Below are 115,343 nucleotides of genomic sequence, written 5' to 3' on the forward strand. Positions count from 1 at the left end.
CGCTGGATTCACGCCCCGCCTGACGCAACACGTCGGGCGGGGCTTTTTCTTTTTTGTGCCGCCCGCCGCTTCCACGAATCGCGCAGGCGCTCCCGCGAATCCCGTGGTGCACTGCCATACCGGACTTGTGCAGGGACGGCATCGGCTTACACATCTCGTTACTGACTTATCTAATCATTTTTCTATGTTGTTTGTGTTTCTTTGTCCGCATGCCGGTCGCGCTGGAAACCGCGCCGTTATGCGGACCTGCAATATTTGCACCTTGAATATTCCAACCTGGCACATTGATAAAAAGTCCATAAAAATAGCCAAAAAGTATGTTCCCCGAGCTTGTAGTAATTGTAGTTTAAGAATGTAGGCAGGCGATGTCGCAGGCCTCGGGGTAAAAAAGGAGTCCACTATGGAAAACAAAGAGAATGAGATCAGGAAGCTGGGTCCCATTGTCGAGACTGTTTGGGGCGTGCTCCTGCTTGTGCTGAGCTGCGCGCTGATCGTCTTCGCCGCCTAGTCCTTGATCACGAAAAAAGAAAGTCCGTCTGTGTTGGAGACGGACTTCTTTTATTTTGGAAGAAAAATATGTCTTACTGTTTTTGAGCTAGGACATCAGAAAGCTTTGCAATACTCTCTTTTGCGCGTATTATGGCCGCAATGCTTTTTTCGTTGTCCCGTAAAACCTTGACCGCGTTCTTGTTGTTTGTCAGAGCGCTACAGATTTCACAGACTCCGCAAAAGCTTTTGTTGAATTTGATATTGCTATGCTCTTCGACAAATTGACAGAGCTTTAGAGGGCCCAACTCATGGATTGCATTGAGTAGAACGTCTTTGCTTGCTCTGTTCAGGATTGTCTTGATTTTCTCCTTATTTGTATCTCCGAGATCCAAGATTGCGTTGTTGTCCGACGGAATGCCGCAACAAGCCCATACGTGTCCCAGCGGTGAAACAACCGGGTCGCTGACCGCCCATGGGCAGCAGCAGGCCAAATTCTCCTGATTTTCGATTGTGTCGAATTTCTCGCTATCGAGCGATGCGGCACGACCGCTTTTTTGTAGCGTGTTTTCGTAAATCTGATATAGGGTTTCTTTTCCTGGCTCCTTTATCTCGTTGTCTTCAGGTCCGTTTGAGACCGCAACTTCGATTTTTTCGCCTAAAAATTCCTGGATGTATGCTGGGACGATTTTGTCGTTATTCCCATGGCTATTAGCCAGAATGACGGATTCAAAACCAGCGCCTTTGCAGGCTTGCCAAGCATTGCGGATGTTTTCCAGTGGGACAAATGGCTCGTGGTAGTCATCAACGCTGAAATTGATTTCGGTGAGCCCGACACTGCGGAATTTCTCAATATAGCGTTGTGCTCGTTCTAAGCTGGTTGCCCAGAAGGCGTTCGTGACAAGCCTAGTCTTTAGGAAGTTTAGCGTACAATAGCGGATGGTGCGGACTAGATCTTCACCGAGCAAAGTCGATTCGCCACCCGTAAATACGATCATCTTGACATCGTATTCTTTTACAACTTGATCAATGCATTTCTGCATTTGTTCAAATTGAAGCTTGTTTTTTTTATTTGGGGTACAATTCATCAAACAGTGGGAGCACCTTGCGGTACACCCATCTGTTGTCACGAAGCTAAATACCCCGCTTTTTAACGGAGTAATCTTCATTTATTTTTTTGCTTTCTTTGTTGCTTTGGGTTCGGCTCTTTTGGCGGCCTTTATCAGGTTCTTAAGCTGCTTTTCTGCATTGGCGGCAGCCTTCTTTTCGGCCTTGGTGGCGTTCTTGGGGAGCGCCTTGCGGATGCGCTGGACCTCTTCAAGCTGAAGTTCCAAATTGCCTCTTACATTGATTTCCGGAATGATCTTCGGCTTAATGCGAGATATGGATTCCGGCTTGACAAGGATATCTACCTTTGGCTTGATTTCCGGCTTGACGAGAATATCTACCTTCGGCTTGATCAAGACCTTTGGTTTGATGCGTGAAATCGATTCCGGCTTAACGAGAGGCTTGACTGGATCTGGGCCGGGCGGAATCGGTTTAACCGTCGGTCTTGGAATAATAGGCGGTTTCGGATTGATAGGCGGCCTTGGAATAATGGGCGGTCTTTGGATAATGGGGGTAACAGGGACGACTGTTGTAATTGGCTTGATGGGAATTTTGGGCCTTACTTTTATGTCTGCTTTTACTGCCGGAATGACGGGTTTCAAAACTTCTGCGGGTTCAAAGTTACCCGGTATAAGTTTGCCAATTTCAACAAGAACGTTTTGCTGAAGAATTTCGTTATTGACCAATGATTCGGCGAGTGCTGCAGAAAGGCCTGCGCGCTTTGTTGCGGGAATGCCTTCCAACAGGTCGCCGATAGAAATATCTTTCTTCTTATCGTCTTTGGCGACGATATCGTCAAGATCGAGTGCTTTGAGCACGTCTTTCGGGCTAGCGACAATTTCTTTTTTCAGACTTGTCGTGATATCTTTAATGATATCCTTTGTTTGAACTTTCTTTTTAGTTGTAGCCATTTTTTTCTCCTTAGGGATTGTATATAATCAGGTATATATAACAGTGGAGAAAAAAGCAAATCATGAAATATTTTTTACAAACTTTGTTTTTAAGAATAAAAAAACGGAATTCGTTCTGAATTCCGTTAAGTTGTTTGTTTTAATTTGGCTTAGACTCTACCGAAACGGCGCGTCTTGCGGAACGGCTTATCACCAAAGCTGCGCTCGTCGCGGTCTTTGCGGAAAGGCTTGTCTTCGAACTTGCCGGGCTTGCGGTCAGCGAATTGGCGCTCGCGGCGTGCCTTGCGGTTTTCGAAAGGCTTGTCCCCAAAGCGTTCACCGCCTTCGCGATTTTTGCGGAATCCGCCACGACGTTCATCGTCGTGGAATCCTCCCTTGCGGTCGCGATGGAAACTGCGGCGTTCTTCGCGGCTAGCGTGCGGTCTTGTTCCCGGTGCGGGGCCCTCGGGCGGTTCGTCGGTCATCACGCGGAAGCGGGCGTCGTTACCGCGGATTGTCATTTCGGACAAGATGTCGAGAACGTCTTGCGGAAGCGTGTTCGGGAGTTCAACGGTACTGAATTTGTCAAAGAGCTTGATACGGCCGATGTTGCTGCTGTTGATGTTTGCTTCGCCAGCGATTGCTCCCACGATGTCGCGCGGGGTAACGTGGTCAATGCGGCCGACGCCAAGATAGTAGCGCAAGAAGCCTTCTTCGACGCCGTTCAAGCCTTCCTTGCGTTCCTTACGCATGCGCTTCTGTTCTTCGCTATTGAGGCCGAAATCTTCGCCGTTGCCGAGGAAGTCTCTGCCGCTGCGGACCTTTTCGCGACGATCCTTCGGAGCTTCGAGCGGCGGGAGGTTCGGGAAGAGCGGCTGCTTTTTCTGGTACATCTTGATGACTGCTGCTGCGATGTCTTCGGCGGTCATTTCGTTGACGGAGCCATCTTCAAGGGCAACGCCATCCTTCATGTTGCAGCCTTCTGCGGCGAGTGCGCGGACGAGTTCCTTGAACTGGTCGAGTTCACCGTAGCTTACAACGCTCTTGACTTTAGCCTTGAATGCTTCGACGCGCTTCTTGCTGATTTGTTCGGAGGTCGGCATTTCCATCACGTCAATCGGCTGGCGCGTAGCTTTTTCGATGGTCTTGAGCATGCGCTTTTCACGTGGCGTGATGAACAAGATGGCGTTACCGCTGCGGCCTGCACGGCCTGTACGGCCAATGCGGTGCACGTAGGATTCGGTGTCGTACGGAATGTCATAGTTCACAACGAGCGAAATTCGGTCCACGTCAATACCGCGGGCGGCGACGTCTGTTGCGACGACGATGTCGAGCTTGCCCATCTTGAGGCGGTTGATGGTGCGTTCGCGCATGGACTGGGCGAGGTCGCCGTTGAGCGGAGCCACGTTGAATCCGCGGCTTTCGAGCTTTTCGGCCACTTCGGTGGTGTTCTGCTTGGTGCGCACGAAAATGAGTACGCCGTCAAATTCTTCGCCTTCGAGCACGCGGGCGAGCGCTTCGATCTTGTGTTCGTTTTTCACGAGCAAGTAGCGCTGGCAAATATTTTCGACCGTGGTCGTCTTGCCTTCGATGCGGGCTTCTTCGTATTCGCCCAAGTGTTGGTCGATAATCTTCTTGACGCTGTCCGGCATGGTGGCGCTAAATAGGGCGCGCTGGGCGTCGGCGGGGATTTCCTTGAGGATGGTTTCCACGTCTTCCATAAAGCCCATGTCGAGCATTTCGTCAGCTTCGTCGAGGACGATTGCCTTGACCGCTCCGAGCGAAATAGAACCGCGCTTGATATGGTCTATCAAACGGCCCGGTGTGGCAACGACGATGCTTGCCTTGCGCTTGAGGGCGCGCAACTGGATAGCGATATCCTGACCGCCATAGACTGGGACAACCGTCACGTTTTGCATCTTGACGGCGTATTGCTGGATGGCATCTGAAACCTGGATCGCAAGTTCGCGTGTCGGCGTGAGCACGAGCATGGACGTTTCGCGTCCGTTGAAGTTGATGCGCGAAAGGAGCGGAAGCGAGAATGCTGCCGTCTTGCCGGTACCTGTCTGTGCTGTTCCGAGAAGGTTTGCGCCCTGCAAAAGTGCCGGGATGGCCTTAGCCTGAATGGGCGAGGGCGTTTCGTAGCCGGCGAGCTTGACCGCTTCAAGAACTTCCGGAGAGAGACCGAGATCGTCAAACGTCACCAATGATTCGTCGCCGACATCTTCTTCGTCTGCGGAGTCTTCATTTAAGTTTGCCGAGCTTGTCGAAGCTACAGAAACTTCATCAGCGGTTGTGTCATGCCTGGCTTCTGTCACCCCGGATTTATTCCGGGGGGGCATCTCCTTTTCAATATCACTTGTCACATCGTCATCGTCGATAAATTCGATTTTTTCGCCTTTCTTAATCTTGGAATTTGCGCCAGATTCCAGAACCTCGCCGTTGTCGTCAACGACAATGCCATCCGGATTTGCTGCAAAGAATGCGGCTTCGTCTGCCTGGTCTTCGTCTGCTCCGCCTGCGATGGCGTTCAAGAACGCATCCGCTTCGAGCTGCAATTTAGAGTTGTCGTTATTTTCCGGAACGTCGATTTCCGGGCCGCAAGAAATATCTTCTGCCATAAGTCACCTTCGGGATCCGTAAACTTCATCTGCAGCACATGCCGCGTCATCACTTTGCTCGAATCGAGCATTCAATAAGCCCCGAAGTGCACTCGCACTTATAAACCTGAAGTCTGTTGGGTCCCCTTAATTTTGCGCCAAATGTAGAAAATAAAGGTTTGAAATCAAAGGTTTTTAGAACCGCTGGTGATGAAGTAATAAAAAAGAATGTTGCCGCCGCGCCGGAATTTTTCATAGACAGTTTAAATGAATTATACTATATTATGCAAACCTCGGAGAGATGCCAGAGTGGTCGAATGGGCCGGTCTCGAAATCCGGAGTCTGTCACAGGACCGAGGGTTCGAATCCCTCTCTCTCCTTTGAAACAAAAAGCGAAGCCGCAAGGCTTCGCTTTTTGTTTCAAGTGAAATAATGGTGGATGAGAACCCTCGCAGAGGGTTTGATTGACCGCGCGAGAGCGAAGCGAACACAGCGCGGTCAAGGATTACGGCCTCCGGCCGTAACCCGGAGGGCGGCGAAGGAACAGAATGTGACTGAGCCGTCCCATCCCTCTCTCTCCTTGAGAGAGGGCAAAGTGAAAAAAAATGAGCTCTCCAACCCCTTAAGAAACGTCAAATTTTCCATAAATTGGTAATTTTTAGCACTTCTGTGGTCAAAAAATGAATTTTTGTAATAAAAATGTATTCTTTTCTAAAAAATATGCTATATTTATTTACGTGAACGTATCAGAGGGGAGCTTTGATTTGTTTGCGCAATTCCAAGCGCCCTTCTAAGAATTTAACGAAATAAACTGAGACAATAGGAACCGTAAGGAACGGTTTTGGTGTATTAGGAGTTTATTCAGAAGTCTCTCATTCCAACTCGTAAAATACTGTCGCCCTCCTATCGAGGGCGACTTCCCGTTTATAGAGCTCGCGGCATTTCACGGTTACAAAAAAGGCCAACCTTACGGTTGACTTTTTTATACCGCTTTGGGCGGTTACAAAAAAAGACCGACTTTTCAGTCGATCTTTTTTATACCCTATGTCGCGGTTTGCTCGTGGGTAACGAAAAAGGCTTGCTAAGAAGCAAGCCTTTTTCTTATACCCCCAAGCGGTTTCGAACCGCTGTTGCGGGAATGAAAATCCCGAGTCCTGGGCCACTAGACGATAGGGGCGTTTTGTGTGAGGACAAATATAGGATTTTATTGAATAATGTCAAGGGTGGGTTGATAATTTTTTTTGAGGGTGCGGGATCTTTTTATACCCTTTGTCGCGGTTTGCTCGAGGGTAACGAAAAAGGCTTGCTAAGAAGCAAGCCTTTTCCTTATACCCCCAAGCGGTTTCGAACCGCTGTTGCGGGAATGAAAATCCCGAGTCCTGGGCCACTAGACGATAGGGGCGTTTTGTGTGAGGACAAATATAGGATTTTATTGAATAATGTCAAGGGTGGGTTGATAATTTTTTTTGAGGGTGCGGGATCTTTTTATACCCTTTGTCGCGGTTTGCTCGAGGGTAACGAAAAAGGCTTGCTAAGAAGCAAGCCTTTTCCTTATACCCCCAAGCGGTTTCGAACCGCTGTTGCGGGAATGAAAATCCCGAGTCCTGGGCCACTAGACGATAGGGGCGTTTTGTGTGCGCCAAATATAGATGTTTATAGAAAATTGTCAAGGGTTTTTGTTTGATTTTTTTATTTTTTCTCTCGTGATTCTGAAAAAAAGGCTAAAAAAGATACTTTGGCGAGGTGTTTTGCGCTTTTTGCCGGTGGCTTTGCTCGCGAGTGCCGCCGACGCGGCGTTGCTTTGGGGCATTCGGTCGTTTATGGATATTCTCCAGGGCAAGCCGATTTTCTCGCTTACGCAATGGCTAGTATTGATGGTTGTCCTTACGGCGCTTCGCTTTGCTTTTTTCGTTTGGAAGTTGAGCATTTCTGAAAAATGGCTTTTTGGCGCGGGCTCCCTTGTTTCTGCATGGTTCCTGCATACGCTCCGCTCGCTTTCTCCGCGAGTGTTCCATACGCCGGAGGGCGAATCAAAAGTTGAGTCCGCATATGAATCGACTGTTGTTTTGCAATCGAACGGCGGCGTGTTTTTCCAGGGTGTTCAGGCTGTGCTCCAGCTTTTGGTCTTTTTACCGGTGCTGTTTTACATCTCATGGCCACTAACGCTGTTCTTGTTTGTTGTTGTGGTTCCGCTCGTGGGCTGGATGCAACGCCGTTTGCATAAAATGGGGCCTGCCGAAGAAAACCTATTGACGGAACGTTCTGGTTTTCGCGGCTCGCTTTACCTTGCTCGTAAGCTATTTCGCCGTTGGAGTTCCCGCTTTGAACGCAAGGAAGTCTCAAATGACTTGATTACGCAAGTGCGCAATCTTAGGGACGATGGTCTTGATGTCTCGCTCCGCAAGGGTGTGCTTTCGCTGATTACGGAAACGGTGTCGGTTCTGGCGATGGTCTTTGTGCTTGCATTCTGCGCTCTCCTGATTTCGAAAGGTTGGATGGACGGAACGGGTCTTGTGCTTTACTGCTCGGCGGTTCTCCTTTGTTACAAACCTGTGAAAGAGTGTGCCCGCGTGATGCCGCAGGCAAGGTCTGCGATGAGTGCGCTTCGCGTTTTGGAAAAGTTCGAGATGTTGCCTTCGAAAAAATCGGATTCTAGTTCTGCAGAAAAAACGTGTTCTCCAGATTCGGACTGCTTGCAAATTATGCATGGAGATTTTGCTTATGAAGGTGCGTTCGAAACGCTCTTTAGCAATTTTTCGCTTTGCTGGAATACTCAAAAGCCGGTACTTGTCCGTGGCCGAAATGGTGTCGGCAAATCGACGCTGTTGCGCTTGATTGCTGGGCTTGAAGAATGGGACTATGGAAAAATTTCAAGTTCGATTCCTCTGAAGAATAACGTATTTTTTGTTGCTCAAGATTTGGAATTGCCGCCAATTCACTTATTTAAAAAACTTCTTGCGCAAACGAATTCTACTGCGGTTGTCGGATTTGCCCATGCCGCGCGAGTGGACAAAATAATTGCCAAGGAGGGAATGTCGGGCGGAGAACGTGCGCGTGTCGCCTTGGCTTGGGCTCTTGCCTCAGATAGTTCCATGATTTTGCTCGATGAACCGTTTGCGTCTGTGGCGCTTGCGGACCGTGAATTGCTTTTGACGGCGTTCCTCGATACGTCGGATTTGCTTCACAAGTGGGTGGTTCTCGTAAGTCATGATGTCCTGTCTCATGAATTAGAACAACGTTTCAATGTCGTGGAGATGGGCAATGCCTAAGGCGGATTGTAAATTTTCTGCTTTTTTGTATCGCTATCGCGGATACATCTTGGGCATTATTGCTGTAGCTCTTGTTTGTGCGCCTCCGGGCGATGGAACCATAGGCCCCCTAATTGCAATCCCAATTTACGTTGTAAGTGCATTTTTACGAGTGCAGTCGCGGCGCTTTATTGGCGAACATACTCGTGGGCATGTCCATGCTGCCGATGAACTTGTGACTTGCGGTCCTTACGTTCACGTTCGTCATCCGCTTTACATATCAAATACGGGCTTAGCTCTTGGTGTCGCGTTTTTCCATTTAGGCGTGTCGCTTTGGGTGCTCGCGTTTATGGTTGTTGTAGTGGCTTTTGAAGTGGCGCTTTCGCGAATTGAAGACCGCTTCTTGGAACAGAAATTTGGCGATGTGTGGCGCGCGTGGGCTCGCAAAACTCCTGCTTTTGCTCCGCATCTGGGCTTGTGGGGTGGTTCTTCTTGTGATTCTGAACACGTTCCCGCGCAAAGAGCCTTTTGGCAGGCTTTTTTTGCCGATTCTTCGACATGGCTGTGGCTTTTCTTTTGTAATTTATTATTGATATTAAGGAAAGTGGCGGTTTTCTATGTTTAAGGTATTTGACATTGCGCGTGAGGCTCTCGGATCTGTAGCCAAAGCTGCAGCCAAGGTGCCTGTTATAGAAAATAAGTACCATGTGAACGCCCGTTTGCGAGGTCCGTGGCCTAAGGGACCTTTCCTTTGGATGCATGGCGCAAGTCTTGGCGAGTGCAAGATGCTTTTGAATTTGGCGAAGTGCCTTAAAGAAGACTTGCCGGATTGTCCGCGTCTTTTGCTTACGACGCAGAAAGTCGAAGTTGTTTCGTTTATTAAGGAGTCGGGGGTCGATGTGGTCGCTCACATTGCGCCTGTAGATGCTCCTGCAACGATGAAGTCGTTTATCTCGTCTGTGAAACCGCTAGGCCTGATTCTTGCCGAAAATGAACTTTGGCCGGGTTATCTTTCTTCGATGTTGCGTATTTCGACGAGGCCGCCAGTCGCTCTTGTTTCGGGACGTTTCCATCATGCGGTTCCTGGAATGGACTATGCCGCCATTGGCTTTGTGAGTATGCAGACAGGCTCGGACTTGTCTCGCTTTTTCAGTGTCTCGGCCCGTGCGAATAATTCGCGGATGATGATTGGCGGAGACTGGAAACTTTTGCCGTGGGTACGGTTGAACAAGGACGTTTCTGCTCCTGAAAATCCGACGGTTGATACGGTGTTTGTTTCGATGCACATCCAGGAAATGCCGAGTCTTGGTCGCATGATTTTGTCTTCGATCAAGCGTGGTGAATCTGTGGTGCTGATGCCGCGGCGCTTGTCTGAAGTGGCCGAATTCCGCAAGGCGCTCCAAAATCGGGAACTTGCTGTTGTCGATTGGCCGCAAGTGCAAAATGGCGCTGTGTCGATTGTGAGCGAGTTTGGCAAGACTAAAGAGGTGCTTGCTGTTTCTAAAACGGCGGTTGTTGGAGGATCGTTTGCACGTGGCCTTGGAGTCCACGATTTTTGGGAACCGCTCCAGAGCGGAGTTTCCACGTGTGTTGGCCCGTACGCCGAGGGGCAAAAAGAGGCGGTTGCAACGCTTGTACGTGAAGGCGTTATCGCCCAGCTGCAATCGGCGGATGAATATTCTAGGCGCAACAAGCCGGATATCCGCTTGGTTCGAACGTTCCTTGCTCATGAGAGTGCGAAGATTAGCGATTCTTATCAGCAGCTGCTCGTTTTCTTAAAGAATTTGTTAAAGTAACTGAAGTGTAATTTAATTAGGTGAATTATGAAAAAGATTGTTTTGGCGACGCCTCGTGGTTTTTGTGCCGGCGTGGATCGCGCTATTCATGTGGTTGAAAAGGCGATAGAAAAGTTCGGCACGCCGATATATGTCCGCCATGAAATTGTTCATAACAAGTTTGTTGTAGAAACGCTTAAAAGCAAGGGCGTTGTCTTTGTCGATGAACTCGACCAGGTACCGGAAGGTTCCGTGGTGATTTTCTCGGCGCATGGGGTTGCTGAACATATTTATGAAGAGGCTAAGGCCCGTAATTTGCAGGTGCTCGATGCGAGTTGCCCGCTGGTGCTCAAGGTGCATTTCAGTGCCAAGCGCCATTTCAATGCGGGGCGCCATATTATCTTGATTGGGCACGCTGGCCATGCCGAAGTGGAAGGTACGCTAGGACAGCTCCCGGAAGGCGCAATTACGCTTATTCGCAATGAAAAGGATGCTGAGACGGTCGAAGTGCCTACGGATAAGGAACTGGCCTATATCACGCAGACGACGCTTTCTGTGGCCGAAACCCGCAAGATTATCGAAGCCCTTAAGCGCCGTTTCCCGAATATCATCGGACCGGATGCGGGCGACCTCTGCTACGCGACGGGCAACCGTCAGGCGGCGGTGCTCGAACTGTGCTCCGTGGTGGACATGCTTTTGGTTGTCGGGGCCAAGAATTCTTCGAATTCGTCTCGTTTGATGGAGCTTGGACTGGAACAGGGCCTCCCGAGCCACCTGATTGCTGATGTCAATGATCTTGACTTGGCGTGGTTCGATGGCATAAATACGGTCGGAATTTCGAGCGGCGCGAGCGCACCGGAAGTGCTGGTTCAGGGTGTGGTCGACTGGCTGAAAGAAAAATTTGGGCCGGTTGAGGTCGAAAATCTTGTAAAATTAGTGGAAAATACGAAGTTTAACTTGCCAAAAGCATTGCAAGATTAACTTTAGCCTTGACAGTTCCAGAATTTTTAGCTAAAATTGCTGCCTGTAAAAACAACGGAGTTTAATATGAGCCGCATTTGTGAAGTTACCGGCAAGGCCGGTCTCGTGGGCAACATGGTTTCCCACTCTAACCGTAAGAAGTTGATGAAGCAGCTTCCGAACCTCCAGAAGAAGCGCTTCTACATTCCTGAAGAAGATCGCTGGGTCACGCTCCGCGTTAGCGCTGCTGGTCTCCGCACGATCAACAAGCTTGGTATCCAGGCTGTTGCTCAGGAACTCGGAATCTAATTTCTTAGATTAAAAGTTTAACGAAAGCCGCTATGCTTTGCATGGCGGTCTTTTGTGTATTTATTGATTGTATGCATTGTCATTCTGAGGGGGTAGCCCCGAAGAATCCAGTTAAGGTTGGCTTTGCTGATTCGTAATTGTGCAAAAAAAAATGCCCCGGCGTTTAGACCGGGGCTGACGAATTCTCTTTGTCAAGCCCTACTTGATAGGGCTTCTCCTTCTAGTTTTCTAAAAAAGGAGATTCCCTCCCCATACGCGGATCATGCTCACATAAGTGCTAAAGCACTAAGTGATCAAAGAGCTCGGTGGCGGGAATGACGAACGCATGTCGTTCGATGATGATGTTACTTCCTACTTTCTAATGAATTGCGGGATGCCTTTGTACTTGGCCATGGCCTGCATGATGCTGCCCATTTCCCATTCCTTCTCCTTGAGACGGCGACGGAGGAGGGCGACGAACACTTCCATGAGCATTTCGCAGTCGTACACGGAGCGGTGCATTTTTTCTTCGTCGATGGTCATCGAGATTTCACCGCGCTTCATGAACATGTTTGCCATGAAACCGAGCTTGTGGTTTGCGAGTTCCGGCATGATGGTCTTGGAAATGGCAAGGCTATCGACGACGGGATTGCCTGGCGTGAACTGCGGGTTCTGCTCGTAGGCGGTACGCAAGAAGCTGGCGTCGAAGTTTGCGTTGTGGGCGAGCAAGATGGAGCCCGGGCCGCAGAATGCGGTGAACTGCTTGAGAGCTTCGCCGACCGGCGGTGCGTTTTCGACCATTTTGTCGGTAATGTGGTTCACGTTCGTTGCTTCAGCGGGGATGAGCATGTTGGGCTTTACGAGCGTGTCAAATTCCGAGATGAGCTTCGGCACAACGCGTCCGTTTTTCACCTCGACAGTGAACTTTACGGCGCCGATTTCGATGATTTCGTCTTTACGGTTTACAAGACCAGTCGTTTCTAAGTCGAATGCGACAAATTTTGGAGGTAATGCAATCACGGCTGTGTTTCCTTATTTTGAATATTTTCGGGCAAAAGATACTTAATTTCGATGTCAATTGCTGTCAAAGGGAGAGGAATTATGAAATTATCCCACCCGTTTAAGCGAAAATGCTTGCCATACTTGATGCAAAAGAGCCATAGTGGGCGTCCACTTGCCTTTGATAGCCACAGGGAACCCGGTTTTACCTGGAGGGCGGGGCCGTGCGGGCCATCGAGCGCCATGCCGACAAAGCGGTCGTTCTTGAGCGATTTGAGTAGGTGGCGGACGTTTGTTGCTCCGTGTGTGTCGGAACCGCGGGTGACTTCGTAATGGAGCTGCCTGGCTGCTTGGGCGAAAAATTCACCGTCGTTTGATTCCGAGACGAGAATGTGGACGTTCTTGTCCTTGAAGGCGGCGGTGCTTGCAAGCAGGTCCTTGTGCCAGAGTCCGAGGATCCCCGGTCGGAAGTCGTCGGGCACGCGCAGGCGGATGCGGAGGCTCCTCATCCAGAGGGCGCCGAGCGTGGCGAGCAATTTTGTCTTCATTTGGGTGAAATTCACGGCTAAAAATTAAAAAAATTCACTTTTTTTGATTGGACCCCTTGTAAGGACGTCATAAAATACTTATATTGCGTCTGCAATTATGGCGACGTACCCAAGTTGGTAAGGGGCGAGTCTGCAAAACTCTTATTCGGCGGTTCGAGTCCGCCCGTTGCCTCTCAAAAGACCTTTCGTGAAAACGGAAGGTCTTTTTGTTTTCTCGAGGATTGCGGGAGGCGGGAACTGCGCACTCCATAAAAATGCCCGCGCATTGAATATGCACGGGTCATGAAAAATAACTGGATCCTTTCTCCCTTTGGTCGTCAGGATGACGGGGACGCGGGCTGAAAAGTTATTCTGCCGGAGGCGGTGGCGGAAGCGGATTCTTGCGGGGGCGGCCACGGGGGCGCTTGACCGGCATTTCTGCTGCGGCTTCCGGGTGCAAAGCCTTGTTCTTTGCCATGAGCGCTTCGCGGATCTTTTTCGCGCGTTCTTCGATGCGCTGGCGGGCGAGGTCGGCTGCGGACACAATGACGGTTTTCGGCTTGTCGCCAAGCTTTGCGCCGAACGAGCCCTTGAGGACGCGGCCTGAAGGCGGCTTGGGCGGTTCCGAGAGAACGCTCGTGAGCACGCGCTTCGGAGCTTCGACTGGGGCTGCTTTAGCGATGATTTTCTTGACTTCGGCGTCATCGGCCTTTGGAGCGGCGTTCGTGGCGATTTTCTTCAGGATGCTCTTGATTTCGGCATCGCTTTCGGCTTCACGCTGCTTTGCGTTTTCGGGTTTGTTGTACTTGGCCACGAGCGAATTGAACTTGGCGTTTTCGCTCTGTTCTTTGAGCTTCTGGCGTTCACGCTTGGACGGGCGCTTTGCGCCATTGTGCTTTTTGCCGATAAATTTTTTCTCTTTGCTTTCCGAGTTGCGGATGATTTCTTCGTCGGAAAGACCACGCAGTTCAGGCGGGACTTCAGTGATTTGAAGAGCCTCTTTTCTAGTGGAATCAGTCATGATTTCTGAGTCTTTAAGCGGTTTTGGCTTTGTCAAGGTTTTTTTTGCACTTTTTTTGCAAAAAATCTAGGGAAAAAATTAAAAAAATTTGAAAAAAATGTTTGTCAAGGTCTAGAAAAAAAATTCTTTATGGACTATTTTTGGTGTACATGCTTCGGTTTACACAAGAAATATCTCTCGCTCTGCGCTCTATCGCTAATGAAGAAGAAGCGCATGAAATGTCTAAGAAGGCTAGGGAGCAATTTGAATTCCTCGGAATCAGATTGGTTCCCCGTCGTGAAGTCACGTATCCAATCTTCGACAAGTACCCGCCAAAGGACGGGGATGAACTCGTGTCGAGGGTTGAGGACATGTGGGCTCAGCCGTATAGGGAATTCCAGTACGCGGCTTGTGACTACCTGTTCCGCCATCGTGCTCTTCTCGGTGGCCAGCACCTTAATTTTTTGAAAAAGCTCATCAAGACCAGAGCTTGGCGCGATACGGTCGATACCCTCGCTTCTTGCGTTCTGGGCGATTTGGCGCTCCGCTTGCCGGCGTTGCGTACGAAGATTGCCTCCTGGATCCGCGACCCGAACATCTGGGTACGCCGCAGTGCAATCATCTTCCAGGTGCAGTACAAGGACCGCACCGACTGGCCGCTCTTGCGTCAGTTCTGCCTCACTTGCGCCAAGGATGACGACTATTACATCCGCAATGGCATTGGTCGTGCACTTTCTGAATACGCACGCATCAACCCGACGGAAGTGCGTCGCTTTGTCCAAGACAACGCGTTTGCCGAACAGACCGCCCAGGAAATCCTGCGCCTTATCTAATCAGGGCGTTGGCGGGCTGCGAAATACGTAATGAAAATTGCGCAAAGCCTCGGCTTTTAAAGACTCTCGAAAGAGGGTCTTTTTTTTGTATTGTCATGCCCGCCTCTTTGTCATCCCGGACTCCGTTCCGGGAGGGCATCTCCCTTATTTACTTTTCTTTTCAGCCTTTCCCTTTTCCTTTAGCGGAAAGCTGAATTTGCCTTGAAGGACGCAACCTTTTGCCCCCGGGTCGCATTCCTGTTTGCGTTTTTCGCAGAATGTTTCGTTGAGGTATTTACATTCCCAGCTCATAAGAATCTCCTTCTTTAAGTGAGTTTGTCATGCCCCACGTTGATGGGGCATCTCCTTTAATTTAAACAAAAAATGGGCAAATAAGCCTATAATTTTGAGTGGGAATGGTCTAATTAAAATTCGCCTTAGTCAAAGTTTAGACTTCGGCGGTAAGGGGTGAAACCGGCGTTTTTGATGAAATTTTCGGCTTGCTCGATAGTCGTAAGCCCATGATTCTTAAGCACATTCTCTTCGATGACGATGCTGTTGATGTCGTCGGCGCCGGCGTGCAATCCGAGTTCCCCGAGCGAAAGTCCCATGCCAAGGAGCGAAACTTCGATGTGCGGGACGTTGTCGAGGTACAGGCGGCTGAGCGCGAGCAGCTTGAGGTATTCTTCGCCGCGTACATGGCGGATGGGGAATTTGTCGGTCTGCGGCTGGAATGTCCACACGACAAAACTCTTGAATCCGCCTGCGATGTCCTGCGTTTTGCGCACGTATTCCAAATGCTCGATGACTTCTTCGGCGGTTTCGGCACTGCCAATGACGATGTTTGCGCTGCCAGGGAGTCCCTTCTTGTGGCATGCTGCAAGCGTGTCGCACCACTGCTGTGCTGGGAGTTTCTTGGGACTCAAGATTTTACGCATGCGGTCAGAGAGAATCTCGGCGCCTGCGCCTGGAACGGAACTGAGGCCTGCATCCTTGAAAATGTCAAGCAGTTCGTCGAGCGTTATCCCGTTGAATTCCGCGATGCGGACAAGTTCAACCGGCGAGAATCCGCGCACCTTGACGCCCAATTCTTGTGTGAGCATTTTCAAAACGTCGGTGTAATAGCTGAGCGGAATTTCCTTGTTGACGCCACCCTGCAGAAAAATCTGGTCGGCGCCTTTGGCTTTGGCCTCGAGCGTCTTTTGACGGATTTCGTCTAAACTCAAAATGTACGCTTCGGGGTGCTTTGCGGGGCGGCAAAAACTGCAAAAACTGCAAGTCACTTCGCAAACGTTCGTGTAGTTTATGATGCGGAATGCGGTATAGCCCACGCCGTTACCTGGGAGCTTGGCCTTGCGTATAGTATCGGCGGCCTCGACGACTTCGGTCCACGGGACGTTTTTCAGAATTTCGAGCCCTTCTGCCGGTGAGAGGCGTTCTTGAGTGATTGCTTTATTTAACAAGGAATTCATCGTTGATGAAAAATAGCAAAGAAAAGCTTGCCTGCTTGTTTTTTTGCTTTTTTGTTCTCGTTTTTGCGAATTTCAACCTGTTTTTTGCAAAAATGTGCTACAAAAAAGTCTGAAATCTATATTTAGTAGCATGTTTTGAGCTTTTTTGCCTTCTTGGGGCCAGCGCGCTTTATTTATGGATTAATTGTCCATAGAACAACTATAGTTGCTTGTGATATGGTTCACATTTGGGGATATATTATGAATGGGTTTAGTTAGGTAGAATTCTGGTGTGTTCATGCTTGGTTTTGTGGAGCCACGCTGTTGTGTGGCGTATCTCCTTGCATGTATCAAATCAGTTTGGAGGACTTGTCCCTTCGGGATAAAGAGTTAGGAATGATACTAAAGGAGAACAGGTATGAATCATCTCAGTTTGAAGTGTGCTGCAATGGCGCTTGCTTTTGCGACATCTGCACAGGCCTTTACCGTTACGGGTAAGGTTAGCGACGAAAGCGGCAAGGCTATCGAAAAAGCCTCCGTAGAACTTCTTAAAAATGCTCTCAAGACAACGACTGATTCCAAGGGCGAATTTAAGATTTTCAAAGATGAAACGATTGGCCTGCATGCGGCTCGTCCGATGCTTGGCTACGTGAGTGTGATGAACGGCGTTTTGTCTTATTCCCAGAGCACAAATGAACCGGTGCGCATCCAGGTCTTTGACGCTGTGGGTTCCCGCGTCTTGAACGAGACCGTTTATGGCACGGGTACGCTTGACATGCAGTCTGTCGTGAAATCTCAGGGCTCTTATTTTGCACGCGTGAGTGTCGGTAGCGCTAAGAGCAATTTCCGCTTTACTTCCAATGGCAATTACGGGATTTCGTTTGGCGAAGCTGTGGCTCGCGGTCTCAAGAAAGAAGAATCTGGCGATGAACTTCGCGTGATTGCAACGGATTATGACACGTTGACGGTTGCGCTCAGCAACTTGGACACAAACGTCACTCTCAAGCTCAAGAAAACTGTCAAGGAACCGGAATACGCTTACGGTTGGGGACTCAAGAACGCTCCTGTGCCGACACGTGGTTGCGGCAAGGATACAAAGCTTGACTACAAGTATCGCGGTGATAAGCCGTATATCGAATTCAAGTGGAGCAAGGGTTCACGCACCGTGCGTCTCGACATCCCGAAGAACTACGACAAGAATAAACCGTACAAACTCATTTTCGGCATGCAGTGCATGGGCGGCTGGGCCGGTGGCGTGCAGGATGAAGGCTACTATGGCCTGAAACCGCTCGATACGGAAAATACCGCTATCTTCGTCGCTCCGGAAGGCAATGGAAACCAGGCCCCGTGGGGTCAGGATGACTACACGCTCTTCGATGAACTTCTTGCATACCTCGAAGGCAACTTCTGCATTGACTCTTCTCGCGTGTTCTCTACAGGCTTTAGCTATGGTTCCATGTTCTCTAACGGTCTTTCCTGGAACCATCAGGATGTGCTCCGCGCTGTTGCCGTGTACGAAACTGCTGAACGCAACATTTGGCTCCCGCAGCGCAAGCAGATGGGCATTGGCTGGATGGGCGTGCTCGGCTTGCAGGACAATCTCTGCACTCCGGCAATGGGTCGCTCTGCTCGCGATATCATCTTGGAACTCAACTCCGAAGGTGGCAAGGCCAAGAACGAGCGTGCTCAGGAATATGGTGGTAACGGCCCACATGTGTGCTATGACTACACGACTGTCGAAGAACGATTCCCGGTTCGCTGGTGTACGCAGAACGGTGGCCACATCTGGGACCACAAGGATCCAGGTTCGAACCAGTCTTGGGTGCCGAAGACGACTTGGGACTTCTTCAATAAGTTCTAATCTCTAAGAATCTTTCCTCCTCACTAAGCTCCCGGTTTCGGCCGGGAGTTTTTGCGTAGGAGAAAATTTGCCGTCCCGTTAGGCTTTTTCTATCTTTGGACACATGGAATTCAAGCGCTTTGAAGCTCTGATCGAGATGTTTCCGCAGGTGCAGATTTTCAGCACCGAGGGCGAAGATCTTGACCGAGTCATTACTCATTTTTTGAATCAACGTGAAAATGTCTCCACGATGTCGGAGGCGATGCAACGTAAAATCCAGCAGGCGTTGGCCCCGTTCTTCCAGCAGCGTTTTATCAGCTTGCATGATGCGGAAGCTCCGTTGGTGCGCAACCTGCTTTTGGACAAAAAGTTCTTTTTGCAGACGGATCGCTACATTGACGATATGGCGTGGCCGCTGACCGATCCGGAAAAGCTTGGCGAAGCTTTGAACATTGCTGACCTTGCCGAAGGAATTCTTGACCGCAAACTGCTGAGCCTCTCAAACGGCGAACTGCGCCGAGTGCTCTTGGCCCGCATGTGGATGGAAAAGCCGGAATGGGTTTATTTCAACGACTTGTTTGGTGGGCTCGATCCGGAATACCGTGCGCATTTGGCTGGCTGCGTGGCTGACCTTGCCAAACGTCCGGGCTTGAAAGTTGTGGTGCGCCTCGCTCGCGAAGATGAACTGCTCCCGGAAATTCCGGCGTTTGTTTATGCGGACAAGACGTTCACGCAGTATGCGGGTGAACTCCCGAAAGCCGCAGCTACCCCGAAGTTCAAAAAAGCTGAACTCAAGGATTACGAGATCGTCGACCTTCGTGGTGCGAAGGATAATAACAGTGTCATCCTGAGCGATGCACCGCAAGGTGCGCAGTCGAAGGATCCAGTGAATTCTAGTGCCGAGATTCTCTTCGATCTTAAGCACGTGAATGTTCGCTTTGGCGATACGCATGTGCTCAAGAATTTGAACTGGACGGTTCGCAAGGGGGAACATTGGGCCGTGATGGGCGAGAACGGTGCTGGCAAGAGCACGCTCCTCGGCATGCTTACCGCTGACCATCCGCAGATTTACAACAACGACATTACGCTCCTCGGTGAGCGCCCGGGGCATGGTCTCAATATCTGGGACCACAAGGCAAAACTCGGATTCTTCTCGCCGGAAATGGCTCTCCAGTACCGCGAAGATTTGAGCCTTCTGGATGTGCTTTGTACGGGCTTTACGCCGAACCTCTGCCGCGCCGAGAACATCACGTGGGAAGAAAAGGCAAAGGCTCGCGAATGGCTCACCTACTTGGGCTTTGAAGATACGTCGATTTCTATCCGTAAGATTTCGCCGATTGACAAGCGCCTGGTGCTGATGGCCCGTGCCGCCATTCGCCCGCCGAAAGTCCTTTTGCTTGACGAACCGACGCAAGGCCTCAAGGGCGAGTATCGCGAAAAGTTGTTCCACCTGTTGCAACTGCTTTCGACGGAAACGACAATCATTATGGTCAGCCATTACGAAGAAGAATGGCCGCCTTGCATGACGCATCTCCTCCGCATGCCGAAGTTTTCGCTGAATTAAACGAATGCAAAAAGGTCTTGAAATGAATTTCTTATTCGTTGCTCTTGGCGGTGCTCTCGGTAGCGTGTTGCGCTACTTCATGTCGCTTGTGATTCCGAAGGTCGCCGGGTTCCCGTGGCCGACCTTTGTCGCAAACATCTTGGGCTGCCTTTGCATCGGGATTTTTTCGGGACTTTTCCTCAAGTGCGACTCCCTCTCGCCAAACCTCAAGCTTTTTTTGGTGACAGGCTTTTGCGGTGGCTTTACCACGTTCAGCACTTTTGCCAACGAAAACTTGGCGCTTTTGCAAAGCGGAAAAATCGGGATGTTCATAGCTTACGCACTTGCAAGCTTTGTACTTGGCGTTGCCGCCTGCGCCTTCGGAATTTATAAATTATAAGAACTAATAAACCTAATACCTAGCCTATGCAATTGAATGAGCAAAATATTTTAAGTGCCTTGCGTGCGGTCCAGGACCCGGACTTGCACAAGAATATTGTAGAACTAAACTTTGTTCAGAACCTGAAAATTGAAGGCACGAAGGTTTCCTTTGATTTGCGCCTCACGACTCCGGCATGCCCGATTCGCGATCGCTTCAAGGACCAGTGCATCGCCATCGTGAAAAGCCTGGGTGCCACCGAAGTCGAAGTGACGCTTACTTCTTCGCAGGGGCGCGTGGGCGATGACAATTCCGCTGCCAAGGCTCCGCAGAATTCGCACATTGGCGAAGTGGCGCATGTGGTTGCTGTGGCTAGTGGCAAGGGTGGTGTCGGTAAATCGACTGTGACGGCGAACCTCGCTATGGCGCTCAGCCTTTCTGGCGCTCGCGTGGGTATTCTCGATGCCGACATTTATGGACCGAGTATGGGTCTCATGTTCGGGATAGACAAGGCTCCTGAAGTTTTTGAAGACAATACGATTGCTCCTGTCGAAGCAAAGGGTGGCATCAGCATTGTCTCGATGTGCATGTTCGCAGATTCCGACAAGGCGACCATTTGGCGCGGACCGATGGTTTCGCAGATGATTCAGCACTTCATCCACCATGTGCGCTGGGGCAAGCTCGATTACCTCCTCGTAGACTTTCCTCCTGGAACGGGCGACATCCAGCTCACGCTTACGCAGAACTGCCCGATGGCAGGTGCGGTCGTTGTGACGACTCCGCAGCAGGTGGCTCTCGCCGACTGCCAGAAGGGTATTGCCATGTTCGATAACGTGGGCGTCCCGGTGATTGGCATTGTTGAGAACATGAGCTACTTCATTTGTGATGAGTGCGGCAAGCACCACAACATTTTCCCTGCCGGTGGCGGTCAGAAGATTGCCGAAAAGTGGGGCGTACCGCTTATCGGTAAAGTCCCGATGGAACCAGCCGTTGCCGACTGCGGTGACAGTGGTACTCCGGCCGTGCTCCGCTACCCGAACTCCGAATCGGCGAAGGTCTTTATGGACGCTGCCGAAAAAATGGTCCGCACGCTTTCTGTGTTTGAATCCGAAGGCGATGGAGTCCTTAAAAACTTCAATTACGATTTTGAACAACTGCCGGTGGAGGAAGTATGATCCAGCCAAAGAAAGTATTCAGGACAAAAGAGGGTAAACTCGGCTTTGAATGGAACGACGGCAGCCGCACCGCCTGTGATGCCCGTACACTCCGCTTAGCTTGTCCGTGCGCACTTTGTGTGGATGAACATACCGGTGAAAAACTCCTCGATGATTCGACTGTTCCCTTGGATGTAAAACTCGAACATGTTCAGTCCATTGGGCGTTATGCCGTGGGTCTTTCTTTTAGCGATGGTCATCGTTCGGGAATTTACCCATATGATAAACTTAAGGAATTGACGAAATCCGCATAATAAACCATATTTGAAAGAGTCGAAGACGGTTTGTCCAAGACAAAAGGTGTTGTTTTTATGAGTGATTTTAACGAAGCTCTTTATTTTCGTGACTTGAATAGGTATCCTACGCTGACTCCGCAGGAGGAATCGGCGCTGTTGAAAATTATCAAGAACGGTGAAACCGAAGAAATTCGAAAGTCTGCCTTGCAGCGCCTTATCCGTGGCAACTTGCGATTTGTGGTGAGTGTCGCCCGCAAGTACCAGGGTCGCGGCCTTTCCCTTTTGGACCTTATCAATGAAGGTAACCTCGGTCTTTTCAAGGCGGCTAAGCGCTTTGACATGGACAAGGACGTGAAGTTCATCAGCTACGCTGTGTGGTGGATCCGTCAGTCCATCCAGAAGGCTTTGTTCGAACAGGTGGGCGCAGTCCGCATTCCGCCTAACAAGCTTGCCTTGGTGAACCGCTTCAAGCGTGCTTTGATGCAGAATGGCGGTGACTACGACAAGACCATCTCGATGGAAGAATTTGCTCCTTACGAACGCGATATCGTCGAAGTCATGGAAAAGATTGTCGATATCTCGCTCGATGCTCCGATTGGCGATGATGCCGGTGTCTCTAGTGCCGATTCTGTGAGTACGCTTATGGACGTGCTCGGCAGCGATGGCAACCAGGACGAGGACATGGAACGCGAAGAGCGCAAGAAGCTCATCCAGGAAACGCTTTCTTCACTCCCGCAGCGCGAAGAAGAAATCCTCCGCATGTTCTACGGCCTCGATACGGTCGAAGACACGACGCTCAAGGATATCGGCGAAGACTTGAAGCTCAGCCGTGAACGCGTCCGCCAGATCAAGAACAAGACGCTCCGTCGCTTGCAGAAGAGCAAGGAACACAAAGAAAAACTGGCCGACTTCCTGGAAATCTAATTGGAACTCTAATGTCGAATCCTTCATCTGCGCCTCGTACTGCCGCGTACCTCTTTCTGATTTTTTTCTTTGGGGCGTTGCTTGCGTATGGCGGATTCAAGCTTTATAACAAATACGGACCGTCCAAGACGGTCGTAGGGGAAATCCCGTTCGGGCTCGAAGCGGGAACGTCTGTGTTGAATGGCGATGCCCCGAATTTCAAGGCTGATGTCGAAAGGCTGCCGGTGCAGGCCCAGGCCGAATTCCGCCGTGCGGGTGAACTTTCACGTAGCGGGGCGACTAAGGCCGCTTACGAAATTTACGATGCGCTCGTGCTCCTTTACCCGAATGTAGATGCGGCGGTTTGGGGCGAAGTCAATACTTTATTCCACATGGATTCTGTGTCGGAGTCGATGCGTGACCGTGCTGAACTCTTGATCGGGCGCCTCATGGCGCGTTACCCGAATACGGGCATCAGCTTTTACCTGGACAGCCGTAAGTCGCTCCTTGCAGGGAACTTGACTGTAGCCGTTGAACTTGCAAAGATGGCAAGCTCGCGTGCTCCATCCATTTATGAAATCAGACTTTGGTATGCGGAGCTTCTGCTCAAGAATTCGAACATGAAGGAGGCTGCAAATGAATGCCGTGCCGCCATCAGCCTTTCTTCGGGCGACTCGCAGCGTGCATTTGAACTCTTGGCGAAAGTCTACCATGACGATGGTATTTTGGACAGTGCGGTACTCGTGGTCGATTACGCCTTGACGCAGTTCCCGCTTTCTTCGGAATTGATGCTTTTGCGCGGTTACCTGGCTGAATACAATGGCAAGTTCGACGTTGCCGAAAAGACGTACCAGCGCATTCTTGCGTTCCGCCCGGATTTCGAAAAGGCTCGCCGAGCAATGGCGACGATTGGCGAAAAGACTGCTCCTGGCAAGAACGGCCATTATGCGGGTTCGTCTCGTGATCGTGCCCAGGTGGCATGCGACATCCTTGCACCGCTGGTCGAACGTTATCCTGAAAACTTGCCGCTTCGTGAAGCCATGGGCATTGCTTATACCAAGGCCCACATGTTTGATATGGCCCGCCGCGAGTTCAACTACATCCTCAAGAACGATCCGGATTATCCGGACATCAAGTCCCGCTTGAACGAACTGGAACAGGTCCGCAAGGCGGCGATTGAGGAATACAACAACGGTCTTACAGCTAACTTGAACCGCGCCGTGGATAGCCTCCGCGAATCCATGATGCCCGAACGGAAACACGACTTCTCGACGAAATTGGGACATTATCTTGTTCGCTATGGTGCTTCTTCGCAGGAATTCTTTAAGAAGTATTCTGCATCGAATTTTAAACAAGTGAAGCGCTTTGTCTGGCAGGAAACTTTCTACGAAAATCCGTACCATCACACTTATACGGTCGTCTTTGATTCGTTGAACCGATTCAAGGAAGTCCATGTTGTCGTTTTTGATTCCGCTTCGAATTCGAACCATCTTGGTGTGGCGCCTGAAATCTTTACGCGCCTCCTCAAGCAGAATTCAAGAATTTCTGGCATCAGCAACAACACTGGTGAAACCGATTGTGGCGATGGCGTTGTCATGGATGCCGCTGTCTGGGAAACCCGCGATAACTTCGAAATCCTGGCCCGCATCGTCGGAAAGCCCGCCGAAGTGCGCATGGTTCGCCTGGATCGCAATACTTTGCCCCCGTCAGGCATGAAACTTTGCGATTATCTGCCACTTCTTATGGAATTTTAGCTCGCAATTATCTATTTTGTAGCTATATGTTCCGTGGTCGTTTTTTAGCTTTAGTTTTGTTCACTGCATTATTGGAAGGCTGCACCTGCTGCGCCTACTTGAACCACATGTTCAATGCAGAACGTCTCTATGACGAAGCGACCGAACTCCGTGAGGCCCGCTTGGATAGTGTTCCTGACGAAACACAGTCTTATGCAAGCGGTGAAGAAGCCCAGAAATACGAAAAAATCATTGAAAAGGGTTCCCGAGTTTTGGAACGCTTCCCCAAGAACAAAAAGCGTACCGCGGAAGCCGTTTTCCTCATTGCGGAGTCTTATAGGCACAAGGCCGACTGGCCGAAGGCCATTACCAAGTACGACGAATACGAACGCTATTTTGCCGATAACGATTCCATGCGTGCTGTAGAATATCAGCGTGCTTACTGCCTCTACCGCAACCAGGAATTCAATATCAGCCGATTTGCGCTGGAACCTGTCGTTGCCGACAAGAACCATCCCTATTATTTCCAGGGACTCAACTTGCTTTCGCTCTTGGATGAAAAGTCCGAAGCTCCGGAACAGGCTATCGCCGCTCTTGAAGCAGTGCTTGCCGATACAAGCGGAACCCCGTACATGAAGGGCAAGGCTCATTTCCGTTTGGCAGGGCTTTACTACAAGATGGAAAACTGGGACAAGGCCCATCAGCATTATAATGCCAAGGAAATCGAGAACCTGAACGATCGCGAACGCCAGACGGCGGGCGAGCAGTCGGCGGAATGCCTTGTGAACAAGAAGGAATATCTCAAGGCTGCAGATGAATTTAAGGAACTTTATAAAGTCGAAGCTTACGAAAAACAACGTGCGAATTACCTCGTGCGTATCGGTGAAATGACTCTCTTGGCGGGGCGCAATGCCGATGCTTTTGTGATTTTCAATAAGGTCAATACTGAGTATCCGAAAACGGTGCATTCTGCCCGGGCTTATTTCAACATGGGCGATTACGAGCAGACCAAGGTTCTGGATTACGAGCTTGCAATGCTGTATTACGATAGCTGCTATATTGCAAGGTCTATCAGCGAGTATGGCAAGAAGGCCCGTGAACGCCGCAACGCTTTAAGGCGCCTGGTCTCGATGCGCGATAAAAATGATGAACTTCGCGAGAGTAAGGATTCCATTCCCGACATGAAGTCTTTCTTCAATAACGAGTTCATGATTGCGGAACTCTTCTTGCTCAAGCTTTCTGAAGCCGATAGCGCTGTTGCAAGACTGACGAATGTGATTGAAAATTCTCCTGATACCGCTAACGTAATGCGGGCCGCTTATGCAAGGGCATTCATCTATGATGAATTCTTGCATGATCCGGATACAGCCGAAGAATATTACAAGGAAATCATCGAGAAGTATCCGAATACGGATTATGCTAAGCAGGCTCAAGCGAACTTGGGCTTGCGTGTGACCATGAAAACGCGTGAAGACGAGGCACGTGAACGTTACATGGCTGCCGAAAGCTTGTGGACTGCGGCTTCTGAAATGCCTGTGAGCAAAATGGATTTGGTGGACTCTGCCTATGCTCATGCCTTTGCCGCGTTTGATAGCGTCTATAAGGAATTTCCGCAGACGCAATCTGGAATTCAGGCGCTTTATATGAAGGCCATTTATTACCAGATGCTCCCGAATATGGATAGCGCTGTTGTCATTTATCGAGAACTCAGTAGTAAGTATGGACAGACCCAGTGGGGCAAGCGCGCTGTTTATGTGCTGAATACGCGACTCACGACGACTGATGATGATATCGCCAGACTTCGCAAGCGCACGGCGCAGAACATTGAAAGCCTCAATAAGAAATCTGCAAAATACTACGAAGAACTGAATGCCAAGCCCGAAGAAAAGAAGGCTGAGGTTATTAGCAAGGAAGACGAAATCCTCGAAAATACGTACAACAGCATGTACGACTTTGAATAGGTTTATGCATTCTCGACTTTTTGTTGCTGTTCTTCTTTGCGTCTTGGTGGCAATTTCTGGATGTTCCGGTTCCACACACCGCAAGGGTTACACTCGCGTGACGAAATCGTCACGTGTCCAGAAAAAAGCTGAAATTGGCTATACCTTTACGGGAGATGCAAGTTATTACGGTAAGGGGTTTGATGGCAAAAAGACCGCGAGTGGCGAGATTTTTGACCGCGACGACTTTACTTGTGCCCATAGGACGCTCCCGTTTGGCACAAAGCTCAAGGTGACGCGCATAAAGACGGGTGCTTCTGTTGTTGTGCGTGTGAATGACCGCGGGCCGTATGCCAAGAAGCGTGTGCTCGATTTGAGCGAAGCGGCTGGTAAAAAGCTTGGGCTTGATAAAGCCGGCCATGCACAGGTCAAGGCCGTTGTTGTAGAATAGTTGTTGTGAGTGAAAATGCCGCGACTTGTCATGCCTGCCTCTGAGCAGGCATCGCCTTTTTTTTACGACTTTGCGCAAAATGTCATCTTATGACATGTTGTGATTCTATATTAGTGCTCGTAATAACACTAAACACCAAAAGGTGAATATATGAATCGCAAAGTAGTTAAAGTGAATAAGCATGTAGTCGAAATTCCGGAACAGTCTCCGTGGGATTCCGGCTTTTCCATTTTCAAACGCCGCATTGGCGAACTGATGCAATTAAGTGGCAACGATGATAGCGTCATCGATGATGACGACTTGATTCCGTATTACCGCATGGGTGAAAGTGAAACGTTCGTGCTTTCCGCCCTCGGCTGCTCCGGGTATTAAAAACGCGGCAAACGCCGCGCAAATATTAGCGTCATTCCCGCTGGAGCCTGTCATGCCGGACTTCGTTCCGGCATCGCCTTACACAGTTCTACTTCGCTTTATAGCTGACAAAGCGGACATTGTTGCAAAAATCTTTGTGGATTCCCGTGAATTCCAACCACGGATATTTTTCGGCTTCGGCCTTGAGCATTTCACCTTGTTCAGAACCGATTTCAAGCAAAATAGATGATCCCGGCTTGAGTTTGCCTTCGGTCTGCTGCAAAAGCTTGCGGACAAGGTCAAGACCGTCTGCACCGCCGAACAAGGCTAGTGCGGGGTCGTACTTTGCAACTTCGGGCTGGAGCTTGTCTTTTTCGCTGTCCGGAATGTAGGGGAGGTTTGCGATAAGGCAGTCGATTTTGGGTAAGGTCGCTGAGTCTGCCGAAGCGCCGACGACTTTTGCGATAACGTCAGCGGTGACGGCGTTCAGCAAGTCGCCCTGTGCGAAGGTCAATGTGCTTGCTGCATTTGCGGAACTTGCCGAAGCGGTGGAATCGGTCGAAGATGCGGCGCTTTCCGCGTCGGGATTACCTGCGAGGTCGTTCGCTTCAGCATTTGTACGAGCGAGGGCGAGAGCGTCTTCGGAAACGTCTGTTGCCAAAACCTTCGCGCCTGCAATTTCTTTCGCACAAGCGATCGAAATGGCGCCCGTGCCAGTGCCGATTTCTACGATGAACGGCTTTTCAACGCCCTTGAGACAGTCGGCTGCCATGTCCACGAGCGATTCCGTTTCCGGGCGCGGAATAAGTGCACGGCGGTCGCACTTGATAATGAAACCGCGGAAGCTTGTGTCGCCGATGATGTGCTGCAGCGGCTCACGCGTTGCACGGCGTGCAACCATCGTGCGAAGCACGTCCAGCTCCGCTGGCGTGAGCGGCTTCTCGAAGTTCAGGTACAAGTCCATACGGTTCTTCATCTTGAGACCGTAGCTGATGATGTACTCGGCATCGAGACGTGCATCAGGAATGCCCTTCTTTTCAAAGAAGACCTTGGTACGGTTCAAAATTTCAAGAACTGTCATCTGCGGCTGTGGCATTGGACTTACCTCATGGATGGGATCTTGTCATTCCCGCCACCGAGCGGGAATCTCCCTTACTTAAGCGTTGAACTTTCCGAGCTTTTCCTGGGCGTTTGCCATCTGGAGACCGTTGATGATTTCATCGAGATCGCCTGTGACAACCTTGTCCAAGTTGTAAACGGTGAGGCCAATGCGGTGGTCCGTCACGCGGTTCTGCGGATAGTTGTAAGTACGGATCTTGGCAGAACGGTCGCCAGTACCCACGAGGGCCTTGCGGTTTGCCGCTTCTTCCTTTTCCTTCTTCGCGATGACGGCGTCAAGAATCTTGGAACGCAACATTTCCATAGCGTGGAGTCTGTTCTGCAACTGGCTACGTTCGGTCTGGCAGCTCACCACCACACCCGTCGGGATATGAGTCAAACGCACTGCGGAGTCCGTCTTGTTGATGTACTGACCGCCAGCGCCCGAAGAACGGTAGGTATCCATGTGGATGTCCGCTTCGCGGATTTCCACGTCGACTTCTTCTGCTTCAGGGAGGATTGCGACTGTAGCTGCAGACGTATGCACGCGGCCCTGCGTTTCCGTTTCCGGCACGCGTTGCACGCGGTGAACGCCACTTTCGAACTTGAGCGTCCCATAGACGCTGTCGCCTTCGATGAACACGCGGATTTCCTTGTAGCCACCCACCGTGCCTTCGCTCAAGTCCTGGATAGTCATCTTCCAGCCCATCTTGTCGCAATAGCCGCGATACATGCGGAACAGGTCGCCTGCGAAAAGTGCTGATTCGTCACCACCCGTACCGCCGCGAATTTCGAGCGTTGCGTTACGGTAGTCCCACGGATCCTTCGGCACCATCAAAATCTGGAGTTCGTCCGTCACTTCGGGGAGCTTCTTTTCGATCTCCGAAATTTCGGCCTTGGCCATCGCGACCATTTCCGGGTCGGAATCGCCGAGTGCGGCCTTGTATTCATCAAGGTCGTCCATCATCTGCAGGTATTCCTTGGCCTTCAAAACAGCCTTTTCGATACCCTTGTACTGCTTGTGAATCTTGTTGTAACGAGCCTGGTCACCGAGAACATCCGGATTGCCGAGTTCCGATTCCAGTTCTTCGTACTTTTCAATGAGTTTTTTAGCTTTATCTTTCATCGTGCCCAAAGATAGAAAATTGGAAACGCTGCGGCAAAAGTGTGCGAGGCGAGAGTAGTGAGAAAGCTCAAAAATTTATTTTCGCTTTTTTTGTGCGGTGTCGCCAACGGTTTGCGGGGCAATCAACCTTTGGTGTTAACCATTGATTGCAAAATGAAAGGCGTGCAGCGCGGCCCCTTGTTTTTGAAAAATAAACATCTTATATTATAGAAACCTCCTTAGTAGTGTGTTGCCGAGTTTCTCCTGTCTAGTGATACTCCATAGTTATTATATCGTTGCTTATATGAAAAAATAAAGGACATAGCTATGGCTAGACCGATTCGTGAAACTCCGATTCTCTTTGGCGAAGATGCTCGCCGCTTTTTAGAGGCGATGCAGAACGTGAGACCGGAACCTCCTGAAGTTCGAGCCCGCATTTTACGAGATTACGAATTCATGAAAAAGGCTTACGAGCTGGGTATGGCTGAAAAGCGTGCCCGCGAAGAAGCCAATGGAGGTGTTGACCCGTGGTTCGACAATACTTAGAAAAGACAAATGTGAGATTTATTCGATTAAATCCCCAAAGTACGATAAAAAAATTTACTTGTGGGGATCCTGATTTGGATGATTTTATTCGAAATCGTGCGTCAGAATTCCAAAAGCATTTTAAGGACAAAATGGAATTCAATCGATTCCGTAAAAAGCAGGGTTTTCCGAATGAAAAGTTGGCTGTGGTGAGGAATCCTCAAATCCGGTTGATTCTTGAATCTGTTTATGGTGGCTATTTTAGTAGGACTTCTTTTGGTTTTGGTGATGTCAAGTTCTAAAGATGTGCTTGAGTGGAACCGAGGTCCTTTTTATTGAACGCGATTCCAGATCCCAGTTGGATTGGGAGTTCCAAAAGATTGGTGAAGTATAAAATAACCGGTTACAAGTTCTTTTTGATGTACTCGTCGTAGTCAATATTGCGACAATTCCAAGTTTCTTTTACCAAGAACGTTAGCTCGATTTTGGGTTTTTCGGAAAGCTCTCCGCAGTATTCGAACAGGAATCCGACGTGCATGTCAAACGGGCGTGCTTCGTAGGCACAGTTGTCGTGGATTTCTGTGATGGCGATGGTGTCCTTTGAAATCTTGGTAAGCACGTGTACAGCGGGCGATGTGTCGATAACGTTTAGTACATAGAGCGGGCACCCGTCCTGAGTTCTTGAAACAGCTCCGTTGTTTTCATAGAGCTTGTTGCCCATGTTCATGGCTGTTCTTAAAAACAGTACGCCTAATCCACTGGCGTTTTCAGCGGTAAGCTTGTGCAGCCCGAGTTCTCTCAGCTTTGCGATGCTTGGACTTTCAAAACATGTTTCTTGTGATGCGTCGCAACTTTTAAAAGTCACGTTGTAGCCGAGAACGTTATCGTCGTAAGTGACTTCAGTGATACCGTAATATTTGAGGTAGCTATCTAGCGTATATGCGGGGACTGTGTCGGGATTGCCGACGACGTCAGGATCATTACCTTTGTTGCCTTCTCCTGCTGTGTTGCTTGAAGAGCTTGGATCAATGTATATTGGTGTGAAACCCTCATCATAGCGTGATGAAGATGAAACGTCTACCGAAGGCGCTGGACTTGTGTTACTGTTTGACGAATCGGGAATTACGCCGTTCGCGGTTTCGCCTTCTGAAGAACTGCTCGATTTCTCTCCATTGGCGATTTGGTTTTGTTCTTCGGCTGTTCCTGCAATTTTATCTGAACAGGCAAACGAACAGAAAGCGGCTAATGCCATTGTACTTGCGGTCAAGAATTTGTTGAACAACTTAGTCATTACCTTTCTCCTTCGCCTTTTTTGTGAGAGGGAATAACTGTAAATTTAGTCTATAAACTTGATCGATGTTTTTGTCGCCTGCGGCAATGCTCACGATTTTACGGCGACATTCGTCGAGTTCTTTGACGATTTGTTCGTAAGAGTCCTTGGATATGCCCATGGTGACGCCGGAAAAGTTGCGTTCGGTGCGGGCTAGGTCTAGTGAATTTGCTGCAATTTTGGCCATTTCGCGGTGCATGTCGCGGATGGCGAGCTTGGTTGCTTCGGGGGAACCCTTGATGGATGTCTCGGTCTGGGAGTATGTGTTTTCTCCCTCTTTTTTGAGGAACCCGGCTTTGACCAAAAAATCGAGGGACTGCTTGATGTCGGCGGCGGAAACGTCCGTGTAGCACATCTTGGCAAGTTCGCCTGGAGTGGCTCCCGGCATGAGTGGGGCGAGTTCTCGTAAAACCGGATTTCGCCAGCTTTCATAAAATTCAAAAAGATCGCCTTCGACGACTCTGACTTTGTGGACTCTAGCGATTTCGAGCATCTCTTCGTAGGCGGCCTTCTTTTTCACTTCGTCTGTTTCTTGGCCGAAGTTGACCATCGCCCTGAAGTAGTCCATCTCGAATCCGACAAGTCCCATGGCTTGCCCGGTGCGTTCGACACCGATACGGCTCAAATTGCTTTTCCCGTCACAGACGACCTTCATGTACGAAGATGAGGTAAAGCCTGCGGCCTTGGAAAATTCTCGCCACGAGAAAACATGGCGGAGCTTGCGCTCTTCGTAAAAGTCGCGCATGTACTGTCGGAAGTCGGAGTATTCGATAATCGCTTTCATCACTCCTAAATATAAATTGAAATTTACCGAAAAGCAATATTTCTATGAAACGGATTATTGTAAAATTAATCAAAAATAGAGGTTTTTAACTGAATTTTATGTTTTAGCGTTGTATATGCAACGTTTGCCGCGCACGGAGATGTGCGATGGGGCCTACTATTTTTTTTGAGAATAAACAGGGAATTATATCCTAATGTATTAGAAAAAGAGTATTTTGGTAGGTATGAGCGTTTTTGGATTTTATGTCGAAGTCAATGCTGGGTGCATTTTGATACTGATGCTCCTTTTGTACAGTATCAAGAGACTCCCGACGCCTCAGATTAAGTATGAGCTTTTCCAGAAACTGGTGCTTTGGCATATTGTCTATTTCTTAAGTGATTCTGCTTGGGCTCTTGTGAACGATGCGGCTTTACCGAAAAATACGTTTACCGTTTTGGCTGTGAATTATTTCAATGCCATTATTATGCCGATCGTTGCGTACAACTGTTTTATGTTTGCTGAAATCAGTACACGCCCGGAAATGACTCGTAAGCAGATTGAAACGTTTCAATTTAAATTACGCATCCCGATTGTTGTGCAAACAGTGACGTTGCTTATATCATTTGCTATCGCCCCCGGCTTTTGGCTTGATGATCAGTTGGAACCTGTTGACTTTTATTATTTCATTTTGTCCTTCTTGCCGTTGATTTATTGGGTGGCGGGGACTGTCCGCGGTTTGCTCCGCACGCGGACGATGCTAAATAGGGCTAATCTTGGAACGTACCTGATTGTGGCTAGCTATACGCCAGGCGTACTGGTGGCGGGCGGGGCGCAGATTTTCTTTGCCTTGACGACACCGATTTTTTGCTTCTGGTGTACCGCAATTATTTTGTTTGCCTATTTGCATATGCAAAATCAGTTGATTGCAACGGATGCATTGACGATGCTCAATAACCGCAACCGCTTGCACGATTATTTGCACCAGCCGCGTGAGAAAAAAGACTCGTTTGTGATTATGGTGGACGTGGACCACTTTAAGCAGATTAATGATACATATGGCCATGCCGAAGGGGATCGCGCTCTTGTCATTGTTTCGCAGTCGCTCAAGAAGGCTTGTGAACGGTTGGGCTATTCGATGTTCCTCTGCCGTTATGGTGGCGATGAGTTCTTGATGATTGCACAGACGGATGCGCCGGACGATGTGATTAAAGAAGTCCGCGAATGCTTGCGAGAAGAAGTCTCGATGCAGGGCGAGTCACGCTCTTATAAGATCGAGGTGAGCATGGGCTTTGCCCGCTGGGATGGAAATCCTGAAAGCTTCAGGGAACGCATGATTATCGCCGACAAGAGAATGTACGAAGACAAACGCTTGGCGTAGCTTTACCCCTCAAGCTTGTTTTTCTGATAATGCTTTGATGTGTAGGCGAGGAACATGACGTCGGCGATGGCGAGTGCGACGCCGCAGACGAAGAACACTTGCTGGTGCATCCCGAAGTGGTTTGCCATGGCGCCGCCCACGAGAATACCTGTTCCAATGCCGATATCCCATCCCGAGAGGTAGGTGCTGTTTGCCGTGCCACGCTGGTCGTGGCGGGCGAGGTTCACGCACATGGTTTGGTAGCCGGGGAAGATAAGCCCGAGGCTTGTTCCGATGAGGAATGCGGACAAGAAAAACGTAATGGGGCCGTGGCTAAAGGCGAGGATGAAGTAGGCGACGACGATTAGCGTCATGCCGGTACCCACAAGATGAATCAGGTAACCGCGGTCAATTAGGCGGCCTGTCATGATGCGGTTCAAGATGAGGCCCGAAGCGATAAGTGCGTAAAACCAGCCCGTGCCGCCGATACCAAGTTCATTAGCGTAAATGGCGATGTAGTTCGTGACCGGGCCGTACGCAAATCCGACGAAGATGAAGTTTGCAAATTGCGGAACGGCGCGCGTGAGGAAAAATCGGTCAAGCGAAAGCGGGGCGCAGACTTTCTTTTCGCGGGGTTTCACCTTGAGCGTCTGCACAAGCACAAGTCCAATCACGCAAAGGATTGTAGAAATGGCAAAAACGATCCCGTCGCCGAATGCTTCGTAAAGAAACATTCCGGTCATGGGACCGGTGGCGAAGGCTAAGTTCACGCTAATCCCGAAATACCCGATGCCTTCGCCTCGGCGACTTGCGGGCAGTGCATCAATAGCCACCGTATTACTTGCGGTACTCGAAATGCCAAAGAACAGCCCGTGTGCAAAACGCACGACCGCTAGAATCGGCAACAGCCCGACTGTCTTGTAGCCTAAAAAGCAGAGTGTAAATGCGAAAAATGTCCAAAAGTATAGCGGCTTTCGGCTGAACGTATCGACGAGGAACCCCGCAAAAGGCCTGCAGGCAAGCGCTCCAATCGTGTAGAGCGAAATGATGAACCCTGCGGTTGCGTTGTCTGTCTGGAATTTGTCGATGATGTACAACGGCAAAATCGGCAATAGCTGGTAAAAGCTAAAGAACAGCAAAAAGTTCGCCGCAGCGACGGTAATGAACGTGCGGCTCCAAAGTGTATTATCGGACGTGTTGGATTTCGTTTCCATGTAAGCAAAAAATAGTATATTGAGGGTATGGAGAAAATACATAAAATAGCATTATTGCTTTTTTTGTGCGTTTGGGGAGCAGTATCTTGTTCGGAAGAACATCCGTTTTCCAGTGCGTTTATGGAAAAGCCAGTTTCGACTTTGGATTTGGGTGAAATTGGTGCCGAGGGAATGGTCTATGTAAAAGCCTCAGGGGAAAAGACTTTCTTGGGGACGCGTGATGTTTTGGCAAAATCCTTGGAACGCCCTCAAATGAACGTTGATTTTACCTATGACTTTTATATCGGACGTCATGAGGTTATCTGCAAAGATTTTAATGAGACTATGGGGTTTGTGACGGGGGTGACTGTCCCTTGTCTTATGGATTCGTTGCCGGCTTCGAATGTGACTTTCTTTGATGCGGTGCTGTATGCGAATGCTTTGAGTAAAAAATACGGGCTTGATTCGGCTTATTCTTTTTCCAAGGTGGAATTGGATGCCGAAAAGCACTGTGTGAAGATGAAAAATTTTAAGTTCGTTCCCAAAGCAAGTGGCTATAGGTTACCTACAGAAGCGGAATGGACTTTGGTCGCTTCTGGAAACTGGAACCCAGGAAATGGCTGGAATGCCGTGAATTCCGGGGCTGTCGTTCATAAGGTTTGTTCTTCGAATGAATCGCAGAATCGCATCTGCGACATGGCGGGGAATATGCTTGAACTTGTGAATGACCGATATGCGTCTTTCAAGGATACTACGGTCGCCAATTTTGTGGGCTCGATTGATGGCGATGCCCTTGGATCTTGCGTGGTAAAAGGGGGGAGCTATTATTCATCCCCGACAACGATGAATTTGTACAATCGTGGCGATACTTACCCCATTTTAAGTTCGACGAAAGGTGATTACATTGGCTTTAGGCTTGCTCGTGGTTCTATTCCCGATGCCATGTGGTTTTCGGATAATGGGAGTACGGTTTCGGCGCCGATAACGCCGCTGATAGAATCTGCGGAATTGAAATCGATGACGGGTTCCTATAATGCGAAACTCGTGTTCCGAAATGATGCGCAAGGCAATCTTGTTTATATGAATTTCGGAAAGACAACGACCGTTGTTCAGTTTGAAGATGGTGTTGAAGTATTCCATCCTGATATTTCGCCCAATGGAAAGTATGTTGCTTTTTGCACATCGATGGAGGGCTCTTCGCAAACGTCTTTCATATACGTGCGTGATTTGACGGATGCTAGTAGCAAGGCTGTGAGAATGTCTTCGATGAAGGGTGCTATACCGAGGTGGCGTGTGAACCCTAATGGGGATACTGTGATTGTGTTTGTGTCTTCGGCGGGAGGCAATCGTGGCGACCAGTTCTTGTTAGAAGGTACGTGGCAGGTGAAATTCTCAAATGGGGAGTTCGGTACGCCAGAAAAGATTTTTGATGGCGCTTACCACGGTGGTGTCTTGAATGATAATCGCCTTGCGATTTCGTCGTCTCCTCTGTTGCGGGCCCGCTTGTCTGATGGAACTTGGAAAACAGATATGATTTGGTACAACGGTGAGCAGGCTTGCAATGCATCTTTGGCGAAAGATGGTAGCAACCGTACGTTGTTCCTTGATTTTGGCGGATCGGAAGGTCGTGAATTTGTAGGGGTTGATTATGGAGTTCATGAAAGGCTCCTTATTGCAGATAGTACGGGACGGTTGGTCCAGTCCGTACCTTCGCCTGCGGGTTATTCCTTTGACCATAGCGAATGGGCTGTTGGCATTTTAAAAGACTCTGCCAGTAACCTTGTCGTTGCGACTCTTAGCGATATCAATGGCGTTCATCGTGAAGTCGTGCTAGTGGATCTGAATGATGGTCGCATAGTCCCGCTTGTCGAGGGTGAAGAATTGTGGCACCCGTGTCTTTGGGTGTGGCAAGATAGTCCAAACCGCCCGAAACCTGTTGTGGATATGGATAGCGCTGGCGTTTATTATGATAGCGAAGTCCAGAACCCGTATTCATTTGCTGCTGTGGAAATGGGGATAAAGCTGAAATCCTTCTGGAAAGAACGTGATGATTTGCAGGCTGTCATTTTGGGAAGTTCAATGCTTTTGGATGCTGTTGATGATAAAGCAATGATATATACCAAAACTTTGAATATGGGCGTGAGCATGATGGATATCAATCTGTTTGATTACTTAATTCGAAATTATGTTATTCCGTATGCTCCTAATGTCAAGTATCTTGTAGTGGAGTTGTCGCCTGGACTTATGTTTAGAAGCTATCAGGAAGTGACTGCTTTTGTTCTTGAAAGTTCCCCGGGGATACTGTACGATAGGCTTCATTTGTCCGAAGCTACTAAAAATGAAATAGCGGAGTTTAGTCAACAGCAACAATTCCCGAAAATCCTGCTAGGGCAGCAATATTTAGACGGAACGTTCCTGATGCCTTCTGGGTCGTGGGAAGCCCCGATTGTGAATGTGGATCTTACCCCGTTGACTTTTGATGCGCTTGTTTTGCAGTATAACCTGAAAATTTGGGAATTGCTAAAGGCTCTGGCGGATTCGAAAGGAATCCAGCTGATTGCCGCGATCCCTCCGCGTAACCCGGGGTACAAGGATACAGAGGCTTTTGATCCGTATGGCCCGAGTTGGGAGGTGGCTCATCAAATTATTGACGCGGTCAAGAATATGGGGATTATGGTTTTCGATGAATACAAAGATGGCCATCACGACTATACCGACGCGATGGCCTATAATCCCAATCACTTGAGCTATCTTGGGGCGGCTCAGTTCACTGCAAGGCTAGAGGCCTTCTTGAGCGCGTTGCCTTAGATTATTTACGTTCGAGTGCTACAAGCGTTTCGAGGTGCGGGGTGCCGGGGAACAAATCCATCGGCAACACTTCCTTGACGCGGTAGCCGTAACGTTCCCATTCGGCGAGGGCGCCTGGGATTTCGTCGGTGCCACAGAAAATGTGGAGTACACGCACAGGCTTGCGCATGGCGAGAGCGCGGATGACGCCCGGTTCAGTACCCTTGCGCGGCGGGTCCAACAAAATGCGTTCCGGTTCGCCAGGGATCGGCCGCGGAAGTCTCATTTGCACAAACGTCTCGTCAATTTTCCCTGCGATGAACTTGTAGTTTTTCTTCAAGAATCTTGCAGAAGCCTTGGCGCAATCGATGGACGGGCCTTCCCATTCCACACCGAGAACGGACTTGGCGGCTTCACCGAGAGCAAAGCTGAAGAGACCGTAACCGCAGTAAAGATCCAAGAAATGGTCGCCCTTTTCGAGACCGAGCAAGCGGCTTGCGGACTTGATGAGGTTGTGAATTTGGCTTTCGTTAATCTGGCTGAAGCCCGTCACCGGGTACTTGAGCCTGAAATGGCCGAGGTCGAGCGAAAGTTCGCGCGGGCCGTAAAGCTGCTTGAAGTTGAGCGTGTCTGTCGGGCGCTTTGCTTCGAGATAGTAGTTGGAGCCTGTCGGGTCCACGTAGGCATGTGCTGCGGTCACGTGGTACGGGCTCTGCTGCAAGACTTCGGAAATCTGCTTGAGCTTGCGCACGATACTTGCATCGAGCTTTTTCACGTTGAAAATCACGATGCGGTACTTGTATGTGCCGCGGATGATGAGCCAGTTGAGCGCGTAAGCGAGCGGCTTGTAGGCTGGCGTGATGAGCTTGTCGAACAGCAGACGGTAAATGGCGTTGTGTTCTTCGGGCTCCAAGATGCTGTCGTATTCATTAAAGCGGAGGTCGCCCGGCTTCATTTCGACCTGGCGCTTGGACGTCGTGCGGTAATTGCGCGGCATGGGGCTAGCCACAATCGGCTGCGGACCGCGTGCAAGGCGGTTGACTTCCCAAAATTCGCGGATGGCTTCGTTCTTGACCTTGAGCTCGTCCTTGTAATCGAGCGGAGCAAGGGTTTCGCCGTAAGCGGAATCCGATTCCTTCGTATAATTCGGGAGGTTATGGGCTATTGCTTGTTCAAAAAACATGAAATCCTCTTTTTCTACCCTCAAATTTAAAAAGTTCCCGGAAAGTTTAAAGCCTATTTTTATGCTATGAGGGAGTAATTAGTGGTTAGTAAACAGTAGGTATGAGGCGTGAGGTCGGGGCTACGCCCCTTTGAGGCATGAGCAATGAGGTAAACGAGTCATCCTGAGCGGAGTGCAACGTAGCCGAAGGATCCAGTGACAGTTGTGCTCTTGGGGGAGGCCCCCTTAAGGGCGAAATTGAATTGCTTTAGAGCGTGTTTTACCTTGTTCCTCCTTTAATTATTTTGTATTATTTGTACAAATAAAAAAGGAGTGAGTTGTGAATTTTAGGCGTGTTGTAGGAATTTTTTCTGTTGTTTCGACAATTATGTCGTTTTATGCATGTGGCGACGACAAATCTTCTTCTGCAAATTCTTTACCTGATGAAGTAGCTGATAAAGCTGAACTCGAAACTTACGAATGCAACATGTCTGTCATTGGCGGAAAAGTATTCGTGAAAAGCTTGGGTAAAAATTACGAATGCGATGGCGAAGAATGGTTCGAATCTTACGACCAACCGAAATCGAGTGCGAAGGGTAAGAGTTCTTCGTCTAGTAAAGGAAATAGCTCGTCTTCTGGTAAGTCTTCCTCGTCTTCTTCTGAGAAGGTATCTTCGTCATCGAGTAGTGCGGTGGAACAGTCGAGTAGCAGTGTAATGTCTAGCAGCTCGCGCCCCACAGAAATCCTTGAACCCGAAACCAAAGTGAACGAAAGATGTTCTGAAACGGGAGCCTGCGACGCAATGGATAAGAATGATGTCGGCACGTGGCATTTTGTGCGCAAGGATGATTTTGGCGATGATGTTGAATACACTTACAAGGCTGACGGTCGCGATTTGATTGTAACCATTAAGAGTGCTGATGGCTCGGTAGATTCTAAGACTTATTCCATGTATAATATGGAGTCTGAAGTGGGTGTTGAAATGGCTTTCAATGCTGCGAAGTCCACCTGCAAGGACGGTGGCGGAAACGACAAGAAAATAAAGACTTGCGTGAAGGATACAACGGAAGTTTTGCCAGAGTGTGATCGGGAGCATGAAGGCTACCTTGCGTTAATAGGTTCTGTTTATAAAATTTGCAAGTCGAAATCTTGGACCAAAGCGACTGTATTAGAGTATGATACCTATGGTTTGGAATGTCTCGACGATGGACGAGCCGTATGTGGGAATGTTATTGATAGTAATAAGTATGTGTGTGAATCAGGAAAATTCCGTGAGGCAAATTCCATTGAACGGGATACTTATGGCTTGGATTGCGTTGAAGGACGGACCGTTGCTGGTAGAGTGAATGAAGAAAATAAGTATACATGCGAATTGGGAAAGTTCCGTGAGGCGAATAAAATTGAAATTGATACTTATGGTTTTGAATGCGTTGAAGGGCAAACGGTTGCAGGTAATGTAAATAAATATAACAGGTATACATGCGAATCGGGAAGGTTTCGTACAGCGAATGAATTCGAAATACATACTTATGGTTTGGAGTGTGTTGAAGGGCTTGTTGTTAAAGGTTCTGAATTCAGTTCTGGATATTATGTTTGTAAATCGGGAAAGTTTGTTGAGGCTGCTGACGATGAACGGTCTGTAGGTTTGGCGTGTATGGCTAATAACGAGGGGCAAATTGCTGAGGGGCGTCCTGTGTCTTATTCTGGTCCATCACCGTTGCCTATGTATAAATATTATTGTTCAAATCAGGAGTGGAAAAATATTACAAATTGGGATTGGAATGTTTCGAAAGAAATTCGTTTTAATCCTGAGGTAAAGTATGGCTCCATGATAGACGATCGAGATGGGCGTGTTTATAGAACAGTGAAGATTGGCGAACAAGTGTGGATGGCGGAAAACTTGAATTATTCGGACAGTATAAAAACGCCAAGCCTTAAGGGTAGAAGCTCGTGCTATGATAATAAAGATGAGTATTGCGAAGTGGCTGGTCGACTTTATACTTGGGCTGCTGCATTTGATTCTGTTGCTAGGCCTGATTTGGCGGAAAAATTGGCTTATTGTGAACGAACCGTTACCGTTTGCGATGTTTCAGCCAAGACTCAAGGAGTGTGTCCTAAAGGTTGGCATCTTCCTGACACGACGGAATGGATAAATCTTTTGGTTGCTGTGGGAGGTGGTCGTGGAACTTGGGCGAATGTGCGTGGCGCTGAATTTCTCAAATCTCGAACAGGTTGGTCGGATTCTGGGACTCAAAATTTCGATGATGCTTTTGGCTTTTCTATGTTGCCTGCGGGATGGTGGGATGCTCAAGAAGGTTATTTAAAATTTGATGCGAGTGGTTTTTATGCTTATTTTTGGGAGGTTACGGGGCGTCATTTGGTGGTGGGGAGTGGTGCATACGCATGGATTACGAATGGTTATAAAAAAAGCATGATGAGTGTCCGTTGTGTCAAGGACGAATAGTCCTGCTACTTAAAAATTGAAAGCTGATGCCCTGTTCCATCATATGGACGGGGCGATTTTTTTGTGGGGTTTTAGGGGCGGAGCCCCTAGGCGAAAGGGTGATGGAAGACCTGGTGGACCTTATCGGTGTGTTCCAAACTGACTGTGGGGACGCCGGGGCTGAAATTAGGGGAAGACTTGCCCCTTTTAATAGAAAAGGATATTTTGGAATGAAGGAGATTGCTTATGAAAAAAGAATATGATTTTGCAAAAATGCAGGCTGTCAGGAATCCTTATGCAACTGCATTGAAAAAACAGATAACGATTCGTTTGAATTCGGGTACTGTTGAATATTTTAAAGCGATGGCAAAAGAAGTCAGCATCCCTTACCAGACTTTGATTGATTCGTACTTGACGGATTGTGCGTTGAGTAAACGCCGACTGAATATTCGTTGGAAGTGAACTACGACGCCCTGTTACTTAATACGGACGGGGAAATTTTTTTTTGTTTATGGTGGCCCCGGAACGGAGTCCGGGGTGACATGGCGATAAAAAAAGACCTCCCAAAGGGAGGTCTAAGAGCGGCGGACCGGGATCGAACCGGCAACCATTAGCTTGGAAGGCTAAGGCTCTACCATTGAGCTACCGCCGCGAGCATGCACAATTATACAAAAATACGTCGATTTTTAAAGGGGTTCATAAAAAAGTTGTTGGAAAAATATGAAAAAAATTCTAAATTTACGCTCGCATTAACAAACAATCATATCAGAGGTAGCATACTTGTTCCCTAATCCGCGCGATCGTCGCATGCCCAACCGTCCCAGCGATGGGACCCGTATCAACGAAGATATCCATATCTCTCCGATTCGTCTCGTGAAAGAAGATGGCGAAGCTATCATCATCGAGACGAGCAAGGCATTGCAGATGGCGAAAGACGCCGGACTGGACCTTGTGGAAGTCTCCCCGAATGCTAAGCCGCCTGTCTGCCGCATCATCAACTACGGCAAGTACAAGTTTGAACAACTGAAGAAGGCTAAGGCCGCAAAGGCCAAGCAGCACGTGGTGAAGCTCAAGGAAATCAAGATGCACCCGAAGACTGCCGAGAACGACTACCAGTACCGCATCAAGCAGGCTGGCGAGTTCTTGCAGGACGGTATGAAGGTGAAGCTTATCATGCAGTTCCGTGGACGCGAAATGGCGCACATGGACTACGGCAAGCGCCTTATGGAACGCGCCAAGGAAGACTTGGCTCCGTTTGGCGATTTGGAAATGGATTCGCGGGTGGAAGGCAACACAATGCTTTCTATCTACGGTCCAAAACGTGGTGCCGGTAAGAAACAAGACCAGGCACCGAAGCCCGTAACCGAGCCAAAGGCAGCAGGTGAGGCTTAACTATTAACCTACGAGGTAAAAATGCCTAAGATGAAAACTCACAGCGGTGCTAAGAAGCGCTTCCGCGTGACTGGTTCCGGCCATGTCAAGTTCAAGCGCGCTGGTATGCGCCACATTCAAGCTAAGATGAACACTAAGCGTAAGCGTAACCTTCGTAAGGGCGCTCTCGTTAAGAAAGTCGATACCTATCATGTCAAGCGTCTGCTTGTCGTAGCATAAGGAGAGTAAGAATGCCACGCGCAAAAACTAGAGTTCCTTCCCGCGAACGCCGCAAAAAAATCCTCAAGGCCGCCAAGGGTTACTATGGCCGCCGCAAGTCGAACCTTCGCCTTGCTATTGACGCCGTTGCCCACGCTGGTCAGTATGCCTATGCACACCGCCGCGACAAGAAGGGTGATTTCCGCTCTCTGTGGATCACTCGCTTGAACGCTGCTGTTCGTGAATTCGGCATCAGCTATAGCCAGTTCATTTACAAGCTTTCCAAGGCTAACATCAACATGAACCGCAAGGTTCTCGCTGACTTGGCCGTCGCCGATCCGGCAGCATTTGCCAAGGTCGTCGAAATCGTGAAGGCTGCTTAAGTCCTGACTTAGCGAAAACGCGAGAAATTCGCCCTGCTCCTTGCGAGTGGGGCGTTTTTACATTTAAGGCGATGGCCAAGTGTGAGCCGGAGTCGCCAGGCGTAAGCTGGCGATGTAGGCGAGAGTGAGGCTATACCCTATTTTCATACAAGCAGTTAAGCCGGAACGGTTGCTACTGTGAGCCGGAGTCGCCAGGCGTAAGCTGGCGATGTAGGCGAGAGCATGCGAATAGTCGGAGTCTCGTTTTTTGATCAATGAGCATGCGGTCGTGTCCCGCCGTCGCCGATCCGGCAGCATTTGCTAAGGTCGTCGAAATCGTGAAGGCTGCTTAAGTCCTGACTTAGCAAAAACGCGAGAAATTGTGCCCCGCCCGAAAAGGCGGGGTACTTTTTGCTTTTGATTGTATACAAATTATAGTGCTATTGGTTCGCTGTATTGGCTTTGGAGCTTATAAAATCGGTTTTTTGTCCGATTTATATGCATGAGTCTGAAATTTGAACGCTTTTTATGCTAAAAAGAGGAGATGCCCGCACAGTGGCGGGCATGACAAACGGTTCAGGCGGACATGACAGGTTCCGGTGGACGTGTCATGTGCTAGAACAAATCTACGTCGAGGACGGTCTTCTTTTTGCTCTTGGGTTCGACGACGGCGATGGAATATTTTGCCGTGCTGAGCAAGCGATTGACTGTTGCGAGGACTTCGTCTTCGGTGATGGCGCGGATTTTCTTCTCGACATCTTCCATCGTGTGGAATTCGCCGAGGTGGAGCGTCTGTTCCGCCATGCGCAACACGCGCTTCTCGGGACTGTCGGCGCCGAGGTGGAGCCCGCCGAGGATGTTCGTCTTGGTGCGTTCGAACTCATCCTTGATGAACCCGTGATGCAGGAATTTTCTGACTTCGGCAATGGAAAGCGCGAGAGCTGTCTTGAGCTGGTGCGGCTCGGTGGCCAGGGCAACGCCCCAGTCCACGCAGTCCTTGTAAAGGTCTGCGGTGGAATACACGGAGTAGGCAAGGCCTTTGTCTTCGCGGATTTTTTGGAACAAACGCGAGGCCATGCCTGCTCCCATCGCCACATTGAAAAGCGAGAATGCACAACGGTCGCGGTCGCTCATCAGTGATCGGTCGAAACTCAAACCCCAGAAAAGGTTCGATTGAGTGATGTCGCTTTTCTGTACAATCTTGATACCTTGATTCGGCGTATAGATGTCTTCGGGTGTGATTCCGTTAATCTTTTTTTGTTCAAATTTTTTAGCACAAAGTTCTACGAGTTCTTCGTGCTTGACTTTACCTGAGGCGCAAACGTAGAGCGGAATTTCGTCGGTGACTTGATGTCCGTACTTGAGCATTTGCTTGCGCGTGAGAGCTTGAACTTGCTTCACGTTCCCGGTGATGGAATGCGCAATACCGCAGCCCTTGAAATGGATGGCGTTGAAAATGTCACCTACGAGTTCTTCGGGAATGTCGTCGTAGCTGTGGACTTCCTCGATAATGACGTGGCGCTCCTTTTCCATTTCTTTCTTGTCGAAGCGCGGGTGCATGAGCATGTCCGAAATCACGTCAATGGCAAGCGGCATGTCGCTGCTTTCGACTTGTGCGTAAAAGCCCGTTTCCTGGCGGGTCGTGTACGCTTCGAGATTCCCGCCGCGGTCTTCGATGGCGTGCGCAATTTCGAGTGCGGTGCGGTTCTCGGTTCCCTTGAAAACGAGGTGCTCGTAAAAATGGCTGAGCCCGAATTCATCGTGTGCTTCGTGGCGGCTCCCGCGCGGGACCCAAACACCGACGGCTGCCGAATAGGCGTGCGGCATGTAATCCGTTAGAATGGTAATTCCGTTTTCGAGGACAGTCTGTTTGATATTTTGTTTCATTTTTTGTAATACGCGCGTCGTATGGGAGCTAAAAGTTTTATTTGCGGCTTAACTATAGCAATTTTGGGTAAAAATGTAACAAAAAACACATTTTTGGCACCCTTTTATTGTTGTGTAAATTTTTCTAAATTTTGCGCGAAAATAATGTTATGACTCACAGGAGAACGAAATGGGAAAAGACTTAAAGGAAATGGCTCTCCAATACCATTCCATGGGCAAGCCGGGCAAGATCGAAATCGTGCCCACCAAGCCGCACAGCACGCAGACGGACTTGGGCCTTGCATACACGCCGGGCGTGGCTTCACCGTGTCTTGAAATCGAAAAAGACCAGAACCTCGCTTACGAATACACGGGCAAGGGCAACCTCGTCGCTGTGATTAGTAACGGTACGGCTGTGCTTGGTCTCGGCGATATTGGCGCACTTGCTGGTAAGCCGGTGATGGAAGGCAAGGCTTTGCTTTTCAAGATTTATGCGGGCATTGACGTGTTCGACATCGAAATCAACGAAAAGGATCCGAAGAAGTTTATCGAAATTGTGAAGGGCATTGCCCCGACGTTCGGCGGTATCAACCTCGAAGACATCAAGGCTCCGGAATGCTTCGAAATCGAAGACACGCTTAAGGCTGAACTCGATATTCCGGTGATGCACGATGACCAGCACGGTACGGCTATTATTTCTTCCGCTGGCCTCTTGAACGCTATCGAAGTTGCAGGCAAGAGCATTCGCAACGTGAAGATGGTTGTGAACGGCGCTGGCGCTGCCGCTTGCGCTTGCACACGCCTCTACTTGTCTCTCGGTCTCAAGAAAGAAAATCTTGTGATGTGCGATAGCAAGGGCGTTATCCGCAAGGACCGCAAGGGCCTCACCGAAGCAAAGGCTTTCTTTGCAACGGAACGCACCGACATCGAAACGCTCGAAGATGCCATGAAGGGTGCAGACGTGTTCGTCGGCCTCTCCAAGGGTAACATCCTCACTCGCGAAATGGTGCGTAGCATGGCTGACCAGCCGATTGTCTTTGCTCTTGCAAACCCGACTCCGGAAATCAGCTACGAAGAAGCTATGGCAAGCCGTGGCGACCTCATCTTTGCAACGGGCCGTAGCGACTATCCGAACCAGGTGAACAACGTTATCGGTTTCCCGTACATCTTCCGTGGCGCTCTCGACGTGCGTGCAACGACGATTAACGAACACATGAAGCACGCTGCTGTCCGCGCGATCGCCGCTCTCGCTCACAAGCCGGTTCCGGATGTGGTGAACATTGCATACAACTCACAGCGCTTCACGTTTGGCAAGGAATACTTGATTCCGAAGCCGCTCGATCCGCGCCTCCTCACGGAAGTTTCCATTGCAGTTGCCAAGGCTGCTATTGAAAGTGGCGTGGCCCGCAAGCCGATTACCGATTGGGACGCTTACTACGATCGCCTCCGCGACATGATGGGTTATGACAACAAGCTCATCCGTCAGTTCAGCGATACCGCCCGCAGCAACCCGAAGCGCGTCGTGTTTGCCGAAAGCAACCTCAACATGCTCAAGGCTGCTGTCCAGGCTCAGGCAGAAGGCATTGCACACCCGATTATGCTTGGCAACCCGGAACGCATCCAGATGATCGCCCAGCGCGAACAGCTCGACCTCACGGGCATCAAGATTGTGAATCCGCGTTCTCCGGAAGAATTCGAACGCCGCCGCAATTACGCTGCAATTTATGCTGAAGAAAACGGCCGCAATGGCGTGACCTTCGAAGAAGCCCGCGACGACATGTTCGAACCGAACCACTTCGGTATGATGATGGTGAAGGTCGGCGATGCCGATGCGCTCATTTCCGGTGGCTATTCCAAGTACTCTGAAACGATTGAACTTGCTAAGGAAATTATCGGTATTCGTCCGGAATACAAGCACTTCGGTGCTATGCATATCCTCAGCACTAAGAAGGGTACGTTCTTCCTCGCCGATACGCTCGTGAACCGCGACCCGGATGCAGAAACGCTCGTCGATATCGTGAAGCTCACGCACGACGCTGTCCGCTTCTTTGCTCACGAACCGGTGATGGCTATGCTCAGCTACGCAAATTTCGGTTCTGATAAGGAAGCTGCTCGTGGCACCGTGAACAAGGTCCGCGAAGCCGTGAAGACGATTCACGAACAGTATCCAGATTACGTTCTCGATGGCGAAATGCAGGTGAACGTGGCTCTTGACAAGGATCTTCGCGATACGAAGTACCCATTCAACAAGATCAAGGGCCAGACCGTGAACACGCTCATCTTCCCGTGCCTTTCTTCTGCAAATACCACTTGCAAGATGCTCTTGGAAATGGGCGTTGGCGAATCCATCGGTCCTGTTCAGATGGGCTTGAACAAGCCGGTTCACTTCACCGACTCCGACGCTTCTGTCCACGATATCTTCAACTTGACCGTTGCCGCCGTCATCGACGCCATCGTTCAGGAAAAGAAGGACGAAGAAAAGAACAAGAAGAAGTTCGACAAGATCTGGTAAGCGTCGACTTTGTGTCATCCTGAGCGTAGTCGAAGGATCTAGATGCTAAAGAGGACTCGGTTAAGCCGGGTCCTTTTTGCTTGCTTGCTGGTTTTTGTATATATTAATTGTGTAGGATAAAAGGAGATTTTATATGAAGCGGAAGCTTTATGGAGCTTGTGGAATTGCTGCTTTGGCATTTGCGGCTTGTTCTGAAGATAATGGCTCGAATGCGTTTAATGAACAGGGGCCAGTTGCAGATGCTTCGTCGAGTTCTGTCGTGGCGCCTTTAAGTTCTTTGGCGGAATCTTCCGGCTCTGTAGAAGAATCCTCCAGTTCTCTGTTCGGACTTTCTTCTAGCGCTCCGGTCCCTGAATCGTCAAGTTCCGAAGCGGAATTGTCCTCGAGTTCGGCTGCGTTGTCAAGCTCTTCTGCAGAACTTTTGTCGAGCTCCTCTACTGTACTTTCGTCAAGTTCGAGTTCGTGTCGGCGGATGCAATGGAGGGGTTATGATAATGACTCGACTGTTGTGATGGAAGCCTGTGGGGATTCTGCGTGGCCCCAAGATGCTGTTGTAGATGGCGTGTGGCGTGTGGTGGAAACGGATTCTTCTTGTCCCTATTGTGGTGTTTATGACGAACGTGTTGGACAAGTTGTGAAAGGGAATTCGTCAATAGCTTGGAACGAAGGTGTTGGCGAAAACGGCGAAGTGCTGACTTCTACGGTGCTGCATTGCGGTGGAATTTGTGGAACGGCGGTCTTGGAAAAAGGAACTTTGACGTATCATCCGTTCGTGTCTGTCGGCTTTACGCTTGCAAGGGATGACTCTGGAAAGCCGGTTCCTGTCGATGTTTCGACATGGAATGGAATTTGCATTTCTTATTCTTCAGCTGCGGCTCCGTCGTTGGAATTGGATTTGGGTGATTCTCTAAATGCTGCGTTTGGCTATGCTCAGCCGACGGTGTCTTTGCCCAAGTCTTCCACTGGTACGAGAAGATGCCTTACATGGGATCAATTTAAATTTCCGTCTTGGTTCAAAGGCGAAGCGGAAGGCTGGCGTGAAAATACGGGTCTAGTGGCTTCTAAGCATCTTGTCGGGGTGCGGTTTAAATTACAAGCGTTAGAAGGCAATTATATTTTTCATATTGCATTTTTGGGGTCGAATGACCTAGGTGTCGAAAGATTCTACTGACATTGTGATGCGTTGATTGGGACCGCTTCGGCGGTCCTTTTTTTTATACAGTACGGCGTGTACTATATAGATATAAATTTTATTTTTACAGTAAATAAAAATGTGAAATTTTGATAAAAATTGAAGAAAATGTACTATAAAATATTGACTTTTTAAAATTAGTGACGTATATTTGTTTGTATGAAACCAATAATTGAATATCAAGATTATCACGCTTATCTGAGCGACTACTACGAAGAACGCAAGCGCACTTCGGCATTCTCTTGGCGCGAGTTTGCGAAGATTGCGGGCTTTGTTTCGCCGTCGTACCTCAAGGATGTTTGCTGTGGAAAGACGATCCTCAGCAAAGTGACCATGGGGCGCGTGGCTGCCGCCATTGGGCTTGCCGGTTATGAAGTGACCTACTTCGAGGCGATGGTCCAATTTGGCAATGCCAAGACGGACGATGCGAAGAAAAAGTTCTTAGAACAAATGCACTCGATCGCCCTTGATCATAAGGTGCGCATTGTCGATAAGGATGCTTTCGAGTATTACGACAGCTGGAAAAATTCTGTTGTGCGAGAACTTGCTCCGATAATGCCCGGTGCGATGCCTGGTGAAATCGCCAAGATGTGCACGCAAGAAATCTCTGCGCTTGAAGTCCGTAAGTCGCTTGCCTTTTTGGAACGCGCCGGGTTCCTCAAGCAAGTTGGCGAAAACATTTATGTGCAGACGGAAAAGTCTGTAGAAGGCTCTAGGGAAGGGCTTCCGCTTGCGCTCCGTTCGATGCACCGTGAAATGGGTCATTTGGCGATTGATTCGCTGGATCGCTTTGCGTCAAACGAACGCAACATTACGGGCGTCACGATGGGCATTGACAAAGATGCTTACGAACGCATTGTTCGTGAATTGGACGAATGCCGAAAAAAAATTACCGCGATTGCGGAAGAGTGCAACAATATCAAACAAGTTTACAGATTGAATTTACAATTGTTCCCTCTTTCTAAAGAGGTTAGCAAAAATGAGGAGGCTAAAGATGAATAGCAAATTTTATGCAGCGTGTGGTGCAATGGCGTTTGGCCTTGCTGCGTGCTCCGGAGAAAACGGAGACATCACGGGAACGTCGACGGAACCGAATCCGATTGCTCTGATTTCGTCTAGTTCGGTGGGCAATCTTTCGTCTAGCTCTTTTGGTAGTCGCACTGTTGACTTGTGGGATCCTCTTGCGGGTGATTACCATTTGAACACGGTTCTTTATGCGGCTCGCTTGTCTGCGAATGAACAGGCGGATGGCCATTGGTTCTGGGAAGCTCGCGGAGCGGACGAAAACGAAGGCGGACAGTCTTCTATTGTATGGCCTGTAGCGTTGGGAAGTGATGCGGACTCCCTGTCTACGGTTATTGACTCGTGCCAAGGCATTTGCGGTATCGCCGATTTGAAAAAGGGATCGATGACTATGCAACCCTTTGCCGCCGTTGGCTTTGTCATGGCTAGGGATGCGGCTGGTAACCCGACTCCGGTTGATGTCTCTGATTGGAACGGCGTTTGCATCTCGTATACGTCTGATTCGGATGCCTCGCTTGTGCTTGATCTAGGGGACTCGCTTGGAACGTTATTCTACGATGGCTTTGCCTTCCCGGCTGCGTCGTTGCCGAAAGCGGTTAATCCGGTTACTAAATGCTTTAACTGGAGCTATTTCAAAATACCTTCCTGGAAAAAGGAAAATCCTGATGGCTGGGGACAAAATACTGGCTTGAGGGCCGCTAAGCAATTGGTCGGGCTGATGTTCAGGATCCAAAATGAACCTGGGCAATATAAGTTCGATATCAAGTATTTTGGAACGAAGGCGGACGGTGTGCCGGAAGTAGAAGACCCGGAATCTGCAGGTGGTGCTGGAGTGGTCGATTCGTCAGGTGAGTTTGTACTGTACGGCTATGACGGAGTTTTGTGGACTCCAACTAAAGATCCGGACCGAGTTAAAACATCATATTATGCTGAAAACGTTTGGCCGGAAAATGCCGTGGAGGATGGCCGTTGGTATTGGTCTACGGACGAAGACGTAGGCGGAATGTCGTCTGTAAAATGGCCGGTGGCGCTAGGTGCGGAAAATTCGTTGACTCCGGTTGTCGAATTGTGCAAGGGCGTCTGCGGCGTTGCGTCCCTGAAGAAGGACGCTAGCCAGACGGATCCGTATGTGTCGCTCGGCTTTGGAATCGCTAAGGGTGCTTCTGGAGAACCGTTGCCTGTTGATATATCGAATTGGAATGCGGTCTGTTTTGAATATTATTCAGAAATACCCATAAGGGTTGAACTGGTTGTGAGCGATACGTCGGATGGCTTGCCGTGGGCAAAATTGCCAAGCTCTCGAATGGCTGTAAAACGATGCTTAGATTGGGGCCATTTTAAATTGCCTAAGGACAGTATTGCTCCTTATGAAGGTGAAATAAATGACATGAGTGACGTGACCAAGATGATGATGCATGGAAGTTACGAAGCGTCTCGTATTGAAGAAAAAGTGGAAAATGCTGCTAAGCAAACGATTTCTGTAAGGCTGAAGATTCAAGATGAAGTGGACGGTGATTATAGGTTTGGCGTTGGCGCCATCAACATGATGTTTCTTGATGAAAATGGTGCGCTCATACGCGATTGGCAAACTGAATGGTAATTTGTTAGGAGGAAAAGAAAAAGGGCTCGGCGATTGCCGGGCCCTTTCCCCTAAACAACAGGAGATAGGTCTCTCTGTTATTCCCTTGCTGCAAACACTCCAACATGCAAGGGGTTTTAAGTTAGCGGAGCTTGATCTGCTTGACGCTCTTCTGGCTGCCCATCTTGACGATGAGGACTGCAGCGCCGCGTGCGCTTGTGCTCAGCTGGACTTCGTTTGCACCAGCGTGTGTGTCGAAGCTCTTTTGAGCGATGACCTGGCCCATGGAGTTCATGAGCATTGCGGTTGCGTGGGTAGCCTTGCTTGCGTTGAATGTGGCGTAAACAGAACCCGGCTGCACGTTCACGAGCATCTTCGGGGCTGCGGTTGTGCTCGGCATGCAGATTCTGCTTGTGCCGCCTGCGATAGCGACGATCTTGCCAGATGCGGTACCTTCGAGCTGCGGTTTCTTATCGAAGTCATCGATGATTTCGGTAGAACCGTCGGCCTTGATGCCCTTGATATAGTCGATCGTGATCGTTCCAGAAACCTGAGTGCCGTAGAGGTTGAGACCGATGGCGTTCACGGAAGTGAGGCCTGTGGGTTCAGTGCGGAAATCGGTCCACTTGACCTGGAAAGTCTGGAACGTGGAAACGTCGAGCTGCTGGTCTGCCTGTTCCATGACATTTGCGTCAAACCAGTCCCAGCTGCCGCCGGTCATCATGAAGAAGTCCATGGAGGTCCAGCCGTATTCGCCGCAATCCTTTGCTGCGTTGGTGCAGGGGCCTGCTGTAGCGACTTCACCCTTCATGCTGATTTCGAGACCGACGTACTTGGAGAGATCCTTGGCGGTGCCTGAGAGGTTGATGCGGAGTGTGCCGGTTTCGCTAGAGTCGGATGTTACGCTCTTGTAGGTCACTTCAATGCCCTTGCCGCCTGCGGTTTCAGGAACTTCGTTTTCGTTGACCAAGCTGTCGAGGTTGCTCTTGTTGTTGCCTTCCATGCCGTATGCCTTTTGCAATGCGTTCAAGACATCCGGGTCGAGAATGGAATAGGTGCCCTTTTGACGGGTGATGATGGTCATGTTGCCATCGTTTTCTGCACCGGTGTCCCAAACGTAAGGAACGATGCCGTTTGCCTTGGCGTTCTTGGCGACTTCACCGTAGAAGAGGGCGCGGCCCTGCAAATGGAGCTTGAGGTTTGCGGCGTCGGTAATCTGACCGGTGCGCTTGATGGCGCCAAGTTCACCGATGATTACTGGAATGCCCTTGTCGCAGAACATCGTCTTGAGTTCGCCGAATGCCTTTGCAATCTGGTTCGGAGTGCCGAGAGCGGAGTTGTCGATGCTCTTGCTGTAAACGTTCCAGCCCATGTTGTGTTCCTTGTCATTCGTGCTGGAAAGTCCGGTGTAGTAATAATACTGCTTGCCCCAATCTTCGTCAGCGGTCATGAGGGAGTACTGATACGGATAGTAGTGGACTTCGGCCATCATGTAGCCTTCGCCAGCCGGGTCGGTCGGCCAGCTCGTGCTGAGCATCGGAGCGTTATCCATTTCGGTACGCGGAGCCTGCACAATCAAGGTACGGGTGTCGTTGTTGCCGCCTGCGCTACGCACAGAAGTGATGAATGCGTCGTAGTAGCCCTTCAAAATCTGCATACGGGAGTTGTCGAATGCCCACTGACCGCTTGCGCCCCACGGGTCGTTCACGCCCGGTTCGTTGGCGCCTGCGAAGAGGAGGTGTTCATCATAGTCTTTGAAGTAAGATGCGATCTGAGACCAGAAAGCGGCTTGGCGAGCCTTGGTCGTTGCGGAAGAGTTGGCGATGTCGCCGGAACCGCTACGCGGATTGGCCGTGCCTTCATAAACGCGGTCTTCGAGCCAGCCTTCGTCCCAGTGGGAATTCAAAACGACGTACATGCCTTCGGCGATGACCATGTCCACCACGTCCTTCACCTGCTTGAGCCATGCTGCGTCAATGGTCGGGGTGGTAAAGTCGGCGGCCTTGCCTACATGCTTGTAGGTGGAATTGTCGGCGGTGCCGCCGTTTGCGGCAATATCCTTGGCAAGAGCGTCAGAATGAGAGTACCAGGCGCAAGGAATACGCACGGTGTTGAAACCGGCGGCCTTGATGGCCTTGATGTAGCCTGCGGTCGGGAGCGGGTTGCCCCATGCTGTCGGATTTTCCGGCACTTCCATGGTGTTGCCGATATTATAACCCATGCCCATCGGTTCGACCAATGCGGTTGCCTTGGGGAGGGCGGCGAATGCTGATGCTGCCATGAGAAGCGAGCTGCATGCGATGCCAAAGGTATTCAATCTCATGTCTAAGACTCCTTGTTGAGACTTGTGATTGGGTGCCTTATTTTGTGAAATTTAAGTGATTTTAGAAATTTTTTGAGAACATACTTGAGCTTTGCTGCCCAATCTCAAACATCCCTTTTTCTCATACACTCAAGAATACACCCGTTGTACGGCTAGTAATATATATGAAAAAGGTTTGGAACGCAACTGAAAAATTATTTACACAGAAATAAATAACAAGTACGTAAGAACAGACGTGGTCTAAATCACATCTGTTTGAGAACTTTTTTTGAGAACATTTGGGACGGCGCGGGCGAGATTCGCCGCCTTAATGCGCCTCTAACCAGTTTTTGCCGAATCCGACGCTCGCGACGAGTGGAACTTTAAGTTCCATGGCGCCTTCCATTTCGGATTTGACCATCTGCGAAAGCTCTTCGACCTGGTCCTTCGGGCACTCGAAAACGAGTTCGTCGTGCACTTGGAGCATCATGCGGAGTGGGAGGTTCTCGTCGTTAATGCGTTTTTGGATGCGTATCATGGCAATCTTGATGAGGTCGGCGGCACTGCCTTGCACGGGGGTGTTCACGGCCATGCGTTCTGCCATTTGCGATTCCATGCGGTCGGAGCTGTCGATGCCTGCGATGTAGCGGCGGCGTCCGGAGAGCGTTTCGACATAGCCGTCGCGGTGGGCGGCGGCCTTGGTGTCGTCGATGAACTTTTGCACGCCCTGGTACATTTCGAAGTAGCCGTCGATGAAACTTTTGGCCTGTGCCATCGGGATTTTCAGGTCGCGGGAGAGGCGGAAGGCGGTCATGCCGTAGAGCACGCCGAAGTTCACGACCTTCGCGTCGCGGCGCATGTCGGCGGTCACGTCTTCGAGGCTTACGCGGTTGATGGCGGCGGCCGTGCGGGCGTGGATGTCGATGCCTTCCTTGTAGCTTTCGATGAGCGTTTCGTCTCCGCTCAGGTGTGCGAGCATGCGGAGTTCAATCTGCGAGTAGTCCACCGCGAGAATCACATTGTTCGGGTTCTGCGGAACGAATGCGGCGCGGATTTGCTTGCCGAGTTCGCTGCGGACGGGGATGTTTTGCAAGTTCGGGTCGCGGCTCGAAAGGCGGCCTGTTGCCGTACCCCATTGGATAAAGCTTGTGTGGATGCGCTTGGTGTCCGGGTTCACGAGTGTCGGGAGCACGGAAACGTAGGTGCTCTGCATCTTCTTGAGTTCGCGGTATTCGATGACGGCGAAAACAATCGGGTGTGCGCTGCGGAAGCTGAGTTCTTCGAGGACGGCGGCGTCGGTGCTGCGCTTTTTGATTTCGGGGAGACCGAGCGTGTCAAAGAGCACTTCGCCGAGTTGCTTGGGAGAGCCGATGTTAAATTCGCAACCCGCCATGTCGCAGATTTCTTTTTCGAGCTTTTCGATGCGGTGTTCCAAATCGGTCTGCAATTTCTTGAGAATCTTCGTGTCGACAAATGCACCGACACCTTCCATCTGGTAAAGCACCTTGAGAAGCGGCATTTCCTGGCTGAAGAAGTACTTTTCGTAGTCGTACTTCTGGAGTTTGGCGCGGAGCGGAGCCCAAAGGCGGAGCGTATACACGGCGTCTTCGGCGCCGTATTCGGTCGCGTCCTTGATGGGCGTGCGGTTGAACGTGATTTGGTTCTTGCCGCGTCCGATGAGATTCTCGATCGGAATCATCTCGTGCTGCAAAAGCTGCATGACCTGATTGTCGAGGCCGAGCCCGGTTTGGCCGGGCGAAAGCATCCATGCGGCGATGAGCGTATCGATGATGTTGGCGGAATCGATTTGCTTTTGCGTGAGTCCAAAGGTGCGGGCGAGAACGTGTAAGTCGAATTTGGCGTTGTGGAAAACGAGTGAACGCTTTGCACTGTCGGGATGCTTGGAACCGCTGTCGGAGCTGCCGCCGGGGAGTGTGCAAGAATCGTTCCAGAAATCAACGAACCACTTCTTGGTGGCGTTAAAGTCGAAGTTGCCGCCCTTGCCGGCAGGGTACGGGAAACCGATATCGTCGGTATGGCCGAGCGGGATGTAATAGCCTTTAGGGACGCTTCCATCTTTTGCTGCGGCGGCAAGGCAAAGCCCGACAATGTTGCATTGCATCGGATCCAGTCCGTCGGTTTCTGTGTCGATGCCGATTTCGGTTGCCGCGTCAAATTCCTTTTTCATCTGTACGAAGGTTTCTTCGTTGTCGACGCAGATGTAAGTGGGCGGAATGTCGGCGGGTGGTTCGGCAGGCTCACCAACCTTGTTGTTCTCGGCCCCCGTCGCTGAGTCGTCGGAATCGTCTTTGCGCACAAATCCTGTCTTGCTCGGAACATTTTCGAGCAATCGGATGAGGCTGTTGATTTCGTGTTCCCTGAAAATGCCTTCGAGCGTGTCGCTGTGGATACCGCAGAATTCAAGGGCGTCGAGATTGCCATGGTAGGCGCGCTTTGTCTGTAGCGTTACGAGTTCGCGGCTGAGGAACGCCTGTTCCTTGTTGTTCGCGAGATTGTCGTGCAACCCTTTTTTCTTGATGTTGTCGATGTTTGCGTAAATGTTGTCCATGTCGCCGTATTCGGTCAACAATTGGATGGCTGTTTTCGGACCGACTTTGGGGACGCCCGGAACGTTATCGCTCGAGTCGCCCATGAGGGCTAGATAGTCGCGGATTTTTTCAGGCGGAATGCCGTATTTCTCAAGGACTTGTTGCGGTCCAAAATCGATGCCGTCGGCGCTTTTTTCCAAATGGAAAAGGTGGATCTTGTCGGTTACGATTTGCGACATGTCTTTGTCTTTGCTAATGATAACGACATGGTCGAAACCTGCTTTGACGGCGGCTTCGGCAGCACTTGCCATCACGTCGTCGGCTTCGTAGCCGGGTTCCGACAAAAGCGGAATGCCGCTTGCTTCCAAGGATTCGCAAAGGAGCGGCATCTGCGCTGCCATTTCTTCGGGCATGGGGCCGCGATTGGCCTTGTAGTCTGGGTAAAGTTCGTGGCGGAAAGTCTTTGTGTGCGCGACATCGCGGGCAATCGCAAAATGCGTGGGCTTGTGCTTTGCTAAAATGCGGAGGACTGCGCCCCAGTAGCCGTGCATCATGGAAACGTCTTCGCCCTTGCTGTTGACGAGCGGGTTCTGGCTGTAAGCGTAGAACATGCGGAACGCGAGTGCGAAAGAATCGAGAAGTAATAAAGTCTTTTCTGCCATACTGGGAATGTAGCAATTTGCAAAAAAGAGCCGAGGCGAGGAAAAAGAAATTAAAACGCTTTGTGCAAATTCTTGATGATGTCGCTCGGGAGCATGCTGAATGCGCCGAGTTCTTCGCGCGTAATGCGACCTGCTTTCTGGTGCAAAAGTGCGCCTAGTACGGCTGCTTCGGGAGTTGCCAAACCTTGTGCGAGAAGTGCGACGATGATTCCTGAAAGAACGTCACCGCTCCCGCCCTTTGCCATGCCGGAATTCGCGACAGGAATGATATAAACGTTGCCATCAGGTGCTGCAATGTATGTTGGTGCGCCTTTTAGCAAAATGACTTTATTTGTATTTATGGCGATTTCTCTTAAGCGGCTTGGGATGGCCATGCTACTGTTTGGAAGATCTCCGAAGAGCCTTGCGAATTCTCGCACGTGGGGCGTCAAAATAGCAGGCTGCTGTAAATTGCGCAAGTATTCGGTGACTGCCTGAACTGTCGACTTCTCGTCGTGAAATACCATGCCGCATCTGGGTTCTGCGTCGTCCAACATTGCAATTGCATTTAATGCGTCGGCATCAATGACTGTTGGAGCCTTGAACTGCGGGAGTAAATCGAGAACGGCTCGGACAGTGCCGAGGTTTGTTGAAAGACCGGGCCCGATGGCGATTGCGCTTGCGTGTTTTGCGCGATCCAGTAAAGTTGGAATGTGATGCGGTTGCAAAGTTCCGCGATTCTCGTCGCCTGTTCCGTTTGCTCTATCGTCAAGACTGCAAAAAACGGGTTCTGAAAGTTTCGCCTGGATAATTGGCGTGATTGCTTCCGTCGTCGCTAGCGTGACAAGTCCTGCTCCGCTGCGGAGCGCTGCTTCTGTGCAGAGCGCTGCTGCACCCGGCATGTCCTTGGATCCTGCGATGATAAACGCTGTTCCTTGATGGCGCTTGTCTCCCCATTCGTTTCGCTGGGGCAGAAGTTGCGGAATATAATCTTCTGTGACGAGGTAATTCTTTTCGTCAAATTGCGGAATCAGTTCTGCGGGGTATTTAAGCGGGGCAACTGTGGCTTTCCCGAATGCGGGACCACCTTCTTTTGCGTATGCGTCTAAACGCGGGAACCCGAACAACATTGTTTCTTTGGCATGAATGCAAATGTTGTTGCAAATATGCATCGATGAATCGTAACCGGTTGGTGCGTCTGCCGCAATGACGGGGAGCCCGCTTTCATTTATGATTCGTACGGTTTCTGCAAATTCGGGGCGGAGTGTTCCCTTGGCGCCGTTTCCCAGCATGCCATCGACGATAAGCTGAAATGATTCGTGCAAAAAGCTAGGTGCTTGATTTGCTTTTTCGGTGATTGCCTTGGAATCGACGAGAGAACCGCCGACCTGTAGAAAATCGTCAAGCGCCAATTTGGCTTCGTTCTTGAATTTGCTTTCTGGCGCGAGACTAAAGACGGAACTCTTGATTCCTGCCTGCAAAAGATGCTTGGCAAGTACAAGCCCGTCACCGCCGTTGTTCCCGCCACCTATGAAAATGGCAACGGGCTTTGTGTAATGACAGACTGGGGCTTCTGCTATTTTGCATTGAACAAACTTGAATAGCGCAAGCCCAGCCTCTTGCATTAACGTGTATCCGCTTTGGATGATGTCTTTTTCAGAAGGCTCGCTCGTTGTCTTTTTTGCTAAAAAGATTTTAGACGCGGCATCTAGGCCACGCATGCTTTCGGTAGAAAGTACCGGCTGTAAATTTAAAGACTGGAGCGAGCGCATTTTTAACTTAGTTGAACCAATAGGTGACGCCGAACTTGAACATCATCGTGTGGGCGCCGTTTAAATGAATCGTAGACCACTTGATGTTGCCTTTGACTTCGCCACTTTCTTTGTCGTAATCTTTAGGATCGATATCGTATTTGTACTTAACGTCTGGGAATACTTCGTTGAAGCCCATGTACCAACGGAATCCAACGCTTAAATTGTCCAAAATGTTGTAGCCTGCACCGATGTTGAGGCCGAATTCAACGGGCGATTGTTCGATTTTGTCAAAATTGGAGTTGCCGTCAATGGGGTAATCGCCGCTGGTGTTGATGGAAAGCTGCGGACCGACTTCCAAGAAGAATTTGCTCGTGATTGAGCCGCGCATGTAGAACGCGAAGTCAAGGAACATCTGGTTATAGCATCTTTCAAAATCTTCATCGTCATGGCTGAGGTTGAAAAAGCGGAAAGCGATTTCTGGAGAGAACTGAAGACCTTCAATCATGTTGAAGCTTGCTGCGATGCCGAATTCTCCACCAAAGCCGCTCGGGGAATCCAAATCGTCTTCCTTGAGTTCTTTAAATCCCCAAAAATAACCGTAAATGAAGGAGGCTTTTGCTCCGATGCTGATGGGGTTCTTCTTTTTCAAGGTGGGGGCGGGCTGTTCGTCGATGGGCATGGCTTCGTTGTTTTGGGCTTCGGAAGCTACTGCCTGCTGGGTGGCTTCTTGAGCCGGGACGGCTTGCTGTGTGTACTCAGTAGCCTGATCTGCCGGCTGTGCGGTTGCGATTGCCGTGGCGCAGAGGGCGGTCAAGAGACCTGCTGCAAATTTCTTCATAAAAACTCCTTTGAAATGCGATCCTTTTTAATGGACCCCTAACTTGTAATGAAAATATAATAAAGAAGGCTTGGCGTTATTGTCGTAATGGTCGCTAATGAGTCTTTTTGGAGGAAATAACCCCTTGCCGTATTTTATGAAAATATGTATATATGAATTGTTGTTCATGTATTTAAACTATTAAAACAGGTATAAATATGCATAAAGAACCGAATACGCAAAATATTTCGCTCGATACGCTTTTTGAACTGTCTGAATTCTTCAAGTTCTTTGGCGATACGACGCGCATTCGCGTGATTCATTTGTTGCTTTCGGGCGAGATGTCTGTGAGTGCCATTGCCGAAAAGCTGAACCTTGAACAGTCCGTGGTGAGCCACCAGTTGCGCATTCTGCGCACGGCGAATCTTGTGAAGCCGACTCGTGACGGTCGCAAGATTTATTACTCGCTCGATGACGAGCATATCGGCGAAATTTTCAATACGGGTCTTGCTCACATTTTGCATAAGAAGAAGGGCTAAAAATGAACTATGTTACTGATTTTGTCTGGGAGTTTATCACGCTTTTTTCGGAGATGGCTCCGTTTTTGTTGCTTGGCTTTTTGCTCGCGGGAATTTTGCATGTTTGGGTGCCGAATCATTTGTATGTGCCTAAAATTGCAAAGTCGAATTTTGCATCGGTGCTTTGGGCGGCAATTTTTGGCGTTCCGCTTCCGATTTGTAGCTGCGGCGTGATTCCGACTTCGATTGCAATCCGCAAGGAAGGCGCAAGCAAGGGCGCTAGCGTGAGTTTCTTGATTTCGACTCCTGCGACGGGAGTAGATTCCATCTTGGCGACTTATTCGTTGCTGGGACTCCCGTTCGCTATTTTGCGTCCGGTGGCAGCGTTTGTAACGGCTTTGTTTGGCGGTGTGCTGACGAATTTTGCAACTCGCGGAGAAATTGATCTCGGCGAATCTGCGGGGAATGCTGCTGTGGGTGCGCATGGCGATTCGGCAAAACACGAACATCATCATGAACACCATCATGACCACGATGATGACGATCATTGCGAATGTGGCGACCATCATCACGACCACGAACATTGCGGTTGTTGCTGTGACGATGACCATGAACACTGTGAATGCGGCGGCCCTTCGGCAGGCTCAGGGACCTTCACGGGAAAGATTAAAGAGACGTTCCGCTATGGCCTTGTGAACATGGTGGGCGATGTGAGCAAGTGGCTCATGATTGGCCTTGTGCTTGGTGCGCTGATTTCTGCATTTGTTCCGAATGAACTGTTCCTTGCACTGCGTGAATACCCGATTCTTTGCATGGTTTGTGTGTTGCTTTTGGCAATGCCGATGTACACGTGCGCTACGGGATCCATCCCGCTTGCACTTGCGCTTGTGGCAAAGGGAATTACTCCGGGTGCTGCTCTTGTGCTTTTGATGGCTGGACCTGCAACGAGTATCGCTTCGATGCTTGTGGTCGGTAAGGCTTTTGGCAAGCGTACGCTCGCTGCTTACTTGTTCTCGATTGCGTTTGGTGCGATGTTCTTTGGCTTTATCGTCGATACGTTCTTTATGGATACGTTCCTCTCGGCGATGCTCCCGCAAGGTGCTGCGGATTGTCATGGGCACGAGGCTTTAGGCGTGTTCGATTACGTTTGCGCTGGACTCTTGGCTGCATTCATGTTGTATGCAAAGTTTGCGCACAAGGGCTGTGACGGTCATTGCGGCTGTGGTTGCGGTTGCGGAGATTCTTGCAAGTGCGCTGACTCTTGCGAGGACGATCACGATCATGACCATTGCGAATGCGGCGAATCTTGTGGATGCCATGAACACGGCGAACATGACCATCATCACGGCGCTTCGGCAGGCTCAGCGACCTTGGCGCATTCCGAGCCTGTCTCTAAAACGTATCGCGTGAACGGCATGAATTGCAGCCACTGCAAAGCGTGCGTCGAAAAAGCGGTTCGCCCGCTTGATGGAGTTGTATTTGCCGAAGCCGATGTCGCGAGCAAGTCGTTGCACGTGGAATGGCACGACGATGATGATATCGACATGGACTCTTTAAAGACCGCCGTCGAAGAAGCTGGCTTTGAATTTGCCGGCGAGGTTTAAACTTCGCCGATTCTAGCAAGCTTTAACAATGGCATTCCGGCTTCTCGGCTTTCGTCAAGATTGACCGTGAAATCAATGCTCCAGTCGTTGAATCCTTCTTCGTCCTGGAGCATTTGCTGTATCTGCATAATGTTCCCTTCGTACGTGACGATGGTATGGCTGAGAGCGCGACCTTCCACGTCCATGCGGAACTTGTGATGCTCGGCAGTGTAGGCGGCCATCGTTTCGATGAGCCGTTTTTCTGTCCACGGGGTACCTTCATCATCCGCTAAAAGTTCGCCTTCGGCAAGGTCGTCGGCGAGGCTGTCCAGAACATCCGAAAAGTCCTGCTTTTGCAAACTCATCATAATCTGGAAAATGCGCTGGCGAACCATGTTGAGGAAACGCTTCTTGTCATAAGTGATGTCAGCGGCAGCCTTGTCTGCACCGAAAGCCTTTTCGACTTCGTCTTCGGAAGCGCCTTCGTCCAAGCGCTTCTGGTAATCTTCCGGGTGCGCCATCTTTTCCCATTCTTCGAGCAAACTGGAGTCCACGCGGCGGATCATTTCGCCGAGGTAGTCCTGCATTTCCAAGAGTTCTTCGTTCTTGTAGCCGTCAGGCACGGTCTGCGAAAGCACTTTGTAAACGCCGTTTAAATGGCGAAGCAAAATCGCTTCCATGCGCTGCAAGTTGTACTGCTTCACATAACCGCTAAATGTCGTGAAATTCTCGAACATCTCGCGCACAATGGACTTGGGTTCAATGTTTTCGTCCACCCACGGATGAATGTCGGCAAAAGCATCGAACGTGTCGTAAATAAAATCACGCAGCGGTTTCGGGTATTCGACTTTTTCAAGCTCTTCGAGGCGCTGGTTGTATTCCATGCCTTGCGCCTTGAGTTCGTTCATGCGGGCATCGCGAGCCTTGCTCTGCTGGATGCGTAAAATGGCATCGGGATTCTCGAGGATGCTTTCGCACAAGGTAATCACATCGAGCGCGTATTCCGGCGAATCTTTGTCGAGCTTCGGAAGTGTGTCGAGCAGGTACAGCGAAAGCGGCTGGTTCATGGAAAAGTCATCTTGCAAATCCATGTTCACGCGCAAGTGGCTGTAACCCGGCGCTACAGCGGGCACGAATTCGATAATCTTTTTTTCGACGAGACTCCTGAACAGCAAAAATGCGCGGTGCTGCAATTGCTTCTTGCTGGCAGCACTTTCGTGGCAATCCTTGAGGAGTGCTCGCATAGCGCGGCAACCGTCCGTCGGGCGGCTCAAGATGTTCAAAAGCATTCCGTGGTTCACCTGGAAGCTTGATGTCAGCGGTTCCGGTGCGGATTCAATCAAACGCTTGAACGTGTTTTCGTCAAACGGAATGTAACCGTGCTCAGGCGGTTTCCTCTTCTGGAATTTTTTGCCTGTCGTACGCGACTTCGCTTCGAGTTTCAGATTTTCGATGACATGCTCTGGCGCTTGTGCGACCACGTAGCCGACATTGTCAAAACCTTTACGGCCTGCGCGGCCTGCAATCTGGTGAAAGTCGCGAGCGGTCAAAATGGCGGTCTTGTCGCCGCTGTACTTGCAGAGCTGTGTGAAAAGGACTGTGCGGATTGGAACGTTCACGCCCACGCCGAGCGTGTCTGTGCCGCAAATGACCTTGAGCAAACCTTGCTGGGCGAGCTTTTCGCAAAGAATGCGGTACTTCGGCAAAAGCCCTGCGTGGTGGAGTCCGATGCCCTGCTTGAGCCAACGCTTGACATCCGGACCATACGGGCTTGCAAAACGGACTTCCTTAATCGCCTCGTTAATCTTGACTTTTTCTTCTTTGGTGCAGAGGTCAAGACTCATAAAGTTTTGCGCATTGCTTGCCGCTGCGGCCTGCGTGAAGTGAACAACGTAAACAGGAGCCTTTCCCTCGTTCACAAGCTTTTGCACTTCGGTCGAAATTTCGGTGGTGCTGTAGCTAAAGTCGAGCGGCACCGGGCGTTGCGTGGAACGGACCGTCACGGACTCGCGGCCCGTGTGCTTGGTCATGTCGCGTTCGAAAAATTCTGTAGCGCCAACGGTAGCACTCATCAAGAGGAATCTCGATTGCGGGAGTGTCAAAAGCGGAACTTGCCAAGCGACACCGCGTTCCTTGTCGCTGTAATAATGGAACTCGTCCATCACGATGTCTGTGATGGTGAGCGTTTCGCCTTCGCAGAGCGCCATGTTCGAAAGAATTTCGGCCGTGCAGCAGATGATAGGGGCGTCGCGGTTGACGGTTGCATCACCGGTCGAAAGCCCGACGTTTTCGGCGCCGAATTCCTTGCAGAGCGCCATCCACTTTTCGTTCACGAGCGCCTTGATGGGGCAGGTATAAACGCTACGGCGGTTGTGTACAAGGCTATCGAAATGGAGCGCCAATGCGACCATGGACTTACCGCTACCCGTCGGCGTATTGAGGATGACATTCTTGCCGTCCAAAAGTTCCAAAATGGCTTCTTCTTGCGCTGGGTACAACGTTGTCCCACGGGCTTCTGCCCACGCCATAAATTGTTCCAAAACGTCTTCGGACGAAATGTCGGAACGGTGTCCATTGAACTTTTCAATCAGTTCATTCAAAAATTCTTTAAGAATCCGCTTGTTTTGCTCTGCCATAATGGCTCAAAGATAATATTAATCGTAAGAAGTTTTCTATTTTCGAATGTAAGGAGATTTGTTATGAAAGGAATCGTACTTGCTGGGGGATCCGGCACTCGTCTGTATCCGCTTACGATGGTCACATCGAAGCAGCTTTTGCCGGTCTATGACAAGCCGATGATTTATTACCCGCTCTCGACTTTGATGTTGGCGGGCATTCGTGACATTCTCATTATCTCGACTCCCACGGATTTGCCGAACTTTGAACGTTTGCTTGGTGACGGCTCTGCGATGGGGCTCAACTTGAGTTACAAGGTGCAGCCAAGCCCAGATGGACTTGCCCAGGCTTTCATTTTGGGCGAAGAATTCATTGGCGACGATTGCTGCGCGATGGTTCTCGGCGATAACATCTTCTACGGAAACGGCTTTAGCCAGCTTTTGAAGGCTGCCGTTAAAAATGCCGAAGAAAACGGCCGTGCAAGCGTGTTCGGTTATTACGTCGAAGACCCGGAACGTTTTGGCGTTGTGGAATTTGACGACCAGGGCAAGGTAATTTCTGTCGAAGAAAAGCCGAAGGAACCGAAGAGCAATTACGCCATTACTGGCCTTTACTTCTATGACAACCGCGTGGCTGGATTTGCCAAGGTGCAAAAACCGAGTGCTCGTGGCGAACTTGAAATTACTGACCTCAACAAGACGTATCTCGACAAGGGCGAACTCGACGTGAAACTCCTCGGTCGTGGTTTTGCTTGGCTTGATACCGGCACGATGGATAGCCTCATCGAAGCGGGCGAGTTCGTGAAGATGGTCGAAAACCGCCAGGGTATCCAGATTTCTGCCGTTGAAGAAATTGCATATAAGAACGGCTGGATTAGCAAAGAAAAACTTTTGGAATCTGCTGCAAAGTACGGCAAGTCGCCTTACGGCCAGCATCTCAAGAAGGTCGCCGAAGGAAAGATTCACTACTAATTTGTCGACATCGTTGTTCTAGTTGCTTTTGAGCTCGGCTTTGCGGCCGGGCGTGACTCAGGCAGTTTGGCCTCACATGGGGCGCTTGCTTGGACCGCTTTGGTCCGAGGATAGGCGCATCAACTACTACTCTTGCGCGAACGAAATCTCTAGCAATGCGTATGCCTACGACCATTCAACAACCGCCTTGGAAGGTATTGGAGTCTTTGTCCACGAGTTTAGCCATCTCCTTGGCTTGATGGACTGGTATGATTCAGGTAAAAATAGTGGCCGTGAATCCGCTGGCTATTGGAGCGTTATGGCGTATGGGGATAACCTTTGCCCCAGCAATTCCGATCGCGTGACTTGCTGTGCTCCAGTGCTTTATTCGACATTCGAAAAAATGTCGATGGGCTGGCTCACTCCTGTGGAACTCGGGGAAAGCGGGCCGTTGCGTTTGGATAAGATTGACGAAAATGTGGCTTATAGCGTTACGAATCCGAACAATCCTGATGAGGCGTATTACCTTGAATATCGTTCGAAAAAAGGGTGGGATGTCGATCTCCCGAATTCAGGAATGTTGATATGGCATATTGATTATGATGCAAGTGTTTGGAGCGACAATGAAATTAATTCTAATGGCGACCACATGCATGCGGATGTTATTGAGGCCGTTCCCAGAACGAGTGGGTACGGCTCGTCGAGTGACCCTTTCCCGGGTAGTGGCAAGGTGACGGAATTCAACAAGTTCGTTTTTTGGGATGGAAAGAATGCGAATATCGCACTTTCGAGCATCAAGGAATCCGGAGACCATGAATATGTTCTGTTTAATGTCTGTATGAACGCCTCGACTTGCCCGACGATTGAATGGTCCAGCTCTTCTGTGAAATCGTCTTCTTCCGAAGAAGTTGAATCTAGCTCCAGTGAAGCTCTTGTGGGCATTTCGACGAAAATTGTGGCTCAGGGAGTCCGCGTAAGCGCGAAAAACGGGTCCATTTATGTCTATGCCCCGCAAAAAGGCCGGAAAATTGTCAGAGTATTCTCGCCGATCGGTAGTCTGTTGCTCGAAAGAGCGATGGATGGCTCCGAAATGGTTGTAAATGACGAAATTCTTGGAAAAATGGGCTTGATTTTGTCTGTAAGTCAAGGAAATAATGCCTTGTTTACGGGGACTATTGATATGCGCTAGCGATACCACCCTAGAAATAAGTTTTCTGTCATTTGATTTGAAGAACTCGGCTTGCTTGCTGGGTTCTTTTTGTTAAAACTATAAAATCTATGAATTTATTGTGATTTTGTTTAGCTTGTATACTCTTTTGTAAGTAAAAGTTATTTTGTTAAAATAATTTATCTAAAAATTTAGGTGTATTATATAGACTATGTCTTGAAAGTAAAGTAATATTAGTTTATTTTGTATGTGGCTTTTTTTATGAAAGGAGATAAATATGAAAAAAGTTACTATATCTGCTGCCGTTTTGGCATTGGCTATGATGGGCTGCTCTGATGCAGGTCTTGATAACTCTGTTGCTTCTACCAATGAAGTGAAAAAGGAAGCTCAGAATCAGAACTTCTTGGCTAAGAATTATTTCGAGCAGGGACTTTGGCAGGGTATGGTTCGCCATGAATACCCTGGCTTTGCGATTGATGTAAATACATATGCAGAAGGTGCTCATGGTGTTGGCGCATACTCGTTGGCTTATGGCCCGGTTCCTACTGTGGCTAATGTTCTTACAGTAGCTGTTGCTTATTGTGAATTTGATGCTAATGCAACATATGGATATTCTTGCGCTAAACATTCTGCCGACTTCGTAAATGGTATTGGCTTAACTCCGATTGACCCCATGAATCCTCATAGTACTGCTAAGGATGTGAAAACGCGTACATCAAATCTGAATAATGTTCCTGTTGGTGGTATTGCTACTGTGACGGCCGTTGGCGTTGTTTGGAATCAGGGCGCACCGAATGAAGATGTCTTCGGTGTAACGCATTATTCGGGTCCTCTGAATGATTATACTGCTGGCTTGGTTTATCAAAAGTATCTCTTGCAGGCTCAAGATAATATTATGAATAATCGCTGCATAGACTGGATGCCTGGTCAGAACCCTTGCTATTATCATTGGCACTAAGCCCTGCTGTTTCTGGTTTTTGCTAGACTCCTCATTATCACAAGGAACTCGGCTTTCTTTGCCGGGTTCTTTTTTATCTCGCATTTGTTCTTTTCTATATTGTTCCTGAATAATTGGAGAAATGCATGAAACGTTCAATTGTGATTACGGGCGGTGCAGGCTTTATTGGAAGCCATGTCGTTCGCCTGTTTGTCAACAAGTATCCTGAATACAATATTATCAACCTCGACAAGCTCACGTATGCGGGCAACCTCGCAAACTTGAAGGATGTCGAAGGCAAGCCGAACTACAAGTTCGTGAAGATGGACATTTGCGACTTTGACGCTTTCTACAAGCTCATGCAAGATGAAAAAGTTGATGGCATCATCCATCTCGCAGCTGAAAGCCATGTGGACCGCTCCATCAAGGACCCGTTCACTTTTGCCCGCACGAACGTCATGGGAACTCTCTCCCTTCTCCAGGCTGCAAAGCTTTACTGGGAAAGCCTCCCGGAAAAGTACGAAGGCAAGCGTTTTTATCACATTTCGACCGACGAAGTTTACGGTGCTCTCAAGATGAACCACCCGGAAGGCATCACGCCTCCGTTCACGACTACGGCTTCTAGTTCGGAACACCATTTGGCCTACGGTGACGACTTCTTCTACGAAACGACGAAGTACACTCCGCACAGCCCGTATTCTGCATCGAAGGCTGGCTCCGACCACTTCGTGCGTGCGTTCCACGACACTTACGGCATGCCGACGATCGTCACGAACTGCTCCAACAACTATGGCCCATACCAGTTCCCTGAAAAGCTCATCCCGCTTTTTATCAACAACATCCGCCACAAGAAACCGCTCCCGGTTTACGGCAAGGGCGAAAACGTTCGCGACTGGCTCTTTGTTGAAGACCATGCCCGTGCAATTGACGTGATTTTCCACAATGGAAAGATTGCTGAAACTTACAACATCGGTGGCTTCAACGAATGGAAGAACATCGACATCATCAAGGTTGTTATCAAGACTGTCGATAAGCTCCTTGGCCGCGCCGAAGGCGAAGACCTGAACCTCATCACGTATGTGACGGACCGCCTGGGCCACGACGCCCGCTACGCCATCGACTCCACCAAGCTCCAGAAGGAACTCGGCTGGGAACCGTCGTTGCAGTTCGAAGAAGGCATCGAAAAGACTGTACGCTGGTACTTGGACAACCAGGAATGGCTCGACAACATCACCAGCGGCGACTACGAAAAGTATTACGAAAAAATGTACGGAAATAGATAATGGGAAAGTTTAATTTCATTAATACAGAAATCGAAGGCGTCAAAATTATTGAACCGACTGTGTTTGGCGACGCTCGCGGTTACTTTATGGAAACCTACAGCAAGCGCGACTTTGCCGAAGGTGGCATTGATGTAGATTTTGTTCAAGATAACGAATCCCGTTCGCGCAAGGGTGTTCTCCGCGGTCTTCACTTCCAGAAACAGAATCCGCAGGGCAAACTCGTCCGCGTGATTGAAGGTGAAGTCTTTGACGTGGCCGTGGACCTTCGCAAGAACAGCAAGACTTTTGGCAAGTGGGTGGGCGTCACGCTCTCCGCCGAAAACAAGAAGCAGTTCTACATTCCTGAAGGTTTTGCTCATGGTTTCGTGGTGCTTTCTGAAACGGCTGCATTTGTCTACAAGTGCACACGATTCTATGCTCCGAATGACGAAGGTGGTCTTTTCTGGAATGACCCGGCTGTTGGCATCAAGTGGCCGGTGGGCGATGGCTTTGAACCGCTCCTTTCCGAAAAGGATACCAAGAATCCGCTCCTCAAGGACCTTGGATTCGCTTTTGACCTTTAGAATGTAAACTTATTTTTCTATTATTTACATATCATGAAGAATATTCTTGTCGTTTGTACTGGAAACATCTGCCGTAGCCCAACAGGGGAGTATCTTTTGAAGAAAGAACTCGGTCCGGGCTTCAATGTGATGAGTGCCGGTCTCGGTGCTTTGGTCGATAATCCCGCTCACGAAATTTCCCAGAAAATTGCGTTGCAACATGGCATAGACATGAGTGCACACCGAGCACGCCAAATCAATTTGGATATCCTCAAATGGGCCGACTTGGTTTTGGTGATGGAAAATGGCCATAAAAGAGAACTTTTGCACAAATATCCTTGGCTTGAAGGTAAGGTTTTCCGCTATGGTGAATCTCGCCAGGTCGATATTCCTGACCCGTACAGAAGGCCTGAAAATGCTTATGTGTTGGCCTGGAATTTTATTTCCAAGTTGACTCCGTATTGGGTTGAAAAGATTAGGCAAAGTGAAGCCGCAAAATAATTCTAAAAAGGTAACGTATGAATAAAATTGGTATAGGTCTTTGTGGAGTAGCCGCTATGGTTTTGAGCGGTTGCTTTGCAGCTCCTCAAATGCGAATGGATCTCCCTTCGGATTCCACAACCTATAATGGAATTACTTTCAAGTTGCATTCCATTGAAAAGGGTGATATGGGCGAACCGGTACAGGTCGCTGCAAATCCCTCGGAAGGTAAGTTGGAAGAATTGATGGTGGACACTCTTCCTGACTTGGAATACAGGATTGGACCTCTGGATCAGGTGCAAGTGGTTGTCTGGGAACATCCGGAATTGACATCTCCGATGGGCCAGTACCAGCCGGCTGGTCAGAAGGTGACTACCGAAGGTACGCTTTTTTATCCGTACGCAGGCGAACTTAAGGTTGCTGGCCTTACCGCCCAGGAACTCCGTAAGGAAATCACCAAGCGCCTCTCGGACAAGATTCTTAATGACCCGCAGGTCGATGTCCGCGTGACGGGTTACCACAGCCGCAAGGCTTTTGTCACGGGTGCTGTGAATAGACCGGGTTATGTGAAGTTTGATGAAAACCCGATGACCCTTCCCGATGTGATTGCAGACGTGGGCGGTTTTAATGAAAGTGCTGACCCGGCGTTTGTTCAGATTCGTCGTGGTGAAAAGATTTATACCATTGACTACGTTCGTGCATTCAAGGAAAATGTCGCTATTGACCATATCCTTGTGAAACCGGGTGACCAGGTGTTTGTGCCTTTGAAGGCTGACACGGAACGTGATAGAAAGGTCTATGTGCTTGGTGAAGTGAATAGGAGTGGCATTGTCCGTATGGATCACAACCTCTCCTTGGCCGAAGCTCTCGCCGCTTCTGGTGGCATCAATGCCATGAACGCTTCTTCGAAGGATATCTATGTTATCAGAAACACTTCGGAAAAGCAGATCGATATTTACCAGCTGGATGCTAAGAATGCTATGGCACTTGCAATGGCTGACCGCTTTGATATGAATCCGCGTGACATTGTTTACGTCGATGCTTCTGGTATTGCAACGTGGAACCGTCTTCTCAGCTTGATTATGCCGACCGTCAATACGGCTAATACTGGTACGAATATGTTCTACTATGTCCAGAGAATTCATAACGAAGGCTGGAAATAATAAATAGGGTAAAGTTATGATCAACCTGATTTTGTGTGGTGGCAGTGGAACGCGCCTTTGGCCGATTAGCCGCTCCCTCATGCCGAAACAGTTCGCCCGTCTCTTTGACGGTGCGTCCCTGTTCCAGCGTACGGTTAAGACAAATTCTCGTATTTGCAGCGCACAGTACATCGTGAGCAATGCAGAACAGTATTTTTTGGCTAAAGATCAGCTCGAAGAAGTGGGCGCTAATGATGTTCGCTTCCTTCTCGAACCTGTGGGCCGCAATACGGCTCCGGCAATCGCTCTTGCTTGCCTTGGTCTTGACCCGAACGATATTGTTCTTGTATCTCCGTCGGACCATGTGATTCGCAAGGCTGAAGCGTACGAAGAATGCTTGCGCAAGGCCGAAGAATTTGCAAAGAAAGGCTTTATGGTGACGTTTGGCATTACGCCGACGGGTCCGGAAACCGGTTACGGTTACATTGAAGCCAATGGTGACGATGTCAAGCGCTTTGTCGAAAAGCCGGATTTGGAAACTGCAAAGAAGTATGTCGCTTCTGGAAGATTCTTCTGGAATAGCGGTATCTTCTGCTTCAAGGCATCGACTTTCCTTGATGAACTTGCAACGTATTCTCCGGATATCTTGACCGCTGCAAAGATCGCTTTTGCGAACGCCAAGAAAGAAAACAAGGATTCGCTCATCCGTGTTGACCACGAAGACATGATGAACATTCCTTCGAATTCGATTGACTACGCCGTGATGGAAAAGTCTGCCAAGGTGAAGGTTGTGCCGAGTGATATCGGCTGGTCTGACCTCGGCGCTTTCGATTCTCTCTACGGGGAATTCGACCATGACGAAAATGGCAACAACGTGAACGCAAAGCACTTGGCTATCGGTTCCAAGAATTCTCTCGTGCTCGGCGGCCAGCGCCAGATTTGCACGATTGATTTGGACAACATGCTCATTGTCGATACGCCGGATGCTCTTTTGGTCGCTCCTCTTGCTAGCAGCCAGAAGGTCAAGAAAGTCGTGGACGAACTCAAGGCTCGCGGCTCTGACTTGCCGAAGGTCCCGCAGACGGTTAATCGCCCGTGGGGTACGTACTCCGTACTTGAATCGACGGATCGCTACAAGATGAAACGAATCGTTGTGCGTCCAGGCGAACGCCTCTCGCTGCAGAAGCATTTGCACCGTTCGGAACATTGGGTCGTTGTGAGCGGTACGGCTACATGCACTGTTGGCGACAAGGTGTTCTACGTGCGTCCGAACGAATCGACTTACATTCCTTCTGGAACGGTTCACCGCTTGCAGAACGAAGGTAAGCTCCCGCTCGTGATTGTTGAAGTCCAGGTCGGCGAATACACCGGTGAAGACGACATCATCCGCATGCAGGACGACTACAAGCGCTCTTAGTAGTGGGCTGTAGAATGCTTAGAAAGGCGGGCCTTGTGGTCCGCCTTTCTTGCTTTGTCATCCCGGACTCCGTTCCGGGATCACCTTTGTAAAAACGAAAAAAGCGAACCTCAACGGTTCGCTTTTTTAATCTTTCGTCTAAACTAGAACTGGCTCAGGAATCTCTGATCGTTGGCGGTCAAGAGGCCGATTTCCGGAATCTCGTGACGGAGCATGGCGATACGGTCGAGACCGAAACCGAATGCAAAGCCAGTGAACTTTTCAGAGTCGATGCCGCAGTTCTTGAACACGTTCGGGTCCACAGAGCCGCAACCACCGATTTCCATCCAGCCCGTGCCCTTGCAACGACGGCAGCCCTTGCCTCCGCAGAACACGCAGCTCACGTCCATTTCTGCAGACGGTTCCGTGAACGGGAAGAAGCTCGGACGGAAGCGAGTCTTGACGCCTGCGCCAAAGAGTTTGTTCATGAACACCTGGAGCACGCCCTTGAGGTCGGCGAAGCTAATGTTTTCGTCAACGACAAGACCTTCGCACTGCTGGAACATCGGAGCGTGGGTAGCATCGTTATCGACGCGGAACACGTGGCCCGGAGCAATCATGCGGAAAGGCGGCTTGTGCGTTTCCATGTAGTGAATCTGGGTGCCTGACGTGTGCGTGCGGAGCATGACCTTGTTGTCCACGTAGAACGTGTCCTGCATGTCGCGGCTCGGATGGTCAGGCGGAGTGTTGAGAGCTTCAAAGTTGTACCAATCCGTTTCGATGTCGCGACCGAAGTCCACATCAAAACCCATCTGTGCAAAGAAGTCGATGATTTCTTCGCGGACGTCGTACAGCGGATGCGTAGAACCGGCAGCGATGCCGGTACCCGGGAGCGTGATATCGACAGCGCCGCTAGCGAGCTTCTTCTGGAGAGCGGCTTCGTTTGCGGTTTCGATTGCCTTGTCGATAGCTTCAGAGACGGCAACCTTCAGTTCGTTCACGAGCTTGCCGTAAGCCGGGCGTTCTTCGGCGCTGAGCGAACCCATCTGCTTCATGAGGTCCGTGACGGCGCCCTTCTTGCCGAGGTACTTTACGCGGAGATTATTGACCGCTTCTTGATTGGTGAGGTCCGTTTGTGCAAGTTCTGCATCAAAGGCCTGCTTGACATTGTTAATAGCTTCACTCATAGTACGGCGAAATTTAGAAAAATAGTGCATTTCTTGCACGAGTAAATGCAAAAAAAGCTCCCCGGCGGGGGAGCTTGGTGAGAAAAGTCATTACCACCAGTTGAAATGGCAGTTCGATGCTGATGCGTTCAGAACCACTGATACCGTGGCGCCCTCCTTGCAGTTATTTAGGTCGATAGAGCCTGATGCACTCCAGTTTCCTGATAAGTGGTTTGATCCAATGTCGACCGTAAATGAGGATGTTCCTCCATTGTCACAGGCAAATTGACAACCACTAGGATTGCTTAATCCTGATTTTATTTCAACTGTATTTGTTCCGTTATTCAATTCGAATTTGCTGTCTTTACTTGATACTACGGTTACTGTTTCGCTGCCTCCAGAGCCTCCGCTGCCTCCAGAGCCTCCGCTGCCACCGGAACCATCGCAGGGGTTAGAACCGGATGTTTGCAGTTCAACCCAAATGCCGTTGCCGTGGAAATAATATCCACCATCAGCTTTAGTGATGTTTTTTGAGTTTAGGAAGTTTGCACAATTAGTTGAATTGTCCCAACAACCATTATTAGATGGCTCAACATCTTCATGCCATCCGTTGATAGTCCATGCGTCGCCTTTGTTGACATTAATTCTTGTTGCAGATGTAAAGAACACACAACCTGTGAAACTACCATTTGAAACATTTCCCGTTGTAACATTGCTTTCGCAGCCTGCTCCACAGTATTGTGCGCAATTACAGGTTGCTCCTTCAACGAATGACACACTGCAATACTTTGTTTCTTGACCAACAGAGTTCTTTAACGTAACCATGTAAATTGCCGTGTCATTTTTTGATTTGCTTTTATTTGTAACTGCTTGCAATGTGCAATTTGAATTTGAACAGCTACTGTGATATGTTCCATCGGCGCCAGTTCCTGCAATTAAATAATCACAGTCAGAATCATCGCATCCTGTAATTCCTGTGAGCCTAATCTTAACGTTGTTATCGCTATTTACGGTTGCCTTTATATTGTCTGCGCAACTAAATACAGGCTTGGTCTTTGTCACTTCTAATTGTGTAGAGCAGGATGTGCTTGCGTTATCACAAGTGCAATTGAGCGAAAGTGTTTTATTTCCTTCACTGCTTGCTGTTTTTTCAATATCGGTATCAGGCTGTGGATTGTATGGAGGAACTTGTTTTTCTCCATCAATTTTAAACTCGCAACTCCAGCAGCTGTTTATTGCAGAAGCTTTGGTTGCTCTGAATGTGTAAGTTTGGTCCTTGTTTACTGTCGTCGGGTTCACAGAGCATGAAAGTATTGATTCTATAGTCACGTTCCCTGTGCACAAAGTATGTGCACCCCTTGTCACGGAGTAGCTGTAAGTCCCTGGAGTTGTAGGAGCGTTTCTTGTGTTGTTCCTACAATTATTTTGATTACAGTCTATCGTTTTGCTATCACCGTTTAATGTCCATATGTACTGAGTAATTCCATTGACTCCTGACACGTTCATCGAAATCACTTGTCCTTCGTACAAGTTTCCTGATATGTGGCAAGCGCCTGATTCTTCGTTCACTGTAACAGGAGCATCGCAAATCTTTTCGTTATTGTAGTAAAGGCTGTAAGTGTAGTCTCCGGCGGCAAGCTTTCCCAAATCCTTAATATTCGTTAAGCCAGACCAGTTGCTCAATGTTGCTGTGCCTACTTGTGAATCGCCTCTTTTCAGCGTAACTGTATATTGCTTATCAACACTTTCGTTGTTTCGAGCAAGGAAATACACGTTGTCCGAAACGGATACCGGATCATAGGTGAAGTCGGTCGGGCTTGTTGAAATTCCGCACGTTACTATTGGGGGAAGGTCTTCTGCGTTTCTTTGAACTTTGAAACTTGCGCTGCAATCGTCAAAAAGTGCAGGGTTTGCGGTGCTCTTCACTGTGTAAGTGTGTTCACAACCTTCGGTCGTATTGCAAGATTCGTTTTGGTTTGCGGAATGGCGAGCGGCAGTCTTTTCCGTTCCTGTTGCAAACGGAGTGTATCCGTTGTCCAAATAAATCTCGTAGCCGCAGCCGTTGCCTGGGCATCCGCTGAAGTTGACGTTAAATGTCGGGAATCTTGCTCCGCTTGCTACAGCGCTAACGACCGAGCAATCAACGCCGATGAGTCCAATAGGGTCCGGAGAGACCGAGCATTGCTTTGAGAATGTTTGGCCGGATGTTCCTGTGATTGTTGCGTTAAAGACGTACGATTTCCCCTGATGACTGTAAACGGTTGGATCAGGAATGCTGAGTGTTGCCATGTCGCCATTCCATACAATACCATCGTTACCTGTGGCATCTTTAGTTTGATTAATGAGGGTAGAGCCGTCGACAGTTGCCGTAATCTGTTGTTTTGAAATTAGGCTCTTGTCCTTGTTTGTCACCTGTGTTGTCACGTTCCAATTGTCACCATCGTATTCCGCTTTACAGTAGGTTATGCCGATGGCTTTGGCGCAAGTGCTTGTAATCGATGTTACCGTAACACTTGTAGAACCGTGATTTTTCAAGACAATCTGTTTTACGTTTTCAGGGTCGAAACCGTTTGAACCTGTAGCAAATTCTTGCATGATGTTGAACGATCCTGTTGTTCCGCTCATGCTGACAGAATGGCTTTCGTGATCGTATTCGCCCCAGTTATCGCTTTCGCTGACCAACCAGATTTCCACTTCGTTGTTGTCGGTGTTTTCAAGCGTTACGTGGAGCGTTGCCGCTCTAAGGTTTTGCTTGTTCTCGAAAACGATGGTTTCTTCAAGGCTTCCGATGCTTTTTGAACCACTGAAAAGGTCTTGGTGCGCTAAGCACTCCGTAAATTCTCCAGTCCAGAAAGCACCGCAATGAGCGCGTTCCTTGTCGGATGTGACCCCCCAGGCCATGGCGGTTTCATCGACGTTTGTGCAGTTACCGAGCCATGCTTTTGCTGTTTTGTATTCGGTTCCTGCTTCGGTGTAGCCGTGAGCGCCTATTCCACTCTTGTCGAACTTGTAACCGTCATAGCAGGATTCGCCAGAGCAAGTTGTGCTGGCGGCGTTATTGTCATTGCCGTTGTAGTAATAATAGAGCGGTGTACAACCCTTGGAATCGAACCATCCAGAATGGCCAACCCAAGGTTTAACGAGCGTATCTATTTTGATGACTCCATCTGTTGCTACTGCTGCAAACGAGCATTTGACGGTGGGGTAGGTATCATAGCATTCAGAATTGTAAGTGGCGCTCTTCCAGCCAATGCCGTAAATCTTGAAGTTCGGGTCGCCGAGGCTAAAACCGACGTATTCATGGGCGGCATCGGCTAGCGGATTGTTGAACTCCGAAAGCTTGAATGAACATTCATATTCTGTCGAGGAATCGCCATAGAAGTCGCCGATATTTGCGCGCACCTCGATGGTCCCTGAATTTGTAATGGTTATAGTCGCCATGACCATCTTTGACGTGGACACATACGCCTTGTATCCATTGCTATTGGTCAATGTGGATGTCAAACTTGTCGTGCCTTTCCAGAGCTGAGCTTCGAGAGCGCCACTGCTGTTTTCGTACAGGTTCAACATGAAGTAGTCATTTCCGTAAGTGTTGGCACGGAGCAAGAATCCGGAATTTTTGATATTGGCAGAAGTGTTGTCATAGCTACTTGTTACACGTGGTACGTTGATTAAGGCTTTGAGCGTGCCTAAGATACCGGCGTTTACCGTGCTAAGGACCATGACCGGATTCCTAGCGGATTGTTTCTTCTTCTTGACTGCTGATTTGTCGATGTGGATTTCACCACTGGAGCCGACGACAATCTGCGATAAATAACCCGAAATCAAGTGCCATTTGGAGTTCGGATACAAGCTGTTCCCGTCAACGGCGCCTGTACATGTAGAATAGATGTCGTTGTCGCTGCATTTGTCAATGCAGTATTGCACATCGTCTCCGCATTCTACGCTATTGCGCTTGAACTCGTCAAAGAAACAGTGCTTGTCGTTTTCGCCAAAGTATGCAATCAATTCGGTGTTGTCATCTGAAAGCGTAAACGCATCGAATTCCTTACTCGTGTTTGTTCCGTCGGTTGTTGGACAACTTCCGCCGCTACATTTCCAATAACTGAACTCGTTGGCGTCATCATTGTCTTCAAGGGCGGCTTTCACACTTTCGCCTTTGAAAATCGAGAATGTACATGTCTTTGTTGAAGTTTCGTCATTGTTTCTAGCGTCTTCGTAGCGGCACTGTTCGTTTCGGCTACCGTAATTGCTATCGATATACAAGTTTATTATAGGACTTTTGCTAGATCCCACATTGCCTTTGAAGCCTACGGTGAACGTTCTTTTTTGGGCCTTGGCGCTTGCTCGCAAGGTGTAGTTCTTGTTTGCCTGTACGGCGTTTGCCGCAATCGAGTTGTTTGTTTGTGGAATAATCGTTTCGCAGTCGTTGCTGCCGGTGGCTGCGAGGGTTACGCTTTGTGTGTTGCCAACGGTAATCACCCAAGTGCTATTGTCCACCAAGTTGATGAATGATGTTCCGGAGGGTTCTACCCACACTCCAGAAACATCACAGTCTGGCCAGTAAGTTTCGTAATTAGAGGGGCAGTTGCCAGAATGGTTGTCGCAATATTCCTTGATGTCTGTAGATGTCGCTTCTTCGCGGTTCAACTGCGCACTTGAAGCGATGTAGAGCTCTGTTGAGGAGGGCGAGCCAGGAATGTAGCCTTCACCAGGGAGCAACTGGAACAGTAGAGTTCCTTTCACGGCATTGGATGTTTTTATGGTGGCTATCGTCGGTGTGGCTGCTGAAGAGTTGGCGGCTAGTTTAAGATTGCATGACATCCCGTTGCGCGTGACGTTTTCGCCCAGAGAAACATAGGACCATGCTTCATTTTCGACGTCAGGGCAATAGAAGTTCACGGTAAGTTCTGCCGCATGTGCAGGGACGACGAGCTTGACTTCTTCCAGGTCATCGGCGTCCATTTCTTCGGATTCTTTCTCGAATGTGATTGTTGTTGTTCCACGGGTGTCTTTTCCGACATGGACCCAGAAAGGAATGCTGGGGTAACCGTTTGCGGTCGCGGTGCATGTGTAGAGACCTCTGCTGAGAGCTGTTCCAAAATAGAGGTTCCCTGTTGTAGACAGCGCTCCTGGCCCGCTACAAGATACGTTTACGTCTGATTTTCTCAAGGCAGTACCGTTGCCGTTGAGCGTTTGAATGTTGTAATAGTCGCTCAGCTGTCCATAGGGGTCGTTCGGCAGGTAAATGATACGCGGAAGAACGATGAATGATGGAGAAAGCTCTGTTATGTTGGTGCTACTTGCTTGTGGAGGAGTCTCGGAACTTTTGTTCTGGGTTTCAAGTCTTACGCCCAATTGCGGAGCCATTGAAATATAATAGCTATCGAATAGTTTTTCTGTCGATTCTGAGGAAGACGATGAGGATCCTGAAGTTCCCGTTGCTGCGCCTCCGCATGAACTTGCGCCTACAGAAGCGTTGCAGATGACGGCATTAGCCGACAAGTCGTTCATCATATCTTCATTGAACACTAAGGAACGTGCTTTGAAATCGCCGACCTTCGCGCAGTTGTCTGCGGTTGCATAAACCGAGCCGCTGAAAGTAGAATTGTTAAACAGTAGCCCGCCAATATCTTTTTTGGTGTAGATGAAGTAATTGTATATGCCATTGTCTTCTGCTGGTAAAAGCGTGGAGCTTGCTCCTTCTGCTAGATAGAGGAGTACATAGGAATCGGCCGTGGTCGGGGGCAATTTTTGCATTCCTAAAGCGTCTGTCACGACAATGATAAACTTGCCCTTTAAGGGAGTTTTAGGATCTTTAATTTCGCCACGATTTACAATTTTAACGACTTGATAACCATTGTAAAGGTTGTTTTTGTATTTGTTTTGATTCTCGGTATTTCTTTTGTAGCAATTGTTGAGGTAGCGGCTCATGTTGTCGCCCCAGGTTTTTACGGTGTCGCAGTCTTTGTTTGCGTACGATATAAACTGATTGTAGGCGGTGACGAGAATGTCATCGACTTTGTAGCTAGCCCCGTCGCAGCCTTCTTTCTTTTTCCAGAGCTTGTTACAATAGGTTTTGACGGATTCGGCGCATTCAAAAGGTTGGCTTGCCGGCATTTCGCTCGATACGGTTCCCTGGGATTTAAACCACGGGGTAACTCGGCATTCGGGGCGCCACTTATCTGGAGTCGCTTTGCAGTATGGCGAGCCTGTCGGTGTGCCGTTCTGATAATTCAAGAAGTTATTTTTTTCTGCAGTGTAGCCATACGATCCCCAATAACCGATTTGAGGCGTGTAAAAAACTTTGTTCCCGGCATAATAGTTGGCGTAATACGCTTGTGCGCCCCAGCCCCAGCCGCCAGCGTTTGAAACGATGTAGTCGACATCTTGACCTTTACCGTTGTAGTAGTAAAGGTAGTAGGCGTCGTTTTTGTTCTTCATGTGGGGCTTTAAATCTGGGTATGGGCGGGTTGTCTTGTTATCCCATTTGGCTTGAGAACCGTAAGTATTGGATCCTTTATAATAGGTGTTCTTTTCGATAAACGTTCTGTTGTTTCTGAGTGTCACGTAATCTGCAATGGGGTGGGCACTTTTGATGTAAACTTTGGAATCTTTTTTGTTTCCTAGAATAATCTTGTTGTATTCGCCTTCGTTGTCTTCACCGTTTGTAATCCATATGGGGTATGTCGATTCGGCCCAAAGATTTCCACCGACGAGGAAATCTCGTGCGGGATTTTTTTCGCTAATGAGAACCTGGCCGTGTTCCCCAAGGCACATGTTCCCTGCGACACGGGAATCGTGTGCTGAAAAGTTTGTATACCATGTGCCGTTGACTGTCAGATTCTTCTGGAATTTTTGATCGCCTGTGGTTGGTGCTTCAAGGTTACCTTCAATGTAAACGTTACCTGTGACGTTTGCGTTATAGAGGCCTGCTGCTTCAGATGTTGTCGGGAATGTGAAGTGGGCTGCGTTGCCGCCGACGTAGAAGTCGTTACCAAGGACGCCGTTGTTTGCAAGGAGATTGCCTCCGATGCATGCCGTAGTGCCTGCACCGATTGAACTTCCTGATACATTGGCGTTTCCTGTAATAATGAGATCGTTTTCCGTATATGCAGGGTTGCTGCCGTTGTCGAGATTGCCGTTAACAAGCAAAGAGTATGCCTTCATATGGCCTTGTGTTTGAGTTGTTCCACCAAAGTAATTGTACCTGAACGGAATGGCGCTGTATTCTTCTTCTTCAAAAAGCCTGACTCGATACAAACCGTCTACGTTAAAGATGGCCGCTTCATTCCATTGCGTGTTGTCCCCTGATTCGCCAGATGAAAGGATTTTTAATTTGAACGTGGTCTTTTCAGTATTCACGCCCGTAAGCCATACATGGTAATTTTGCCCAGCGCGTTGCAACGGGCGTAACCTTGCGTCAAGGTTTATAGGCTTATTTCCGCCATCAATGAAAGCCTTTATCAATGCGCCGACATCGTTCGCGTGGAAGGTCATCCACATTCGGGCGCTTTCGATGCCTGCTTGCGAACTTTGATAAGCCTCTTGTTGCCGCATTCTACTGACGCTAGAACGCCCTTGGCTTGTGAGCAACTTATAGGTGGCCGTTGCTGCAATTGTTGCAATAAGCATAAACATCAGCACGGTGATAAGAGATACACCGGATTTCATATTCTTTTGCTTAAACATAAACCCTCCTAATCGCGTGGACCGTTGCTCGGTGCAGGAACGACCATTTCAACATGTCCGGACTCTCCTCTGTTTTTGATATCCAGACTCAGCAGAAATGCCTTTACGTTCTGCTTGTCGCTTTTGTTGGCTTCGAAATCGTAATTTTCGAATTTGTAGTTTGCACTGGGTATCTTTAGGACTTTCAATTTCGAGATGGATATTTTCCCTTGTGAAACGAGAGGAGAATAGCAAGCGAACGTGAATGCGAGACATGCTTTTGTAATCTTAATGGGGACTGAAAAACGCATGGTGCGTTCTCCGCTTCCTTCGCTCTTGACGCCCAAAGGCGGGAAAAATGCGAAATCTCCAAATTTTATAGCGGGGTCGCCATACGTAATGGGGTTGCCTGTCTCGAGACTCCTCAAACCGACGGCCATGTGGTCTTCGCCAGGGACAAATAACTTGCTTTTATCTGCATTTTCGTCTGTGGGCAGAATTTCGAATGAAATTTCATACTCGTTGTCCGGTTCAAATGTGAGGTTGCTGCCTTCACTGGCGCAAAGGGTCTGCCACGAAAAATCCGGGTACGTCTCGTTGCGGACGGCGATAACTTCGTTGATCTTACGGGCGCCTTCGCTTTTTATGGTTTGCATGCTTTGGTCATAGTTTTGGAAGAACCCGGATATGGTCTGCGTATTTCCGCCTTTGTGCGTTTCTCCTGCTTCATTGGTCACAATAGGCATTTCGCGGTCTCCGTCGTTTCTACCGACAAACCTGAATTCGGATTCACCAACGCCAGGGAACAGCTGGACGTTGTCCCCTACAACGCCGGGTTTTCCCGGTGTGACTTTGAACTTGCTTACATCTGATGCCATTTCGATATTGTTGGGTTCAGATGTTGCTCCGTCGGTACAAGGGTCGTCTTCTGGGAGATTCGATTTTTTTTCGAGGATTCTGCAGTTGCGCCAAAGCGATCCGTCACGGACAAACCAGGCGATTTGTTCGACGGCGGAGTAATGGCCGGATTCGTCGTAACGTAAACGGCGGATGGTAAGGCTGTCGAACCCGTTTTTGGTCACTACAGAAAAAGATGACGAATCTTTATTTTCGCTGTTTGGGTCCATGTAAACGTTCGTGTAGATGTTGCTGAACTTGTTGCCGTATTCAGCCCCAGATTCCGATGCCCCTGCTTCCATGGCGGTCTTTGCCCCTGTCTGTGCGACATCGGCTTTGAATATGGCGGCCACTTTCTCTGCGGTTTCTGAAGCTTGCAACATGCTCTGCGTGCGCATGCGCATCTTGGTGCTGTCGCTGAAAGCCTGGCCCGCGATAAGGACTATGCCTCCAAGAAGGGCTATGTAGACCATCAGCTCGATGAGGGTAAAACCGGATGCTCGTTGCATCTGTACATTCGTACCTTTATTTGTCAAACGACTAAAAAACTCCATTCTCGACCCTCGCGACACCTTTTTTAACAATTGCAACAATATTGTGCAATTATGATGATATTTTCTAATCTAAAAGATAAGTTTTGTGTATGCAAAAGTGTTAAAAAAATCTTTTTTATTGTCTGATTTTGCTAAAAATTTGACGAAAATCAACGTTTTTTCGTGTCTTGACTTGATTCTTTTAAAGAAGTGTTGATTTTATGTTTTTTTACATATATCCCGCAGGCGTAAACTTTTAGCAATTTTTTGAATTTATCTTTTCACATATAATATAAAGAGTTGGATTATTCCACTTTCGTGGGATAAAGTTGGAATGTGTATGATATTTAACTATGTGGGTGATTTGTGCCCGAAATATAGCCGTAAGGCAGGCTTTACCTTGGTGGAATTGCTTGTCTATATGGCAATCCTTGGCGTTGTTGTCCTTGTTGCAGGGCAAGCTATTACCGATAGCACTAAAATTCGCGTTCGCACACAAAATATGCTGGCCTCAAGCCAGAATGCCGAGAACGTGGCAAGTTTGTTAAAAGACGATATCGCACAAATGGGTGCTAAGGAATACGAAACTGAAAAATATTCAGGCATTTTCAATGTTGTCCAAAATGCATTTATGGACCCAAATAATGCAGATGCTTCTTTAATAGACAAGTCTTCGTATTTTTTGCAAAAGGGAACGGGCGAATTTGACAGTTTGTACTTTAGAAAAATCCGCTATGACGATGATGGTAAATATGTAGGGCTCGAGGCTGTCTCGTGGTACGTGCACGATGGCGTGCTTTATCGCCGCTGCAAACGCCTTGAAAGTGCTGCGGGTGCAATTGACGATGCAACGTGCCCTGCGGATGGCAATACAGAAGTGGCGATTGCAAATGACATGTCGCGCTTCAAGGTTGTGCCGGCGAAGCCCAAATTGCTAGAAGCAAGTACGGGCAAGGTGATGTTCCCGCCGGCTGGGGATGTGTCGGAATTTCGCTTGATTTCCCGTTATGACGGCACAAAAATGCTTCGCTTGAATTTGACTCCCGAACTTGGGGGCAATCCGGTCAAGCTTTCTGGATTTGTTACAAATTACGATGTCGATGCAGAAGCTTATTCGACCGTGAATAGAATCAACCAGCTTTATGCCGCTCAGGCAAATAGCGGTTCTGGCAGCTGGTCGGAACTGTGTTCCGAAATGACTTTTACGCCAGGGGCGGAGTACGAGATATCCTTTAAGTTGCCGATTCTCTCGTCTACGGATGCTTCCCAAACGATTGTCCCGGGGCGTGACCATTTGGCGGTTGGATTGCGTACAAAATCAGGTGAAAAGATAGAACGCTTTGACGATTTTATGTTCGCTCCTCCAAATGATGAAACATCGGCGAATATTACTCGAAATTTCCGCTTTTCTGTAAATCAGGAAGTGAAGGCGTGTCTTGCATTTACGTTTGTGTTCTTCTCTCCGCTTGCAGAACAGGGAACACTGAATATTTCCAATTTGACGGTGAAAAAAGTTCAGGATATCAATTACGAATTCGATGCGGACTATACTCCCGAAATTGCAGACAAGAAAAATGTCCGTGCGTTCTATGTGGACTTGAGAATAAACAAGCACGGCGAACAGGGTGGATCGAGTTACGTTTTTGCAACGCCGAGCAATGGCTCCGCTGTAGAATAATTATAGGGGTGTGATATGATGTGTGGTAAGAAGGGTGTATCCCTTATAACGGTTTTGATGTTTATGCTCGTTGCGACAATTGCTGCAACGGCTACGTTCAAATGGCTTAATTCCGAAGGTCATTCAAGTGCGGCCCGCATGATGCGTAATGAAGCGCGCCAGGCGGCGGTGGCGGGGATTACTGCCGCTCGTTCGTGGATGACGTATCACGGAAACGAGACGGGTGCCATTATTCGCCAGTTCAAGGGCAATGGCAATAAGCCTATCCACTTGAATAATGTGCTCGGCAATAATATCGAAAGTGCAAATCAAAATTTTGACGTGTGGCTTGTCGGTGCCGAAACGGAAAGCTCGCCGTATGTGGTGAAAATCCTTTCGACAGGTGAATCGAGGAATGGCTCCAAACATAGTGAAGTCGCGATTATGAAAATTTCGGGGCTTTACCAAGTCAAGGTTCCCGAGAAAAAAGTGAGTATTTCGTTTGACCGAGCGTTCTTTGGCAAGACCACGGGTATTACGGGCGATGACTCGCTGGAATCGGCTATTATCAATGGCGATTTTGGACATCAGAACAACGTTCCTGTAATTTCGAAACCGCTCCTGGTGACGGGTAATTTCTCGTTTCAGGGAACAACGAACATGGGAGGGGACCTGTATGTCGGTGGAAACTTTGAAAATAGGGGAGGGCTTTTTTTCGGAAATCTTGAAATGGACCCGCATTCCAACGATTACGCCAATTGCAAAACGCCTGATGCCGATACGCTTGTCGTCTATATCGGTGGCTCTATAACCACGTGCGAAGGTAACGTCATTGCAGTATGTGGCGACCTTTATGTAGGTGGAAGTGTGCCGGTGAATTGTGATATAAAGGTCGGGGGAAACTTTACCGTCAATGGGCACATGGAACGCGGTACTGGCGATATTTCAAAAGGTATTGGTGTAAAAAAGAACATGGTCTTTACGGATAATGCCAGTTGGACAAAGAACGAACTCAACTATTTTAACAGTACTGGTGGCGGAACAGTATCAACGTTTAAGGTTACAAATAATTTGGTTCTTCCGCCGACGATGGATGGTCGAAAAGATGAAAATGGTGGCTATGCGATTGACTTGACGGGTAAAGTCATGAGCTATACGACTGCCAATACTATTTTGAGGGAGCAGGGGAATAACAACAACCCGAAGAAATATGGTGTCTTTGTTGAAGGTACGACCGCTGAACAGGCAAAAGCGAGGGACCGTGGGAACAGACGCTATTTCTCGTTTAACGCGGCCAAAGGTATAGAAAATCGCAAGGTGTCTAGGTGGAGTGAATCAGACCCGCTATTGAGAAATATTGGCGATAATTATTGGAACAAGTTGAGAAAGATGTATGAATATCAAGGGCTTATTGGCTCTGATGGCGAAGTCCCTGTGCCGATTTTGTTGAATAATGAAGATACGTGGACGACAAAAACGCAAAATGCTTTTTGTCATTTGGGCACAACGTTTAACTTGAATAATGAAAATATCGAAAAGATAAACAAGTGCTATAAAGATGCGGGTGAAAATGAACTATATAATGGTTTCTTGATTTTGGAATGGCATTCCTCCGAAAAGGTGGACCCGACGATTGCTTTAGACGGAAAGTTTGTTTTTTACGCTCCTCAAAAATTGGCTAATGGCCATGAATTGATTTTGCCCTCGACAACTGATAATTCCGTGGTGTTGCTGTATTTGAAAGAAGGTTCAGGAATGCTTCGCGGTATGGAAGGTTTTAAACAGAACTTCTTTATTTATTCTAGAGGTGACATTGAAGAAATGAAGGAGTTGAAGCTCGAGGGCTGTGTCATTATGGACAACGGCTCTACTCTGCGAAAATACCAAGGCAAGAACCACTTGAAGTATAAGGCGGAAGTTGTTCAGGCTGTGCAGGCTGCAGGGCTCATTATCGGTAACGAAGAATTTGAAAGGCTTGCGAATAAGTCCAGTGGCGCTACTTCGACATCGGGAAGTTCTGATGTGAGCGATACGGTGTATGTCTCTGTGGCATCTCAGTTGAAGATTACGATGGAATCTGAATATAAAAACAATGAATCGTACGGGAATGGTGATGAAAACGTAAAACCGTCTATTCTTATTTTGCCGCGAATCATCTATTTGCCCAAAGATGCTAAAGGTCGCCTTTCGGACTATTACAATGTGGTGAACTTGAATGGCGCCAATGAACGCAAGAATCCGAACAATGTCACGTGTAGCCCGATGGGACTCCCGGCGGTCGAAAAATTCAAGCTGTACGCTTCGGTTCTCCCGCAAGATGTCTATAGTTGCCAATACACAAGTAACAACTATGAAAAAATGGGATTTTATGTTGTCGTTAGCGGCTCTTCTGGTGATGAACCTGTTGTGAAGTTTGAAAAGAAATCGATTGAAATTACTAAGGGTGGTACAGTCCATGTAAATCTGAAGGCTTCGAAAGCGAAGCCTGCGACTGTTGATGTTTTCCAATCGAAGGCTCCTGATGAATGGGTGGTTACTGGTGGAACGTTAAAGAAAGAGAATACCGATGGTTCCAAGGTTTACTCAATGCCCTTCAATGGCGATAAACTGGCTTTTGATGTAACGATGAAAGAAACGGCGTCGGGAACGGGCTCTGTTTATTTCCAGTTGGTTGATCCTTGTGAAAACTGCGTCATCAATGCGGATTCCAATTCTACGACTGTGACGGCTGAAGGTTCGTTTACGCTTATCCGTAAAGATGTCCGTGAATATTGCGAACTGGCTGAGCATAAGGACGATGAATCTTGCAAGCAGGGCGGAGACTTGTACAAGAAAATTCAGACTCCGGAATGCGGATCTTTGACAAAAGAAGGTACGCAGTGGGTCACCGCTGATGGCGTTGGCTGTAAGATGGATGAGCTCAATAACAAGTGGTTCTGCAGTATTTATATCACGACTCCTGTAGTCTTGAAAAAAGCGGATAACTTTAATGACAACTTCTGCGAAGTCGTGATTCCGCCGAATACGAGCATTTCTTCTGCCAAGAGCGAAACGGAATACCTCTATGCGTCTGTACAGCGCCGTACGTATAATTTGCACATTGAATTTAAAGGTGCCGAGGAATCTAGCGATGTGATTGAAGTGTATAACAAGGCGAAGGATTCGGATGAATATGTCAAGAAGTACACTTGTAAAAATGGCGAAATTTGCGATTACCCGATTTATGCCGGTTATTATTATCAGCTAAGGGCGATTGCGAAGGGCTCTGACCGCTTCTCTCGTTTCACTTCGGAACCGAGCGTTGCTGCCGCCCAGGATTCCTTGCTGACGATTCTTGCATCGAGTGATTATTCTGTTGTGGCGTATTTCAATGACCGTGATGAACACTGCTTCTACGAAGATTTTGCGCCGGATGCAAACAACAAGGGCTTTGTTGCTTTCTGTAGTGAAAGTGAGGATTTCCCGCGCTGCATTGATGTGTGCTATACCAACCCTCAGCCGGGTATGTCTTGCAAAATTTCGGAATCCATGCACTGGGTGGGGGCTGATGCGGCTTCGAATCCGGACTGGGTGATGGTTTACGATAACAGAAATGCCACTTCGAATTGCCAATGGGATTATTCCTCTTGCCATTGCTCTTCGGATGACAATGCGTGCCGCCTGCAATGCAGAAAGCGCGTATGCACGACAACTAAATCGGGCGAACGCTTGGTCCCTTCGATTTCGAACAATTACATCACCGCCAATGCAGCAGCTGAAACGTCTTCGGATGTGCCGAACGGTTCTCAGAGCGTGATTCTCAATACTAAAGATAACGGTAGCAACGGTACGCTTACCTCTATTTTCTCGACGGAGATTATTGATGTGAATACGACTGTGAAAAACATGGCTAACTCGGGATTTATCTTTAGGGCGAATGAGGACGCTTCGGAATACTATTCCTTGAGCGTTTACGGAAAGCATGCGGGCGGTGCATACTCGCCGTATGTCTATGTGATGCTTTGCTATGTGAATGGGCAGACGGCTTCTGATGATGCCTGTGTTGAAAAATTCCTCTCCACGACGGATTGGGATGTCTCGGAATCGGGTGGCTTTACCAACCTCTCAAAGATTGGCCTTGTGATGAATATTCAGGGCAATATCGTTTCGGTGAATTTGCAGTTGAACGGCAATTCAGCAAATGCTTCTTCATCGGGATACTCGTTTGATTTGAATGAATTGTTTGGATCGAACCTTCTGTTGAATGATATCCACCATGGTCATGCCGGTTTCAAGCTTTCGAATAAGGACTTTAAGCTTTACGATATTTCGTGGTCGAGTACGGCTTATGGCGATAATGCTTGCTGGGACCGCCCGAGACTTGTCTGCTCGTTTAAGACAAATTACCTCGGTGGAATTGTTCCGCAAGATGAAAATGTGAAACCTTGGGTCGGCTTCAGTTCATTTACGATGAACAAGTACAAAAAATGCCACGTCAAGTATTATTACAATGGCTGTGACAACGCTGTCACCTCGATGCCGTCTCCGACAAACCCGCTTTATAACTGGGAAAAACTGTATCAGCTCTATGCTTGTGCGGGCGGAGAACGACTCGGCATGTATTGGGATAAGGGCACCGAGGTGAACGATCCTTATTACCGCTTTAAAACCGAAGGCAAGCATGGCTATTATTTTGAAGACCCGGAATCGAGTTGGGGTGGCTTTGCCATGGATGCTAAGGTGGCGCTAGAGTGCCCGCCCGATGTCAAAGTGAATGTCGCTTCTTCGTTGCTCCAGACGCAATCTTGCGGCGAGTTCTACGTTGGCGATATTTTGATGTGCTCGAAAAACTTTGATTTCCTGAATAGCGAAGAACCTGTATTCTGCACGGATAGCTGTAGTTTTGAGGTCTCTGGCAACGAGGGCGTGAATGTCCGTAAATCCAAACTTTTGGTGGGGCTTAACAACCCCAATAGCCATAACTTGCGCATCTCCTTTACGGATAAGAATAAAATCCAGTCTTCGTTCTATACAACCGCTATGGATGGAACTTTGTCTATAGATGTGAACTCCATTTCTAACGAGGATGGCTTTGACCCGCAGCATGTCATGAGTGTAAATGTAAAGGTGGTTGACGGAAGTTCTATCGAAATCAACCAGCTGAAGAGCAGTTGCCCGAATTCGCTGAGCATTGGATCTTGCAAGGTGCAGTACGACAATAAGCATTGGGAAATTACTGCGGATGTGAAAAATGCAGATCGTTGCTCCGTTGAAAAGCCTCTCGTATCTGACGCGGAAGCTGTCGGGCCGGCCGAAGGTTGCCCCAAGACGTTCCGTTTCAAGGAAGAAGGGCTGTATTCTAAAGAAGATGTGCTGAGTTATGAATTTACGGTCAAGGCTTACAAAGGTTCTGGCGCCGATGAAGAAATGGAAACGCTGAAGTGCGATCCGTACAAAATCATACCGATTGAAGTGGGTTGCGATATTGCCGAAAGTAAGAAAACGGTCAAGCAGGGCGCTGGTGTTCCGTCTTTGAATCTTTCATTTACCAATTGTCCCGAAGATGGCTGTGATTACACTATCAGTTTTGAAGGGAGTGTCATTGCTCGCGGGAATACGCAAAAAGAGGGCGACAAGACGGAAACGTACACCTTTACCGATTTGAATACGCCGTTAAATATGTTGAATGCAAAAGAGTATTCGTTTACCGTTGTTGCGGGTGGTAAAGAAAACCGTGATTGCAAATTTACGGTAGAAGAAACGGCTAGCAAGGCGAAAGCCTCATGTGATTTTAATCCGGATACCAAGATGTTTACAGCCAAGGTGGATATTCTCCAGGGGCTTACATGGTCGGGTGAAATTGATTTGCTGGATTATAACGGTAACCGCTATAGGACGGTCCAGTCGTTTGTTGATGAAACGTCCTCTGAAATCAGTGTGGATTTGTCTGCGGTTCCGTTCTCGAATGGTCAAAATACAATCTCGCTTACTTTGAATGGTGGCGCTACAGGGAACGGTAGATGCCTTGTGACTTATATGCAATCTACGCCGCAAAGTGAACTTGAATTGACCTGCCCCTCGATTGTCTCGGTGAATGGCTATGATAAGACTTTTGAAATGACGCCGACGGTTACGGGGTGCGAAAATGGTGGCTGCTCGTGGAGTGTCTCTGGCGGGGCTTCTGTTTCTCCGGCAAGTAATTATACATCGGGAACCCTTACGGTAACGGAATCTTATGTGAGCAGCAGTAAGGAATACACGTTTACCTTAAGCCATGAAGGTCTTGATAGCAAGACTTGCGATGTGACTGTTGAAAGGGCGTCTCAGTTTGAACTGGATTGTGAAATTGCCAAGCAGACGGATGTCGAGCCTGGAGAAACGATTACGATTCAGCCGCATTCCGTGACAGGGTGCAATTCGGATTGCTCGTACAGTGTCGAAATGCAGAATTCGACATCTGGCGCGGATTACATCAGCGTTGTGAATGGTACGGGATCCAATTATGATGGTGGCGCTATTTCGTTTAAGGGCGCTAGCTCTGGCGGCACAAAGCAATATCGTTTGACGGTGACGGATGCCATGAATTCCTCGAAGTCATGCTTGTTCGAAGTCGGCTATGCAAATTCTGGATGCCGCTCGGTAGTGCGTAAAATGCCTTTCAGCAACAGTAATATTAGCATAAGTGATAGATTTGTTGCTGGTTGCAATGAAATTAAAACGGTTAAGCAATGTAGCAAGGCTCAAATCCAGTCTCAGGCATGTTCTTGCTCGGATGGCTTGTCGCATACGTTTACGATTAACGGAAAGACGCTTGATTGTGGCGTGTACTTCGATGATGTCATTCCGGCACGTTCTACTGTAACTTTGGATGTTCCTGAAAACTGCACGATTAATGGCAATATCTACCTTTCGGAATGTTATTATGACCCGAATTATGTAGGTGTTGGTACAAAGCTAACTGGGAACTTCCAAAGCTTTGAACCAGGTTCAAATAGTGTGTATGTGGCTGCTTTTGATAACGGAAATCGGTTGAACTGCTCTGTTTCTCAAACGGCATCATATGCAAGAACCGTGGCATCGGTAAATGGTTGTAATATCACGATTAATGGAAACAATGATCGAAGCTATAGCAACTGTGAGCTTGAAGGCAATGCTGATTACACGCTCATTGTTAAGGATGATGCTCCGAGCGATTTGAAATGTGGTATTAGTTGGTAAGTTAGCGAATAGAACAATGCAAAAAAGGAACCCCAAAGGGTTCCTTTTTTAATGGTTCGCGGCGCTTGTCCGCAAGCTCATTACTTGATAATCAACATGGAATCGTCCCAAGCTTCGTGCTTTTCGAGGCCGAGGAGGTTGGCCGTCGTTGCTGCGATGTTGGAAAGACCCCAGTCGCCTTCCTTGAGGCCGAGCTTGCCGCCAGTGACGTTATCGTAAAGGATGCACGGCACCTTGTTGAGCGTGTGGCTCGTCTTGGCCTTGAAGGAACCATCCTTGTTGACCTTCGGCATGCCGGTCTTCTTGTCGATTTCGTACATTTCGTCGGCGTTACCGTGGTCAGCCGTGATGATTGCAACACCACCGAGGGCGTCAATCACCGGGAGCAAACGGGCGAGGCCGATATCCACAGCTTCGATAGCCATCGTAGCAGCGCGGAAGGAACCGGTGTGGCCCACCATGTCGCCGTTCGGGAAGTTGCAGCGGAGAGTCTGGTACTTGCCGCTCTTCAAAGCTTCGATCATGGCGTCGGTGATTTCGGCAGCCTTCATCCACGGGCGCTGTTCGAACGGAACAACGTCAGATTCGATTTCGAGGTAGGTTTCGCCGTCGAACTTGCTGGAACGGTTACCATTCCAGAAGTAAGTGACGTGGCCGTACTTCTGTGTTTCGGAGCAAGCGAACTGCTTGACGCCCGTTTCGGAAAGCCATTCGCCGCTGGTTTCCTTGATTGCCGGAGGCGGAACGAGGAAGCGGTTCGGGAGCTTGAGGTCGCCGTCGTACTGGAGCATGCCAGCGTAGCAGACGTGCGGGAAGCGCTTGCGGTCAAATTCGTTGAAGGATTCTTCTTCGAAGGCGCGCGTGATTTCGATAGCGCGGTCGCCACGGAAGTTGAAGAACACCACGGAGTCGCCATCGTTGATGGTGCCAACCGGAGCGCCGTCCTTAGCGATCACGAACGGCGGGAGGTCCTGGTCAATAGCCTTGGTTTCGCCACGGAGGGTTTCGATAGCCTGCGTAGCGTTGTCGAAGTAGCGGCCTTCGCCGAGCACGTGGGTCTTCCAGCCGAGTTCCACCATCTTCCAGTTAGCGTTGTAACGGTCCATGGTGATCTGCATACGGCCACCGCCGCTAGCAATGCAGACGTCGAATTCCGGAGAGCGGAGTTCGTCGAGGAACTTTTCGAACGGGCCAACGTAATCGAGAGCGGAAGTTTCCGGAACGTCACGACCGTCGAGGAGGATGTGAACGCGAACCTTCTTGACGCCTTCCTTCTTGGCCTGGGCAACCATGGCCTTGAGGTGAGCGATATTGGAGTGAACGTTACCGTCGCTGAAGAGGCCGATGAAGTGAAGAACCGTGTTCTTTTCACGAACGTTGCCGGAGATTTCCTTCCAAGCGTCGCGGCCGAAGATGTCGCCGCTGTTGATGGCGTCTGCAACGAGGGCTGCACCCTGGTTGTAAACCTGGCCAGCACCGATAGCGTTGTGGCCAACTTCGGAGTTACCCATGTCTTCGTTGGTCGGCATACCGACGGCGCGACCGTGGGCCTTCAAGAGGACGTTCGGGTACATCTTGAAGAGGTTGTCGAGAGTCGGGGTGCGGGCGGCCTTGATGGCGTTGCCTTCGACCTTATCGGTGATACCAAAACCGTCCATCACGATCGTGACAACGGGTCCCTTGATGCCAGGGAAGTTGGAAAGTTTCTTGAGCATATTTACTCCATTTAAATGTTACGGAGGCAAATTTAGAAAAAAAAGACCTCCACAGGGGAGGTCCTTTTAAAGAGTTTCTGTTTTAGAAGACTACTTAGCTCTGTAAATGAGCAACGTGAAGGTTACATCGTTGCCATCCGGGCTCGGCGTGTCATTGACGATGAACGCATAGAAGCCTGCTGCAGAACCCGTGTTAGACTTGTAAACATTCGGGTTGATAGCGACAAAGAACACGTCGCTTTCGTACAGAATGTCCGGATAGGTTTCTACGAGGGTAGATTCCACATACTGGAAGTCATCCGTTGTCGGGTTTGTCGGGTACCAGTCACGCATCCAGTCGTTCTTCTTTTCAGCGTCGTTTTGGTTGTCGTACTTGGTGAACAAGAGGCCAGTTGTACTGGAGACAGAAACCTTGCCTGCGGCGATTCTGTTGAAGCAGATGTCACCCGTGGGGCTGCTAGAAGCAATGCCTGTTGCAATGTCCAAGCACTTATCGGTCTTTGTGCTGACCTTAACAGAGACGGTGTCGAGGGCGCCGCCCGGAATCTTCGGAGCGCTGGAAGAAGAGCTTTCCGGTTCCTTGCAGAATTCTTCGCTACGTGTGAACGGAATGGTGTAGTTGGATACCGACTTCAAGATTCCATCGGAAGCGGTTGCCGTAATCATGAGAGAGAAATTGCCGCATTCCGTGTAGCCTTCAGTGAGGTTCGAGTAGAGGTCAGCTTCCTGGAAGTTGATTGCTGTCACGCGATTGGCGTTGAAATCAATCGGGTTACCGAAGGTGTAGTTGCCGGTCGGAACATTCTGGCTGTTGACAATAGTGACCTGGAGATCGGTGAAGCGAACCAAGCTAGGATCATCAATAGCGGTAGAGTCAAACAAGTCGAGGGTGATGTCACCCTTGAACTTAACCTTGTTGGAAACGACGCTTGCCGCCATGTTTGCAAAATGAATGGATGTTTGCGGTGTCGGCTCTGGCGGAACATAAGCGCTAGAAGGTGTCGGGTTTTCTGGCTTTGTCGAAAAATCGCTGCCCTCATCGCCTCCGCAGGCGACAAAACTTAAAGCTCCAATAGCGAGAGCGGAAGTGAAAATAAGAGGTGTGACGAACTTTGAATTCATTTTAATACCCTTTCTATGTAATCTTAAAGTGAAAATAAACAAAATTTGGGCAAAAAGCACCAAGTATTTAACTTTTTATAATAATACAAAAATAAAATTACATGGCGTAATAAGCGCGGTATAGAGTGTGACGAATATTATAATAAATCTGTAAACAAAATTATACACTAAGCGTCGAGAGAGCGTATAATATCGCGGATTCGGGCGGCTTCTTCGAAGTCGAGGCGGGCTGCCGCTTCTTTCATTTGACGTTCCAGGTCGGCGAGCTTGGACTGGACTTTACTGGATCCTTCGCGTTGCTCAGGATGACGGTTACCGGCGGCTGCCTTCTTGGAGGCTGTCTTCCTGAAGCGTGAAGGCTGCAACGGTTTCATCGGACGTATGCCCGGGGTGAAGTCTTCGCTGGAATTGTTACTGGAATCGTAACTGGATCCTTCGCTTTGCTCAGGATGACGCTCGTCCACTTCTTCGTTGATGCCCAGCGGGTCGATGATTCGCAGGTCTTCTTCAATCTTGCGGGTCACGGACTTTGGCGTGATTCCGTGTTCCTTGTTGAATTCTTCCTGGAGACCGCGGCGGCGGTTCGTCTCGTCGATAGCCTTTTGCAGACTTTCAGTCATATTGTCTGCGAACAGAAGCACTGTGCCGTTCACGTTGCGGCTTGCACGGCCCATCGTTTGAATGAGGCTTCTGTAGTTGCGGAGGAACCCTTCCTTGTCGGCGTCGAGAATCGCGACCATGCTCACTTCGGGGAGGTCGAGGCCTTCGCGCAGGAGGTTGATGCCCACGAGCACGTCGTATTCGCCGCTACGCAGTCCGCGGATGAGCTCGTGGCGTTCGAGCGTCTTGATGTCGCTATGGAGGTACTTCGCGCGGACGCCTGCTTCGATGAAAAATTCCGTGAGGTCCTGTGCCATCTTCTTGGTGAGCGTCGTGACGAGCACGCGGTCGCCGTTTTTGACGACTTCTTCGATGCGGTACAGGAGCACGTCCATTTGGCCCTGGATCGGGAACAGTTCGATTTTCGGGTCCAAAAGCCCGGTCGGACGGTTGATCTGTTCCGTGACAACGCCGTTCGTCTTTTTGAGTTCGTAGTCACCGGGGGTGGCGCTCACAAAAAGCACTTGCTTCGGGTACATGTACTCGAATTCGGCGAAGTTCATCGGGCGGTTGTCGAGAGCGCAGGGGAGGCGGAAACCGTATTGCACGAGCGTGGTCTTGCGGGACTTGTCGCCTTCGGCCATACCGCCCACTTGCGGGATGCTCACGTGCGATTCGTCAATCATCAAAAGCCAGTCATCGCCAAAGTAGTCGATGAGTGTGAATGGGCGTGTGCCCGGAGCACGGTCTTCGATGATGCGCGAGTAGTTTTCGATGCCGTTGCACATGCCGGTTTCTCGGAGCATTTCCATATCGTAGCGGGTGCGGCTCGAAAGGCGAGCTGATTCAAGAACTTTGCCTTCTTTGTCGAGTTCGGCAAGTCGGTCGGTGAGTTCCATCTGGATGCGCTGCAACATACCCGCGCGGTTTTCTTCTTTGGTGACAAAGTGCTTCGCGGGGGCGATGGTGAGTTCTTCGACTTCCTTGATAACTTCGCCCGTGACGATGTTAAAGCGGTAAAGGCGGTCGACTTCGTCACCGAAAAGTTCGATGCGTAGTCCATCTTCGTCGTAGCTCGGGTGGACTTCGATCACGTCACCGCGGACGCGGAATGTGCCGCGGTCGAGGCTAAAGTCGTTGCGTGAATACTGGATGTGGACAAGGTCACGCAGAATCTTGTCGCGGTCGTAAATGTCGCCCTTCTTGATACGGACCATCAAGTCGAAGTATTCGCTAGGGCTGCCGAGGCCGTAAATGCAGCTCACGGAAGCGACGATGATGACGTCGCGGCGGGTGAGGAGATTGGCTGTGGCGCGCAGGCGGAGCTTGTCGATTTCGTCGTTGATGCTTGCGTCTTTTTCAATGAACGTGTCCGTGTGCGGGATGTAAGCTTCGGGCTGGAAGTAATCGTAATAGCTGACGAAGTATTCCACCGCGTTGTTCGGGAAGAACGACTTGAATTCTTGATAGAGCTGGGCGGCGAGTGTCTTGTTATGCGTGAGGATGAGCGTCGGCTTTCCGACATTCTTGATGACATTGGCCATCGTGAACGTCTTGCCGGAACCGGTCACGCCGAGAAGCGTCTGGAACTGTTCGCCGTTCTTGAAACCCTCGGTCAATTCTTCAATGGCTTTGGGCTGGTCACCTGCGGCGCCGTAAGGACTTACGAGGTCGAAATCCGCACGCGTGGGCGCCTGGAACTGCTTGAGTTTTCCGGGCAAGCTCTTGGAAGGCGGTAGCGGTTTCGCTATCGGTTTTGCATACGGATCAGGAGTAATAGTCTTACGTGCGCGAGCCATGATATCAGACGAAAAATAGTAAGTAAAATTGAGGTTGTCATCCTGAGCGAAGGGCATAGCCCGAAGTCGAAGGATCCAGTGAAGTCTTGCTTCGAAATTTCTATATTTCGGTTCATGCTTTGCAATCGAATTCTTGGTACGACTCATCACGGCACTTACAAGAAGGTCGTTGACGTTCCTCTTTTGCGCGAGGAACTGACGGCGCGTTCAATCCGCTGCATCGCACGCGATGGCGTCGAAATTGAAATCGATGTATACGAAGACTTGCAAGAAGGCGATATTTTGGCGGAGACGGACTTTAACGTGTACGCCGTAAAAATCTACGTGCCCAAGAAAAAGCCCGCCGAAGCACCTGCGCCGAAGTTCAAGAGCTATTTGTAGAAATCTAAAGAGAATTTCTGTATTTTCTCCAATCTCCGTATTCCGAGATGTCTTTCGCCTTGCCCGCTCGGTACAGTTCGAGGACGGAACTGTCGGCTACGAATCCCGAAATAAATCTTCCGTCAATGGTTTTTACTTTCCCTATCGAGAGCGGTGCAGGAACTCGCTTGACGAACTTGCCAAAATCTTCTGCAGAAAGTCCGTAGATTTCAATGTAGAAGCTTTTGCCTTCGCCATTGGATGCTGCAATAAGGGTTGGCTTTGGAATCGGGCCGTTCAAGGCGAGCATCTTGTACTCGGGTGCAGTTTCGGTGGCTTCGATGAAAACGGCGCGGGAAAGTTCTTCGTGAAGAGGACATCCTTTGAGGTGCGCTCCGCAAACGGCCAACGGAATTTTTGAGGCGAGATAACCTTCTACTTTCTTAGCGGCGTCGAGCAGTTTGTAGTCGTCGAATGCTTTGCCGACAAGGGTGACGCCAAATGGGAGACTTGGTGCGTTCCCGCTTTCGTTGTCGGCGTCTTCGGAGGGAATTGCCAATGCGGAATAATCCAGCAAATTCATGTAGTTGGTGTAGTACCCTAAATTCGAGTTCAGCTCGATAGGATTCTTTTCGACATCGGCGGTCTTGTAAATTGTCCCTGCGGTGGGCGTGAGCAAAAAGTCTACGGATGAAATAAGCTTGTCTGCAATTTTCTTGTAGGCTTGCAGCGAGTGGAACCCTTCGAAAACTTCAGAAGGGTGCGGGGTACGCTTGGGCGTGATAATTGATTTTGTGACCGGATGAATTTCGTCCGAGTGTTCTTCGATGAATTTCCCTACGGCGTTGTAGCGCTCGAATACCCACGGGCCTTCGTAAAGGAGCTTCGCTGCCTTGAGGAATGGTTCGAATGGAATAATGACCTTGGTGCCGCCTGCATTTTCGAATGCTTGTACAGTCTTTTCGAAAGCTTTGCGGTAACCTTCGTTTCCAAAAAATTCCAATTTGTCCGGAACACCGAAAGTCCATTTTTCAGGGAGGCGTGCGCGATTGGCTTCGGCGTGAACCCAAGGTGCTTCGCGGGAATATGGGTCTTCGCTATCTTCGCCTTGTGCAATGTTCAATACTGTTTGAGCGTCTTTTGTGTCGAGTGCAAAAATGCTTACGCAATCAAGGCTTCGGCAGGCCGGAATGACTCCGCTTGTGCTGAGCAAGCCTCGAGTCGGCTTTACGCCAACCAGTTTGTTGAAGGCGGCGGGAACGCGCCCAGAGCCTGCGGTATCTGTACCGAGAGAAAAACTGCATAATCCGTAAGCGAGCGCTGCGGCAGAACCGCTGCTGCTTCCGCCAGAGATGTATTCGGGTGCGAACTTGTTCGGGATGGAACCGTAAGGACTGCGTACGCCGACAAGCCCTGTAGCGAACTGGTCCATGTTCGTTTTACCAAGCGGTATGGCGCCTGCTGCGATGAGGCGGTTTACGACGAACGAAGATTTTTGCGGCTTGTAAGCGTAAGCGGGGCAGGCTGAGGTGCTTTCTAGACCTTCGAAATCAATGTTGTCCTTGATGGCGAAAGGGATGCCGAATAAAGGCTTGTCCGCAGGAATGGTTTTGCAGTTTTCGAGCGGTTCCAAGTATTTTTCGAGAGATTCTCGAGAAAGTCGGCTGATCCAAATCTGCGATGGCGCTTTGTCCATTTCTTTAAGGATGTTCTCGATGACCGTGCGCGGAGTTGTTGTTCCGTTACGGTAAGCGTTTAGCAGAGTTGAAATTCTAAGTTCCATAAAACCTCCTTTTAGGATTCCAGTAGGCGATCCATTGCAAGGCTGTAGAGTCCTGCGAAATATTCGTTTTCGGTATTGGGCTTGATGATGATTCGTGGCAACTGCAAACGATTCAAATGTTTCCGCAGATGTTGAAGGATGGCTTGTTCGCTTATTTCGTTGGCGAGTCCGCCGGTAATGACAATCTGCGCGGGGTCCAAAAATACGGTGGCGGCGACAACCAGTTGGTTGACAATGGGAGAAGCGTATTCAATGTCGCTGAATGCGGCGTTTTGACTGTTCTTGTTGAAATTGAACGGGTAGTACGAAAGTTCTCCAGCCAAATTTGAAGTCCCTCGCAAAATTTTACCATCGACGATAAAGCCTCCGGCAGGCGTGTTTCCCTTGGGGAAGAACAGCAGGGCGACATTCTTCTCGTCGCTGTTTGCTTTGGAGTAGCCTAGCGCAATCGTGTTCATGTCGTTTTCTACGATGGTCGGAATTTTGACGGCCTCTTCGATTCTTTCGGCGAGGTTGATTCCGCGAAGTTCCTTGATATCGCAGAATTCAATTATTCCGTTGTTGACGCAACCTTGCACTCCGATGACGAGGACGCCTATGCCTGATTCCTTTTTCAAGATTTTTCGGATGTTTGCAATGATGACTTCTGCTGACAGATTCTTTTCCCTAAAGGCTCCGTTTTGCTTGATGTTCCCGGCGGTATCTTGAACGCGGTAACGCAAGAATTTTCCTTCGTGGTCGGCGTGGGCGAATAGGCAAAGGGTTTTCCCTTTTTCGTGGTTGTACTGGTAGGCCATTGCGGGGCGGCCACCGCTAGAAATTCTTTGTTCGTCTTCGGCGATTTCGCCGGATACTATTAATTCGTTTAAAATGGTGCCGCATGTGACAACGCTCAATCCAGTTTCTTGAGCGAGCTCAGCCTTGGTTGCGGAGCCCAAAGTAAATAGTGCCTTTTTTATGGCTTGCTTGTTATGTTGCTTTAAATCGGCTGTCGTGTTAGTTTGTTTCATGGTTAAAAATATAATGACGGTTTGGTACTTTTGTAAAGACATTAAAAAAGTTTTTTTGAAAAATTTTTTGAATAGGTTAAAAATTTGTTTATTTGCATAAAAATGGGGTTTTACATTCTGTGAAATACCCCTATACTTTTTAAAAGTCTTTTACAAAGTGTGGTGCTACAGAACTGTTACAAAAACCATAAGTTCCTGAAAAATGGCGATTTTGATGAAAAAACGGCAGTTTGAAAGTTTTGGCACACCGTTTGCTATTGGTGTTGTGAAAAGAAATCCAAAAAGTGAGGAAAACATGAATTTGAAAAAGATTCTTCTGACATGCATTGCCGTTGCTGCCGCTTCTGTATATGCTCAAAAGCCTGTGCTGAAAATCGCCTACAGTGATTGGCCGGGTTGGACGGCTTGGGAAATTGCCGACAAGAAAGGTTTCTTTAAAAAGCATGATGCCAATGTTAAACTGGAATGGTTTGATTATGGCCCGTCTATGGACGCGTTTGCTGCTAAGCAGGTCGATGCCGTTGGTGTGGCTAATGGCGATGCGATGATGATGAACGCTACGGGCGCCCGTAACTCGATTATCTTGATTAACGATTACAGTAATGGTAACGACAAGATTATTGGTGCTCCGGGAATCAACTCTGTTAAGGATCTCAAGGGCAAAAAAGTCGGTGTCGAAATTGGGTGCCTTTCTCATGCGCTTTTGATTAATGCGTTGACGAAAAATGGACTCAAGGAATCTGATATTACTTTAGTCAACATGCCGACGCATCAAGCCGTGCAGACTCTTGAAAGTGGCGAAGTTTCCGCTGTTGTTGCCTGGGTTCCGCATTCTGTAAATGCTCTCGAAGTCGTTAAAGGATCTAAAGAGATTTATACCAGCGCAAATGAACCCGGAATCATCTACGATGTCCTCGCAGTCTCTCAGGAATCGCTGATGAAAAACAAGGCTGAATGGCAGAAGGTTGTTGCCGCTTGGTACGATGTCATTGACTTCTTGAACGACCCGAAAAATAAGGATGAAGCGGTCAAGATCCTTGCGGCCCGAGTAGGTATTTCTGAAAAGAAATATGCCACATTTATGGGCGGAACTCGATTCTTAACGGCAGAAGAAGCGTCCGCACGATTCAAGAAGGGTAGTGGCTACAGCTCCATTTATGGCTCCAGCAAAAATGTCGACGCCTTCTTTGTCAAGAACAAGGTCTACGACAAAAGCGTGAATGTCGACCGCTATATCATCCCTTCGTTTACGGAAACCTTCCTCAAGACGAAATAACGAACCTTTAAAAGTGGAATAATCATGGTAAACCCGATTGGAATTCAAAAGCATGTTGGGAAAAAGTGGACGACTGTGCTGACTGTGCTCTCGTTCATCATTCCCCTTGCCATCTGGAGCGTGGTGAGTTACGTCCCCTTTGTATACCACCCGCTCGTCAAGGTCGTCGATGCCGGCGGAAGCATGTTTTGCCAACCGGGTGACGAAATTGAACGCAGTAACTTTGAAGAAGAGAACCGGAATCTCCTTGAGGCTAATGAAAGGCCCATGACGGGAATCCGCGTGAACCCCGCTTACCTTCCGGCACCGCACAAGGTCGCAAAAGCACTTATCACGGCTTTTATGACCGAGCCGAAGCGCGATGGTGATGTCTGGTTTTACGAAAGTATTCTGCATTCAATCAAGATTGTGTTCCTTGCGTTTTTGCTTTCGAGCTTGATTGGCGTACCTCTAGGTGTTGCGTGTGGCGCTGTCCCGTTCTTTGAAAAGCTGACAGGTCCGTTTATCGAATTTTTCCGGTATTTCCCGGCGCCTGTGTTTGGAGCTTTGGCGGTTGCCATCCTCGGCATCAATGATGCTCCTAAGATTGCGATTATCATCATCGGTACATTCTTTCAGCAAGTTCCGATGCTGTGCGCCACGACACGTCGCGTAGATTCGACTCTCATCGAAGCGGCCCGTACTTTGGGAACATCGCCGATGCGTATTATGTTCAAGGTTGTATTGCCCGATATCGCTCCGAAGATGTACAAGGATATGCGCATTCTTTTGGGTTGGGCTTGGACTTACCTCATTGTCGCAGAAGTGGTGGGAACAAGTTCTGGCATTACCTGGTTTATCAATCAGCAGGCGAAGTACCGTAACTTTGACAATGTCTATGCCGCCATCATTATCTTGGGCGTCATTGGTCTTGGTTGCGATATGATCCTCAACTTCCTCGGCCGAGATTTCTTTGCCTGGGAAGGTGGCCGTGTGGGTGTCAGCTCCAAGATCAAGAGAGAAATTCTTGCTCCAAAGGATAATGTTTTCACGTTCTGCCTCACACCTGAAGAAAAGGCGCTCAAGGAGAAGTATCATGGAAGGCCGTAAGGATTGTTTCGAAGATTACATTTTGGAAGCCTGCCATATTGTCAAGGATTTCGAAAAGACTTCTGGAAAAGGGATGCATCGTGTTTTGGATGATATTTCTTTTGGCGTGCGTCGTCGCGAGTTCCTTTCGATCATTGGCCCTTCTGGTTGTGGAAAGTCAACGCTTATCCGCATTGCGGCAGGGCTCGAAACAGCAACTCGTGGAGAGTTCAGGCTTGATGGAAAGATTGTTCGTGGTACTGGTGCCGAAAGAGGAATGGTCTTTCAGAAGTATTCGCTTTTCCCGTGGCTTTCCGTAAAGAAGAATGTCATGTTCGGGCTGGAATCTACAGGGCACGATAGCGATGATGCCGAAGAGATTGCTGCACAGTGGCTTGAAATTGTTGGACTTGAAAAGTATGGCGAATATTTCCCGAAGCAACTTTCTGGCGGTATGCAGCAGCGAGTTGCCATTGCAAGAGCTTTGGCCCCGCAGCCGCGCGTTCTCTTGATGGACGAACCGTTCGGAGCGCTTGATGCACAGACGAGAGCGCAGATGCAAAAGTATCTGCTTGAAGTTTGGAAGAATATCGATATCACCATCATTTTCGTGACGCACGATCTTGATGAAGCCGTATTCCTTTCGGACCGCATTTTGACTTTGCAAGCTAATCCCGGAAAGGTCAAGGAATTGGTCGAAGTCAACATTCCTCGCCCGAGAAACAAGGAAACCCTTACTTTGCCTGAGTTCGTCGAAACACGCAAATACATCGAAGAACTCATTCGCCCGCCCAAGGTAAACGAAATCGCTGAAGAAGAATTCAACATCGTGAACATGGTCGGGAAACAACTTTAAAAAACAGGAGCTAATATGTCTGAATCTAAAGTCCTTTGCAAACAAGTGATTGCCGGTGGCTGGAACTACTCTCGAATCGTCAAGTGCGGCCAGAAAATCCGACTCACTGACATTGAAGGTGGTGCAAATGCCTCTTTGATGTGCTATAACGCTCACAATTTTACGGAACGCTTTAACTTGGGCGATACCCTGAAAATCCAGCACATTTGCAGAATTGCAAAGAACTGCTGCCTTTATGGCGACATGGGCCGTATCTTGCTGAGCGTTGTCGAAGATACTGTGGGCTGGCACGATCCGCTTTGCGGCTGTACGCATGCCTCGCTGATCAAGGAACGCTTTGGCGAAAAGGATTATCAGAGCGCCCACAACGATTTTTACCGCAATGGTTACGACTCTTTGCTTGTTGAAATTGGCAAGCACGGCATGACCAAGAGAGACTTTACGGAACTCGTCAACTTTTTCAGCAAGGTCGTGGTGACTTCTGACGGAAAAATGACTTTTGTAGAGAATAACTCTAAGCCGGGTGACTATGTGGAACTGCGTGCCGAGATGGATACTTTGATCGTTATCGATACGGGTATGCATCCGCTGAATCCGAGCAAGGAATACTTGCGTAAGCCTGTGAAGGTTGAACTTATCACTTGCGATATCGCCGGTGCCGAAGATCCTTGCTTTACCTGGTGCCCGGAAAACGGTCGCGGCTTTATCAACACGGCAAACTACAACTTGTAAGAGGTCTATCATGTTTACGAAGTATTTGGAAAGTACGCTCAAGGAAGAAGACGCTTGTTATGTTGAAGATGTGGCTGCCGGAAAGGGGTGGTTGCATTTGATTAAGAAAGGTCAGATTTTCCGCATTTTGGACCTTAAAGGGAACCAGGCTGTTGATACGCTGTTCATCAATGCGAACGACCCGTCGGAACGCTACAGTGTTCAGCAGACGGTGCAAAGACAAGCGAACTGCTTGGTCGGTGTTGGCACGAAGCTTTATTCCAACGATGATAACGCTATGCTTACGGTTGTTGCGGATACTTGTGGCGACCACGATACGCTTGGGAGTGCCTGCTCTTGCGAAAGTAATACTTGCCGTTATTCGCTCGACAAGCGTTATATGCATGCCTGCCGTGAATCGTTTTTGAAGGTGTTGCTCGAAACACCGAATCTGGATAAGCGCGATCAGGTGAACAACTTGAACTTTTTCATGTATGTTCCGTTTGACGAAAAGGGAAACCTCAACTTTGCTGATGGTATTTCTTCGCCGGGAAAGTATGTGGAAATGCGTGCCGAAATGGATGTGCTCGCGGTTGTGAGCAACTGCCCGCAGCTGAACAACCCCTGCAACGCTTACGATCCGACGCCGGTAAGGATGATTATTTGGGATTCAAAGGAGTCCGTATGAATTCGAAGCTTCTTGAAAGCCCGCGTTGCGTAGAAGATGCGGTATCGGATGTGACCGTCCTTGCCGGGGACGGTTACATGCTGCCCCTCAAAAAGGGACAGATCCTCCGCTTGGTTGACGTAGAAGGCAATCAGTCTGGCGATGTGCAGATTTATAACGCGAATGACCCGACAGAACGCTACAATGCGAACAACACCATTACGGCTCAGGCGAATACGATGATTGAGCTTGGTACGGTTATCCGTAGCAACTGCGGAAACGCTATGCTTACAGTGATTGCGGATACTTGCGGAGAACACGATACGCTTGGAAGCGGATGCTCTGCGGAAGGTAATGTTGTGCGTTATACGAATAAGACTCGTTATATGCACAGCTGTCGTGATACTTTTGTGCGTACGCTTGAAAACTATGGCTTGAGCAAGCGCGATCAGACTTGCAACTTGAACTTTTTCACGAAGGTCATCTTGGATGACAAGGGACGCCTTGAATTTGCCGATGGTATTTCGGGCCCCGGAAAATACATTGAACTTCGCGCCGATATGGATGTTCTGTTCTTGCTTTCGGATTGCTCGCAGTTGAACAATCCTTGTAACGATTACAATCCGACTCCAATTCGACTTTTGGTTTTTGACAAATAATTTGGGATACCGCTATGGACAACTACGTTTATCGAAACTTCACTAGGGAATCGCTTGGTAAAGCCTACGACAACACCAGTGCTGTTAAGAATAGTTCTGAAATTTTGGAAGGCTTCAATGCTCGTAGCGCAGAAATTTCAAAGCAGTTCCAGGATACCATGAATTTGCATTATGGCATGGATTCTAGGGAACGTATCGATTACTTTAGTTGTGGTAAGAAAGATGCTCCGCTTTTTATCTTTATTCATGGCGGGTATTGGCAAATGCGCTGCAAGGATACTTTCCGCTTTTTAGCGAAGGGGCCTATTGCTCAAGGATTCGATGTGGCTAGTGTCGGATACCCGCTTGCTCCGAGCGCAAGTATTGGTGAGATTGTTGCCAGTATCCGTAATGCCCTCTATTTTTTGCGCTGTCATAGTGATGTCCTTGGCTTTGACAATTCTCGTATTTATGTGTCGGGCTGGTCGGCTGGGGCTCATCTTGCCGTAAGCGTACTTGATGAACCCGGCGTATGCGGGGCGCTTGCCATCAGCGGTATTTATGACTTGAAACCTATTTCGCAATGCTTTTTGAACGATAAACTTCAGCTTACCGAGAATGAGATTCTCTTGTACAGTCCGCTCCGTAGGCCGTTTGTCAAAAAGCCGATTGCCGTAGTTGTTGGTGCAAATGAACTTCCGGAACTTCGTAGGCAAAGTGCCGAATTTGCGATGCACCGCGCCGAAGAAGATATTCCTGGTTCGTTCAATTTGCTTTCGAACCATAACCATTTTACGATCCTCGAGGAACTTGAAAATCCCGAAGGATCCCTGACGCAACTTCTTGTACAATTGATTAAATACTAAAGGAGATAGCCATGTTCAACAAAGTGCTTGTAGCAAACCGTGGCGAAATCGCTTGTCGCATTATTCGTACCCTGAAAGAGATGGGAGTAAAATCTGTTGCCGTTTATTCTGATCCGGATGAAACCGCAGCTCATGTATTGATGGCTGATGAAGCTGTTCGTATTGGCCCTGCTCCTGCCAAGGACAGTTACCTCAATGTCCCGGCCATTTTGGAAGCCATTAAGTCGACTGGTGCCGAAGCGGTCCACCCTGGTTACGGTTTCTTGAGCGAAAACGCAGATTTTGCAAAGACTCTAGAAGATAATGGAATTGCTTTTATCGGGCCGACTCCGAAGCACCTCATTGAATTTGGCCTGAAACACCGTAGCAAGGAACTTGCACAGGAATTTGATGTTCCGCTTGTTCCCGGTTCAGGTCTTTTGGAAAGCTTGGATGATGCTATTGCGCATTCCAAGGAAATCGGCTATCCGGTAATGCTCAAGAGTACCGCAGGCGGTGGTGGTATTGGCATGAGCATTTGCCACAGCGAAAAGGAACTCGTTGAAAGCTTTGACCGCATCAAGAGACTGAGTGAAAACAACTTCAAGAATGCGGGCCTCTTTGTCGAAAAGTATGTAGAACGTGGTCGTCATGTCGAAGTACAGGTCTTTGGCGATGGCGAAGGGAATGCTGTTGTGCTTGGTGAACGTGATTGCTCTGTGCAACGCCGTAACCAGAAGGTCATTGAAGAAACGCCTGCGCCTTGCTTGCCCGAAAAGACTCGCGAAGCGCTGCATGAGGCTGCTTTGCGACTTGCGCAGGGTGTTGCTTACCGTTCTGCCGGTACGGTCGAATTTATATACGACGCACCGAGCGACCGATTCTATTTCCTCGAAGTCAATACGCGTTTGCAAGTTGAACACGGTGTCACCGAAACGGTTTATGATGTTGATTTGGTGCGCTGGATGATTGAACTTGCGGCTGGAAATCGTCCCTTTGAAATTGGCGCAAAGTTTGTGCCGCATGGGCATGCCATGGAATTCCGCGTTTACGCCGAAGATCCGGGAAAGAATTTCCGCCCGAGCAGTGGTCTTTTGACGGAAGTAAACTTCCCGGAAGGCATCCGCGTTGATACATGGGTTTCTCGTGGCACGGAGGTCAGCGCATTTTACGATCCGCTTTTGGCAAAGGTCATTGTCGCGGGCAGTGACCGTGAAGATAATATCGAAAAGGCAAAGAAGGCTCTCGCCGAAGTCAAACTTTATGGCTTTGAAACGAACATCAAGCTTTTGCGCGATGTGCTTGAAATGCCGGATTTTGTATCGGGAAAGGTTTCGACTTGGATCTTGAACGATTACAAATATCGTGACAGGATTTTTGAAGTTCTCGCTCCGGGCTTGCAGACGACAATTCAGGATTATCCGGGTCGCTTAAAGTATTGGGATGTGGGCATTCCTCCTAGCGGTCCTATGGATAATTACAGCTTTAGGCTTGCGAACAAGATTGTCGGTAATGCCGAAAATGCGGCGGGAATCGAAATGACTCATTCGGGATGTACGCTTGCGTTCCATACGGATGCCGTGATTGCATTTACGGGTGGTGATTTCCCGGCGACTGTAAACAATATGCCGTGCCTGAAGAATACGCCTGTCGAAGTTCACGATGGGGATGTTCTCAAGTTCGGAGTTTCTAAGGCTGGACAACGCTGCTATTTGGCGATTCGCGGTGGTATTGATGTTCCGGATTATTTGGGTAGCAAGTCGACATTTACATTGGGCGGCTTTGGCGGCCACGGTGGACGCGCATTGACCGCAGGAGATATTCTCCACATCGGAAACGATGCTTCTGGTGAAACGGTTATTCCGGCGGCAACGGCGCTTCCGTCGATTGGGACCGAATGGGAAATTGGTGTGATGTATGGCCCGCATGGCGCTCCGGATTACTTGACTGCCGAAGATATTCAAGAATTCTTTGCAGCAACGTGGGAAGTGCATTACAACTCTTCTAGAACGGGTATTCGCTTGATCGGTCCGCAGCCCAAGTGGGCAAGACCCGATGGCGGTGAAGCGGGACTCCATCCCTCGAATTTGCACGATAATGCGTATGCCGTAGGAACTGTGGACTTTACGGGTGATATGCCGATTATCTTGGGCGTTGATGGCCCGAGTCTTGGTGGTTTTGCTTGCCCGGTGACGATTGTTTCTGCAGAACTATGGAAAATGGGACAGTTGCGCAGTGGCGACAAGGTCCGTTTTATTCCGCTTTCTGTAGAAGATGCTGAAAAGATCCGAATTGCACGCGAAGAAATGCTTGCTACTCCAGATAAGGTATCGAAACCGGTTCCGGCGCTAGTCCCAGCTCCTGTAACATCTCCGATTATTTCGGAATACAACACTGATTCTGAAATGGAACATATTGTTGTTCGTGCCGATGGCGATGATAACGTGCTTGTCGAATTTGGCCCGGCGATTATCGATTTGCGTCTCCGCTTTACGGCTCACGCATGGATGCTCGCTGTTAAGGAACGTTTTGCGGATGTCCTCATTGATGTTACTCCGGGTATTCGCTCTATACAAATTCACTACGATATCAAGAAGATTCGCCAGAAAGATGTTTTGGAACGCCTCTGGGATTTGGCAGAACACCTGAGAAAGAACAAGCTGACGAAGGTCCCGACAAGAACCATTTATCTCCCGCTTTCGTGGGATGACCCGCAGACTCGTGTTGCCATCGAAAAGTATGTGACGACGGTTAGACCGGGCGCTCCTTGGTGCTGCCCCAACAATATTGAATTCATTCGCCGAGTCAATGGCCTTGATTCCATTGATGATGTCAAGCGGATTGTGTTTGATGCTGACTATCTCGTGATGGGTCTTGGGGATGTTTACCTTGGCGCTCCTGTGGCAACTCCGCTCGATCCGAGACATCGTCTGGTTACGACCAAGTACAACCCGGCTCGTACATGGACGCCTGAAAATGCGGTGGGCATTGGTGGCGCTTACATGTGCGTTTATGGAATGGAAGGCCCGGGCGGTTATCAATTTGTCGGCCGTACGGTGCAAATGTGGAACCGCTTTAAAAAGACGAGTGATTTCCCGTTGCCGTATCTGTTGCGGTTCTTCGACCAAATTCGCTATTACGAAGTGAATGCGGATACGCTTTTGCAAATGCGAAAGGACTTTATCGCAGGCAAATTCCATGTCACTGTAGAGAACAGTTCCTTCGATATCGAGGAATACGAAAAGTTCTTGAAGGACAATGCGACATCTATTTCTGCATTCGAAGAAAAGCGAACCAAGGCTTTCGAAGAAGAAAAGGAACGCTGGATTGCAAATGGCCAGTTCACATTTGAAAGTCACAGCGCAGAGTCTGCTCCTGAAGCCGAAATTACGCTAGCCGAAGGAGAAGATGGCGTTTACAGCCCTGTTGCTGGCTCTCTTTGGAAGCTGATTGTCGCAAAGCCAGGAACATCGGTAAAGGAAGGTGATACTCTCGCCATCATAGAAAGTATGAAGACAGAAATTCCTGTGATTGCAACATGCGGAGGCTTTGTGTCGCAGATCTTTGTGAAGGAATCCTCTGAAGTTAGAGCTGGGCAGTGCCTAGCATCCGTGAAATCATAAAAACAAACTCCTAATTCACGATTAAGCCTTTGCATTATTCCCTAATGCAGAGGCTTTCTTTTACGCTGATTTTTTCTTTGCCGAGTAGGCGGTGGAGTTTGCATCGGAAAAGCGGAATTGCGGCGATAGTGCCCAAGGCGACAATCGGGATGGCGATGTAGGCGATTCCCGGTTGGTTGATTTGCGGTCTGAAGAAGAGTCGCAGCATCAGGACAATCCACCAGTGGACTGCAAGAATTACGAGCGCGTTGCGGGAAATGTTGCGGAGTATTCCCTTGAAAATGCGGATGGGGGCAATGTTTGGAATCTTGCTCGCAAGCAGGAACGTGGCGATGAGTCCGATAATGCCTGTAATGGAACTTGCGACAAATTGGGGGAGGCTCTTGCCCAAGTCATTGTTCATGATGCTGAAATTCGGGCTCGGCGATTCCAAAAATGCGTAGGCGATAAAGCTTGTGATTCCGATGGCGGCAACGATCGCCGTGTTTTTCGCGGCGTGAGCTGTACTCGCAGAAATGGCTCTGTGGATTTTTTTGATGGGTTCTTTGCAGAGAAAACCGCATCCGAAGAAGAATAGAATGGTAAGATCGCGCTCGATGCCAAGCGGCAAGTGAATGTGATTTTCGTTCAGGAGCCAACCGCAAAGGAGCCCTTCTATGGACATCACGGCGAAAAATAGCTTGGGGTTGACTTGCTTTTTCGACATTTCGTGAAGCAGGTAAAAAAGCAAGCTGACGGAATAAAGCGTGAACACAAACCACAGCGGGCCCGCTCCGACCGAGGACTTCCCGGCGATGAAAATTTTAGCAATGTTCCAATAGATGTATTGCCATGTGTTGTTGATGTCGGGAATCGTGTTCACGACCATCATTGTGGGCGATTTCGGGAACAAAGTAAAGCTGTAAACAACCGGGTCAATGGCAAAAAATAGGAATGAAAGATAAAGATAGGGAACTAACAGAACGTGCGTTTTATGGGTAAAGTAACTTTTGAAATTGGTAAAGCGTTTTGTGCTGAAAAGAAATCCCGAAATAAAGAAAAATGCGGACATGCGAAGTGCGCTCAAGTGATACATTCCCAGGTGCGCGTTTGGAAAATTCTGCTCAATGTGGAATAGGCAAACGAGCAAAAGAACGAATCCCTTGAACTCGTCAATCCAACTGATTCGCACGCGGTTTTCACTCATAACAAAGGTCCCTGAGCCTGCCGAAGGGTTAGTACCATCCCTTTTCATTCTCGATGGTAGTGCTTGGTCCGTGGCCGGGGAATACAACGGTTTCTGCCGGGAGCGTAAGGAGCTTCGACTTGATGCCGCTCACGAGGGCGAATTCGTCACCGCCGTAGAGGTCGCTGCGACCGCGGCTCCCTGCGAAAATGATGTCGCCTGGGAAAAGGAGCGGAGGTACATTGTCTTGTCCGTTGACTTTGCCCGGATTCTCGCAGAAGAAGGCGAGACCGCCCGGGGAATGCCCTGCAACGTGAATCACTTGCAGACGGATTTCCGCAATTTCGATGATGTCGCCGTCATTCAGGTAATTGCCCAAAGCGGGGGCTAAATCGTTGCACGGGAGCCCGAACATTTGACTTTGTTCTTTTTGCGCGTCGAGAAGGAAAGTGTCGTCTTTGTGTGCTTCGGCCTTGATGCCAAAAGTGCGTTCCGCAAATGCGTTCCCGAGAACATGATCCAAGTGCAAATGCGTATTCAAAACGCGCACGACTTTGAGATTTTCGCTTTTGATGTAATCGGTGAGTGCCGCTTGTTCGCGGGCATTGCTCACGCTTGGGTCAATTAAAATGGCTTCGCCCTTGCTGTTACTCAGGATGTAGCAGTTCACTCCGAACGGATTGAATACAAATTGCTTTATTTCCATAATAAACCCCTAACGTTTCTTTTGGCGATTGCGTAAACGACGTTGTATGCGACGTTCCCGTTTGAGAGTTTCCATCGAAACCGTGTGGAGAATGTCAATGACGCGTTCGCGGGCGTAAGACTTGTTCAGTTTTTTGTGCGTTACGTAGTCCAGCAAACACACGCATAAAAGTAACAATCCGACAAAAATCGAGAGTGAAATCGGCCAAAGATGGACGGTGAATTTAGCTGCAACGAGACCAAATGCGGGCGGCATTAAGATTGAACCGATGTAGGAACCGGCGAGCTGGATGCTAATCGCTTGACTCGAAAGCGATTCTCCAAATCTTGCAGGGGTTGCATGGATTAGTGACGGGTACACGGGTGCGCAACCGAGGCCGAGCAGGCAAATGCAGGCGGGCTGCAAGTTCAGCGGGAGCGGGATTGAAAGGATGAGGCAACCCACAGAGACGATGGCGATTCCAGCGTAAATCAGGCGATGGTCGGTAAACTTGATTGCAAAAAATCCGCTTGCAATGCGGCCAATCATCACGGATGCAAACATGAGCGAAACGATGAATGCTCCGATTTCGGGTTTGAATCCGCAGGCGATGAGATAGGTGCCGCACCAAAGGCTTGTCGAAATTTCGAGTGCCGAATAAAAGAAGAAGGTGAGGAACGAAAGTTTCATTCCTGGAACGCGGAGCGCTTCACGGATACTGATGTGCGGCGCATTATTTGCGTTGCCGTTGGAGGGCGCGGCAGTTCTCGGCGTGTTTCCTGGGCTCGCGACTTTCGCATTCTCGGAATTCGCCGGGATGGTTACGTTTTCGGAGAGTCCTCCACGCGCTTCCGTTTTTTTCCACAGCGGGAGTGAAATGAGAGTCAATACAAAAATTGCGGTGAGGCTTGCAGCGACATATTCGTAAGCTCCACGCCAACCGCTGCCGATCATAATCGAGAACGAAAGCAGTGAAGGTCCGAACGTTGCTCCGATACCCCAGCTTGCATGCAGCCAGTTCGTGTGCTTGGATTCCAGATAAATGGCGGCAAAGTTGTTCATCGCCACGTCGACGGCGCCTGCGCCAATGCCCATCGGAATCGCCCAAAGGCAAAGAATGTTGAACGAATCCGCATTTCCGTAACCGACAGAGGCGATTGCGGTCAGTGCAATGCTGTAGGCGACGAGCTTTCCAGTGCCTAAAACGCGGAGAAATTTTGGGGTGCAGAGGCTAGAGACGATTGTCCCGAGCGATGCAATAATCGAAAGAATACCCGCTGCAGAAATCGGCGTTTGAAGGTCTAAATGCATTAAGGGCCAAGCCGCCCCAAGAATGGTGTCGGGGAGACCTAGCCCAATAAATGCAACGTATATGACAACGAGGAGGAAAATGGCTTATTCCTTCACGCTCCAGGTCGTGCCTTCCTTAGAGTCCTTGATCACGATGTTCATCGCGGCAAGTTCATCACGGATACGGTCGCTTTCGGCCCAGTTCTTGTTGGCGCGAGCTTCCTTGCGGGCTGCGATCAAAGCTTCGATCTTAGCGGTATCGATGTTGTCGTTTGCGCCCTTCTTCACGTATTCTTCGCGCGGCTGGTCAAGCTTGAGACCAAAGATCTTGTCGAAGTCAGCTACGAGTGCTGCCTTTTCGCCGTCATCGATGTCGCTCTTGAGCATCGTGTTCATGATGCCGAGTGCGCGAGGCATGTTGAGGTCGTCGCCGATGGCGTCCTTGAATTCCTGCTGGAAAGCCTTGGCTGCTTCGCTTGTGATAGCGGTTGCCTTGCCAATCAGCGGGTCCGTCTTCTTGTGCAAGCTCTTGAAGGCTTCCTTAGCGCCGGTGAGGGCTTCCCAAGTGAAGTTTAGGTAGTTGCGGTAGTGGCTGCCGAGTGCAAAGTAGCGGTAGTCGAGCGGGTTGAAACCGCGTTCCATGAGGAGCGTGACTGTCAAGAATTCGCCCGAGGACTTACTCATCTTGCCGAACTTCTGTTCGGTCGTGCCGTCTTCAAGCTTTTCTTCGCTTGCGGTGCGGAGAAATTCACCATGCATCCAGAAACGGCTGAACTGAACGCCGTTGGCGCATTCGCTCTGGGCAATTTCGTTCGTGTGGTGCACGCGGATGTGGTCCGTACCACCGCAGTGGATGTCGAGCGTCGGGCCGTTGTACTTCATTGCCATGGCGGAGCATTCGATGTGCCAACCCGGGAAACCAACGCCCCACGGGCTGTCCCATTCCATAGCGCGCTTCTTGTCAGTCGGGCTGAACTTCCAGAGTGCAAAGTCCGTGGCGTTGTGCTTTTCGCCCATGTCGATGCGGCTACCCTTGCGGAGGTTTTCCACGTCGAGGCGTGCAAAGTCGGCGTAGCGCGGGAACTTGAGGCTGTCGAAGTAGATGCCGTCAGAGGTGCGGTAGGTGAAGCCCTTTTCTTCGAGCGTCTTCACCAAGTCAATCTGTTCCTGGATGTGGTCCGTGGCGCGCGTCCAGCGGGTCGGTTCCTGGATGTTGAGGCGGTGCCAGTCGGCCATGAATGCGTCGGTGTAGAACTTTGCGATGTCCCAGACGGACTTGCCTTCGCGGGCTGCGCCCTTTTCCATTTTGTCGTCGCCAGTGTCGCCATCGCTTGTGAGGTGGCCCACGTCAGTGATGTTCACGATGTGGTTGACCTTGTAGCCGTAGTAGTTGAGCGTGCGGACGAGGAAATCTTCAAAAATGTAAGTGCGGAGGTTGCCGATGTGGGCAAAGTGGTACACCGTCGGACCACAACAGTACATACGCACGGCGGGAACGCCTTCGGGAAGAGTGAACAGTTCTTTCTTGCGTGATGCGGTGTTGTAGAATTGAAGTGCCATAAAGCCTCCGGTTAATGCGGCGCAACATGCGCCAAACATGCTAATGCGCGAGGCAATTTAGAAATTTTTACAAGGGACGGCAATTGTGCAGAGCCAATAACTGGCTATAGGATTTGGCTAATTCCGTCAATGTCGTGGCTATCATAATCATTAAACCCTGTTGTATTGACTTCAACGGAAATTGGGCGGCGGAATGGTCCATTTTGGAGCATGGAATTTATATTAAGAAAAAATGGAGTGTTCAATGATGTTAAAAAAGTTGCCTGTGATAGCTGCGTCTGCAGCTTTGAGCTTTTGGGCGTGTGGCGATGATAGTTCAATTGCAAATCCTGATTCCGGTGCGGATCTCCCTGCGGCAACCTCTTCTAGCAGTGACGCTTTTGGCATCGAATCTAGTTCCGGCATTTTAGACATTGATGTTGAAATTTGGAGCTCTAGCAATACGGCCCCAGTTATCGGGACTTCTAGTTCAAGCCGCGCTTTGCCGGGCAATATCGTTTCGAGTTCTAGCGTTGTGCCGAACGTCGGCGCCTCTAGCTCAAGTACGTTGCTTCCTAGCAGTGCAACTTCTAGCTCCAGCAATGTCGTTCCTATTGTGTCGTCGAGTTCTAACAATGCAATCCCCGGCAGCTCGGAATCTGGCGACAATGAGAACGATAACGAAGACGCAAGGACTTTGGATGGTACGCAGATTCTCCTGAAGCTTGCGGGAACTTCGGCAACTGTCGAAAACAACAATGGCTGCGTTGAAGTTGCTGACAAAAGCGCAACGATTACTTGCCCGGGTGCTTATTACGTCACCGGTGAATCGTCCGATTTTCAGGTGGTCGTGAATACTCCGGGTGCCGAAAACGAAGGCAACACGGGCATCTATCTTCACAATGCGACGATTAAGAGCTCCAATGCTCCGATTCTCGTGAAAAATGCTGACAAGACGGTTCTCCATTTGGTCAAGGGTACGACCAACGTGGTTGAAGACGGTAATGGTAATCACTTGTTCGTAAAGGTCAATGGTGCTCAGGATACGGCAAAGGCTGCTATTTATTCGAGAGACGATTTGAATATCAAGGGTGCCGGTACTTTGACCGTTAAGGGAAAGTTCAAAAACGGCATCCAGTGCAGTAACGATCTTAAAATCAAGAACGGCAACATTACTGTTGAAGCCGAAGAAAACGCCATCAAGGGCAAGGGTAGCCTCCAGATTTCTGGCGGTACGCTGAATCTCACGGCCAAGAAGGGCGATGCCCTTGAAAGTGACGAATGCGAAGAAGGTAACGATGGCAAGTGCAAGTCCTTTATCGACGGCAAGGGTATTGTCGATATTCGTGGTGGCAACATTACCATTAAAGCGGGTGATGATGGCATTCAGGCTGCTCATTATGTCATGGTGAGCGATTCTACGGAGCCGTCAACGGTTAAGGTGACTTCTACAGGCAAGGGCTTGGTGGCTGAAAAGTTCATCTATGTGAACGGCGGTAACATCAATGTGACTGCCGATGACGATGCTCTGCATACAAAATACAAAGTCTTCATGAACGCAGGTGACGTGACCATTTCTACGAAGGACGATGGTATCCATGCGGACTCCGCCTTGCATTTGAGCGGTTCTACGATTAACGTCGTTACAGCTTACGAAGGCATGGAAGCCTACAAGATTTTTGCAGAAGGTGGCGTCACGGCTACATTTGCCACAAATGATGGCTGGAACGCTGCGGGTGGTGCTAAGGAAAATTCGGGTGGTTATTCCATGTTCAGCGAATCTAGTGGTCATGCTGTGATTAGCGGCGGTCACCACTACATCGCGTCGAAGGGTAACATGATTGACGTGCTTGACGCCAACGGTTCTGCAAAGATGACGGGTGGTGTGCTGATTCTCGAAATTACCGGCCAAAGCTATGAAAATGGCGGTATGGGCGGCGGTTTCCCTGGCGGGGGCGGCTGGAACATGGGTGGCGGCTTCCCGGGTATGGGCGGTCAACAGGGCGGTGGCAATGGATGCCCCTCCAATATGGCGGGCGGCCTCATCGATACGGACACGGGCTTTGAAATTACGGGCGGCGTGCTCCTTGCATTCGGTGACTACTCGACCGACACCCCGAATTGTGCGTCTGTCAGCTTCACAAGCGATAATTACTACGGTACAGAAAGTGC

The 115,343-nt window shown here is 49.2% G+C and carries 80 protein-coding genes, 6 tRNA genes and 1 pseudogene (1 of these 87 running past the window's edge); 52 read left to right on the forward strand and 35 right to left on the reverse strand.

Annotation, left to right across the window (positions count from 1 at the left end):
- Positions 1 to 581: 581 nt before the first annotated feature.
- The 3 genes from B7991_RS10570 to B7991_RS10580 all read right to left on the reverse strand — a co-directional run bounded on the left by B7991_RS10570 (position 582) and on the right by B7991_RS10580 (position 5,104).
- The gene (locus B7991_RS10570; protein WP_088630799.1) at positions 582 to 1,655 is read right to left on the reverse strand and encodes a radical SAM protein; all 1,074 of its coding nucleotides are present in this window, start codon (positions 1,653 to 1,655) and stop codon (positions 582 to 584) included.
- Complete coding sequence (locus tag B7991_RS10575; RefSeq protein WP_088630800.1) at positions 1,656 to 2,504, reverse strand: hypothetical protein; 849 nt, start codon at positions 2,502 to 2,504, stop codon at positions 1,656 to 1,658.
- Between the two features lie 149 nt (positions 2,505 to 2,653).
- Complete coding sequence (locus B7991_RS10580) at positions 2,654 to 5,104, reverse strand: DEAD/DEAH box helicase (RefSeq protein WP_254917944.1); 2,451 nt, start codon at positions 5,102 to 5,104, stop codon at positions 2,654 to 2,656.
- Between the two features lie 274 nt (positions 5,105 to 5,378).
- Here B7991_RS10580 and B7991_RS10585 point away from each other — a divergent pair.
- Positions 5,379 to 5,463: transfer RNA gene (locus B7991_RS10585), tRNA-Ser, on the forward strand.
- A 724-nt stretch (positions 5,464 to 6,187) separates the two neighbouring features.
- Here the strand turns inward: B7991_RS10585 and B7991_RS10590 are convergent.
- The 3 genes from B7991_RS10590 to B7991_RS10600 form a co-directional block, all read right to left on the reverse strand.
- Positions 6,188 to 6,260, reverse strand: a tRNA-Glu gene (locus tag B7991_RS10590).
- A 152-nt stretch (positions 6,261 to 6,412) separates the two neighbouring features.
- A tRNA-Glu gene (locus B7991_RS10595) sits at positions 6,413 to 6,485 on the reverse strand.
- A gap of 152 nt (positions 6,486 to 6,637) precedes the next feature.
- A tRNA-Glu gene (locus tag B7991_RS10600) sits at positions 6,638 to 6,710 on the reverse strand.
- Positions 6,711 to 6,903: 193 nt separating this feature from the next.
- Here B7991_RS10600 and B7991_RS10605 point away from each other — a divergent pair.
- The 5 genes from B7991_RS10605 to rpmB all read left to right on the forward strand — a co-directional run bounded on the left by B7991_RS10605 (position 6,904) and on the right by rpmB (position 11,375).
- Positions 6,904 to 8,352, forward strand: coding sequence for an ABC transporter ATP-binding protein (locus tag B7991_RS10605; protein WP_254917945.1), 1,449 nt, complete (start codon positions 6,904 to 6,906; stop codon positions 8,350 to 8,352).
- On the forward strand, positions 8,345 to 8,956 hold the full coding sequence (locus tag B7991_RS10610; RefSeq protein ID WP_088630802.1) for an isoprenylcysteine carboxylmethyltransferase family protein: 612 nt from the start codon (positions 8,345 to 8,347) through the stop codon (positions 8,954 to 8,956). The genes B7991_RS10605 and B7991_RS10610 overlap by 8 nt, the downstream gene beginning before the upstream one ends.
- Complete coding sequence (locus tag B7991_RS10615; RefSeq protein WP_088630803.1) at positions 8,949 to 10,127, forward strand: 3-deoxy-D-manno-octulosonic acid transferase; 1,179 nt, start codon at positions 8,949 to 8,951, stop codon at positions 10,125 to 10,127. The genes B7991_RS10610 and B7991_RS10615 overlap by 8 nt, the downstream gene beginning before the upstream one ends.
- Before the next feature lie 27 nt (positions 10,128 to 10,154).
- Positions 10,155 to 11,087, forward strand: a complete 933-nt coding sequence (gene ispH, locus B7991_RS10620) for a 4-hydroxy-3-methylbut-2-enyl diphosphate reductase (RefSeq protein WP_088630804.1) — start codon at positions 10,155 to 10,157, stop codon at positions 11,085 to 11,087.
- 66 nt (positions 11,088 to 11,153) lie between these two features.
- Positions 11,154 to 11,375, forward strand: coding sequence for a 50S ribosomal protein L28 (gene rpmB / locus B7991_RS10625; RefSeq protein ID WP_014546602.1), 222 nt, complete (start codon positions 11,154 to 11,156; stop codon positions 11,373 to 11,375).
- 351 nt (positions 11,376 to 11,726) lie between these two features.
- On the opposite strand, the gene B7991_RS10630 is transcribed toward rpmB, so the two are convergent.
- Both B7991_RS10630 and B7991_RS10635 read right to left on the reverse strand, forming a co-directional pair.
- Entirely contained in the window at positions 11,727 to 12,374 is a 648-nt protein-coding gene (locus B7991_RS10630; protein WP_088630805.1) for a PolC-type DNA polymerase III, read from the reverse strand.
- A complete protein-coding gene (locus tag B7991_RS10635) occupies positions 12,371 to 12,901 on the reverse strand; it encodes a lysophospholipid acyltransferase family protein (RefSeq protein WP_235003047.1) in 531 nt (176 codons plus the stop codon). The genes B7991_RS10630 and B7991_RS10635 overlap by 4 nt, the downstream gene beginning before the upstream one ends.
- A 99-nt stretch (positions 12,902 to 13,000) precedes the next feature.
- On the opposite strand from B7991_RS10635, the gene B7991_RS10640 reads away from it, so the two are divergent.
- Positions 13,001 to 13,073, forward strand: a tRNA-Cys gene (locus tag B7991_RS10640).
- Positions 13,074 to 13,247: 174 nt separating this feature from the next.
- Here the strand turns inward: B7991_RS10640 and B7991_RS10645 are convergent.
- Complete coding sequence (locus B7991_RS10645) at positions 13,248 to 13,901, reverse strand: hypothetical protein (protein WP_088630806.1); 654 nt, start codon at positions 13,899 to 13,901, stop codon at positions 13,248 to 13,250.
- A gap of 149 nt (positions 13,902 to 14,050) precedes the next feature.
- Between B7991_RS10645 and B7991_RS10650 the strand changes: the two genes are divergently transcribed.
- Positions 14,051 to 14,713: a DNA alkylation repair protein gene (locus B7991_RS10650; RefSeq protein ID WP_088630912.1), complete on the forward strand. Its 663-nt coding sequence runs from the start codon at positions 14,051 to 14,053 to the stop codon at positions 14,711 to 14,713.
- A 416-nt stretch (positions 14,714 to 15,129) separates the two neighbouring features.
- Here the strand turns inward: B7991_RS10650 and B7991_RS10655 are convergent, their stop codons facing one another.
- The gene (locus B7991_RS10655) at positions 15,130 to 16,164 is read right to left on the reverse strand and encodes a radical SAM protein (RefSeq protein WP_088630807.1); all 1,035 of its coding nucleotides are present in this window, start codon (positions 16,162 to 16,164) and stop codon (positions 15,130 to 15,132) included.
- A gap of 397 nt (positions 16,165 to 16,561) precedes the next feature.
- On the opposite strand from B7991_RS10655, the gene B7991_RS10660 reads away from it, so the two are divergent.
- From B7991_RS10660 to B7991_RS10705, 10 genes are all read left to right on the forward strand, one after another.
- Positions 16,562 to 18,004, forward strand: a complete 1,443-nt coding sequence (locus B7991_RS10660) for an esterase (RefSeq protein WP_088630808.1) — start codon at positions 16,562 to 16,564, stop codon at positions 18,002 to 18,004.
- 103 nt (positions 18,005 to 18,107) lie between these two features.
- Positions 18,108 to 19,547, forward strand: coding sequence for an ATP-binding cassette domain-containing protein (locus B7991_RS10665; RefSeq protein WP_088630809.1), 1,440 nt, complete (start codon positions 18,108 to 18,110; stop codon positions 19,545 to 19,547).
- A gap of 22 nt (positions 19,548 to 19,569) precedes the next feature.
- Positions 19,570 to 19,926 (forward strand): fluoride efflux transporter CrcB, encoded by a 357-nt coding sequence (gene crcB, locus B7991_RS10670; RefSeq protein WP_085492235.1) that lies wholly within the window; start codon positions 19,570 to 19,572, stop codon positions 19,924 to 19,926.
- 26 nt (positions 19,927 to 19,952) lie between these two features.
- Positions 19,953 to 21,080, forward strand: a complete 1,128-nt coding sequence (locus B7991_RS10675; RefSeq protein ID WP_088630810.1) for an Mrp/NBP35 family ATP-binding protein — start codon at positions 19,953 to 19,955, stop codon at positions 21,078 to 21,080.
- A complete protein-coding gene (locus B7991_RS10680) occupies positions 21,077 to 21,373 on the forward strand; it encodes a DUF971 domain-containing protein (protein ID WP_088630811.1) in 297 nt (98 codons plus the stop codon). Before B7991_RS10675 ends, B7991_RS10680 begins: the two co-directional genes overlap by 4 nt.
- Positions 21,374 to 21,430: 57 nt before the next feature.
- Positions 21,431 to 22,279, forward strand: a complete 849-nt coding sequence (locus B7991_RS10685; RefSeq protein WP_072830344.1) for an RNA polymerase sigma factor RpoD/SigA — start codon at positions 21,431 to 21,433, stop codon at positions 22,277 to 22,279.
- 11 nt (positions 22,280 to 22,290) lie between these two features.
- Complete coding sequence (locus B7991_RS10690) at positions 22,291 to 24,012, forward strand: tetratricopeptide repeat protein (protein ID WP_088630812.1); 1,722 nt, start codon at positions 22,291 to 22,293, stop codon at positions 24,010 to 24,012.
- Between the two features lie 56 nt (positions 24,013 to 24,068).
- Positions 24,069 to 25,952 (forward strand): tetratricopeptide repeat protein, encoded by a 1,884-nt coding sequence (locus tag B7991_RS10695; RefSeq protein ID WP_254917946.1) that lies wholly within the window; start codon positions 24,069 to 24,071, stop codon positions 25,950 to 25,952.
- Between the two features lie 4 nt (positions 25,953 to 25,956).
- Complete coding sequence (locus tag B7991_RS10700) at positions 25,957 to 26,382, forward strand: septal ring lytic transglycosylase RlpA family protein (RefSeq protein ID WP_088630814.1); 426 nt, start codon at positions 25,957 to 25,959, stop codon at positions 26,380 to 26,382.
- 150 nt (positions 26,383 to 26,532) lie between these two features.
- Positions 26,533 to 26,754: a hypothetical protein gene (locus B7991_RS10705; protein ID WP_088630815.1), complete on the forward strand. Its 222-nt coding sequence runs from the start codon at positions 26,533 to 26,535 to the stop codon at positions 26,752 to 26,754.
- 88 nt (positions 26,755 to 26,842) lie between these two features.
- Here the strand turns inward: B7991_RS10705 and B7991_RS10710 are convergent, their stop codons facing one another.
- The gene (locus tag B7991_RS10710; protein WP_088630816.1) at positions 26,843 to 27,829 is read right to left on the reverse strand and encodes a HemK/PrmC family methyltransferase; all 987 of its coding nucleotides are present in this window, start codon (positions 27,827 to 27,829) and stop codon (positions 26,843 to 26,845) included.
- Positions 27,830 to 27,889: 60 nt separating this feature from the next.
- Complete coding sequence (prfA, locus tag B7991_RS10715) at positions 27,890 to 28,957, reverse strand: peptide chain release factor 1 (RefSeq protein ID WP_015732162.1); 1,068 nt, start codon at positions 28,955 to 28,957, stop codon at positions 27,890 to 27,892.
- A gap of 306 nt (positions 28,958 to 29,263) precedes the next feature.
- Between prfA and B7991_RS10720 the strand changes: the two genes are divergently transcribed.
- A complete protein-coding gene (locus tag B7991_RS10720; protein ID WP_088630817.1) occupies positions 29,264 to 29,482 on the forward strand; it encodes a hypothetical protein in 219 nt (72 codons plus the stop codon).
- Positions 29,483 to 29,864: 382 nt separating this feature from the next.
- On the opposite strand, the gene B7991_RS10730 is transcribed toward B7991_RS10720, so the two are convergent.
- Positions 29,865 to 30,752 carry a hypothetical protein gene (locus B7991_RS10730; protein ID WP_088630818.1) on the reverse strand — a complete coding sequence of 296 codons (888 nt, stop codon included), beginning with the start codon at positions 30,750 to 30,752 and terminating at the stop codon, positions 29,865 to 29,867.
- Entirely contained in the window at positions 30,745 to 31,575 is an 831-nt protein-coding gene (locus B7991_RS10735) for a TIGR02147 family protein (protein WP_088630819.1), read from the reverse strand. The genes B7991_RS10730 and B7991_RS10735 overlap by 8 nt, the downstream gene beginning before the upstream one ends.
- 223 nt (positions 31,576 to 31,798) lie before the next feature.
- Here B7991_RS10735 and B7991_RS15175 point away from each other — a divergent pair, with 223 nt between their 5' ends.
- On the forward strand, positions 31,799 to 32,932 hold the full coding sequence (locus tag B7991_RS15175) for a GGDEF domain-containing protein (protein ID WP_254917947.1): 1,134 nt from the start codon (positions 31,799 to 31,801) through the stop codon (positions 32,930 to 32,932).
- Positions 32,933 to 32,934: 2 nt separating this feature from the next.
- Here the strand turns inward: B7991_RS15175 and B7991_RS10750 are convergent, their stop codons facing one another.
- Complete coding sequence (locus B7991_RS10750) at positions 32,935 to 34,125, reverse strand: MFS transporter (protein WP_088630914.1); 1,191 nt, start codon at positions 34,123 to 34,125, stop codon at positions 32,935 to 32,937.
- 27 nt (positions 34,126 to 34,152) lie between these two features.
- Here B7991_RS10750 and B7991_RS10755 point away from each other — a divergent pair, with 27 nt between their 5' ends.
- A complete protein-coding gene (locus B7991_RS10755) occupies positions 34,153 to 36,912 on the forward strand; it encodes a TIGR02171 family protein (RefSeq protein ID WP_088630820.1) in 2,760 nt (919 codons plus the stop codon).
- Position 36,913: 1 nt separating this feature from the next.
- Here B7991_RS10755 and B7991_RS10760 read toward each other — a convergent pair whose 3' ends face one another.
- Positions 36,914 to 38,074 carry a class I SAM-dependent RNA methyltransferase gene (locus B7991_RS10760; protein WP_088630821.1) on the reverse strand — a complete coding sequence of 387 codons (1,161 nt, stop codon included), beginning with the start codon at positions 38,072 to 38,074 and terminating at the stop codon, positions 36,914 to 36,916.
- Positions 38,075 to 38,393: 319 nt separating this feature from the next.
- Between B7991_RS10760 and B7991_RS14875 the strand changes: the two genes are divergently transcribed.
- Positions 38,394 to 40,517: a fibrobacter succinogenes major paralogous domain-containing protein gene (locus tag B7991_RS14875; RefSeq protein WP_159462321.1), complete on the forward strand. Its 2,124-nt coding sequence runs from the start codon at positions 38,394 to 38,396 to the stop codon at positions 40,515 to 40,517.
- Positions 40,518 to 40,742: 225 nt separating this feature from the next.
- A complete protein-coding gene (locus tag B7991_RS10770) occupies positions 40,743 to 40,958 on the forward strand; it encodes a BrnA antitoxin family protein (protein ID WP_088630822.1) in 216 nt (71 codons plus the stop codon).
- 118 nt (positions 40,959 to 41,076) lie between these two features.
- Here B7991_RS10770 and B7991_RS10775 read toward each other — a convergent pair.
- Positions 41,077 to 41,148 (reverse strand) — tRNA-Gly (locus tag B7991_RS10775).
- A gap of 155 nt (positions 41,149 to 41,303) precedes the next feature.
- Between B7991_RS10775 and infC the strand changes: the two genes are divergently transcribed.
- Genes infC through rplT form a run of 3 tightly spaced genes read left to right on the forward strand, consistent with a single transcriptional unit; the run spans position 41,304 to position 42,469 of the window.
- A complete protein-coding gene (infC, locus tag B7991_RS10780; RefSeq protein ID WP_014545554.1) occupies positions 41,304 to 41,888 on the forward strand; it encodes a translation initiation factor IF-3 in 585 nt (194 codons plus the stop codon).
- Between the two features lie 21 nt (positions 41,889 to 41,909).
- On the forward strand, positions 41,910 to 42,107 hold the full coding sequence (rpmI, locus tag B7991_RS10785) for a 50S ribosomal protein L35 (protein WP_014545553.1): 198 nt from the start codon (positions 41,910 to 41,912) through the stop codon (positions 42,105 to 42,107).
- Between the two features lie 11 nt (positions 42,108 to 42,118).
- Complete coding sequence (gene rplT / locus B7991_RS10790) at positions 42,119 to 42,469, forward strand: 50S ribosomal protein L20 (RefSeq protein WP_014545552.1); 351 nt, start codon at positions 42,119 to 42,121, stop codon at positions 42,467 to 42,469.
- A 594-nt stretch (positions 42,470 to 43,063) separates the two neighbouring features.
- Here the strand turns inward: rplT and B7991_RS10795 are convergent.
- On the reverse strand, positions 43,064 to 44,335 hold the full coding sequence (locus B7991_RS10795; protein ID WP_088630823.1) for a pitrilysin family protein: 1,272 nt from the start codon (positions 44,333 to 44,335) through the stop codon (positions 43,064 to 43,066).
- 169 nt (positions 44,336 to 44,504) lie between these two features.
- Between B7991_RS10795 and B7991_RS10800 the strand changes: the two genes are divergently transcribed.
- The 4 genes from B7991_RS10800 to B7991_RS10815 all read left to right on the forward strand — a co-directional run bounded on the left by B7991_RS10800 (position 44,505) and on the right by B7991_RS10815 (position 50,641).
- On the forward strand, positions 44,505 to 46,826 hold the full coding sequence (locus B7991_RS10800; protein WP_014545550.1) for an NADP-dependent malic enzyme: 2,322 nt from the start codon (positions 44,505 to 44,507) through the stop codon (positions 46,824 to 46,826).
- Positions 46,827 to 46,959: 133 nt separating this feature from the next.
- Positions 46,960 to 47,997: a hypothetical protein gene (locus B7991_RS14685; RefSeq protein ID WP_141099869.1), complete on the forward strand. Its 1,038-nt coding sequence runs from the start codon at positions 46,960 to 46,962 to the stop codon at positions 47,995 to 47,997.
- A gap of 180 nt (positions 47,998 to 48,177) precedes the next feature.
- The gene (locus tag B7991_RS10810) at positions 48,178 to 49,020 is read left to right on the forward strand and encodes a TIGR02147 family protein (RefSeq protein WP_088630825.1); all 843 of its coding nucleotides are present in this window, start codon (positions 48,178 to 48,180) and stop codon (positions 49,018 to 49,020) included.
- Complete coding sequence (locus tag B7991_RS10815) at positions 49,013 to 50,641, forward strand: hypothetical protein (protein WP_088630826.1); 1,629 nt, start codon at positions 49,013 to 49,015, stop codon at positions 50,639 to 50,641. The genes B7991_RS10810 and B7991_RS10815 overlap by 8 nt, the downstream gene beginning before the upstream one ends.
- Positions 50,642 to 50,762: 121 nt before the next feature.
- Here the strand turns inward: B7991_RS10815 and B7991_RS10820 are convergent, their stop codons facing one another.
- The 4 genes from B7991_RS10820 to B7991_RS10835 all read right to left on the reverse strand — a co-directional run bounded on the left by B7991_RS10820 (position 50,763) and on the right by B7991_RS10835 (position 58,704).
- Entirely contained in the window at positions 50,763 to 52,943 is a 2,181-nt protein-coding gene (locus B7991_RS10820) for a glycoside hydrolase family 5 protein (protein WP_088630827.1), read from the reverse strand.
- Between the two features lie 307 nt (positions 52,944 to 53,250).
- Positions 53,251 to 56,133, reverse strand: a complete 2,883-nt coding sequence (gene polA / locus B7991_RS10825; RefSeq protein ID WP_088630828.1) for a DNA polymerase I — start codon at positions 56,131 to 56,133, stop codon at positions 53,251 to 53,253.
- 50 nt (positions 56,134 to 56,183) lie between these two features.
- The gene (locus B7991_RS10830; RefSeq protein WP_088630829.1) at positions 56,184 to 57,884 is read right to left on the reverse strand and encodes an NAD(P)H-hydrate dehydratase; all 1,701 of its coding nucleotides are present in this window, start codon (positions 57,882 to 57,884) and stop codon (positions 56,184 to 56,186) included.
- A gap of 7 nt (positions 57,885 to 57,891) precedes the next feature.
- The gene (locus tag B7991_RS10835; protein ID WP_088630830.1) at positions 57,892 to 58,704 is read right to left on the reverse strand and encodes a porin family protein; all 813 of its coding nucleotides are present in this window, start codon (positions 58,702 to 58,704) and stop codon (positions 57,892 to 57,894) included.
- Between the two features lie 197 nt (positions 58,705 to 58,901).
- On the opposite strand from B7991_RS10835, the gene B7991_RS10840 reads away from it, so the two are divergent.
- Complete coding sequence (locus B7991_RS10840; protein WP_088630831.1) at positions 58,902 to 59,222, forward strand: helix-turn-helix transcriptional regulator; 321 nt, start codon at positions 58,902 to 58,904, stop codon at positions 59,220 to 59,222.
- Positions 59,223 to 59,224: 2 nt separating this feature from the next.
- Positions 59,225 to 60,805, forward strand: a complete 1,581-nt coding sequence (locus B7991_RS10845; RefSeq protein ID WP_088630832.1) for an SO_0444 family Cu/Zn efflux transporter — start codon at positions 59,225 to 59,227, stop codon at positions 60,803 to 60,805.
- Here B7991_RS10845 and B7991_RS10850 read toward each other — a convergent pair.
- Positions 60,802 to 63,420, reverse strand: coding sequence for an RNA helicase (locus tag B7991_RS10850; protein ID WP_088630833.1), 2,619 nt, complete (start codon positions 63,418 to 63,420; stop codon positions 60,802 to 60,804). The genes B7991_RS10845 and B7991_RS10850 overlap by 4 nt on opposite strands.
- 63 nt (positions 63,421 to 63,483) lie before the next feature.
- On the opposite strand from B7991_RS10850, the gene rfbA reads away from it, so the two are divergent.
- The 8 genes from rfbA to B7991_RS10890 all read left to right on the forward strand — a co-directional run bounded on the left by rfbA (position 63,484) and on the right by B7991_RS10890 (position 71,319).
- Positions 63,484 to 64,371 (forward strand): glucose-1-phosphate thymidylyltransferase RfbA, encoded by an 888-nt coding sequence (gene rfbA, locus B7991_RS10855; protein WP_088630834.1) that lies wholly within the window; start codon positions 63,484 to 63,486, stop codon positions 64,369 to 64,371.
- A 52-nt stretch (positions 64,372 to 64,423) separates the two neighbouring features.
- Positions 64,424 to 65,539 (forward strand): immune inhibitor A domain-containing protein, encoded by a 1,116-nt coding sequence (locus B7991_RS10860; RefSeq protein WP_141099870.1) that lies wholly within the window; start codon positions 64,424 to 64,426, stop codon positions 65,537 to 65,539.
- A 256-nt stretch (positions 65,540 to 65,795) separates the two neighbouring features.
- Positions 65,796 to 66,476 (forward strand): hypothetical protein, encoded by a 681-nt coding sequence (locus B7991_RS10865; RefSeq protein ID WP_088630836.1) that lies wholly within the window; start codon positions 65,796 to 65,798, stop codon positions 66,474 to 66,476.
- 125 nt (positions 66,477 to 66,601) lie between these two features.
- Positions 66,602 to 67,738, forward strand: coding sequence for a dTDP-glucose 4,6-dehydratase (locus tag B7991_RS10870; RefSeq protein WP_085492208.1), 1,137 nt, complete (start codon positions 66,602 to 66,604; stop codon positions 67,736 to 67,738).
- Entirely contained in the window at positions 67,738 to 68,301 is a 564-nt protein-coding gene (rfbC, locus tag B7991_RS10875; protein WP_088630837.1) for a dTDP-4-dehydrorhamnose 3,5-epimerase, read from the forward strand. The genes B7991_RS10870 and rfbC overlap by 1 nt, the downstream gene beginning before the upstream one ends.
- Positions 68,302 to 68,334: 33 nt before the next feature.
- Positions 68,335 to 68,781 (forward strand): low molecular weight protein-tyrosine-phosphatase, encoded by a 447-nt coding sequence (locus tag B7991_RS10880; protein ID WP_088630838.1) that lies wholly within the window; start codon positions 68,335 to 68,337, stop codon positions 68,779 to 68,781.
- A gap of 17 nt (positions 68,782 to 68,798) precedes the next feature.
- A complete protein-coding gene (locus tag B7991_RS10885) occupies positions 68,799 to 69,923 on the forward strand; it encodes a polysaccharide biosynthesis/export family protein (RefSeq protein ID WP_088630839.1) in 1,125 nt (374 codons plus the stop codon).
- 16 nt (positions 69,924 to 69,939) lie between these two features.
- Entirely contained in the window at positions 69,940 to 71,319 is a 1,380-nt protein-coding gene (locus B7991_RS10890; protein ID WP_088630840.1) for a mannose-1-phosphate guanylyltransferase/mannose-6-phosphate isomerase, read from the forward strand.
- Positions 71,320 to 71,462: 143 nt separating this feature from the next.
- On the opposite strand, the gene pheS is transcribed toward B7991_RS10890, so the two are convergent.
- From pheS to B7991_RS10905, 3 genes are all read right to left on the reverse strand, one after another.
- A complete protein-coding gene (gene pheS / locus B7991_RS10895) occupies positions 71,463 to 72,485 on the reverse strand; it encodes a phenylalanine--tRNA ligase subunit alpha (protein ID WP_088630841.1) in 1,023 nt (340 codons plus the stop codon).
- Positions 72,486 to 72,575: 90 nt separating this feature from the next.
- Positions 72,576 to 80,156, reverse strand: coding sequence for a pilus assembly PilX N-terminal domain-containing protein (locus B7991_RS10900; RefSeq protein WP_088630842.1), 7,581 nt, complete (start codon positions 80,154 to 80,156; stop codon positions 72,576 to 72,578).
- Positions 80,157 to 80,164: 8 nt separating this feature from the next.
- Positions 80,165 to 81,586, reverse strand: coding sequence for a type II secretion system protein J (locus B7991_RS10905; RefSeq protein WP_088630843.1), 1,422 nt, complete (start codon positions 81,584 to 81,586; stop codon positions 80,165 to 80,167).
- A 319-nt stretch (positions 81,587 to 81,905) separates the two neighbouring features.
- Here B7991_RS10905 and B7991_RS10910 point away from each other — a divergent pair, with 319 nt between their 5' ends.
- Both B7991_RS10910 and B7991_RS10915 read left to right on the forward strand, forming a co-directional pair.
- The gene (locus tag B7991_RS10910; protein ID WP_159462322.1) at positions 81,906 to 83,243 is read left to right on the forward strand and encodes a type II secretion system protein J; all 1,338 of its coding nucleotides are present in this window, start codon (positions 81,906 to 81,908) and stop codon (positions 83,241 to 83,243) included.
- Between the two features lie 15 nt (positions 83,244 to 83,258).
- The gene (locus B7991_RS10915; protein WP_141099871.1) at positions 83,259 to 90,419 is read left to right on the forward strand and encodes a hypothetical protein; all 7,161 of its coding nucleotides are present in this window, start codon (positions 83,259 to 83,261) and stop codon (positions 90,417 to 90,419) included.
- Positions 90,420 to 90,499: 80 nt separating this feature from the next.
- On the opposite strand, the gene gpmI is transcribed toward B7991_RS10915, so the two are convergent.
- The 3 genes from gpmI to uvrB all read right to left on the reverse strand — a co-directional run bounded on the left by gpmI (position 90,500) and on the right by uvrB (position 95,712).
- Positions 90,500 to 92,134 carry a 2,3-bisphosphoglycerate-independent phosphoglycerate mutase gene (gene gpmI / locus B7991_RS10920; protein WP_085492200.1) on the reverse strand — a complete coding sequence of 545 codons (1,635 nt, stop codon included), beginning with the start codon at positions 92,132 to 92,134 and terminating at the stop codon, positions 90,500 to 90,502.
- A gap of 90 nt (positions 92,135 to 92,224) precedes the next feature.
- The gene (locus B7991_RS10925; RefSeq protein ID WP_088630846.1) at positions 92,225 to 93,256 is read right to left on the reverse strand and encodes a hypothetical protein; all 1,032 of its coding nucleotides are present in this window, start codon (positions 93,254 to 93,256) and stop codon (positions 92,225 to 92,227) included.
- A gap of 167 nt (positions 93,257 to 93,423) precedes the next feature.
- Complete coding sequence (gene uvrB / locus B7991_RS10930) at positions 93,424 to 95,712, reverse strand: excinuclease ABC subunit UvrB (RefSeq protein ID WP_235003053.1); 2,289 nt, start codon at positions 95,710 to 95,712, stop codon at positions 93,424 to 93,426.
- Positions 95,713 to 95,769: 57 nt separating this feature from the next.
- On the opposite strand from uvrB, the gene B7991_RS10935 reads away from it, so the two are divergent.
- Positions 95,770 to 96,036: a hypothetical protein gene (locus B7991_RS10935; protein WP_088630847.1), complete on the forward strand. Its 267-nt coding sequence runs from the start codon at positions 95,770 to 95,772 to the stop codon at positions 96,034 to 96,036.
- 4 nt (positions 96,037 to 96,040) lie between these two features.
- On the opposite strand, the gene atzF is transcribed toward B7991_RS10935, so the two are convergent.
- Both atzF and B7991_RS10945 read right to left on the reverse strand, forming a co-directional pair.
- On the reverse strand, positions 96,041 to 97,798 hold the full coding sequence (atzF, locus tag B7991_RS10940) for an allophanate hydrolase (protein ID WP_088630848.1): 1,758 nt from the start codon (positions 97,796 to 97,798) through the stop codon (positions 96,041 to 96,043).
- 11 nt (positions 97,799 to 97,809) lie between these two features.
- Positions 97,810 to 98,808, reverse strand: coding sequence for an ROK family protein (locus B7991_RS10945; RefSeq protein ID WP_159462323.1), 999 nt, complete (start codon positions 98,806 to 98,808; stop codon positions 97,810 to 97,812).
- Positions 98,809 to 99,103: 295 nt separating this feature from the next.
- Here B7991_RS10945 and B7991_RS10950 point away from each other — a divergent pair, with 295 nt between their 5' ends.
- From B7991_RS10950 to uca, 8 genes and pseudogenes are all read left to right on the forward strand, one after another.
- A complete protein-coding gene (locus B7991_RS10950) occupies positions 99,104 to 100,084 on the forward strand; it encodes an ABC transporter substrate-binding protein (protein ID WP_088630916.1) in 981 nt (326 codons plus the stop codon).
- Between the two features lie 24 nt (positions 100,085 to 100,108).
- A pseudogene (locus B7991_RS10955) lies at positions 100,109 to 101,014 on the forward strand (ABC transporter permease subunit); the annotation flags it as partial.
- 145 nt (positions 101,015 to 101,159) lie between these two features.
- Positions 101,160 to 102,008 carry an ABC transporter ATP-binding protein gene (locus B7991_RS10960; protein WP_088630851.1) on the forward strand — a complete coding sequence of 283 codons (849 nt, stop codon included), beginning with the start codon at positions 101,160 to 101,162 and terminating at the stop codon, positions 102,006 to 102,008.
- Positions 102,009 to 102,023: 15 nt separating this feature from the next.
- Complete coding sequence (locus tag B7991_RS10965) at positions 102,024 to 102,740, forward strand: urea amidolyase associated protein UAAP1 (RefSeq protein WP_088630852.1); 717 nt, start codon at positions 102,024 to 102,026, stop codon at positions 102,738 to 102,740.
- 10 nt (positions 102,741 to 102,750) lie between these two features.
- Positions 102,751 to 103,407, forward strand: a complete 657-nt coding sequence (locus B7991_RS10970; protein WP_073443147.1) for an urea amidolyase associated protein UAAP2 — start codon at positions 102,751 to 102,753, stop codon at positions 103,405 to 103,407.
- Positions 103,404 to 104,045, forward strand: a complete 642-nt coding sequence (locus B7991_RS10975) for a DUF1989 domain-containing protein (protein ID WP_073443145.1) — start codon at positions 103,404 to 103,406, stop codon at positions 104,043 to 104,045. Before B7991_RS10970 ends, B7991_RS10975 begins: the two co-directional genes overlap by 4 nt.
- Before the next feature lie 14 nt (positions 104,046 to 104,059).
- Positions 104,060 to 104,890, forward strand: coding sequence for an alpha/beta hydrolase (locus B7991_RS10980; RefSeq protein WP_088630853.1), 831 nt, complete (start codon positions 104,060 to 104,062; stop codon positions 104,888 to 104,890).
- An 11-nt stretch (positions 104,891 to 104,901) separates the two neighbouring features.
- On the forward strand, positions 104,902 to 108,492 hold the full coding sequence (gene uca, locus B7991_RS10985) for an urea carboxylase (RefSeq protein ID WP_088630854.1): 3,591 nt from the start codon (positions 104,902 to 104,904) through the stop codon (positions 108,490 to 108,492).
- Positions 108,493 to 108,526: 34 nt separating this feature from the next.
- Here the strand turns inward: uca and B7991_RS10990 are convergent, their stop codons facing one another.
- Genes B7991_RS10990 through cysS form a run of 4 tightly spaced genes read right to left on the reverse strand, consistent with a single transcriptional unit; the run spans position 108,527 to position 113,192 of the window.
- Positions 108,527 to 109,678 carry an acyltransferase gene (locus tag B7991_RS10990; RefSeq protein ID WP_088630855.1) on the reverse strand — a complete coding sequence of 384 codons (1,152 nt, stop codon included), beginning with the start codon at positions 109,676 to 109,678 and terminating at the stop codon, positions 108,527 to 108,529.
- 28 nt (positions 109,679 to 109,706) lie between these two features.
- Positions 109,707 to 110,363: an MBL fold metallo-hydrolase gene (locus tag B7991_RS10995; RefSeq protein ID WP_088630856.1), complete on the reverse strand. Its 657-nt coding sequence runs from the start codon at positions 110,361 to 110,363 to the stop codon at positions 109,707 to 109,709.
- Positions 110,364 to 110,372: 9 nt separating this feature from the next.
- Positions 110,373 to 111,734, reverse strand: a complete 1,362-nt coding sequence (locus tag B7991_RS11000; RefSeq protein ID WP_088630857.1) for a sugar MFS transporter — start codon at positions 111,732 to 111,734, stop codon at positions 110,373 to 110,375.
- Between the two features lie 3 nt (positions 111,735 to 111,737).
- Entirely contained in the window at positions 111,738 to 113,192 is a 1,455-nt protein-coding gene (gene cysS / locus B7991_RS11005) for a cysteine--tRNA ligase (RefSeq protein WP_014545525.1), read from the reverse strand.
- A 244-nt stretch (positions 113,193 to 113,436) separates the two neighbouring features.
- On the opposite strand from cysS, the gene B7991_RS11010 reads away from it, so the two are divergent.
- Positions 113,437 to 115,343, forward strand: the 5' portion of a protein-coding gene (locus B7991_RS11010; RefSeq protein ID WP_088630858.1) for a carbohydrate-binding domain-containing protein. Its footprint extends 130 nt past the window's final position; 1,907 of the gene's 2,037 nt are visible here — the first part of the coding sequence; it begins with the start codon at positions 113,437 to 113,439; its stop codon lies off the right edge, out of view.

The organism is Fibrobacter sp. UWB3 (assembly GCF_002210405.1).
Taxonomy (GTDB): domain Bacteria; phylum Fibrobacterota; class Fibrobacteria; order Fibrobacterales; family Fibrobacteraceae; genus Fibrobacter.

Bases quoted from the DNA above. Each gene is read 5' to 3' on its own strand.
- B7991_RS10840 (WP_088630831.1), top strand. From the start codon at position 58,902: ATGCATAAAGAACCGAATACGCAAAATATTTCGCTCGATACGCTTTTT.
- rfbA (WP_088630834.1), top strand. From the start codon at position 63,484: ATGAAAGGAATCGTACTTGCTGGGGGATCCGGCACTCGTCTGTATCCG.
- B7991_RS10570 (WP_088630799.1), bottom strand. From the start codon at position 1,655: ATGAAGATTACTCCGTTAAAAAGCGGGGTATTTAGCTTCGTGACAACA.
- B7991_RS10960 (WP_088630851.1), top strand. From the start codon at position 101,160: ATGGAAGGCCGTAAGGATTGTTTCGAAGATTACATTTTGGAAGCCTGC.
- uca (WP_088630854.1), top strand. From the start codon at position 104,902: ATGTTCAACAAAGTGCTTGTAGCAAACCGTGGCGAAATCGCTTGTCGC.
- B7991_RS10995 (WP_088630856.1), bottom strand. From the start codon at position 110,363: ATGGAAATAAAGCAATTTGTATTCAATCCGTTCGGAGTGAACTGCTAC.
- B7991_RS10800 (WP_014545550.1), top strand. From the start codon at position 44,505: ATGGGAAAAGACTTAAAGGAAATGGCTCTCCAATACCATTCCATGGGC.
- B7991_RS14685 (WP_141099869.1), top strand. From the start codon at position 46,960: ATGAAGCGGAAGCTTTATGGAGCTTGTGGAATTGCTGCTTTGGCATTT.
- B7991_RS10650 (WP_088630912.1), top strand. From the start codon at position 14,051: ATGCTTCGGTTTACACAAGAAATATCTCTCGCTCTGCGCTCTATCGCT.
- B7991_RS10580 (WP_254917944.1), bottom strand. From the start codon at position 5,104: ATGGCAGAAGATATTTCTTGCGGCCCGGAAATCGACGTTCCGGAAAAT.
- gpmI (WP_085492200.1), bottom strand. From the start codon at position 92,134: ATGCTCAAGAAACTTTCCAACTTCCCTGGCATCAAGGGACCCGTTGTC.
- B7991_RS10795 (WP_088630823.1), bottom strand. From the start codon at position 44,335: ATGAAACAAAATATCAAACAGACTGTCCTCGAAAACGGAATTACCATT.
- ispH (WP_088630804.1), top strand. From the start codon at position 10,155: ATGAAAAAGATTGTTTTGGCGACGCCTCGTGGTTTTTGTGCCGGCGTG.
- B7991_RS10915 (WP_141099871.1), top strand. From the start codon at position 83,259: ATGATGTGTGGTAAGAAGGGTGTATCCCTTATAACGGTTTTGATGTTT.
- B7991_RS10820 (WP_088630827.1), bottom strand. From the start codon at position 52,943: ATGAGATTGAATACCTTTGGCATCGCATGCAGCTCGCTTCTCATGGCA.
- uvrB (WP_235003053.1), bottom strand. From the start codon at position 95,712: ATGCCCTTCGCTCAGGATGACAACCTCAATTTTACTTACTATTTTTCG.
- B7991_RS10965 (WP_088630852.1), top strand. From the start codon at position 102,024: ATGTCTGAATCTAAAGTCCTTTGCAAACAAGTGATTGCCGGTGGCTGG.
- B7991_RS10980 (WP_088630853.1), top strand. From the start codon at position 104,060: ATGGACAACTACGTTTATCGAAACTTCACTAGGGAATCGCTTGGTAAA.
- B7991_RS10750 (WP_088630914.1), bottom strand. From the start codon at position 34,125: ATGGAAACGAAATCCAACACGTCCGATAATACACTTTGGAGCCGCACG.
- pheS (WP_088630841.1), bottom strand. From the start codon at position 72,485: ATGAGTGAAGCTATTAACAATGTCAAGCAGGCCTTTGATGCAGAACTT.
- B7991_RS10645 (WP_088630806.1), bottom strand. From the start codon at position 13,901: ATGACTGATTCCACTAGAAAAGAGGCTCTTCAAATCACTGAAGTCCCG.
- B7991_RS10635 (WP_235003047.1), bottom strand. From the start codon at position 12,901: ATGAAGACAAAATTGCTCGCCACGCTCGGCGCCCTCTGGATGAGGAGC.
- B7991_RS10900 (WP_088630842.1), bottom strand. From the start codon at position 80,156: ATGTTTAAGCAAAAGAATATGAAATCCGGTGTATCTCTTATCACCGTG.
- B7991_RS10845 (WP_088630832.1), top strand. From the start codon at position 59,225: ATGAACTATGTTACTGATTTTGTCTGGGAGTTTATCACGCTTTTTTCG.
- B7991_RS10685 (WP_072830344.1), top strand. From the start codon at position 21,431: ATGAGTGATTTTAACGAAGCTCTTTATTTTCGTGACTTGAATAGGTAT.
- B7991_RS10710 (WP_088630816.1), bottom strand. From the start codon at position 27,829: ATGCCACAGCCGCAGATGACAGTTCTTGAAATTTTGAACCGTACCAAG.
- rpmI (WP_014545553.1), top strand. From the start codon at position 41,910: ATGCCTAAGATGAAAACTCACAGCGGTGCTAAGAAGCGCTTCCGCGTG.
- B7991_RS10890 (WP_088630840.1), top strand. From the start codon at position 69,940: ATGATCAACCTGATTTTGTGTGGTGGCAGTGGAACGCGCCTTTGGCCG.
- polA (WP_088630828.1), bottom strand. From the start codon at position 56,133: ATGGCAGAAAAGACTTTATTACTTCTCGATTCTTTCGCACTCGCGTTC.
- B7991_RS10970 (WP_073443147.1), top strand. From the start codon at position 102,751: ATGTTTACGAAGTATTTGGAAAGTACGCTCAAGGAAGAAGACGCTTGT.
- B7991_RS10870 (WP_085492208.1), top strand. From the start codon at position 66,602: ATGAAACGTTCAATTGTGATTACGGGCGGTGCAGGCTTTATTGGAAGC.
- B7991_RS10605 (WP_254917945.1), top strand. From the start codon at position 6,904: ATGGATATTCTCCAGGGCAAGCCGATTTTCTCGCTTACGCAATGGCTA.
- B7991_RS10720 (WP_088630817.1), top strand. From the start codon at position 29,264: ATGGCTAGACCGATTCGTGAAACTCCGATTCTCTTTGGCGAAGATGCT.
- B7991_RS10925 (WP_088630846.1), bottom strand. From the start codon at position 93,256: ATGAATTCAAAGTTCGTCACACCTCTTATTTTCACTTCCGCTCTCGCT.
- B7991_RS10880 (WP_088630838.1), top strand. From the start codon at position 68,335: ATGAAGAATATTCTTGTCGTTTGTACTGGAAACATCTGCCGTAGCCCA.
- prfA (WP_015732162.1), bottom strand. From the start codon at position 28,957: ATGAAAGATAAAGCTAAAAAACTCATTGAAAAGTACGAAGAACTGGAA.
- crcB (WP_085492235.1), top strand. From the start codon at position 19,570: ATGAATTTCTTATTCGTTGCTCTTGGCGGTGCTCTCGGTAGCGTGTTG.
- atzF (WP_088630848.1), bottom strand. From the start codon at position 97,798: ATGGAACTTAGAATTTCAACTCTGCTAAACGCTTACCGTAACGGAACA.
- B7991_RS10885 (WP_088630839.1), top strand. From the start codon at position 68,799: ATGAATAAAATTGGTATAGGTCTTTGTGGAGTAGCCGCTATGGTTTTG.
- B7991_RS10945 (WP_159462323.1), bottom strand. From the start codon at position 98,808: ATGAAACAAACTAACACGACAGCCGATTTAAAGCAACATAACAAGCAA.
- rpmB (WP_014546602.1), top strand. From the start codon at position 11,154: ATGAGCCGCATTTGTGAAGTTACCGGCAAGGCCGGTCTCGTGGGCAAC.
- B7991_RS10990 (WP_088630855.1), bottom strand. From the start codon at position 109,678: ATGAGTGAAAACCGCGTGCGAATCAGTTGGATTGACGAGTTCAAGGGA.
- B7991_RS10950 (WP_088630916.1), top strand. From the start codon at position 99,104: ATGAATTTGAAAAAGATTCTTCTGACATGCATTGCCGTTGCTGCCGCT.
- B7991_RS10705 (WP_088630815.1), top strand. From the start codon at position 26,533: ATGAATCGCAAAGTAGTTAAAGTGAATAAGCATGTAGTCGAAATTCCG.
- B7991_RS10810 (WP_088630825.1), top strand. From the start codon at position 48,178: ATGAAACCAATAATTGAATATCAAGATTATCACGCTTATCTGAGCGAC.
- B7991_RS15175 (WP_254917947.1), top strand. From the start codon at position 31,799: ATGAGCGTTTTTGGATTTTATGTCGAAGTCAATGCTGGGTGCATTTTG.
- B7991_RS10675 (WP_088630810.1), top strand. From the start codon at position 19,953: ATGCAATTGAATGAGCAAAATATTTTAAGTGCCTTGCGTGCGGTCCAG.
- rfbC (WP_088630837.1), top strand. From the start codon at position 67,738: ATGGGAAAGTTTAATTTCATTAATACAGAAATCGAAGGCGTCAAAATT.
- B7991_RS10830 (WP_088630829.1), bottom strand. From the start codon at position 57,884: ATGCGCTCGCTCCAGTCTTTAAATTTACAGCCGGTACTTTCTACCGAA.
- rplT (WP_014545552.1), top strand. From the start codon at position 42,119: ATGCCACGCGCAAAAACTAGAGTTCCTTCCCGCGAACGCCGCAAAAAA.
- B7991_RS10770 (WP_088630822.1), top strand. From the start codon at position 40,743: ATGAAAAAAGAATATGATTTTGCAAAAATGCAGGCTGTCAGGAATCCT.
- B7991_RS10755 (WP_088630820.1), top strand. From the start codon at position 34,153: ATGGAGAAAATACATAAAATAGCATTATTGCTTTTTTTGTGCGTTTGG.
- infC (WP_014545554.1), top strand. From the start codon at position 41,304: ATGCCCAACCGTCCCAGCGATGGGACCCGTATCAACGAAGATATCCAT.
- B7991_RS10935 (WP_088630847.1), top strand. From the start codon at position 95,770: ATGCTTTGCAATCGAATTCTTGGTACGACTCATCACGGCACTTACAAG.
- B7991_RS10665 (WP_088630809.1), top strand. From the start codon at position 18,108: ATGGAATTCAAGCGCTTTGAAGCTCTGATCGAGATGTTTCCGCAGGTG.
- B7991_RS10615 (WP_088630803.1), top strand. From the start codon at position 8,949: ATGTTTAAGGTATTTGACATTGCGCGTGAGGCTCTCGGATCTGTAGCC.
- B7991_RS10850 (WP_088630833.1), bottom strand. From the start codon at position 63,420: ATGGCAGAGCAAAACAAGCGGATTCTTAAAGAATTTTTGAATGAACTG.
- B7991_RS10655 (WP_088630807.1), bottom strand. From the start codon at position 16,164: ATGAATTCCTTGTTAAATAAAGCAATCACTCAAGAACGCCTCTCACCG.
- B7991_RS10660 (WP_088630808.1), top strand. From the start codon at position 16,562: ATGAATCATCTCAGTTTGAAGTGTGCTGCAATGGCGCTTGCTTTTGCG.
- B7991_RS10910 (WP_159462322.1), top strand. From the start codon at position 81,906: ATGATATTTAACTATGTGGGTGATTTGTGCCCGAAATATAGCCGTAAG.
- B7991_RS10975 (WP_073443145.1), top strand. From the start codon at position 103,404: ATGAATTCGAAGCTTCTTGAAAGCCCGCGTTGCGTAGAAGATGCGGTA.
- B7991_RS10730 (WP_088630818.1), bottom strand. From the start codon at position 30,752: ATGACTAAGTTGTTCAACAAATTCTTGACCGCAAGTACAATGGCATTA.
- B7991_RS10760 (WP_088630821.1), bottom strand. From the start codon at position 38,074: ATGTTTTTTGAACAAGCAATAGCCCATAACCTCCCGAATTATACGAAG.
- B7991_RS10865 (WP_088630836.1), top strand. From the start codon at position 65,796: ATGAAAAAAGTTACTATATCTGCTGCCGTTTTGGCATTGGCTATGATG.
- B7991_RS10735 (WP_088630819.1), bottom strand. From the start codon at position 31,575: ATGAAAGCGATTATCGAATACTCCGACTTCCGACAGTACATGCGCGAC.
- cysS (WP_014545525.1), bottom strand. From the start codon at position 113,192: ATGGCACTTCAATTCTACAACACCGCATCACGCAAGAAAGAACTGTTC.
- B7991_RS10815 (WP_088630826.1), top strand. From the start codon at position 49,013: ATGAATAGCAAATTTTATGCAGCGTGTGGTGCAATGGCGTTTGGCCTT.
- B7991_RS10700 (WP_088630814.1), top strand. From the start codon at position 25,957: ATGCATTCTCGACTTTTTGTTGCTGTTCTTCTTTGCGTCTTGGTGGCA.
- B7991_RS10905 (WP_088630843.1), bottom strand. From the start codon at position 81,586: ATGGAGTTTTTTAGTCGTTTGACAAATAAAGGTACGAATGTACAGATG.
- B7991_RS10835 (WP_088630830.1), bottom strand. From the start codon at position 58,704: ATGAAGAAATTTGCAGCAGGTCTCTTGACCGCCCTCTGCGCCACGGCA.
- B7991_RS10680 (WP_088630811.1), top strand. From the start codon at position 21,077: ATGATCCAGCCAAAGAAAGTATTCAGGACAAAAGAGGGTAAACTCGGC.
- B7991_RS10575 (WP_088630800.1), bottom strand. From the start codon at position 2,504: ATGGCTACAACTAAAAAGAAAGTTCAAACAAAGGATATCATTAAAGAT.
- B7991_RS10690 (WP_088630812.1), top strand. From the start codon at position 22,291: ATGTCGAATCCTTCATCTGCGCCTCGTACTGCCGCGTACCTCTTTCTG.
- B7991_RS10610 (WP_088630802.1), top strand. From the start codon at position 8,345: ATGCCTAAGGCGGATTGTAAATTTTCTGCTTTTTTGTATCGCTATCGC.